Genomic DNA, 115,343 nt, shown 5'->3' on the forward strand with positions numbered 1-115,343 from the left:
GGCACGACGAGCGCTCCGATCGCGGTGACCGCTGCGGCGACGTACGCCGCGGGCTGCAGGCCGACCGCGTAGCCGTCGGGCGTCAGGGTGCCGTCGGACGCGGTGAACACGGCCACCAGCGTCGCGACGCCGAGCGCCCCGCCGATCTCCCGCAGGGTGGCGTTCACCGAGCTCGCCGTCCCGTGGTCGTCGGGCACCATGTCGGCGAGGACGGCCGTCGCGCTCGGCGCGAACGTCAGCCCCATCCCGATGCCCGCCATGGCCAGGCCGGGGACGAGGTCGGCGTACGTGAGGCTGTCGTTGGTGACCAGGAGGCCCTGCCATGCCAGCCCGGCGGCCTGGAGGAACAGACCCGTGGTGAGCAGCGGGCGGACGCCCAGCCGCGGAGCGAGCATTCCGGCGATCGGCGCGAAGATCGTGGGCGCGGCGGTCCACGGCAGGGTGCGGATGCCGGCCTGCAGCGGGGTGAAGCCCATGCCGACCTGGAGGTACTGGGCGAGCAGGAACACGAGCCCGAACACCCCGAACGAGAACGCGAACGCGCTGATGTTCGCCACCGAGAACGACCGCTCGCGGAACAGCCGCAGCGGCACCAGGGGGTGGTCGGTGCGCGACTCGCGGACGACGAAGCCGAGCAGGAGGACGACGCCGAGGACGAGTCCACCGAGGACGCGCGCCGAGGTCCAGCCGTCGTCGTTCCCGCGGATGATCGACCAGACCAGGGCCAGCACGGCCGTACCGGCGAGCGCGAGACCGGCCAGGTCGAGCGGCTGGCGACGACCGTGCGACTCCGGCAGCGCCCACAGGACCAGGGGGATCGCGACGAGCGCGACCGGGACGTTCAGCCAGAAGATGGCCTCCCAGGAGATCCCGTCGACGACCGCGCCGCCGATGACGGGCCCGAGCGCTACGCCGAGGCCCGAGACGCCACCCCAGATGCCGATCGCCATGGCCCGCTTGCTCGCGGGCACCGCGCCGGCCAGGAGCGCGAGGGAGAGCGGCATGATCGCGGCCGCCCCGGCTCCCTGCAGGGCGCGTGCGCCGATGAGCATCTCGGGGCTCGTCGACAGGGCGGACAGGATGGACGCGCCCCCGAAGATGGCGATGCCGGCGATGAACACCCGCCGGCGCCCGAGCCTGTCGCCGAGTGTCGCCGCCGCGATCATGAGGGTCGCGAAGCTGAGCGTGTAGGCGTTCACCATCCACTGGAGCTGCTCGAGCGAGGCGTTGAGCTCGGTCTGCAGGACGGGGAGGGCGGTCGTCATGACGAGGTTGTCGAGGGTCGCCATGAACATCGGGACGGACGCGGCGACCAGCGCGATCGCGGTGCCTCGGCGGCGGAGCAGGGGGCGCGGTTCGACCAGGGCGTCGGCCCGGCGCTCAGCGGATGTCGTGAGGGTCACGATGACTCCTAGGAGGCGCAGATGCTGTACGGGTGACTTGTTGGCATTGATTGATAACTAACAAGAGAGACGTTAGGCATCGGCTGATAACATGTCAACCATGAACATCGATCAGACGGTTCAGCGACCGACACGGATGTCCGGGACGCAGCGCCGCGCCGAGATCCTCGTCGCGGCACGCAAGGTCTTCGCGGATCGCGGGTACGCGGCCAGCACCGACGAGGTGGCGCGGGCCGCCGGCGTCTCGCAGCCATACGTCGTGCGCCTGTTCGGCACCAAGCGCGAGCTGTTCCTGGAGGCGTACCGCGAGGCTGCGGGAGAGATCGTGGCCGCGCTCGGCTCGGTGCCGGCCGGCCCCGAAGCCGGTCCGCAGATGGCCGACGCCTACGTCGGGCTGCTCGAGGACCGCAACCTCCTGCGGCTGACCATGCACGGGTTCCTCGCGGGTGCCGACGACGAGGTCGGGCAGATCGCGCGGCACACGCTGGGGGAGGCGTTCCGGCTGTTCCGTGAGCGGACGGGCTCGGACGAGGACACGGCGCGGCTGTTCGTCGCCCAGGGCATGCTCATCAACGTGCTGCTCGCCGTGGACGCTCCCGCGCACGTGGGCGAGGACGCCGGCCTCGACGCCCTCGTGATGTGCGTCCAGGAGAGCATCTCCGAGCGGCGCACCGCGTGACGCGAACGGACCGACAGGGGCCCGATCGCCAGCGAGCCGAGCGTCGCCCGACCGCGGCAGACGGTGTCGTCGTCGTCGACAAGCCGTCCGGCTGGACGAGCCACGACGTGGTCGCGCGCATGCGCTGGCTCGCGGGCACGCGCAAGGTCGGCCACGCGGGCACGCTCGACCCGATGGCCACCGGCGTCCTCGTGATCGGCATCGGTCGGGCGACGAGGCTGCTGACGTACATCGTCGGCGCCGACAAGGAGTACACGGCGACGATCCGGCTGGGGGAGTCGACGACCACGGACGACGCCGAGGGCGAGACGCTGGCCGTCCGCGACGCGTCGGGCGTGACGCGCGAGGCCCTGGACGAGGGGATCGCGGGCCTGACGGGCGAGATCCAGCAGCGACCGAGCGCGGTCTCGGCCATCAAGGTGGACGGACAGCGCGCCTACGCCAGGGTCCGTGCGGGCGAGGACGTCGAGCTCGCCGCGCGCCCCGTGACCGTCTCGCGCTTCCAGGTGGACGACGTGCGGCCGGCGGGTGGGGCGCTCGACGTGGACGTCACCGTGGTCGTCTCGTCGGGGACCTATGTCCGAGCGCTCGCCCGCGACCTCGGTGCCGGGCTCGGCGTCGGGGGGCACCTGACCGCGCTGCGGCGCACGCGGGTCGGCGGCTACGGGCTCGACGTGGCCCGCACGCTCGACGAGCTGGCCGAGGTTGCACCCGACGTGCCGATCGACGTGGTGTCGCTGGCCGACTCGGCCCGCGCGACGTTCCCGGTGCGCGACCTGACGCTCGAGGAGGCCGCCGCACTGTCCTACGGGCAGCGGCTCTCGGCGCCGGGAGACACGACCGAGGGGACCGTGGCGGCGATCGCGCCGGATGGCCACCTCGTCGCGCTCGTCGAGACTCGCGGTGGTGCGGTGCGACCCGTCCTCGTCTTCGCGCCGGCCTGACGGCGTCCTGCGACCGCGTTCCGACGACCCGCCCGGCCACGATTCCCGGCCGCGGTTCGGCCGTCGGCCGTCCAGGTGGCAGGCTGGGCCCGGACCGCGACGACGGCAGTCCGCACGGATCGGCCCGCTGGGCCTCGCGACAGGAGCTTGTGTGCAGCGCTGGACCGACCTCTCGGACGTCCCGGACGGGTTCGGACCCTCGGTCGTCACGATCGGCAACTTCGACGGTGTGCACCGCGGTCACGTCGGCGTCCTGACGCGCATGGGAGCGGACGCCCGCGCGGTCGGTGCCCAGGCGGTCGCCGTGACGTTCACCCCGCACCCGCAGCAGGTGCACCGTCCGGACACCGCGCCCCCGGTCATCACAGGCGACGACGACCGGATGGAGCTCATGGAGCTCGCGGGTCTCGACGCGGTCCTGCTCCTGCCCTACACGCTCGAGTTCGCCCGGCAGACGCCCGAGGAGTTCGTCCGCCGTTACCTCGTGGACGGACTGCACGCGTGCGTCGTCGTCGTCGGTCGTGACGTGCGGTTCGGCGTTAACAACTCGGGCGACCTCGCGACGATGGTCGAGCTCGGCCGGACCCACGGGTTCGAGGTCGAGGTGATCGAGGACGTCACGCCCGCCGAGTCGGCCGACCCCGGCAGCGCCGAGGACCGCGCGGCCGACCCGCTGCGTCGCCGGTGGTCCTCGACGTGGGTGCGCGAGCTGCTCGAGGTGGGCGACGTGGTCCAGGCCGCACGCGTCCTGGGGCGCCCCCACCGCATCCGCGGCACCGTCGTGCACGGTGACGCGCGCGGTCGCGAGCTGGGCTTCCCGACGGCGAACCTCGGACCCGACGCGACCGGCCTCGTGCCCGCGGACGGCGTCTACGCGGGTTGGCTGAGGCGCGTCTCCGCAGCAGCTGACGACCCGGACCGCGTCCTGCCCGCGGCGATCTCCATCGGCACGAACCCGACGTTCGACGGCGTCGAGCGCCGCGTCGAGGCGTACGTGCTCGACCGCACCGACCTGGACCTGTACGACCAGGTGGTCGTGCTCGAGCTCGTGGAACGGTTGCGGCCCACGCTGCGGTTCGACTCGATCGACGACCTCGTCGTCCACATGACGGCGGACGTCGACCGGGCGCGCACCATCCTGAGTGCCGACGTGACTGCAGACGTGACTGCCGATGTCAGCGGTGTCAGCCCGTCGCCGTCGGCCTGATAGGCTATGGGCGCCGTCTGAACGGCCGCGGATCGAGAGAGCCCGGGTGGATATGCCCCGGCGCACCGCGCAACGAGTCAACCAGGAGATCGAGTGCCGCTCGAAAGTGCCGTCAAGCAGTCCATCATGACCGAGTACGCCACCCACGAGGGTGACACCGGTTCCCCCGAGGTTCAGATCGCGATGCTCACGCAGCGCATCAAGGACCTCACGGAGCACCTCAAGACCCACAAGCACGACCACCACAGCCGCCGCGGCCTGCTGCTGCTCGTCGGTCAGCGTCGTCGCCTTCTCGGTTACCTCCAGAAGGTCGACATCAACCGCTACCGCAGCATCATCGAGCGGCTCGGCCTGCGCCGATAACGCCTTCCACCAGCCCGGACCCGGTACAGGGTCCGGGCTGGTGTGGCGTTAGGCAGGGCGCACGACTGCACGACACGTAGTACCCGCACCACGCAGTACCTGCACCACCACACCGCGTCGGTCCGCTCGGTTCGGTCCTCGGTAGTGGCTTCCGGAAGCTCGAAGGAGAGTCCGGTGGCCTCGATCGAAGATCGCTCGCGGACGGCCGGCGCCTTCACGAAAGAGGAGGGCACCCGTGGAGGGTCCCGAGATCCAGTTCGCCGAAGCCGTGATCGACAACGGTCGCTTCGGCACCCGCACCGTCCGCTTCGAGACCGGCCGCATCGCCAAGCAGGCCGCCGGTTCCGCCGTCGCCTACCTCGACGGTGAGACCACGCTGCTCGCCGCCACGACGGCCGGCAAGCACCCGAAGGAGCAGTTCGACTTCTTCCCGCTGACGATCGACGTCGAGGAGCGGTCGTACGCGGCCGGCAAGATCCCCGGCTCGTTCTTCCGTCGCGAGGGTCGTCCGTCCACCGAGGCCATCCTCGCGTGCCGGCTCATCGACCGCCCGCTGCGCCCCCTGTTCGTCAAGGGCCTGCGCAACGAGGTCCAGGTCGTCATCACCGTGCTGTCGATCCACCCGGACGACGCCTACGACACGCTGGCCATCAACGCCGCGTCCATCTCGACGCAGCTGTCGGGCCTGCCGTTCTCCGGTCCCGTCGGTGGCGTGCGCATCGCGCTCGTCGAGGGTCAGTGGATCGCGTTCCCGCGGTACTCCGAGCGCGAGCGCGCGACGTTCGACATGGTCGTCGCCGGCCGCGTCGTCGGTGACGATGTCGCCATCGCCATGATCGAGGCCGAGGCCCCCGAGAAGTCCTGGAACATCATCAAGTTCGAGGGTGGCGTCGCCCCCACGGAGGAGATCGTCGCCCAGGGCCTCGAGGCCGCCAAGCCGTTCATCAAGGTGCTCGTCCAGGCGCAGCAGGAGCTGGCCTCGAAGGCCGCCAAGGAGACCCAGGTCTTCCCGACGTTCCCGGACTACCAGGACGACACCTACGCCGCCGTCGAGGCCGCCTCGACCGCGTCGCTGGGCGAGGCCCTGAGCATCGCGGACAAGCAGACCCGCGAGAACCGTCTCGACGAGATCAAGGGCGAGGTCGTCGCCGGCCTGTCCGAGCAGTTCGAGGGTCGCGAGAAGGAGCTGTCGGCCGCGTACCGCTCGGTCCAGAAGAAGCTCATCCGCCAGCGCATCCTCACGGACGGCTTCCGCATCGACGGTCGCGGCCTGCGGGACATCCGCACGCTGTCGGCCGAGGTCGAGGTCCTGCCCCGTGTGCACGGCTCGGCGATCTTCGAGCGCGGCGAGACCCAGATCCTGGGTGTCACCACGCTGAACATGCTGCGCATGGAGCAGCAGCTCGACACGCTCTCCCCGGAGACGCGCAAGCGCTACATGCACAACTACAACTTCCCGCCGTACTCGACCGGCGAGACGGGTCGCGTCGGTTCGCCGAAGCGGCGCGAGATCGGCCACGGGGCGCTCGCCGAGCGCGCGCTCATGCCGGTCCTGCCGAGCCGCGAGGAGTTCCCCTACGCGATCCGCCAGGTCTCCGAGGCGCTGAGCTCCAACGGCTCGACGTCCATGGGCTCGGTCTGCGCGTCCACCCTGTCGCTGCTCAACGCCGGTGTGCCGCTGCGCGCGCCCGTCGCGGGCATCGCCATGGGCCTCGTGTCCGACACAGTGAACGGTGAGACCCGCTACGCGGCGCTCACCGACATCCTGGGCGCCGAGGACGCGTTCGGTGACATGGACTTCAAGGTCGCCGGCACCCGCGAGTTCGTCACGGCCATCCAGCTCGACACCAAGCTCGAGGGCATCCCCGCCTCGGTGCTCGGCGGCGCGCTCACGCAGGCCAAGGAGGCTCGCCTGGCGATCCTCGACGTCATCGCCGAGGCGATCGACGTGCCCGACGAGATGAGCCCGTTCGCACCGCGCGTCATCACGGTGAAGGTCCCGGTCGACAAGATCGGCGAGGTCATCGGGCCGAAGGGCAAGATGATCAACCAGATCCAGGAGGAGACCGGCGCCGACATCTCGATCGAGGACGACGGCACGGTCTACATCGGCGCCACCGACGGTCCGTCGGCGGAGGCCGCGCGTGCGGCGATCAACGCGATCGCCAACCCGCACATGCCCGAGATCGGGGAGCGCTTCGTCGGCACGGTCGTCAAGACCACGACGTTCGGTGCGTTCGTCTCGCTCTCCCCGGGCAAGGACGGCCTGCTGCACATCTCGCAGATCCGTCGCCTCGTGGGTGGCAAGCGCGTCGAGAACGTCGAGGACGTCCTGTCCATCGGGCAGAAGGTCCAGGTCGAGATCGGCGAGATCGACCCGCGCGGCAAGCTGTCGCTGCACGCTGTCGTCGAGGACGACGCACCGGCCGAGGGTGCTGCCGAGTCGGTCGACGCCTGACGTGCCGCTGGACCTTCCGCTCGTCCGCCCGGGTCAGCCGGGCAGTGAGCAGACCGTCGGGCAGGAGGGCGACGCCATCGTGCGTCGTTCCGTCCTGCCCGGCGGGGTCCGCGTGCTCACGGAGCACATGCCGGGCCTGCGCTCGGCGACCGTGGGCGCCTGGGTCGGCGTCGGCTCGCGCGACGAGTCCGACGGCCACCACGGCTCGACGCACTTCCTCGAGCACCTGCTGTTCAAGGGCACCGCACGGCGCACGGCGATGGACATCGCCGAGGCGTTCGACGCGGTCGGTGGGGAGGCCAACGCCGCCACCGGCAAGGAGCACACCTGCTACTACGCGCGCGTGCTCGACACCGACCTCCCGATGGCGGTCGACGTCATCGCCGACATGGTCACCTCCGCGCGGCTCGACGCCGACGAGCTGGAGACCGAGCGCGGCGTCATCCTCGAAGAGCTCGCGATGAACGACGACGACCCGAGCGACGTCGTCCACGAGCAGTTCGCTGCCCTGGTCCTGGGTGAGCACGCGCTCGGCCGGCCCATCGGCGGCACTCCCGACACCATCCGCGCGGTCCCGCGCGACGCGGTGTGGGAGCACTACCGCGAGCACTACCAGTCCTCGACGCTCGTGGTCACGGCCGCGGGCGGCGTCGACCACGACATCCTGTGCAAGCAGGTGACCGAAGCCCTGCACACGGGCGGCTGGTCGCTCGACGACGCCGCGCAGCCGCGTGGCCGCCGGTTGTCCAGCACCGGGCTCCGGGCCGGCCAGGAGGGCATCCCGTCGGGCGGCCTCGAACGCACGATCCGACGCCAGACCGAGCAGGCCAACGTCATCGTCGGCGGAACCTCGCTGACGGCGACCGACCCCCGCCGGTTCACGCTCTCCGTGCTGAACGCGGTGCTCGGTGGCGGCATGTCGTCGCGGCTGTTCCAGGAGATCCGCGAGCGCCGTGGTCTGGCCTACTCGACGTACTCGTTCGCGTCCGGGCACGCCGACACCGGCATCTTCGGGCTCTACGCGGGCTGCACGCCAGGCCGTGTCGACGAGGTCGTCGCGCTCATGGTCGAGGAGTGGGAGCGGATGGCGGAGACGCCCATCACGCAGGCCGAGCTCGAGCGCTCCATGGGTCAGCTCTCCGGTGGGCTGGTGCTCGGCATGGAGGACTCCGGCTCTCGCATGAGCAGGCTGGGCAAGTCCGAGCTCGTGCACGGCTCGCTGCTCAGCATCGACGAGTCGCTCGAGATGATCCGCGACGTCACGGTGCAGGACGTGCAGGACCTCGCAGCCGACCTCGCGTCACGGCCACGCTCGGTCGTGCGCGTCGGACCCTTCGGCGACTGAGCTCACCCACCGGTAGTCGGTCGCCCCGCCCGTCGTGCGGTTCTCGAGACGGGTGAGGGCGGCCGCCGCCGGGCCGATGCAGCCCGCCACGGCGATCGCCAGCGCGGCGGCGGCGGAGGTCGCGAGCAGGTAGTCGGCGCCGCCGCCGAACCAGTCCCACGCACGCGGGGCGGTGGCAGACAGACCGACCAGCACGGCCGCGAGCGTGCCGCCGGGCGTGCGGCCGACCAGCAGCGCCGCGGTCACCATCCCGACGAGCAGTGTGCGGCCGGGGTCGTGGAGCGCGTAGGTGATGCTCTCGCGAAGCGTGATGCCGTCGTCCGCCGAGATCGTCGCGTACAGGCTGACGGCAGCGATGCCGAGCGCCGGGATGCCGAGGGCGAGGCTCGCCACGAGCCACGCCTGCACGGACGAGCGAGGCCGGACGGGCCAGCGAGGCTGACGGGCGGCGAGGTGGCACGTCACGACGACGGCCGCGACCAGCACGACGGGCACGAGCACGCCCGGTCCGACGACCGCAGGGTCCTCGATCAGCTCCAGCCCGGTGAGGCGGTCCGCCGGGACCAGGTAGGTCGGTGCGATCGGCCCCGGCCACCAGGGGAGCCACCAGGCGCCGACGTCCCCGGTCGCGAACGCGGAGCGGGCCCCCAGGGCGGTCCAGCCGACCACGACGCCGACCGCGACTACGACGATCCATCGTCGTGCCGCCCGCCGGCTCGCCACGACCGCGACCCAGCACACAGCGCACCACACCGTCACCGAGGCTGCCCAGCGGGCGCCGACACCGAGAACCTCCGAAGTCGTCAGTCCGGGCCAGTTCCAGGCGGCGACGGTGAGCGCGTCCTGGCACCCGACCAGGACGCACGTCAGGACGAAGACGACCGCGCCGACGATGCCCAGAGCCAGCAGCATCGCCTGTCGCCCGCCAGTGGGTGCGTGGAGCGCGGTCATGATCGTGTATCGGGCGCCCCGCCGAGCCGCTTGAGCGGTTCGCCGAGCCGGCCGGTGATCGACCCAGGTCCTGCACGGGCGGTGACGTCGCCGCAGGTGCATCGGTTGCGTGACCGGGCCCCGAGCGCAGCTGCCGGGGTGATGATGGAGCATGCCTGTCGCTGTGCGGTACCAGCGGTTCGAGACCGGACCGGTCGCGGACCTCGTCGAGCACGCCTGGGTGGTGCATGACGACGAGACGCCCACCCGCGAGGTCCTGCTGCCCGACGGCCGCGGACTCCTGCAGGTCGTCGCGGGCATGCCGGGGGTGCGCATCGATCCGGTGGGCGGGACGCAGGAGCCCGACGTGTCCGGCGTGCGCGGACTGACGACGCGAACGGTCGTCCGCGAGGGGGCAGCGGGGTCGGTCAGGCTCGGTCTGCAGCTGCACCCGCTGGCCGGCGCGCGCCTCGGGTCGGTGCTCTCCGACGAGTGGCGGTCGATCGACGCCCTGCTGGGAGCAGGTATCGAGGCGGCTGTGGAGACCCTGCTGGCCGACGGGGCCGACGCGGCCGCGGTCGGGCTCCTGACCGAGTCGGTCGCCGCACTCCCGCGGCACCCGTCCCACGAGCTCGACCGGTTCGCCGACGTCCTCGAGGCGATCGATGCCTCGGGTGGCCTGGTGCGTGCGGCCGACCTCGCGCGCGGTGCCGGTTCGACGGTCACCGAGCTGTACCGCTGGTCCGTCGGCCATCTCGGGGTCCCCCCCGCCGACTACCTGGCTGCGGTGCGGTTCTCGACGTTCGTGCGCGAGGCCGTGGGCCCGGGCGTCGTCAGCCCGCACGACGTGGTCGCCGCCCTGTGGTGGTACGTCCGCGCCGGGTACGCGCCGCGTGAGGTCGAGCGGTTCACGGGTCTCGAGCCGGCCGACCTGCGACGTCTGGCCGAGTCCGTCGAGGTGCTCGTCGGCGGCTAGGGTTTCACCTCGTGAGCGAACGCATCAGGGTGGCCGTGCTGGGTGCGGCGGGCCGCATGGGTCAGACCGTCGTCCGCGCCGTCGAGGAGGCCCCGGACCTCGAGCTCGTGGCCGCGATCGACGCGGGGGACGACCTCGCGACGCTGGCCGAGGTGGGCGCACAGGTCGCCATCGACTTCACGATTCCCGCGGTGACCGAGGTCAACGTGCACGCGCTCGTCGACGCCGGCATCCACGTCGTCGTCGGCACGACGGGCTGGACCGACGAGTCGCTCGCGCGCGTCCGCGACCACCTGGCCGACCGGCCGGGCGTCGGCGTGCTGATCGCCCCGAACTTCGCGCTCGGAGCCGTGCTCGCCATGGCGTTCGCGGCCAAGGCGGCGCGCTGGTTCGAGTCGGTCGAGGTCATCGAGCTGCACCACCCCGACAAGATCGACGCACCGTCGGGCACCGCCAGGCACACGGCCGCCGCGATCGCCGCGGCCCGCGCGGCCGCCGGTGTCGGCCCGGTGCCCGACGCGACGTCGGAGTCGCTCGACGGCGCCCGTGGCGCCTCGGTGGACGGCATCCCGGTGCACTCGGTGCGGCTGCGCGGGCTGGTGGCGCACGAGGAGATCCTGCTCGGCAACGCAGGTGAGCAGCTCACCATCCGGACCGACTCGTTCGACCGCGTGAGCTTCATGCCCGGCGTGCTGCTCGCGACACGGCAGGTCGGCAGCAGGCCCGGGCTGACGGTCGGGCTCGACCAGCTGCTCGACCTGGCCTGAGCCGTGCCCTCGCGCCGTCGCTGGACGTCGATCGCCGGTGCCGTCGCACTGACCGCGCTGCTGGCGTTGTACTTCTGGCTGGTCGCCGCGCGTGCCACGGCCCTGATCCGTACAGGTGAGCCCGTCGGCATCGTGCTGGGCGTCGCGTTCTGGGCGCTCCCGATCGTCGGGGTCTGGCTCGTGTACCGCGAGTGGTCGCTGGCCGTCGACGTGCAGCGGATGGCCGACGAGCTCGCGGACGCCGACGAGCTGCCCGTCGACGACCTGCCTCGCTCACCGGGCGGACGGATCGACCGCGCAGCCGCCCGTGAGGCGTTCGGCCCGGCACGTGCGCTGGCCGAGGCGGAGCCCGACGACTGGCGCTCCTGGTACCACCTCGCGTTCGCCTACGACGCGGCGGGGGACCGGCGGCGCGCACGCGAGTCGCTGCGCACCGCCAGCCGCCTGCACAAGGGCTAGATCGACGCCGACCAGCGGTGCTCGGTGACCACCCGGGCCGATCCGTCGGGGAGCGTGCCGGACGCGAGCTCGCGGGAGACGTCGTCCGGACCCAGTCCCGACGATGCGAGGAACTGCGCGCGAGCGCTGTCGCCGTCGAGCACCCACGTGTGGACCTGGTCGGCACCGTCCTGACGCAGGGTGTCGACGGCGGCCGCGAGGAGCCGCGACCCGTGCCCGCCACGCTGTTGCGAGGGTTCGACCTCGAGCGTGAGGATCACGCCGCCCGGTGCGTCGAACGGTCGACCCTCGGGCGTCGGCACGGGTGCGAGGGAGACGACCCCCACGACCGTGGCTCCCTCGCACGCGACGAGCACGCGGAAGCCCGCGCCCGGGGGAGTCGTGACCGCGGCAGCCCACTGCGACTCGATCGCGGCCACGTCGAGCAGGTCGAGCGCGCCGGCCAGGACGTCGGCGTGCGACAGGCGCCACGCCTCGACCTGGATGCGCGCGATGGCGTGCTCGTCGCCCCGGACCGCCGGCCGGACCGAGACGTCCGCGTTCTCGCTGAACAGAGGCATCAGGCGACGCCGACGGGGGCGGGTTCGTACGCGACGACCTTCGGGGGGTGCTTGGTCGAGACCTTGTCGATCCATGCGAGTGCCATGGCGGAGACGATAAACGCCAGGTGGATGATCGTCTGCCACAGGAGCACGTCCGTGCCGTCGGTGGCGATGATCGTGCGGGCCTCGATGAAGCTGCGCAGCAGGTGGATCGAGGAGATGCCGATGATCGACATCGCGAGCTTCGTCTTGAGCACGTTGGCGTTGACGTGCGAGAGCCACTCGGGCTGGTCGGGGTGCCCGTCGAGCCGGATGCGGGACACGAACGTCTCGTAGCCGCCGACGATGACCATGATGAGCAGGTTCGCGATCATCACGACGTCGACGAGCCCGAGCACGCCGAGCATCATCTCCTCCTCGGTCAGCCCGTGGCCGCCGAAGACGCCCTCGGCGATGTGCCAGAGCTCGAGCATGAACTGCCAGACGTAGATCGCCTGCGCCACGATCAGGCCGAGGTAGAGCGGCACCTGGAGCCAGCGGGACAGGAAGATGACGGAGCCGATGCGGCTCGTGGGGGCGGGAGCGGGGGTGGGCGTTGCCACGGAGTCCTCCGGTGCGATGGGCGGGCTCTATTCATCACTGCAGCCGCGTCCGGCCGGGGATGATCGGTCGGTGCGGCGCTGTCGCAGCGCTCGTGAGGCCCAACGGCCGGCGCGCCCGGAACGTGCCCGTCAGCTCATGCCCAGGGCCCGCAGCCCGGCGGCGGTCAGGGCGGCGAGCAGCACGACGACGATGAACGGCGCCCGCAGGGCGAGCGCGACACCCGCCACGATCAGCGCGGGCAGCCGAGCGTCCACGACGAGGCTCTGACCGTGGGTGAAGGCCTGGACGGCGACGAGCGCCGAGAGGAGGGCGACCGTCACGAGGGCCGCGGTCCGGGCGACGCGCGGTTGCGCGAGCCAGTGCTCGGGCACCAGGTGGCCGGCCAGCTTGAGGCCGAAGCAGACGGCGCTCGCTGCGACGAGGGCGACCCAGGTGACGGCGTGCGTCACCCGACCACCTCCTCGGGGTCCGACGTCGGCCGGGCCGGCGGCGCTGGCGTCAGCAGCCCGGCGAGGATCGCGACGATCGCGGCGAGCAGCACCGGGATCCCAGCCGGCACGAACGGCGTGAGCGCGAGTGCGACCAGCACGGCGCCCGCCGCGACGAGCTGCGCGTGGCGCGCGTTCGGGCCGGTCACGCGCGGCCAGACGAGCCCGAGGAACGCGGCGGCCGCTGCGGCGTCGAGGCCGTACTTGCGTGGGTCACCGAGGGCGTCGCCCAGCAGGGCTCCGACCAGCGTGAACGTGTTCCACAGGGCGAACACACCCACCCCGGTCCACCAGAAGCCGACGCGCGACGCGCGACGCGTCTTCTGCGCGGTCGCGACGGCGGTCGACTCGTCGATCGTCAGCTGAGCGGCACCCGTCCGCCGCCAGCCGTGCACGCCCAGCAGCGGCGCGACCTGAGGTCCGTACAGCCCGTTGCGCACGCCCAGCAGACCGGCCGTCGCTATCGCGGCGCCGGCCAGGCCACCGGCTCCGACGACGCCGATGAACGCGAACTGCGAACCGCCGGAGAACATCAGGAGGCTGAGCGCCATGGTCTGCGGCAGGGACAGGCCCGCTGCGACGGCCAGGGCGCCGAACGAGACGCCGTAGAGGCCGGTCGCGAGCGAGACGGAGACCGCTTGGCGGACGGCCGCGCGGGCACCGTCGTCGGAGACGACCTCGACGGGAGAACCCTCCACGGGCGTCAGATCGCGACGTAGACGCTGTCGAGGTACTCCTCGATGCCTGCCTCGCCACCCTCACGTCCCAGCCCGGACGACTTCACTCCACCGAACGGTGCGCTCGCGTCCGAGACCAGCCCCCGGTTCACGCCCAGCATCCCCGTGTCGACCGACTCTGCGAGCCGCAGGACCCGGGCGATGTCACGCGTGTAGGCGTAGGCCACGAGCCCGTACGGCGTCGAGTTGGCGAGCGCGACGCCTTCGTCCTCCGAGCCGAACGTCACCACAGGTGCGACCGGGCCGAACGTCTCCTCGGTGATCACGCGCAGGTCCGGCGAGACGCGGTCGAGCACGGTCGGGGCGTAGAAGTACCCGCGGCGGTCGGGGCGCTCGGCGCCGATGCGCACGCGTGCACCGCCGTCGACGGCCTCGGCGACGACCTCCTGCACGCGGTCGACCGCGGCCTCCTCGATCAGTGGGCCGACCGTCACGCCGTCGTCGGCCCCGTGGCCGACGACGAGCTTGTCGAACGCGGCCGTGAGCCCGGCGGTGAACTCCTCGGCGACGGACGCGTGCACGAGGAACCGGTTGGCGGCGACGCACGTCTGGCCGGCGTTCCGCATCTTCGCCTGCACGGCGCCGGTGACGGCGGCGTCGATGTCGGCGTCCTCGAAGACGAGGAACGGTGCGTTGCCACCCAGCTCCATCGAGGTGCGCAGGATCGTGTCGGCCGACGCCTTCAGCAGCGCCGACCCGACCTCGGTCGAGCCCGTGAACGACAGCTTGCGCAGACGGGGGTCGGACAGCAGCGGTCCGGAGATGCTGCGCGCCGACGCGGACGGCACGACGTTGATCACGCCCGCGGGCAGACCGCGTGCCTCGAGCTCCTCGCGGATGATCTCGGCGACGTAGGCCGTCGTCAGCGGGGTGAGCTGCGCGGGCTTGATGACGACGCTGCAACCGGCCGCGAGCGCGGGCGCGACCTTGCGCGCGATCATCGCGATCGGGAAGTTCCACGGCGTGATGAGCAGCGCGGGACCGACCGGCCGGCGCAGGACGAGCTGGTGGTTGGTGCCCGAGGGCGCGCGCCGGGCGAGGCCCTCGAACCGGACCGCCTGCTCGGCGTACCAGCGGACGTAGTCGGCCCCGTACGCCACCTCCGCGCGTGACTCGGCCAGCGGCTTGCCGCCTTCGGCGGTCACGAGCGCGGCGATGTCCTCGGTCCGGGCGGTGATCTTCTCGAAGACGGCGCGCAGCAGCTCGGAGCGCACGCGCGGCGACGTGGCGCGCCAGACGGGGAACGCGTCCGACGCGGCGGTCAGGGCGGCGAGGGCGTCCTCGGACCCACCGTCCGCGACGTCGAACAAGGTCTCGGTGGTGCCCGGATCGTTCACCGCGAACGTGCGCCCGCTCGCAGCGGGGCGCCATGCCCCGTCGATCAGGATGCCGGTCGGGACGTGGGCTGCGACGGTGGGGGGAAGGGACGGCGGCGTCATGCCCGCAGTCTTGCTCTCCTGGCCGCGCCGCACCACCGACACGCACCTGTCGACCTACGATGACCCCCATGGTCGAGACGCCGTACGAGGATCTGCTCCGACTCGTCCTGGAGACGGGCACCCCGAAGGCGGACCGGACAGGCACGGGGACCCGCAGCGTGTTCGGCCACCAGATGCGCTTCGACCTCTCCCAGGGCTTCCCGCTCGTCACGACGAAGCGGGTGCACCTGCGCTCGATCGCGTTCGAGCTCCTGTGGTTCCTGCGCGGTGAGTCCAACATCGAGTGGCTGCGCGAGAACAAGGTCACCATCTGGGACGAGTGGGCCTCGCCGGAGGGTGAGCTGGGCCCGGTCTACGGGGTGCAGTGGCGCAGCTGGCCGACGCCCGACGGTGGGCACGTCGACCAGATCGCGCAGCTCATGGAGAACCTGCGGCGCGACCCCGACTCGCGCCGGCACATCGTCTCCGCGTGGAACGTCGCCGACATCCCCTCGATGGCCCTCGCCCCGTGCCACGCGTTCTTCCAGTTCTACGTCGCCGACAGCCGGCTGAGCTGCCAGCTGTACCAGCGCTCCGCGGACCTGTTCCTCGGCGTCCCGTTCAACATCGCCTCGTACGCGCTCCTGACGCACATGGTCGCCCAGCAGGCCGACCTCGAGGTCGGCGACTTCGTGTGGACCGGTGGTGACTGCCACATCTACGACAACCACGTCGAGCAGGTGCGCGAGCAGCTGACCCGCGATCCCTACCCGGCGCCGACGCTGAAGCTGCGCAAGGCCGCATCGATCTTCGACTACACGTTCGAGGACATCGAGGTCGTCGGCTACCAGCACCACCCGGCCATCAAGGCACCGGTGGCCGTGTGACGATCGCCCTCATCTGGGCCCAGACGCCGACCGGGATCATCGGTCGCGACGGGACGCTCCCGTGGCACGTGCCCGAGGACATGGCCCACTTCCGGGACCTGACCCGCGGGCACCCGGTGATCATGGGCCGCGGGACGTGGGACTCGCTGCCACCGCGCTTCCGGCCACTGCCCGACCGGGACAACATCGTGCTCACCCGCGACCCCGCGTTCGAGGCCGCCGGTGCGCTCGTCGCACACGGGGTCGAGGAGGCGCTGCGGCTCGTCGAGAACCGGGACGCCTGGGTGGTCGGCGGGGGAGAGGTGTACTCGCTGTTCCTCCCGATCGCGGACCGGGTGGAGCGCACGATCGTCTCGCTCGACGTCGGCGGCGACACCCGCGCGCCGACGCTCGACCGGCTCGACTGGAAGCGTGCCGAGCCGGAGGGCGCGTGGCTCGCGTCGTCCGCGGGTGGCACGCGGTACCGCTTCGAGTCGTTTCTGCGGCGCTGAGCTCCTGGCGTATCTGCGCAGGTAGGAGAAGGCTCCTTTCATCAGGGTCTCGTCCGGACGGGGACGCGGCACGATGCAGGGAGACGACGATGTCGGACTCAGGATTGACCCATGACCAACGGCACCTGACCTGCGCGGTCCCGCCGAGCCCCCATCTGCGTGCGCAGTGGGCGCGGGTCCTCGAGGGCGCCAACGCGGCGGCCGCGCGGGCCGACGGCGTGGCTCCGTTCCTGCGGATCGAGCGCGACCCGCGCCCGCTGGGCTTCAACGACGGCGTGATCGTGCCGCCCGAGGAGTTCCCGGTCGGCACCTCCCTGATGGCGATCAGAGGTGCGGCCTCCGACCGTGCGCCGCTGCGTGGCACCGTGCGCGTCGCCGTGGTCCTCGTCGACTTCCCCGACAAGCCGATGACCACCACCAAGGCGCAGATGCAGAAGCTGTTCTTCTCGACCGGCGCGATGCCGCACGGCAGCGTCAGGGAGTACTACCACGAGGTCACCAACGGCCTCGTCGCGCTCGACGGCGTCGTGGTGGGGCCGTACCGGATGCCCCAGACGCTCGCCTGGTACGCCGCGAACGGCTCGGGCGTCGGCAAGGGCGGCACGCCGTTCCGGTCGCCGCAGCTGGCCAAGGACGCCGCGATCGCGGCGAACGCAGCCGTCGACTTCGGTCCGTACGACAACGACCACAACGGCTTCGTCGACGCGTTCATCGTCGTGCACGCGGGCAAGGGCGCCGAGGAGACGGGTGCGCTCGGCGACATCTGGTCGCACAAGTCGACGCTCGCGGCCGCGTTCAAGGCCGACACGAGCAAGATCTACGGCTACCTGACCATCCCCGAGGACGCGAAGATCGGCGTCAGCGCGCACGAGCTGGGACATCTCCTCTTCGGCTTCCCCGACCTGTACGACACCGACTACTCGTCGGCGGGCATCGGTGACTGGTGCCTCATGGCCGGTGGGTCGTGGAACGGGGCGGTGCCGGGCGAGCAGCCCGCCCACCCGAGCGCGTGGTGCAAGGCGAACCAGGGCTGGGTGTCGACGACCGTCGTCGCCACGGACGGCCCACTGACGATCCCCCAGGTGGAGACGTCGCACGCCGTGTTCCGGCTGTGGAAGGACGGCGCCGGCGGTGCCGAGTACTTCCTGCTCGAGAACCGCCAGCAGACGGGCTACGACGCGTCGTTGCCCGGCTCGGGCCTGCTCCTGTGGCACATCGACGAGACGATGCCGGGCAACACCGACGAGAACCACTACAAGGTGGGCCTCGTGCAGGCCGACGGGCACCGTGACCTGGAGCTCAACCACAACGGGGGAGACGGCGCGGACCCGTTCCCCGGGACGGCCTCGGTCAGCACGGTCGACGGGTCGACGACGCCCAGCACGCGATCGTTCGCGAACGCCGACACCAGCGTCGCGCTGACGGCGATCTCGGCGTCCGGCGCCTCCATGACCGCGACCGTCAAGGTCAGCTCTGCGACGACGCCGCCGACGGACAGCAAGGAGGCCATCGCCGTGCTCATCGACAGCCTGGTGAAGGACGGCGAAGAGATTGCCGCGCAGGCTCAGGAGCTCAAGGCCCTCTACCTGGCCACCGCGGTCGCGGGACGGGTGGTGGGCTGACGGTGGTCGCTGCACGCAAGAACCGCACGGCGGTCGTCGCGTTCATCCAGGCGGTGCGGGAGCAGGGAGAGGACCTCGTCGAGCTGGAGCTGTCCGTGCAGAGCACCGCGCCGGTCGAGGGCCAGCTGGACCTGCTCACGAGCAACCTGCCCGTCGACCAGCCGTGGACCATGATCGCCCGACGATCCGAGCTGCCCGAGGGAGACCTGACCGGTTGGGAGGTCTCGGGTGAGGCGACGCTCGCCGGGCCCGGCGTCGTCCGGCTCATCACGGCGGAGCCCGCTCCTGTCCTGACCCCGCCGGAGCCCTGACGGAGCTGCGCTCCCGATCAGCCGCGCCGCTGATCAGCCGCGCCGCTGACCGAGCCAGGGCGGTACCGTGGCCCCATGCCGCGCAACGCCACGCCCACGCGCCCGTTCGGGTCCGTGCTGACCGCGATGGTCACGCCGTTCACCGCGGACGGTGCGGTCGATCTCGCGTCCGCCGTCCAGCTCGCCCGGCACCTCGTGGCGGTCGGGCACGACGGGCTCGTCCTCAACGGCACCACGGGTGAAGCGTCGACCACGCACGCCCCGGAGAAGGCGGAGCTCGTCGCCGCTGTCGTCGAGGCCGTCGGGGACGACGCCTGGGTCGTCGCAGGCGCCGGCTCGAACGACACCGCGCACGCGGTCCGGATGGCCGAGCAGGCCGCCGAGGCCGGTGCCCATGGGCTGCTCGTCGTCAGCCCGTACTACTCGCGGCCGTCCCAGGAGGGCGTCCGGCGCCACGTGACCGCGGTCGCCGATGCCACCGACCTGCCCGTCATGCTCTACGACGTGCCCGGGCGCACCGGCGTCCGGTTCGCCGCGCAGACCATCGACGCCCTCGCCGCGCACGACCGCATCGTTGCCATGAAGGACGCGACCGGCGACACGTACGCGGCCGCGAAGGCGATCGAGCGCACGGGCCTCGCCTGGTACTCCGGCGACGACAGCGCCCTGCTGACTCTCCTCGCGCACGGTGCCGTCGGCATCGTCAGCGTCACGGGGCACGTGGCCGGTCGCCAGCTCGTCGACGTCGTCCGCGCCTTCGACGCAGGCGACCACGCCGAGGCGCTCCGCATCTTCCGATCGATCATTCCCGCGATCGACGCACTCAACGGCGCAGGCTTCCAGGCCGTCGCCGCGAAGGCCGCGCTCCAGGCGCTGGGCATCATGCCCGAGCGCTCGGTGCGCCTACCGCTCGTCCCCGCGTCCGACGACGAGCTCGCGCAGATCCGAGACGGCCTACTGGCCGCCGGGCTGCTCGACGTCGCCGTGCGCTGACCATGCACATGACACACCTGGAGACACATTGAGTCACCCGCACCCCGAGCTCACGCTGCCGCCGGCCCTCCCGGCCGGAGCCCTGCGCGTCGTCGCGCTCGGCGGGCTCGGTGAGGTCGGCCGCAACATGGCCGTCCTCGAGTACGCCGGCCGCCTGCTCGTCATCGACTGTGGCGTCCTCTTCCCCGAGGACCACCAGCCCGGCGTCGACCTGATCCTTCCCGACTTCGAGTACATCAAGGACCGCCTGAACGACATCGAGGCGATCATCCTGACGCACGGGCACGAGGACCACATCGGTGCCGTCCCGTACCTGCTGCGCCTGCGCCGTGACATCCCTCTCGTGGGCTCGCAGCTGACGCTCGCGTTCATCGAGGCCAAGCTCAAGGAGCACCGGATCACGCCGGTCACGCGCGTCGTGCGCGAGGGCGACACGCAGTCGTTCGGCGCGTTCGAGTGCGAGTTCATCGCCGTGAACCACTCGATCCCCGATGCGCTCGCGGTCGCCGTGACCACCGGCGCCGGCACGGTGCTGCACACCGGCGACTTCAAGATGGACCAGCTGCCGATGGACGGCCGGATCACCGACCTGCGCGCGTTCGCGCGGCTCGGAGAGAAGGGCGTCGACCTGTTCATGGTCGACTCGACCAACGCCGAGGTTCCCGGCTTCGTCTCGCCCGAGCGCGGCATCGGTCCCGTCCTGGACCAGGTGTTCGCTGACTCGACCAAGCGGATCATCGTCGCGTCGTTCGCCTCGCACGTGCACCGCGTGCAGCAGGTCCTCGACGCCGCCTACACGCACAACCGCCGCGTGGCCCTCGTCGGCCGCTCGATGGTGCGCAACATGGGGATCGCCGCGGACCTCGGCTACCTCAACGTGCCCGACGGCGTCCTCATCGACATCAAGAAGGTCGACGATCTCCGCGACGACGAGATCGTGCTCATGTGCACCGGCTCGCAGGGCGAACCGATGGCCGCCCTGTCGCGCATCGCGAACAACGACCACAAGGTCTCGGTCGGCCCCGGCGACACCGTGATCATGGCGTCGTCCCTGATCCCGGGGAACGAGAACGCGGTCTTCCGGGTGATCAACGGCCTGACGCGGCTCGGTGCGCGCGTCGTGCACTCCGGCAACGCCAAGGTCCACGTCTCCGGGCACGCCAGCGCCGGCGAGCTCCTGTACTGCTACAACATCCTCCGGCCGCGCAACGTCATGCCCGTGCACGGCGAGATCCGGCACCTGGTGGCCAATGCGGCGCTCGCGGTGCAGACCGGCGTCCCGGCCGACCGTGTCGTGCTCGCCGAGGACGGCATCGTCGTCGACCTGGTGAACGGCCGGGCGTCGATCGTCGGGGCGGTGCCGTGCGGCTACGTCTACGTCGACGGGTCGAGCGTCGGGGAGATCACCGAGGTCGAGCTCAAGGACCGCCGGATCCTCGGCGACGAGGGGTTCATCTCGATCTTCGCGGTGGTCAGCTCGGCCGACGGGAAGGTCCTGGCCGGTCCGCAGATCCACGCTCGCGGCTTCGCGGAGCAGGAGGCCGTGTTCGACGACATCCTCCCGGAGCTCACCGCGGCGTTGGAGGAGGCCGCCCGCAACGGCAACTCCGACGCGCACTCGCTCCAGCAGGTCATGCGCCGGGTCGTGGGTCGCTGGGTGTCGAACCGCCTGCGCCGCCGCCCGATGATCATCCCGGTCGTCGTCGAGGCCTGACCGGTCGGCACGGCTTGGCACGGTCCCGATCCACACGGGCGGGACCGTGCTGCGGCCGGTGCGTCGGTCAGCTCGGGTTGACCCCGTCCGCCGGAACTGCGAGCTCCTCGAGGTCACGCGGCGCCGGCTCCGGCGGTAGGCCTGGCCTCGGCTCGCGCGACCGGCGCGACGCCGCAGCGGAGCCGAGGAGGATCAGCGCCGTCGCGACCAGCACCGCGACCGTGATCGCCTCGTCGAGCACGATCGCCCCGAGCGCGACGGCGACGACGGGGTTGAGGTAGGCGACCAGCGTCGACCTGGCCGCGCCGACCTCGACGATCAGGCGGAAGAACAGCACGAACGCGAGCGCGGTGCAGACCGCGCCGAGCGTGATGAGCGCGAGCACCCCGTCGCGGGACGGCATGGTGTGCGGGCCCGTGGCCAGGACGAACGGCAGGTAGAACAGCGCCGTGACGCCCAGGCAGGTGGCGGTGAGGGGGATCGCGGGGACGGTGCCGAGGTACCGGTCCGCGATCATCGGCGCGATCGCGTACCCGACCGCGGCGAGCAGCACCTGCGTGACGGCCCACGCGCTCCCGCTTGCGGCAGCACCGGGCCCGAGCAGGAGACCGACGCCGACGAGGCCGATGATCAGCCCGACCCACCGCACGGCCGCCACGGGCTGTCGGTCGCCGAACAGACGCCCCAGGATCACGGCGGCGATCGGCACGGTCGCGATCAGCAACCCGGTGGTCGAGCTGGCCAGCGTGGTCTCGGCGCTGGGCAGCAGGATCCACGGCCCGATGAGCTCGAGCACCGCGAACGCCAGCAGGGGCCGCCAGTGACCGCGCAGCACCCGGAGCCCGCCCGCGCGCAGCGCGAACGGCAGGAGCAGCAGGGCGCCCAGACCCGTGCGCACGAACACGACCATGACCGGCGTGACCTCGCCGACCGCGACCTTGATCAGCAGGTAGGGGATGCCCCAGATGATCCCGACGGCGAACAGCAGGACCCAGCCACGTCGGCTCATCGGGCAACCGCCGCTGTCCCGACGATCTGCGTCACGTCTGTCATCTCGTCATTCTCGATGCCCTGCACCCCGACCTCCACGCACATCCCGCCAACGTACGACCGACCACCGACACGTCCATGGCAAGGCCTGTCGAGTGCCGACCGGACGACGACTCACGCGCGGAACGCCGCGCGGTGGCGCCTCGGACTCGTGCGGAACTCCCTCGCGAAGTGCTGCCGGAGCGCGGCCGACGACCCGAACCCGGCGGCCCGCGCGACGTGCTCGACGGACTGGTCCGTGGACTCGAGCAGCACCCGGGCGCGCACCAGCCGCTGCCGCAGCAGCCACTGAGCCGGACTCGCGCCGGTGCGCGCACGGAACTGCCGCGTGAACGTCCTGCGTGACTGGTGCACGCTCGCCGCCCAGGTGTCCAGGTCGAGCGGCTCGTCGATCCGGGCGGTGGCCCAGGCCATCGCTGTCTCGACAGCGTCGGAACCCTCGCCGGGCGAGACGGGTGCGGGGATGTACTGCGCCTGGCTGCCGTCCCGGTGCGGAGCGAGCACCAACGACCGGGCCAGGTCCGACGCGTACGCCGCGCCGTGGTCGCTGCGGACCACGTGCAGGCAGCAGTCCAGGGCTGCGGCGACTCCCGCGGACGTCACGACGTCGCCCAGGTCGCACCACAGCACGTCCGAGCGGACGGTCGAGGCAGGAGTCCGGCGGGCCAGCTCGGGTGCCGCGGACCAGTGGGTGGCGACCTCCCGGCCGTCCACGAGACCTGACGCGGCGACGACGAACGAGCCCAGGCACAGCGCCACGATGCGCGCACCGCGGGCGTGGGCTGCCCGCAGGGCCCCGAGAAGCTCGTCGGAGGGCGTGACAGAGGTGTCCCAGCTGGGGACGACGACGGTCCCGGCGGTCGACATGGCCTCGAGCCCGGCGTCGACGACCAGGTCGTAGCCCGCGTTCGTCGGCAGCCGGCCCGGGACCTCCGCGCACACGGTCACGCGGTAGCGCGGTGCGGGCGAGCTGCCGGCGCGGGACGTGAACACCGTGGAGGGCACGGACAGGTGGAACGGGCTCATCCCGGGGAACGCCAGGACGGCGATCTGGTGCAGCTCCATGGCCCGATGCTAGCGAACGGTGTCCGTCGGGCCACTGGTGAGAACCTCCCGCCTCGAGAAGGCTGGAGCCATGACCACGGAGATCACCGCGACGCTCGTCGGCGGACCCACCCTGCGGCTGGCCTACGCCGGCCTGACCTTCCTCACGGACCCGACGTTCGACCCACCCGGCCAGTACACGGGCGGTGTCACGCTCACCAAGCTGGTCGGTCCGGCCGTGCCCCGTGAGGACCTCGGCCTCGTCGACGTCGTCCTGCTGTCGCACGACCAGCACGCCGACAACCTCGACGACTCGGGGCGCAAGCTCCTGGCGGACGTCCCGCTCGTCCTGTCGACACGGGAGGCGGCGTCGCGCATCCCGGGGGTCGTCGGTCTGACGCCGTGGGAGGCGACCCGGGCGGGCGACGTCACCGTGACCGCCGTCCCTGCGCGCCACGGACCGGAGGGTGCCGAGGCGCTCAGCGGCGTCGTGACGGGGTTCGTGCTCGAGGCGGCCGGCCAGCCGACCGTGTACGTGTCTGGCGACAACGCGTCGCTCGACGTGGCGGACTCCGTCGCCCGACGCTTCCCGGAGATCGGTCTCGCGCTCCTGTTCGTTGGGGGAGCCAACGTCGGCCGGTTCGGCGACGAACCCGTGACGCTCGACGCCCGACGGGCCAGCGCCGTGGTCGACCTGCTCGCGCCAGCCCGGGTCGTCCCGATCCACCACACGGACTGGGGACACTTCGTGGACCCGTTGTCGGCGTTCGTCGGCAGGCTCGCGGCAGGTGGCCGGTCGGAGCGCCTCGTGGTTCTCGAGCGGGGCGTCCCGACGACGCTCTAGGCCGGTTCCACCCCGCGGAACGCGGCCAGCCGCGCGTGCTCGCCCTCGACGGCGTCGCGTGTGGCCGCGCTCCAGGGGACCCACTCGTCGAGCTCGAGACCGAGCGTCTTCCCGCGGGCGCGCGGGCGCCACGTGCCGACGATCTCGCTGTCGACGAGGACGGCGCCGGGCCGGCCGATCACCTGCCAGAGAGCCTTGTGCCGGGTGCTGTCGGGGACGAGGACGTCGCGATCGCGGCCCTGCAGGAACAGGTCGTACGGCCCGAGGAGCCGCACGACGCCGCCCGGTGCCGGATCGCGCAGCGCGGCCGTGTCGGACTCGAGCGCCTGTGCCTCGACCCCGTCGACCTCGACGGGCACGGCGTCGGACGGCCAGCGAGCGACGACGTCCTTCACCGTGGAGTCGAGGTACACGGCAGCCTGCTTGGTGGTCATGGGCCCGAGCAGGTGCAGGAGGGTGCGCAGGAGGTCCACCCGACCGTCGTCGCCGTCGTCGGGGCGGTCGAGCACGCCGACCTGGCCGGCGGGCCAGCGGGGGATGCGTCGGACGACCGGGGGCGAGGTGTCCGGCTCGAGCTCCAGTCCCGCGTGCAGGGCCGCGAGCCGGAAGGGCATCTCGTACATGTGGGTTGCCTGGCAGCCCTCGCACCAGCGCAGGTACGGGTCCGGCATCTCTGCCGTCATCCGGGTCGACAGCTCGCCCTTGGCCAGCGGCTCGGTGACGACCTCGCGCATCGTCCGGGCGGTGGTGGCCAACGCGTCGATCAGCGGTATGCCGGCGGCCTTGAGCGGCCCGGACGCGGTCATGAGTCGCTTGGCGGCGTCCGACTCGGAGTACGGCCGCAGCGCGCGCTGGACGTCGCGCAGGTCCGCCCGGCGGTAGGCGTGGGGCGCTCCCCGCACGGTCCAGGCGAGCGCGAGCTGTCGTGGCCAGTGCCCCGCCTGCACCGGCACGCCGCGCACCGCCAACGCCCACAGTGCGCCGTCCGGTCCGGTGTCCTGCACGCCGAGATCGAGGACGTCGGCCTGGTCAGGTCGGCGGTCGGACCGGGTCGTGCGGTCGAGCTGCTGCGCGTGCACGCGGTAGCGCCGGACCTGGGAGGCGGTGACCTTCATCCCTCTACGGTGCCACCAGGGCCTGACAGGATCCCCGGGCCGGCTGCTCGGAGCAGCGCGGTGAAGCGCGCCGTCGGGTCGCCCTCGGGCAGGAGGCCGTCCAGCTCGAGCTCGACCAGGCCGTGCACCAGCGACCAGAGGCCGACGGCCGCGGGCTCGGGGTCCGACGCGGGGCCGAGGACATCGGCGACGGCGTCGCGAAGCACCAGGAAAGTCTGGCTCCGGGTCGCGGGTCCGCGCGTGCCGTCCTGCGCGCCCGCGCCCGCGACGCTGAACATCACGCGGTAGAAGTGCGGGTCCCGCAGCGCGTGCTCGCGGTAGGCGAGACCGAGGCCCAGGAGGTCGGCGCCCGGGTCAGAGGTGCGCGGCACCGCGGAGAGCCGGCCGGCGAACCGTGCGAACGCCTCGTCGCCGACCGCCCGGAGGAGGTCCTCGCGGCTGCCGAACAGCGAGTAGACCGCGGAGGCCGAGGTGCCTGCACGGTGGGCCAGGTCGCGCACTGTCAGGGCGGCCGCACCGGAGGCGGAGACGAGGGCCGACGCCTCGTCGAGCAGCCGGACGCGCAGGGCGTCGTCGTGGAGTCGAGGACGGGGCACGTGCCGAGTCTATGGCGGTGGGGCTGATTTGCGAACAAGGTTCTATAACATTGTTCGTAAACGAGGAGGCACTCATGATCGAACTGTCGGACGCCGCACGGTCGACCGCCGGGATCGTCGCGCTCACGATCGTCGCCATCGAGTCGGGCGGTCTGTTCCTGCTCCGGATCCACACCGGCCGGGAGGAGGCGACCGACTTCCAGAAGTCCTTCTACCGTGCCGGGCACGCGCACGCGGGCGTGCTCGTGACGCTCGGACTGGTCTGCCTGCTGCTGGGGGAGGCGACGACGCTCGAGGGCTTCTGGCGCTGGCTCGCTCAGACGGGGGTCCTCGTCGCGGCGATCCTCATGTCCGCCGGGTTCTTCTTCTCGGCGATGGGGCGCGGTCGGGACAGGCCGAACCGCTTCGTGCTGCTGCTCGGCGCGGGTGCGCTCATGCTCGCCGCCGGGGTCGTCACGCTGGGCGTCGGGCTCCTGGCCGGGTGATCTGGCACCCGACACGCGACCGCCAACAGCCGTGTCGTCGCCACCCGCGGCTATTTTGAGGACCATGGCGACTCGTACGTCCACCTCAGGCGCCCGGTCCGGTGCGTCGACGTCGTCGCGCGCCTCGGACACGGGCAGCTCCGGCTCCAGGTCCGGCAAGGCCACCACCAGCAGGGCCGGCGGCGGGTCGACCCGGCCGTCCGGCCGCAAGACCCCGCCGCCCCCGCCCAAGCAGGCGCTGCCGGTCCGCATGATCAAGGGCGTCTGGATGGGGTGCGCACACCTCGTCGGCGGGACCGCTCGCCGGGTCGGTCGCGGCGCCCGCGACCTCGATCCCGCCCACCGTCGTGACGGTCTCGCGTTCACGCTCCTCGGCCTCGCGATCGTCATCGCGGCCCGCGAGTGGTGGGCGCTGTCCGGGACCGCCGGCACGGTCGTGCACTCGATCGTCGCCGGGACGTTCGGCAAGGTCGGGATCGCGGTGCCCCTCGTGCTCCTGGGGCTGGCCATCCGGTTGATGCGGCACCCCGACCGGGTCGAGGCGAACGGCCGCATCGGCGTCGGGCTCGCGGCGATCACGCTCGCGGCGTGCGGCCTGCTGCAGATCGCCGCAGGGCTGCCGAGCACGGACGACTTCCCCGCGCTGCGCGAGGCCGGGGGAGTCCTCGGCCTGCTCGTCGGAACGCCACTAGCCAGCCTGCTCACACCGGGCGTGGCCGTCGCGCTGCTGATCCTGCTCGCGTTCTTCGGCGTGCTCGTGGTGACCAAGACGCCCGTGCACCAGATCATCCCGCGGCTGCGCGGCGTCTACGACCGGCTCACAGGCAACCACCGCGCCGACGAGGACGAGCACGAGGACGAGCAGGGCGACGACGAGCCGCTCGTCATCAACGCCGGCCACACCGCCCTCGACGAGGACGAGCCGGCCACCAAGAAGCTCAGGAAGCCCGGCCTGCTCGGTCGTCGCAGGCGCGCCGACGCGGTCGACGAACCCGACGAGACCCGGCTCGACGGGTACGACGGTGACGAGGCGTTCGCGCGGGCCGCGATCGTCGCCGCGGCTGCCGAGGCAGAGGCCGAGGCCGCCCGGGTGCGCGACGCGGCGCCGGACACCGAACCCATCGCCCGCGTCGCCAAGAAGCCGATCGTCGCGCCCGAGACCACCCCTGTCCCGCGCGGCGAGCAGCCGATGCTCGAGGGTGACGTGCTCTACACGCTGCCGTCCGACGAGACGCTGGCCAAGGGCGCGCCGCACAAGGTCCGCTCCGCGGCCAACGACCGGGTGGTCGAGTCGCTCACGTCGGTCCTCGAGGCGTTCGAGATCGACGCCCAGGTCACGGGCTTCACGCGCGGACCGACCGTGACGCGGTACGAGGTCGAGCTGGGTCGCTCGGTCAAGGTCGAGCGGGTCACCGCGCTCAGCAAGAACATCGCCTACGCCGTGGCCAGCGCCGACGTGCGGATCCTGTCGCCCATCCCCGGCAAGTCGGCGATCGGCATCGAGATCCCGAACACCGACCGCGAGACCGTCTCGCTCGGCGACGTGCTGCGCTCCAGCGCCGCCAAGCGCACCGAGCACCCGATGGTCATCGGCGTCGGCAAGGACGTCGAGGGCGGCTACGTCACGGCCAACCTGGCGAAGATGCCCCACCTTCTCGTTGCCGGTGCCACGGGCGCGGGCAAGTCGAGCTTCGTGAACTCGATGATCGTCTCGATCCTCATGCGCGCGACGCCCGACGAGGTCCGCATGGTGCTCGTCGACCCCAAGCGCGTCGAGCTCACTGTCTACGAGGGCATCCCGCACCTCATCACGCCGATCATCACGAACCCGAAGAAGGCCGCCGAGGCGCTCGAGTGGGTCGTCCGTGAGATGGAAGCCCGGTACGACGACCTCGCCAACTTCGGGTTCAAGCACATCGACGACTTCAACGCCGCGGTCCGACTCGGCAAGGTCAAGCCGCTGCCGGGCTCCGAGCGCAAGATCGCGACCTACCCGTACCTGCTCGTGGTCGTCGACGAGCTCGCGGACCTCATGATGGTCGCCCCCCGCGACGTCGAGGCGTCGATCCAGCGCATCACCCAGCTCGCCCGCGCCGCCGGCATCCACCTGGTGCTGGCCACGCAGCGTCCGTCCGTCGACGTCGTCACGGGTCTGATCAAGGCCAACGTGCCGTCCCGCCTGGCCTTCGCGACGAGCTCGCTGACCGACTCACGGGTCGTGCTGGACCAGCCGGGCGCCGAGAAGCTCATCGGCCAGGGTGACGCCCTGTTCCTGCCGATGGGCGCCGCCAAGCCGATGCGTACGCAGGGCGCCTGGGTCTCCGAGTCGGAGATCCACACGGTGGTCGAGCACGTGAAGAAGCAGCTCAAGCCGGTCTACCGGCAGGACGTCGCTGTCGCCGCACCCAAGAAGCAGGTGGACGAGGACATCGGCGACGACCTCGACCTCCTGCTGCAGGCCGCCGAGCTCGTCGTGACGACGCAGTTCGGCTCGACCTCGATGCTCCAGCGCAAGCTGCGCGTCGGGTTCGCCAAGGCCGGACGGCTCATGGACCTGCTCGAGTCGCGCGAGATCGTCGGGCCCTCCGAGGGCTCCAAGGCCCGCGAGGTGCTCGTGCAGCCCGACGACCTGGCCGGCACGCTCGCCATGCTCCGCGGCGCCCCCGAGCCGGACGTCGACCCCTACGCCATGGGCGCGGACGGCGCGCTGCCCGGCGACCCGCCGGTAGCGACGGACTACTTCGACGGTGCCGAGGAGGAGGACGCCGACGGTTGGTCCGGCAACCGCCGGTGATCACCGTGGGCAGCGGTCCCGTCCAGGTGCTGAGCATCACGATCGCGGGTGTCGCTGTCGTGTCCCTGGTCGCGGTGCTCGTCCTGCTCGGGAAGCAGCGTGCCGAGGTGCGCCGCGCCAGCGCGCTCCTGGCCCTGAGCCGCGAGCTGCGGCACCGCTACGACGCGCTCCAGGCGGTGACCAAGGAGGGCGTGCTGGTCCAGTCGCTCGCGGGCCGCGTGCTCGACATGTCCGAGCGTGCGGCGGCGATCCTGGGGATCGACGCGGCGAGCTCGGTCGGGCGCTCGGTCGCCGACCTGCCGATCGTCCTGCTCAACGAGCAGGGTCTGACCATGAACCCCGCGTCGGTGCTGAGCCATCGCACGATCGCGGCGTCGATCGGCGGCGACGACGAGCCCATCCTGGTCGGGATCGCCCGGCCGGGCGCCGGTGGGGCGCAGCCGCGCATGGTGCAGGTGTCCAGCCAGCTGGTGCCCGCCGGCGACGGCGAGGGGGCGGCGCTGCTCACGACGCTGGTCGACGTCACCGGGCGCCGGGAGGTCGAGGCCGCGCTGACCCGCAGCGAGATGCAGTTCCGGGTGGCGATGGAGAACGCGCCGATCGGCATGGCGCTCGTCGACCTGGACTGGCACATCGTGGAGGCCAACGCCGCGTTCGCCGAGCTGCTCGGCACGAGCGTCGGCGCGTTGCGCGGCTACCGCATGGAGGACCTGAGCACCCCGGACAGCCGGCCGGCCGAGCGTCTCGAGGTCGACCGGCTGCTCGGTGGCGGACAGCACCGGTTCTCGCTCGAGAAGAAGTACCAGCGCGCCGACGGCCACCTGGTGTGGGTCGCGCTCGACGCCGCGCTGGTCCGCACGCCGAGCGGGCAGCCCGACCACTTCGTCGTCCAGGTGCGCGACTCCACCGAGTCGCGGCTGCAGGCAGAGATGCTCACGCACCGGGCCATGCACGACCCGTTGACGGGCCTCGCGAACCGCACGCTGCTCCAGGAGGTCCTGCAGTCGGTGCTCGAGCAGCCGGGAGTGGTCGACCGGGTCGCGGTGCTCGCGTGCGACCTCGACGGCTTCAAAGAGATCAACGACCGCTACGGCCACGCGGCCGGCGACGAGGTGCTCGTGCACGTCGCGGGCGTGCTGCGTGCCGCGACCGCCCGGCGGGGAACGGTCGCGCGCCTCGGGGGCGACGAGTTCGTCGTCGTCGTGCAGGACCTCGACGGGCCCCGGGCGGTGTTCGACGTCGCACAGGCGATCCACGAAGGGCTGCACGAGACGGTCCGGGTGGGACGACGCCGGCTCGCGGTCGCGGCCAGCATCGGCATCGCGCTGGCCGACCCGGAGACCGTGGCCGGGGGAGCGCCCGCACTGCTCGCCGCAGCCGACGCCGCGCTCTACCGTGCGAAGGCCTCGGGCCGCAGCCGCACCGAGGTGTTCGAGTCGTCGATGACCGCGGGTTCCGCCTCCGACCTGCAGCGCGAGCTCGCCGTGGCACTGGCCGAGGACCAGCTCGTCGTGCACTACCAGCCGATCGTGGACCTCGCCGACTCACGCGTCGTGGGCTACGAGGCGCTGGTCCGCTGGGAGCACCCCTACCGCGGCCTGCTGCTGCCGGGCTCGTTCCTCCCGCACATCCAGGAGGCGGGCATGGCGGTGGCCCTCGGGCAGTTCGTCGCCACCCGGGTGGTCGAGTTCGTCGCCGCGACCGTGGACAAGACACGCTGGGTCTCCGTCAACGTCTCGGCCGACCAGCTGGGCGACGGCGAGTTCGCGACGACGCTGCTCGGGGAGATCTCGAGGCACCGGCTGACGGCGGGGCGCATCGTCGTGGAGCTCACCGAGTCCTCGCTCGTGGCGTCGGGCACCCGTATCCGGCACGAGCTCACCCAGATGTCCGCCGCCGGTGTGCCCGTGCTGCTCGACGACTTCGGCACGGGCGTCTCGCCGCTGTCCTACCTGCGCGACCTGCCCGTGGCGGGCGTCAAGCTCGACATGTCCTTCACCTCGGGGATCCCCGAGGACCCCACGGCCGGCAAGGTCGCCCGCGCCCTAGGCGCCCTTGCGCGCGAGCTGGCGATGGTCACGATCGCCGAGGGGATCGAGCACGAGGAGCAGGCCGAGTTCCTGCACCGCAACGGCTGGCGGTACGGCCAGGGCTGGCTCTACGGGTCCGCTCAGCCCAGTGACGTCTCGACCTGAGGTCAGCCCGCGGTGCGGGGTACGACGAGCGGTGCCGGGCCGGTCGGGACCGTCGGTGTGGTGCGTTGCGGCGCCTGGTCCCCGGCGGCGGCCGAGACCCGAGCGAGGCGCTCCGCGACCTGCGCGGGGCTGAGCGTGCTGGTGCCGTCGGGGATGTCGACGAGGGCGTGCACCTGGTGCCCGCCCTTCCGGTCTCCGGTGATCGCCGTCCACTCCACCCCGGTGACGCGCGCCGGGCCCGCCTCGGTGCCCTGCGCCGGGAAGGCGCCGGGACTGGACACGTGGGCGGTCAGGAGCAGGCCCGAGTCGGTGTCCTCCTTGCAGCACTCGCCGTCCTGGTTCGACAGGTAGTTGCCGAGCCCGTACGCCACCCACATGCCCTCGCCGCGCGGCCCACCGCTCAGGTGGACCATCGGTTGCGGCACGTGTGCGTGGTGCCCGATGAGGAGGTCGAACTGGCCGGTGTCGGCGATCTGCTGGTCGATCGCCGCCTGTTCGGGTGTCGGCTCGGTCTGGTACTCGACGCAGCAGTGCACGCTCGCGATCACGAGATCGGCTCCGGCAGCGCGTGCCGCCGCCGCCTGCGCCGCCATCGCGGGCACGTCGATCAGGTTGACCGACCACGGCTTGTCGCCGGCGACGGGCATGCCGTTGGTGCCGTACGTGGCTGCGATGTGCGCGACGGTGATCGTCTGCCCGGCGCGCTCGAGCTGGTACAGCTGCGGCTGGGACTGCTCGACGGCGGAGCGGGCGGTGCCGTCGTGGCCCAGACCGACCGCGTCGAAGGCGTCGAGCGTCGCTGTCACGCCGGCGAATCCGCGATCGACCGAGTGGTTCGACGCCGTCGAGCACCCGTCCCAGCCCTGCGCCTTGAGGCTCGCAGCCATCTCGGGCGGGGAGCCGAAGAGCGGATAGCCGCTGGGGGCGACGCCGGGCGGCGTGATCGGCACCTCCATGTGGCACAACGCCAGGTCGGCGCCCTGGATCCACGGGTTCATCGGCGCGAGCAGCGGACCGAAGTCGTAGGTGCCGGCGGCGACGCGCGCGTCGGCGAGCACCGGGAGGTGCGGCAGCACGTCGCCGGCCGCGACGATCGTGAACTCGGCGTCGGCGTCCGGCGTCGGGGTCGGCGTGGGAGTCGGTTCCTCGGTCGGCGGCGTCGTCGGGTCGTCCGTCTCCGCGACCGTGGCCGTGCTCGACGCGTCCCAGGGGCGAAGGGCCGCGGCGGCCGCACCGAGACTCGCGACGACGAGCAGCAGGATCGCGAGGCCGATCACCAACGGCGAACGTCGGCGCGAGCGGACATGGCGGGTCACACGCGGACTGTAGTGGGTCGCGAGCGCGCCGCCGGCATGCGCAGGTGCACCGAGCACGGCCCGGACGCACCTAGGCTGTCCGGGTGGTTGACGCCGTACCCTCCGCCTGGAACCTGGCGAACATGCTCACCGTGCTGCGCATCGCGCTGGTGCCGTTCTTCGCATGGGCGCTCCTTGCCGACGGCGGGCACAGCACCTCGGGGCGGCTGATCGCGACCGCGATCTTCGTCGTCGCCGCTGCCACGGACAGGATGGACGGCTGGCTCGCTCGCCGCTCCGGTCAGATCACCGACGTCGGCAAGCTGCTTGACCCGATCGCGGACAAGCTCCTCATCGGAACGGCGCTCGTCCTGCTCTCGTGGCTCGGGGACCTGCCGTGGTGGGTCACCATCGTGATCCTGGTGCGCGAGATCGGCATCACCGTCCTGCGGTTCTTCCTGCTGCGCTACGTGGTCCTGCCCGCCTCGCGCGGCGGCAAGCTCAAGACCGTCCTGCAGTCGGTCGCGATCGGCCTCTACCTGCTCCCGCTCGACGTGCTGCCCGAGTGGATCACGTGGGCTGCCATCGCGTTCATGGCGGCGGCGGTCGTGGTCACCGTGGTGACCGGCGTCGAGTACGTGCGCGCCGCGGTGCAGATCCGGCGCGCGGCGAGCCGACCGCCGCACGCCGGCGTCTGACCGGTCCCATGACGGCCGCCGCGGACCTGCTGGCCGACCTCCGGTCGCGGGGGTGGACGGTGGCCGTCGCCGAGTCGCTCACCGGCGGCCTGCTGTGCGCGGCGCTCGTCGACGTGGCCGGCGCGTCGAGCAGCCTGCGCGGGGGGATCGTCGCGTACGCCACCGACCTCAAGGGCACGCTGCTCGGCGTCGACGACGGGGTGCTGGCGGCCCGCGGCGCGGTCGACCCTGAGGTGGCGCGGCAGATGGCGGACGGGGTGCGCATCCGGCTCGGCGCGGACGTCGGGATCGCGACGACAGGTGTCGCCGGACCCGACCCGCAGGACGGTCACGGTCCCGGGACGGTCCACGTGGCGGTCGCGACGCCCTCGGGCGCGCACGTACTCTCGCTCGACCTGACGGGTGACCGCGCGGCCGTGCGGACAGGTGCCGTCGACGCCGCGCTCGCCCTGGCCCGCGAAATGATCGGCAACGAAGGGTGAACCTGAGGGCTCTATCAGCCGATGGAGTGGGTGGGCGGGAACACCAAGACCTCGCCCGTCGTTGCAAGCACCGTGATGAGCACACGACCTCCGGCACGCAGGACCCCAACGCGCGTCGGTGGTGCAAGGTACGGTGGAATCCTTCCGGCAAAGGGACAGCCGGGAGCCGTGGTGCCCAGTCCTACCCGGACGCAGGCACCCGGTGTGGGAGAGGCACGTGACGCGAGAGGGGGAGCCCGGATGGTTGTACTCCGTCGAGAGATCGGCGACGTGCTGCGGGATGCGCGACAGCGCCAGGGGCGCACCCTGCGTGAGGTGTCGTCGGCAGCCCGTGTCTCGCTCGGGTATCTGAGCGAGGTGGAACGGGGTCAGAAGGAAGCGTCGTCAGAGCTGCTCAACAGCATCTGCGAGGCGCTCGACGTCCCCATGTCGCTCGTTCTGCGTGAGGTCAGCGATCGTGTGGCCGTCGCCGAGGGTCTGATGATCCCCGACACGGTTCCCGCGGACCTGGCTGCGTCGGTGGCAGGTGCCACCGAAGGCGGCTGGGCACGGTCACGGTCGGAGCTTGCAGCGATCGGCTGATCTGCTCGCGCCGTGCTTCGCGCGCGGCGTCGGACAGTCAGCCTGTTGCGGTGCGCGCGTGCGCGGTCCCGTCGCGGGATCCGTCGGTACGGAGCATCGCCCGAACAACACATCAGCGCGCCGTCGTGGTTGCGCCACAGACACCATGCGAACGGCCCGTGGACCTCGGTCCGCGGGCCGTTCCGCGTAGTGCACCGCTCCGGGCTCGGTCCGCGGGGCGTTCTGCGTCTGCGCGTCAGGTCCGGACGACAGGTCAGCAGGCCGGGCGTCGGCCAGGCACGAGCGGCGACCGGTCAGCTCACCTGGGGCGGTTGGCAGCGCGGGCAGTAGAAGATGGGCCGCTCCATCGGAGGCCGTCGTGCCTGGCCGACGGCGATCGGCGTCCCGCACCGGACGCACGGCTGTCGCAGCCGTCCGTGGACACGCCCCGGTGGCCGACCGCTGCTGACGGACTGCTGGAGCTGGCGCCGGGCGACGCCCAGCAGGCGCGCGGGGTCGGCTATCTGGTCCGCCGGCGTCCAGGGCCAGATCCGCTCGGCGAACAGCGACTCGGCCGAGAAGATGGTGCCGATCCCGGCGACCACCTGCTGGTCGAGCAGAACCTCGGCGACCGGAGTCGCGCCGCGAGAGGCCCACCGCCGGAGGGCTTCGTCGGCGTCGACGCTCTCCCCGAGCAGGTCCGGCCCCAGATGACCGATCACGGTGTGCTCGTCGCGGGTGCGAACCACGTCCAGCATGCCGAGGTGGTGCCCGACCGCGGTCCACCGCTCTGTCGCCAGAACGGCGCGGATCTGCGGGGAGCGTGCAGCTGCCTGCACCGAGCCCGTCGCGTTGACCCGCCAGTAGCCGTCCATCCGCAGGTGGGTGTGCAGCGTGCGGCCGTCGTCGAACCGGGTCAACAGGTGCTTGCCGTAGGAGCGGGTGCCGAGCACCGTCGTGCCGATCAGGTCGACCGTCGCCGCTGACGGCCACCGCAGGTCGGACCGGACCACGACCTGTCCGGTCAGCGCCTGGTCGAGCCGTTGGGCGGTCCGCCTCAGGACGTCACCCTCAGGCATACGTCACGACTGACCCGGGAGGCGCAGACCGCGGGGGGTCGGCGCGAACCCCGCGGCGACGAGCGCCTGCCCGACGTCCCCGTGCAGCGCACCTCCGCCCAGCACCTCGATGCCGTCGAGCCTCGCGATCGTCAGCCGGCCAGCATGGCGAGTCCGGGCGGTGACGGCGAGGCCGTCGGCGGCTGCGAGCAGAACCGACGCCTCGGCCGAGAACGAGAGCAGGGTGCGACCGCCTCGCTCCAGGTAGAGCACCAGTGCGCCGTCGACCAGCACGACGAGCGCGCCGCCCTTGCGGCCCGGTCGATGCCCACCGTCCGTGGCGGCGGTCGGCCACGGCAGGGACGCGCCGTAGGGGTTGGCCGGGTCCGTGGCGGCCAGCACGACCACGAGCGGCTCGGTCCGTGCGTCCACGTCGGACGCGCGCTCCACGACCTGGGCGTCGACCCGCAGACGATCCACCGCGCCGGGAAGTGCGAACTGCGATCCGCCGAGCCGCTCGACGAAGTAGCCGCGCCGCACCTGGCCACCCTGCTCGAGCGCCGACAGCACCTTGTAGACGTCCGCGAACCGCGCGCCGACCCCCTCGGCCGGGGCGACCGCACGGGTCAGGATCCCGTGCCGGTCGAGCAGCTGGGCGGCGAGAGCGTGCGCGCGGAGGGTCGGATCTGCCTCTCGGGCGGGCAGGAGCGACCATCGCCCACCCCCGGCCGCCAGCGCGGTGCCGCGGGACGAGCCCGCGTCGGCGGGACGGACGGCCGCGCGCAGACCGAGCCGCGGCCGCAACGCACGACCGCGCGGTGTCGCCGCTCTCGTCTTGTGCGCGGTGGTGCCGGTGCCGAGCCAGGCCCGCAGCGGAGCCAGGCCGTCGTTCGTGACGCGTCCGTTCCAGACGAGGTCCCAGACGGCCGTGGCGACGTCGACCTGCGTGGGCGGCTCGTCGACCAGCTCGCGGACCCGGTCGGTGAGCGCACCGAGGAACCAGGCGCCGCCGCCCGAGAGCGCGGTCAGGACGGCCTCGTGCAGCGCGTCCTCGACGAGGTCCGCGGCCAACGGTGGCAGCGTCAGGTCCGCGACCGAGGCCGGGTGCAGAGAGACGAGCCCGTCGTGACCCGCCAGCGCCCCGTGCCCCGCCCAGACGACCTCGCCCGCTGCCGTCAGCTCGTCGAGCATCGCCGGGACGTAGTCGGGCACGCGAGCCGGCAGCACGTGGGTCTCGAGCGCCGAGGCGGGCATCACCGAGCCGGCGAGCTGCTCGACCACGCGGGCGACGCCGTCGACTCCCCGCAGCGACCCGGTCGCCGAGGCGCGCGCCGAACGGCCTACGGGGTGGACCCCTTGCCAGCGGGGCAGGAAGACGCCGAGCGCCTGCGGGGCGACCGGTTCGACCTCCGCGCGCAACGCAGCCAGCGACCGCCGCCGCAGCTGACGCAGCACGTCCGCGTCGCAGAACTCGTCGCCGGTACCTCCCAGCACGTCGGGCCGCAGCCTTCCCTGCACGAGGACTCCGGTTCGTTCGAGCCGCCGCAGCGCCTCCGTCACGATCGCGACACCCCAGCCGAACCGGGCGGCGGCCGAGGCGGCGGTGAACGGTCCGCGTGTGCGGGCGTGCCGGCGCAGGAGGTCGCCCACCGGGTCGGGCACCAGCTCGGTGAACACCTCGGGTACACCGACGGGCAGGGCGACGCCGAGCGCGTCTCGCAGGCGACCAGCGTCCTCGACCGCCGCCCACTGCTCGGCCCGCTCGACGGCGACGCCGCCCAGCCGGACGCGGATCAGCCTGCGGCTGCCTTCCAGGGTCGACAGCCAGCCCTCGACCTGGTCGGTGAGCGTCGGCTGCACACGCTCGGCCACCTCTGCCGCTGTCAGCGGTCCGTGTCGACGCACGACATCGGCGACCTGCTCCATGGAGCCGGCCTGGCGCTCGGGCGCCCGACCGCTCAGCTCGGCCTCCGTGCGCACGACCGCGTCGGGGTCGAGCAGGTCGGCGAGCTGGGACTCGCCACCCTGCCCGAGCAGCTCGGCCAGCAGCGTCGGGTCCAAGGTCAGGGCGGCTGCCCGCCGCTCGGCCAGCGGCGCGTCGCCGTCGTAGAGGAACTGGGCGGTGTAGCCGAACAGCAGGGACTGCGCGAACGGCGAGGGCTGCGTCGTCGTCACCTCGACCACCCGGACTCGACGTGCGGCGATGTCCCGCATGAGAGCGGTGAGCGCGTCGGTGTCGAAGTCGTCCTGGAGGCACTCGCGCACGGCCTCGAGCAGGATCGGGAAGTCGGGGTACTCGGAGGCCACCGAGAGCAGCTGCGCCGACCGCTGCCGCTGCTGCCACAGCGGCGTGCGACGGTCGGGCCGGCGGCGGGGGAGCAGCAGCGCGCGGCTGGCCGCCTCACGGAACCGTGCCCCGAAGATCGCGGACGAGCCGAGCTCCGCACGCACCGCGTCGAGCACCTCGTCGGGGTCGAGCAGCAGGTCGGCCAGGTCGATGGCCGGACCGGACTGGTCTGCCCAGGGATCGTCGACACCGAGGGAGATGCTCGCGTCGAGCATGTCCGGCAGGCGCAGCACGATGCCGTCGTCCGAGTGCATGGCTGCCGTGTCCACGCCGTACTTCTCCCGCAGACGTGCACCGATGACGATCGCCCAGGGTGCGTGCACGCGGGCGCCGTACGGCGAGTGCACGACGACCCGCCAGTCGCCCAGCTCGTCACGGAACCGCTCGACCACGATCGTGGTGTCGGAGGGGACCTCTCCCGTGGCCGCCTGCTGCTCGGTCAGGTAGCTCAGCAGGTTGTCGGCCGCCCACGCGTCCAGTCCCGCAGCCTCGACCCGTCCGCGCGCGTCGTCGGATCCGAGCACCTCGCGGACCCAGCCACCCATCGCGCGACCGAGCTCTGCGGGCCGGCCCGGGGCGTCGCCCTTCCAGAACGGGAGCCTGCCGGGCACCCCGGGGGCGGGTGTGACCAGCACACGGTCGGGTGTGATGTCGTCGATGCGCCACGTGCTCGAACCGAGCGTGAACATGTCGCCGACGCGCGACTCGTAGACCATCTCCTCGTCCAGCTCGCCCACGCGCTTGCCGCCGCGGATCGCGCCGCCGCTGCGTTCCGCGTCGACCGGCACGTCGCTCGTCGTCGCGCCACCGGCGAGGAAGACCCCGTACATCCCACGGTCCGGGATCGTCCCTCCGCTGGTCACCGCGAGCCGGAGGGATCCGGGCCGGCCGCTGAGCACGTCGCGGACGCGGTCCCAGACGACGCGCGGCCGCAGCTCGGCGAACTCCTCGCTCGGGTACCGCCCGGCGAGCATGTCGAGGACAGCCCGCAAGGTTGCCTCGCCCAGCCCGGAGAACGGTGCCGCGCGCCGGACGACAGCCGACAGCTCGTCGAGCGACCAGTCCTCGACCGCGACCATCGCCACGATCTGCTGCGCGAGCACGTCGAGCGGGTTGCGCGGGACATGCATCGGCTCAAGGGTGCCGGTCCGCATGCGCTCGGCCGTGACGGCTGCCGCGACGAGCTCCCCGCGGAACGTCGGGAACACGATGCCGCGCGACACCGCACCGACCTGGTGCCCGGCGCGGCCCACCCGCTGCAGGCCGCTGGCGACCGACGGCGGTGCACCCACCTGGACGACGAGGTCGATGGCTCCCATGTCGATGCCCAGCTCGAGCGAGCTCGTGGCGACGACGGCCGGGAGGTTGCCCGCCTTGAGCTCGGACTCGGTCCGGGTCCGCTCGGCCCTGCTCATCGACCCGTGGTGCGCACGAGCGAGGATCGTCGCGGCGTCGCGCGTGTCGATGCCGACGGCGGTGCCGGACTGCCCGGGAACGGCCGCAGCACGGGAGAGCGCGCCCGGATCGGCGACGTCCTCGCCCTGGCGCTCCGCCCAGACCTCGTTCATGCGCGCGGTGAGCCGCTCCGCGCCGCGCCGCGAGTTGGTGAACACGAGCGTGGACCGGTGCTCCGCGACGAGGTCGACGACGCGCTCCTCGACGTGCGGCCAGATCGACGCCCGCACCAGCGGAGCGTCGGCGGCTCCCGAGAGGTCCTGCTCCGGCATCGACCCGGCCGCGCGCAGGTCCGCGAGGTCCGGCACCGGGACCACCACGTCCACCACGATCTTCTTGGTCGACGGCGGCTGGACGACCACGACCGCACGGCCGCCGTCCTGCGGCGTCCGCGCGCCGCCGAGGAACTCCGCGACCGCCTCGACCGGCTGCACCGTCGCGGACAACCCGATCCGCTGCGCGGGTCCCGGCCCGTCCGGCCGGTCCAGCAGTGCGTCGAGGCGTTCGAGGGAGAGGGCGAGGTGTGCGCCCCGCTTCGTCGCGGCCACCGCGTGGATCTCGTCGATGATCACCGTGCGCACCCCCGCGAGCCCGGCGCGGGCGCCCGAGGTGAGCACGAGGTAGAGCGACTCGGGCGTCGTGATCAGGATGTCCGGCGGCTTCGTCGCGAAGGCCCGGCGCTCGCTGGGCGGCGTGTCTCCGGTCCGGATGCCGACCGTGACGTCGGGCAGCGTGGCGCCCAGGCGCTGCGCGGCCTGCCGGATGCCGACCAGCGGCGAGCGCAGGTTCCGCTCGACGTCCGTGGCGAGCGCCTTGAGCGGTGAGACGTACAGGACGCGACAACGCTCGACGGGATCGGCGGGAACCTCACCGGTCAGGAGTCCGTCCACCGCCCACAGGAACGCCGCGAGCGTCTTCCCGGACCCGGTCGGTGCGACGACGAGTGCGTGGTCACCACCGGCGACCGCGGTCCACGCGCCGAGCTGGGCGGCCGTGGGCTCAGCGAAGGCACCCGAGAACCACGCCTGGGTCGGGTCGGAGAATCGCCTCAGCACCACGTGGTCATTGTGTCCGCATGCACCGACACCCGACAGCGCTCATCAGACGGGGGCCCGCCGACTCCTGTGCAGGTGGCAGGCTGTGCCCCGTGAGGTATCGCGAGTTCTGGCAGCTGGTGGACGAGGTCCTGGGCGCCGCGCACGGGCGAGAGCTCACGCGCGAGCTGGTGCTCGGTGGTCTCGGCCAGCGCACGGCGATCCAGGCGCTCGAAGAGAACGAGGAGCCCCGCAACGTCTGGCACGCCCTGTGCGACGAGCTCCAGATACCCGAGAACGAGCGTTGGGGCGCGGACGCCCGCCGCCCGGCGCCACCCCGGTCCTGAGGAGAGACACACACGATGACGTCCCCGACCGGCAGGCGCGTTCGCGCGTGGGTGCCCACATTGCAGGACATCGGCGAAGCCGTGCTCACGCTCGTCACCACGACCCTGGGCCTCGCGGTCGCGGTCTGGCTCATCGACGGCGTGCGGTCAGACTCGCCTGCCTCGATCCTGGCGGCGGCGGTCGTCGTCGCCCTCGGGGACCTCCTCCTGGGCGCTCCGCTGCGCTTCCTTGCGCGTCGGGGCAGCGCCGTCCTCGCCCTGGGTCTGGGCCTGCTGGCGCAGATCGCGGTGCTGTGGATCGCGCTCGCGCTCGTGCCCGGGATCGACGCGGACAACCTCGGCGACGTCCTGGCCGTCCTCGTCCTCACCGCGATCGTCATGGCGATCGGCCGCTGGATCATGGGGGCGAACGACAGCGACTACGTCATCTCGGTGGTCGTGCGCCGTGCCCGCCGCCAGGCCCGCCGCAAGGGCATCGTCGAGCCGGCCGACGGCACGCCGCGTGCGGCCGGGATGCTCGTCGTCCAGCTCGACGGCGTCGCCCTGCCGGTCCTGAAGGAGGCCATCGAGGCGGGGTTGGCGCCGAACATCCAGCGCTGGATCACGGCCGGCGACCACGTGCTGGAGGAGTGGTGGGCGCGCATCCCGTCGACCACGCCCGCCAGCCAGGCAGGGCTCCTGCACGGCGACTCCGGCCAGATCCCTGCGTTCCGCTGGTGGGACCGGGACCTCGGGCGCCTCGTCGTGACGAACCACCCGGAGGACGCAGCGCTCGTCGAGGCGCGGTTGAGCACGGGCAAGGGACTGCTCGCCGGTGGTGGGTCCGCGATCTCGACCATGTTCTCGGGTGACGCGGCGACCGCCTACGTGGTGATGAGCCGCTCGCGCACCAAGGGTCCGGACGGTGGCCTGGGCCCGGGTCCGGCCTACGTGCGGTTCTTCGCCAGCCCGTTCGTGCTCGCACGTGCGGTCACGGTGTCGGCGGGCGAGATGCTCAAGGAGCTCTACCAGGCGCGTCGTCAGCGCGTGCGCGACGTGCAGCCCCGCATCTCCCGAGCCGGGTGGTACGTGGTGCTGCGCGGCATCAGCAACGTCCTGCTGCGGGACCTCAACACGTCGCTCATCGCCGAGGCACTGCTGCGCGGGGACCCGACCGTCTACGTCGACCTCGTGGACTACGACGAGATCGCGCACCACGCAGGACCCACCCGACCGGAGTCGCTGCGTGCGCTCGAGGGCCTCGACCGCGTGCTCGGCACGCTCGAACGCGTCGTCGCCGTCGCACCGCGCGACTACGAGATCGTCGTCCTGTCCGACCACGGGCAGGCGCTCGGCGCGACCTACGAACAGCTCGGTGGCGAGACGCTCCTGGACACGGTCCGTTCCCTCATGGCCGAGCCGGCTGCGGACGGCGTCGACAGCGGTACCGGCGAGGACTGGGGACCGCTGAACGCGCTGGTCAACAGCGCTCTGAACCTGTCCCGCGGTGCCGCCGTGCTCGGCCCGGACCAGGGTCGTCCCAAGCAGCAGGACGCCGACGACCTGCCCGACGTGGTCACGGTCGGCTCCGGAAACCTCGGCCTCGTGTGGTTCCCGCGGGTCGACCACCGGCTGACCCTCGAGGAGTTCCAGGAGCGCTGGCCCGGCCTGGTCACCGGTCTGGCCGAGCGGGAGGGCGTCGGGGTGGTCGTCGTCGACACCTTCGACCGCGGGCTCGTCGCGATCGGACCGCGCGGGCTGGTCCTGCTCGAGCAGGACGACGCGAAGCCCGAGGGGGAGGACCCGTTGCTGCCGTACGGTCCGCGCGGACGGCCGGACCTCATGCGGGCGGCCCGGCTGCCGCACACGGGTGACCTGCTGCTCATCTCCACGGTCGGCCCGACCGGCCACGTGCACGCGTTCGAGGGCCAGGTCGGCTCGCACGGCGGCATCGGTGGGGCACAGAACCATGCCTTCCTGCTGCACCCGTCGCGCTGGGCGATGGACGACGGGCTGCGTGAGCCGGTGGGCGACGACGAGATCCTGGTCGGTGCCGAGTCCGTGCACGAGCAGCTGATCCGGTGGGCGGCCGCGGAGGGACTTCGGCCGTGACCGTGTCCCTGCGCTGGCTGGGGCACGCGAGCACGGTGCTGGACCTCGACGGAGTGCGGCTCCTCACCGATCCGCTCCTGCTGCGCCACGCCGGGCTGCTGCGCCGACGAGGTGCCGCGCCGCGGCGGTCCGACTGGGAGGGGGCCGCGGCGGTCCTGCTCTCCCACCTGCACCACGACCACGCCGAGCTCGGCTCTTTGCGGCAGCTGCCGGGCACGCCGGTGCTGACCGCTCCGGCCAACGCGCGCTGGCTCCGCCGCCGGGGCGTCGAGGGTGCGGCAGGGCTGCCCGATCATGACTGGTGGGACGTCCCGGGTTCCTCCGTGCGGGTGCGCCTGGTGACGGCCGTGCACGTCCACCGTCCCATGCCGCACCGGCCCAACGCCGCGAACGGGTTCCTGATCAGCACGCCGAGCTACCGGATCTGGTTCGCCGGCGACACGTCACCGTTCGGCGCGATGGCGGACCTCCCGGCGCTCGCGGGCGGGCCGATCGACCTCGCGCTCATCCCCGTCGGCGGCTGGGGGCCCCGGCTGTCCGGCGGGCACATGGATCCCGTGCAGGCCGTGCACGCGTGTGTCACCGCCGGCGTGCGCAGCGCGGTCCCCGTGCACTGGGGCACGCTGCACGCACCGGTGTCCCGACGCCTGCCCCCGGGGTGGATGGACCGCGCGGGACCCGCGTTCGCGGCAGCCGCAGCGCGGGAGGCACCGGGGCTCGAGGTGCACGCGGTCGAGCCGGGAGAGCAGCTGGTGCTGGCGTAGCGACACTCGCGGCGTGTCGCGTGCGATCGAACATCTGTTCGGTATGGTGGGCCTGCGAGTGAGCGACCGAGCCGTCCACAGCCCCCGCCAGCACCTGCTGGATCACGGGGACGGGGCGGCCAGGTCGGGATGTCGGTGGTCGGACATAGCGTCACTCGTGACAAGACCAGCCCCCGTACCGCAGCAGCTGCTGCTCGAGACAGACGAGGTCGCACACATGGCCGCACCACAGGATCGCGAAAAGGCCCTCGAGGCAGCACTGAGCCAGATCGACCGCCAGTTCGGCAAGGGATCGATCATGCGCCTCGGCGACGACGGGCGTGCCCCCGTCGAGGTGATCCCCACCGGTTCCATCGCGCTGGACGTCGCGCTCGGAATTGGCGGGCTGCCCCGCGGCCGCGTCGTCGAGATCTACGGTCCGGAGTCCTCCGGCAAGACGACGGTGGCCCTGCATGCGGTCGCCAACGCGCAGCGCGCCGGCGGCATCGCGGCCTTCATCGACGCCGAGCACGCGCTCGACCCCGAGTACGCCAAGAGACTCGGCGTGGACACGGACGCGCTGCTCGTCTCGCAGCCGGACACCGGTGAGCAGGCGCTCGAGATCATGGACATGCTGATCCGCTCCGGTGCCATCGACATCGTGGTCATCGACTCGGTCGCGGCGCTCGTGCCCAAGGCCGAGATCGAGGGCGAGATGGGTGACAGCCACGTCGGTCTGCAGGCGCGGCTCATGTCGCAGGCGCTGCGCAAGATCACCGGCGCGCTCAGCCAGTCCGGGACCACGGCCATCTTCATCAACCAGCTGCGCGAGAAGATCGGTGTGTTCTTCGGTTCGCCCGAGACGACGACCGGTGGCAAGGCGCTCAAGTTCTACGCCTCGGTGCGCCTCGACATCCGTCGCATCGAGACCCTCAAGGAGGGCACGGAGGCGGTCGGCAACCGGACCCGCGTCAAGGTGGTCAAGAACAAGATGGCGCCGCCCTTCAAGCAGGCGGAGTTCGACATCCTCTACGGCGTCGGCATCTCCCGCGAGGGAAGCCTCATCGACATGGGCGTGGAGCACGGCTTCGTGCGCAAGTCCGGTGCCTGGTACACGTACGAGGGCGACCAGCTGGGCCAGGGCAAGGAGAACGCCCGCACGTTCCTCAAGGACAACCCGGATCTGGCCAACGAGCTCGACAAGAAGATCAAGGAGAAGCTCGGCATCGGGGCACGGCTCGACGCTCCAGCCGACGCTCCGGCGCCTGTCGACTTCTGAGGCTCCTGACGCATGACGTTCGGTACGAGCCGGCAGGGGCGGCGCGGCAACGAGCCGCCCCTTGCCGGCGCGGCCGCACAGGACGCCGAACCGGACCAGGAGTCCGTGGCGCGCGCGATCGCGCTGCGGCTCCTGACCGGCGCCGCTCGCAGCCGTGCTCAGCTCGCCGACGCCATGGCGCGCAAGGACGTCCCCGAGGCGGTCGCCGAGAAGGTGCTCGACCGGTTCACCGAGGTCGGGCTGATCGATGACGAAGAGTTCGCGCGGATGCTCGTGCGGACGCGGCACGCCGAGCGGGGCCTGTCCCGGCGTGCGATCGCGGTGGAGCTGCGTCGCAAGGGGATCGACGACGAGCTGGCCGGCGCGGCGCTCGAAGAGGTCGACAGCGACGACGAGGAGACGGCCGCGCGGGCACTGGTCCGCCGCAAGCTGGCGTCGACCTCGACCCTGGACGCGCAGACACGGGCGCGGCGCACCTACGCTGCGCTCGGGCGCAAGGGGTACCCGCCCGGGTTGGTGTCTCGGCTGGTGCGCGAAGAGCTGGCCGCCATCGGTGCCGCGGGCGAGGATCTCGACGACCTCGGGACCATGTCCTAGCGTCCTGATCGCACAGGGGCCTAAGTCATCCGGTTCGCCCGGGTGGCGGACCAACAAAGCATGGCCCCACCTGGGCGACAATGGGCGTCAGCGAAGGCACCGGCGAAGCGCCCGGAAGCGCGGACGACTACCGAAGGATGACTCAGTGGACTCAGGCGCACTGGCCACGGTCGTCGGCCTGCTCGGCGCCTGCCTGGTGGCCCTCGTGCTCGTGCTCGTCGCCCGTCGCGAGGCTGCCATCCAGCGCGCTCGGGCGAGCGAGGACGTCGCGACGATCAAGGACGAGGCTCGTGCCTTGCTGGCCGACGCCGAGCGTCGTGACCGACGTGCCGCCGAGCGCGAGCAGGTGCTGGCCGACGAGCGCACGGAGGTCGAGGAGCTGCAGCGCAAGACGCGAGCCCGCGCCGAAGCGGTCTCCGAGGACCAGCGCGAGACGGCCAGGCTGCGCGAGGACGCAGATCGCGAGATCGCGCGTCGCCTGGCGGACGCAGAGTCTGCGGCGCGCGCCGAGCTCGAGTCGGTCTCGGGTCTCACCGCGGACGACGCACGTCACGAGCTCACCCGGCGCATCACGACACAGGCGGAGAACGACGCGGCCGCGCAGGTACGCCGCGCGGAGGCCCAGGCCCGCCGCACGGCCGACGCGCGAGCTCGTCGGATCGTCACGACCGCCGTGCAGCGACTCGCCCTGGCGACCAGCTCGCAGTCGGCGATCGCGGTCCTGCCGCTGCCGTCCGACGACATGAAGGGCCGCATCATCGGCAAGGAGGGGCGGAACATCCGGTCCTTCGAGGCGCTGACCGGCGTGAACGTGCTCGTGGACGACCAGCCGGGTTCCGTCGTGCTGTCCTGCTACGACCCCGAGCGCCGTGAGGTCGCAGAGGTGACGCTCGAGGCACTCATGGCCGACGGCCGCATCCATCCCCAGCGCATCGAGCAGGCGTACGCCGAGGCGCTCGCGGCCGCCGGGGAGCGAACCGAGGCTGCCGGTCACGACGCCGCGGAGCGCGTGGGCGTCGCCGGCCTGCACCCGACCCTGGTCCAGACGCTCGGTCGGCTCCGGCTGCGCACGAGCTACGGGCAGAACGTGCTCGAGCACCTCGTCGAGACCGCTCTGCTCGCTGCTGCGCTGGCCGCGGAGGTCGGTGCTGACGTCGAGGTCGCCCGGCGCGGCGCACTCCTGCACGATCTGGGCAAGGCGCTGACGTCCGAGGTGCCGGGCACGCACGCGGCTGTCGGAGCGGAGCTCGCGCGACGGAACGGTGAGTCAGCCGCCGTCGTCAACGCGATCGCCGCGCACCACGACGAGGTCCCGCCGGAGACGGTCGAGGCGGTGCTGGTCCAGGTCGCCGACGCGATCTCGGCGGCTCGCCCGGGCGCTCGTCGTGAGGAGCTCGACCAGTACGTCGAGCGCATCGACAAGCTCGAGCAGCTCGTCGCCGCCCACGCCGGGGTGCGACGGGCACTTGCCATGTCTGCCGGCCGAGAGGTGCGCGTCGTCGTCGAGCCGTCCGAGGTGGACGACTACGCACTGCCGCAGCTCGCGGTGGCGATCGCGCGGCACATCGAGTCCGACCTGGCCTATCCGGGCGAGATCAAGGTGACCGTCGTGCGCGAGATCCGCGCGAGCGCGACTGCGGGCTGACGCTCCTCACCGTGCGCGGCTGCGGCCTCCTCACGGAGCCCAACCACGGCCGCCTCGCCGAGCGCGACTGCGGGCCGACGCCCGTCACCGAGCGCCCGGGCCGACTGCCAGTCCTGGGGCCTCGGCCCGTGGCCGACCCGCGGTCCGGCCCCCGACGCGCTGGGCCAGGAGGCCGGCCAGTCGGGTCAGCGCGTAGTTGATGACGATGAACATGGCAGCGGCGACGATCAGCGCCTGCAGGATGTTGCCGCCGCCGGAACCCAGTCGCCGGGCGGCGTCGAGCAGGTCGGGGTACGTGATGATCGAGCCGAGGGCGGTGTCCTTGAGGATGACCACCAGCTGGCTCGCGAGCGCCGGGAGCATCGCGATGAGCGCCTGCGGGACCTCGATCAGTCGCAGCGACTGGCCCGGTCGTAGCCCGACCGCGAGGGCCGCCTCCCGCTGCCCGCGCGGCAGGCTGTGGACGCCGGACCGGATGAGCTCGGCGAAGACCGAGCCGTTGTAGAACGTCAGCCCGAGAACGACGGCGACCAGTGGCAGGTCGGCAGGCTCGACGACGTGCAGGCGCGCGATGCCGAGGTAGAAGAAGATCATCATCAGCAGGACCGGGACGGCCCGGAAGAACTCGACGACCGCCCCGCTGACTCCGCGGACGAATGCCGAGCGGGAGAGCCGCCCGATGCCGAACACGGCGCCGAAGATGCTCGAGGTCACGATCGAGATCCCTGCCGCCTTGAGCGTGTCGACAAGCCCGGGCAGCAGGAAGTTCTCCCAGGCCCGTGAGCCGGCGAACGGGTTCCACAGGCTCGCCTCGAGCTGGCCCTTCGCCGCCAGCGCCCGCAGCAGGAGGAACGCGATCCCGGCCACGACGATGGCGCCGACGACGTTGATCCACACCATCCGTCGACGTGCCCGTGGCCCGGGGGCGTCGAAGAGCGGGGAGTCGGTCATCGGACCACCGCCAGGCGTCGGGACAACGAGGTGGTCAACAGCCCGACGGGTACGACGAGGACGACGAACCCGAACGCGAAGGTCAGGAAGATCGCGATGATCACGTCCGGCCTGAACTCGATCATCGTCTTCATGAGCCCGGCGGCCTCCGCGACGCCCGCAGCGGCCGCGACGGTCGAGTTCTTGATCAGGGCGATGAGCACGTTGCCGAGCGGCGCGATGGACCCGCGGAACGCCTGGGGCAGGATCACGAGCCGTGCGGCGGGAAGGAAGCTGAGCCCGATCGCCCGGGCGGCCTCGGCCTGGCCGATCGGCACCGTGTTGACGCCGGAACGCAGGGCCTCGCAGAAGAAGGCGGCGTGGTAGACGGTCAGCGCGACGACGGCGAAGCGGAAGAAGTTCGTCGTGAAGTCGGGCGACAAGGTCCAGCGGAGCTGCCCCCAGAGTCCGAGCACCGTGAACACCATGATGATCGTGAGCGGCGTGTTCCGGAACACGGTGACGTACGCGGACCCCGCCCACCGCAGGCTCGGCACGGGGGAGATGCGCATGGTGGCCAGCACCGTGCCGAGCACGAGGCCGAGGATCCCTGCGTAGAGGGTGAGCTGGATGTTCACCCAGAAGGCAGCGGCGACGTCGAACTCGTCGAACAAGGACAGGAACTGCTCGAGAAACCCGTCGTCCACCGACCCTCCTTCTCGGTCAAGGCCCCCACCCCGGAAGCCGTGTCGTCGAGGCGTCCCGGAGGTCCGTGGTGGACCTCCGGGACGCGGCGGTCAGCTGCAGGCGGCGGGCTCGGGCGGGTTGAGCTCCGTGTTCGCCTCGTAGCCCGACGCACCGACGTTGTCGGCGAGGAGCTGATCCCAGGTGCCGTCGTCGACCATCTTGGTGATCGCGGCGTTGATCGCCTCGCACTTGTCGCTGCCCTTGGGGAGACCGACACCGTAGTTCTCCTCGGAGAACGGGTTGCCGACGACCTTGACCTTGCCCTTGTTCGCGGGCACGGCGGCCAGACCGGCCAGGATGATGTCGTCCGTCGTGACGGCGTCGACCGATCCGGCCGTGAGGGCGGTCACGCACTCGGCGTACCCCGGCTGCTCGAGCAGGTTCGTGCCTGCCGCGTACTCGTCCTTGATGCGCTGCGCCGACGTGGACCCGGTCACCGAGCAGAGGTTCTTGCCCTCGAGGTCCTCGGGTCCCTGGATCGAGTCGTCGTCCGCCGCGACCAGGAGGTCCTGGCCGGCGACGAAGTAGGGGCCGGCGAACGAGACGACCTCCTTGCGCTTGTCGGTGATCGAGTACGTCGCGAAGATCATGTCGACCTGCCCGGTCTCCAGCAGGTTCTCCCGCTGGGCAGACGGTGACTGCACGAACTCGATCTGGTCCTCGCCGTACCCGAGCTCGTTGGCGACGTACTTGGCCACGTCGACGTCGAAGCCGGTGTACTCGTCGCCGTCCTTGAAGCCGAGCCCCGGCTGGTCGAACTTGATGCCGATGCGGACGGTGCCCTCGGCTCCACCGCTGCTCTCCGACGCGTCGCCCGTGGAGCCGGCGTCGCCCGAGTCGTCGTCACTGCTCGAACAGCCCGCGAGCGCGAGCATCGCTGCGGCAGCGATCGCTGTGATCCGTCGTCCTGTGCGCATCGTCGATTCCCCTTTGTGTGTGTGTGTTGCGCGGTGTCGTTTCGGGTCTTCTCAGTGGGTCAGGATCTTGGACAGGAAGTCGCGGGCCCGGTTGCTCGTGGGGGCGGTGAAGAACGTCTCGGGGTCGGCTTCCTCGACGATCTGCCCGCCGTCCATGAAGACGACACGGTTCGCGGCACGGCGCGCGAAGCCCATCTCGTGCGTGACGACGAGCATCGTCATCCCGTCCTTGGCGAGCCCGACCATGACGTCGAGCACCTCGTTGATCATCTCGGGGTCCAGGGCCGAGGTCGGCTCGTCGAAGAGCATGACCTTCGGCTGCATCGCGAGGGCGCGCGCGATCGCGACGCGCTGCTGCTGGCCTCCGGACAGCTGTGCGGGAAGCTTGCTGGCCTGGTCCGCGACCCCGACCCGCTCCAGCAGCTCCATGGCCGTCGCGCGCGCCCTCGACGTCTTGACGCCCTTGGCCTTGACCTGTCCGAGCACCACGTTCTGCAGCACGGTCATGTGCGCGAACAGGTTGAACGACTGGAACACCATGCCGACGTCGGCCCGCAGCCTGGCGAGGTCTCGGCCCTCCTGAGGGAGGCTCCGGCCGTCGACCTCGATCGTGCCCGAGTCGATGGTCTCGAGGCGGTTGATCGTGCGGCAGAGCGTCGACTTGCCGCTGCCGGAAGGGCCGATGATGACGACGACCTCACCGCGAGCCACGGTGAGGTCGATGTTCTGGAGGACGTGCAGGGATCCGAAGTGCTTGTCCACGCCTCTCAGCGAGACCAGCGCATCGTGTGCGTGCACAGGCGGGGGCGCCGCCGGAAGGTCCGCCATCCAGACACGTTAGGACGGATCGCCCGACCTCGCACGGTGGGGAAAGGGGCTCGTCGAGGGCGAAGGCCGAGAACGCCCCGGTGCCCGGGGCGTTCTCGGAGCTCGTCAGCCGTTGAAGATCGGGACGGGACTGCCGTCGGCGTAGAGGTTTCCGGTGACTGTCCTGTTGGTCAGGACCGTGTCGATCGCGATGGCAGCAGACGGCCCGCCGCTGCGCGGCGCCTCCCAGATGTTGTCCTCCAGGACGAGCACCGAGAGCCCGAGCGAGGGAGCCGTCGCGTTCAGGGTGAAGACGCCACCCGTGAACCAGGAGCGGCGCGCGGTCAGGCAGACCCGGTCCTGGCACGAGCCGCTCGGCGTCATCATGATCGCGCTGATCTGCGTGTGCTGCGGGGGCGTCGGGTCGGACTGCTCGAGGGAGTGGTAGCCGTCGAACCGGCACCCGTCGATCAGGATGTCGTCGTCGGGACCGACGTTGCCCTGGCACTGGATGACGTCGTTGTGCGTCACGTCGCGGTTCCCAGCGACGTCCGGCTTGAACTGCGAGAGCTTCTCCGCCCAGGTGCCGATGATCTTCACGTCGACCGACGGGTCCGGGTCGTCCTGGAGGGCGAACGCCGCGAACGCGTCTGTGCAGCCCCAGACGTGACACTGCTCGAGCCGGTAGCGCTTGTACCCGATGCCGTTCCAGTAGGACGACTCCGTCTGCGGGTTGATGTCGCAGTACCGCAGCACCGTCCCGCTCGAGTCGGAGAACACGTTGATGAGGTTGGAGCCGGTCGTCCGTTCGGCGGGGCCGCGAAAGACGCAGTTCTCGAACTCGAAGCCCTGCCCGTCGATGGTCACGAGGTTCTCGAAGATGGTGTCGACGATCGGCTCCGTCGCCGTCCCGGTGAAGGTCGTCGGGGTCGTGACGACGTTCGTCGGGTAGGGGCGGATGATGCCCGCACCTACTGTCGTCTCGTCCGGGTAGGTCTCGCCGACCACGAACGGCGGTGGCGGGTTCGTCCCGGGCTCCGGCGGCTCGACCTTGACGCGCAGGACGCCCTTGATGGACAGCCGGATCGAGCCGGTGACCTGTCCTATGAACGTGGCGCTCACGGGCAACGAGGTCTCGGAGACCGGGATCAGGTCGCTCATGATGCATCACCGACGGCGCCCGTGGCGTCGTCCCCGCTACGGCGGGCGAGCACAGCCGCCTCCGCATGTTCCGTGCACAGTCGTGTCATTCTCATCGTGCGTTCCCCCTGTTTGTGTCGACATCACAGGCCTTCTGCCCGAGATGGCATGGCGGGTCGGGAATGTCGCGCCGACGGCGCCACCGTTGATCGGGGCGACAATGTCCCGACGTGGTCCCGGGCTTTTTGGCGATCTGCACAAGCGTCCAGAAAGAAATCCCCGGTGGACGGCTATTCCGCAGACGGGCTCGGCGCCCGGACGCGGTCCTGGGCAGCGTCGAGACGCCGCTGACCTGCCCTGGCATGGCGCGTCGGTGCGCGCGGCCGGTCGGCCCTCCACGGCTCGACCCACCCCATGATCATGACGACCGCACGGTACGCAACGGTGAGGTCGGAGCTTTGGGGACGCGCGGTCCCCGGATTCTTGTGAACTCCCAGAATCGGACCGGCACGTCAATCGATTGCTTGAGGCGGCGGCGCCCCAGAACATTCCCCCATATGTGCATGCTAGTCAGAAATGTTCGACTCCGTATAGCCATGATCCTCAGGTCCGGAGACCGGCCGTACCCTTGACGGTGATGTCCACCAGCCCGCTCCCCACCACCGAGGATGCCCTCGGTGGATCTGCCGTGCGCACCTACGTGGTCAAGACGCTCGGTTGTCAGATGAACGTGCACGACTCCGAGCACATGGCGGGGATGCTCGAGCAGGCGGGCTACGTGGCGGCCAGCCCGGCCGACGCGGCGGCCGAGGACGCCGACGTCATCGTCATCAACACCTGCGCGGTCCGGGAGAACGCAGCCGACAAGCTCTACGGCAACCTGGGCAGGCTCGCCGGTACGAAGCGTGCACGCCCCGGCATGCAGATCGCCGTCGGCGGCTGCCTCGCGCAGAAGGACCGCGCGGGCATCGTCGAGCGAGCGCCGTGGGTCGACGTCGTCTTCGGCACGCACAACCTGGACGTCCTGCCGGTGCTGCTCGAGCGTGCCCGCCACAACGCCGAGGCGCAGGTCGAGATCGAGGAGTCCCTCAAGGTCTTCCCGTCCACGCTGCCGACGCGCCGCGAGTCGGTCTACGCGGGCTGGGTGTCGATCAGCGTGGGCTGCAACAACACCTGCACGTTCTGCATCGTGCCGCACCTGCGCGGCAAGGAGCGCGATCGCCGGCCGGGGGAGATCCTGGCCGAGGTCGAGGCGCTCGTCGGGCAGGGTGCCGTGGAGGTGACGCTGCTCGGGCAGAACGTGAACTCGTACGGCGTCGGCTTCGGCGACCGAGGCGCGTTCGCCAAGCTCCTGCGGTCCGCGGGCACGGTCGACGGCCTCGAGCGGCTGCGGTTCACATCGCCGCACCCGGCCGCGTTCACCGACGACGTGATCGAGGCGATGGCGCAGACCCCGACCGTCATGCCGCAGCTGCACATGCCGCTGCAGTCGGGCTCGGACCGCATCCTGCGCGCGATGCGTCGCTCGTACCGGTCGGACAAGTTCCTCGGCATCCTCGACCGTGTGCGCGAGGCCATGCCCGACGCGGCGATCACGACCGACATCATCGTCGGCTTCCCCGGTGAGACCGAGGAGGACTTCGAGGAGACGCTGCGCGTCGTGGAGGCGTCCCGGTTCGCGTCGGCGTTCACGTTCCAGTACTCACCCCGTCCGGGCACCGCGGCGTTCGATCTGCCCGACGAGCTGCCCAAGGCCGTCGTGCAGGAGCGCTACGTCCGGCTCGCCGCACTGCAGGACCGCATCTCGCTCGAGGAGAACAGGGCGCAGGTCGGGCGGACCGTCGAGGTGCTGATCGCCGAGGCCGAGGGACGCAAGGACGGCGCGTCGCACCGTCTCACGGGCCGTGCTGCCGACAACCGGCTGGTCCACCTGGCTGTGCCCGAAGGCGGTGAGGTGCCGCGTCCCGGGGACCTGGCCAGCGTCGACGTCACCTATGCCGCGCCGTACCACCTGGTCGCGGACTCCGCGCTGATGCCCGCTGGCCGGTTCGCCGTCCGACGCACGCGAGCGGGCGACGCCTGGGAGCGCAGGCAGGGTTCCGACGAGGAGCACAGCCACGGCGGTGCGGCAGACGCGTGCGGGACCGGCGGTCCGGCGGGCCCCGTCGTGCTCGGTCTGCCGACGATCGGCCGTCGCTAGCCGAGGCTCCCGATCCAGAGCTCGTCGCTGCGCCAAGCAGCAAGGCGAGTTGGCGTCACCGTCCGTGCGGGTCAGTTGTCCGGGACGTCCGGAGGTGTGACGTCGTCGCGGGGGAGCAGCGACTCGAGCGTCGAGAACATCTGCACTCCGGTGCCCAGCCCGCACGCCAGCAGCTGGGCCAGCTGCAGGTCGGTCACGCCCGGCTCGAAGTCCGCGGACACCTCGCTGTACAGCGCGAGGACGCCCTCCTCCTCGCGCAGGTACGCCTTGGGCCAGATCCGCTCGCGGTTCCAGTCGTTGACGGCGAGAGCGGCCCCGGCGCGCTGGTCGAGAGGGAGGCTGCGGTGCCACCGGCCACGGACCTGCAGGATCTCCTGCTGCTCACCGAGCATCAGGAACCAGAACCGGCTGCCGTCCCAGGTGCCCGTGAGGTCCCCGTCGTCGTCGACGACGAACCGGTACCCACGCCCGACCAGGTAGTCCGCGATGCGTTCGCGCGTGAGCACGTGCGGCGGCTCGTCGCCAGGGATCGGCTTCTTGGTCGGCTTGGGCAGCCCGCCGAGCACGCGCAGCAGCCAGCCGGGGCCGCTCATCGCTGCACCCCGCTCGCGAACGTGCGGGCGAAGACGCCCTTCGGAGGGCTCACGGGCTCACCCCCGCAGGGTCCGGGTACCGCTCGTCGAGCGCGTCGAAGAACATGCTCCCTGTCGAGAGGCCGCAGAAGAGCATCTGGCTGAGCTGGGCGTCGGTGGCGCCGTGCTCGAGGTCCGTCGCGACCTCGGACACCACGTGGATGCGGCCGTTGTCGCGGACGCGGACGTAGGCCTTGGGCCAGATGCGGTCGGCATTCCACTCGTTGCAGATGTCGAGCACCTCCTCGAGACGCTCGATGGCGACCTCGCGGTGCCACTGACCGCGGATCTGGAGGATCTCGGAGTCTTCGCCGAACAGGAAGAAGTAGAAGAGTCGCCCGCGCCACAGGCCACCGAGGTCGCCGTCGTTGTCGACGAAGTACGAGAACGAGTTGTCGGTCATCCACGCCGCGATGCGCGCGGGCGACACGTCCGACGGCAGGTCCGAGGCGGGTTCCGCAACGCCGAGCTCCTTGGCCAGCAGCTCGGCGACGCGGTCGTGCAGCTCCTCGTCGTCCGTCGGGATCGGTGTGACCGGACGGGTGCTCGAGGGGCGTGCGGGTCCGCGGAACCAACGCCGCGCACGATCCCCGAACGAGCTCATGCGCACGACCATACCGGCGCCTCGGCCGGATGTCGGGCGCAGTGAGCAGAGTCCCATCGTCTGGCCGCTACCGTCGGGGGATGCTCGTCGCTGCCGCCCTCGTGCCCGAAACGGCACTCCTGGTCGAGGGTGCGGCTGGGTCCGCGGACCCGGTCCAGGGGCTGCGCGCGGCCGCGCTCTCGGCGATCGCTCAGGTCGTCGGCGCAGAGCCCGACGTGGTCGTGATCGTCGCGCCCGGCGCCACGGACAGGATCCTGGGCGGTCCGGTCACCAGCTCGCTCGCGGCGGCCGGGGTTCCCGACGCCCTCGTGCGCTGGCCGACCCGCGAGTTCACTCTGGCGGATGACGCGACCGGCGCAGGGCAGCCGTCCGTCGCTGCCGCGGTCGCGCTCCACCTGCTCGGGCAGGTCGGCACCTCCGCCGCGGTACGGGTCGTCGAGGTGACGCCTGCGCCGGGTGCTTCCGCACTCTCCGACCTCGGGCGTTCCCTGGCGGACGCGGACCGGCGCACGGTGCTCGTCGTCGTCGGATCGGGCAGCGGCCGGCACGGACCGGACGCTCCGCTCGCCGACGACGAGCGCGCACCGGACTACGACCGCGCGCTCCTGGCCGACCTCGCCGACGCCGGCCCGCAGGCCCGCGCCCGCCTCTCAGCCGCGGAGCCCGCACTGGCCGCGGCGCTCGCAGTCCGTGGCTGGGCACCCTGGCAGGTGCTGCTCGGGGCTGCAGGCGACGCGCGCGTGGAGGCTCGGCTGCTCGCGGACGAGGTCGTCTCGGGCGCTCAGCACGCGGTCGTCGTCTGGACCCTGCGCACTGCCTGAGGCGCCTGCGCCGGTAAGGTCTGCGTACCCACCACCTGCCTGCGGCGAGCCGTCGCGGACCGATCCGACGAGGTACCGATGTCTGTCGAGAGCACCGAGCCCACCCTCCCGCCCCTGGCGATCGCGCGCGTCGCGGCCCTGCTCGACGCCCAGGCCGCGAAGTACGGGACGGACGACGACGGTGACCTGTTCGCCGCCTGGGACGGGAACCCGTTCTGGTTCATGGTCGTGGGCAAGGACAGCACGTACCTGCAGATCCGCGGTCGCTGGGGTCACACGGTCCCGCGCACCGAGCTGGGCACCATGCTGATCGCGTGCAACGAGTGGTCGCAGCAGATGCTGTGGCCGAAGGTCTACGTGAAGGCGGACGACGAGGGCGTCGCCGTCTACTCCGAGCTCACGATCGCCTGGGACCACGGCGTCACCGACGAGCAGCTCGACCTGCAGCTGTCGACGAGCATCGGGTCGTCCCTGGGCTTCTTCCGGGAGATGACCAAGCGGTTCGTGCCCGAGACGCCGAGCGCACCCGTCGCGTACCACGACCCCGCGCGGCCCACCGCAGAGTGACGCTCGTCGTCGCGGTCGTCGGGCCCACCGCGACCGGCAAGTCGGACCTCGGCCTGGCGCTCGCGGAGAGCCTGCGCGGCGAGGTGGTCAACGCCGACGCCATGCAGCTGTACCGCGGCATGGACATCGGCACGGCCAAGCTGCCCGTCGACGCCCGCCGCGGCATCCCGCACCACCTCCTGGACGTCCTGGACCCCTACGAGGACGCGTCCGTCGCCGACTACCAGGAGCGTGCACGGAGGGCGTTCGACGAGATCGAGGCTCGGGGGCACCGGTCGGTCGCCGTCGGAGGCTCGGGGCTCTACCTGCGGGCCCTGCTCGACCACATGGAGTTCCCCGGGACGGACCCGGACGTGCGGGCGGCGCTCGAGGCGCGCGTCGAGGCGGAGGGTGCGCGGGCCCTGCACGCCGAGCTCGCAGCGGTCGACCCCGTCGCCGCAGCCGGCATCGGTCCCCGGAACGCCCGCCGGATCGTCCGGGCGCTCGAGGTCATCGCACTGACCGGCCGTCGCTACTCCGCCTCGCTGCCGCAGCACGTCTACGAGGTCCCCGCGGTGCAGATCGGCCTCGACTGCGACCGTGCCGTGCTGGACGCGCGCATCGAGCTGCGGGTCGGCCGGATGCGGGAGGAGGGTCTGGTCGACGAGGTGGAGGCGCTGGTCGCCTCCGGCCTGGGGCGCACCGCGTCGCGAGCCGTCGGGTACGCGGAGATCCTCGCGATGCTGCGCGGTGAGCTGTCGGTGGACGAAGCCTTCGACGCGATCGCGGCGGGAACGCGACGGCTCGCCCGCAAGCAGATGGGCTGGTTCGGTCGGGACCCCCGTGTGCACTGGCTGGACGCGCAGGACCCGGAGCTGGTCCCGAAGGCGCTCGCGCTCGTCGCGGCCGCCGACGCGGGCGACCTGGGGCTCGCCACCGAGGACCCGGCACCACGACGTAGCCTGGGCTCATGACCGCGGTGGCGACCTCGACGCTGCACGTGACCAAGGGTCACGGGACGCAGAACGACTTCGTGCTGCTCGACGACCGCACCGGCGCCGTCGACCTGTCGGCTGCCCTGGTCCGCGAGCTCGCCGACCGGCGTGCGGGAGTCGGCGGCGACGGCGTGATCCGCGTCATCGGTTCCGAGCACCTGCCCGAGGGCGTGGCGATCCTCTCCGAGGAGCCGCGCGCGCGCTGGTTCATGGACTACCGCAACGGCGACGGGTCGGTCGCGGAGATGTGCGGCAACGGCGTCCGGGTGTTCGCAGCGTTCCTCGAGCGCCTCGGCCTGTGGGACGCGGCGGACGGTGAGCTGGCGCTCGGTACACGGGCAGGCGTGAAGCGCGTCCGTCGGGTCCCGGTGCCTGCCGGCATCGGCGACGACGTCTGGTACGCGGTCGACATGGGCCCGTGGTTCCTGCCGGGTGGCGACGAGGCCTCGTCGAAGGGGTTCGACGCCGAGGTCCTGGTCGCGGCGATCGACGTCGCCCGTCCGGGTCTGAGCGTCGACCTGGGCAACCCGCACGTCGTGCTCGCGCTGCACGACGAGGACGAGCTGAGCACCGCCGACCTCACCCGCGCACCTGCCGTCACCCCTGTACCCCCGAACGGCATCAACGTGGAGCTCGTCGTCCCCCTGGGCGAGGACCGCGCCGAGGACGGCACGTTGCGGGGTCGCGTCCGCATGCGCGTGCACGAGCGCGGCGTCGGGGAGACGCGGTCGTGCGGCACCGGTGCCTGCGCCGCGGCGCTGGCGGTCCGGACGTGGGCCGGCCCCGGGGCACCCGACGTGTGGCTCGTGGAGGTTCCGGGAGGGACGGTGCGCGTGACGGTCCTGCCGAGCGGCAACGTCGAGCTCGCCGGCCCCGCGCTCCTCGTCGCGACGGCCGACGTCGACCTCTCTGCCCTGCGATGAGGCTGACCGCCGACGAGCTGGGCATCGTCCTGGGGGAGCGCGCGACGATCGTGCAGTTCTCCAGCACGTTCTGCGCGCCCTGCCGGACGACCAGGCACGTGGTCCAGCGTGCCGTCGCGACCTCTGACGCCGTCGCGTACCTCGACCTCGACGTCGCCGACCACACGGCGCTCGGCGAGCGGCTGGGCATCGACGTCACGCCGACCGTCCTGGTCCTCGACGCCACCGGGGCGGTCGTGCGTCGCGCCGCGGGCGTCCCGACGTTGGCTCAGGTCCGCAGTGCGCTCGCCGCGGCCTCGTCGGCGGTCACCTCGGCCTGACGCGCCCCCACGCGCGGAGCGACGATCGCCGCCCCGCACGCGAACACGAGGGCGACCACGAGGCTGGCCGTGAACGGCACGTCGGGCCCCGCGACGGCCGCGAGCGCGGTCGTGAACGCGAGGCCGGTGAGCGCCAGTGCGAGCGCGGCGCCGATCGAGTCCGCGATGGACAGTGCCGAGCTGTGCGTGCCCTGGCTGCCGGGCGACGAGTAGGCCAGCACGAGAACGGTGAGCCGCGCGTAGATCAGCCCCATGCCGGCGCCTGCGACCGTCCAGCTCCCGATCGCGAGGGCGGGCGGCAGATGCGCGGCCACGACGAGCGTCACGCCCGAGACGGCGACGACGAGCAGTGCCGCGCCGAGAACGATGGCGCGTCGGCTGGGCAGCCGCTCACCGAGCCGACCCTGCACCCAGGACGTCCCCGCCCAGGCGACGGCGCCGAACGTCAGCGCGATGCCTGCGGTCGTGGGCGAGTACCCGTAGCGGTCCGTGAGCACGTACGGCAGGTAGACCTCGGCGCCGGAGAAGCCCCCGGCGACCAGTGCGCGGGTCGCGATGACGGCGGGCAACCCCCGGGCACCCCGGAGCGTGCCGGTGGGCACGAGCGGACGCAGAGCCACGACCGCCGCCAGTGCCATGAGTGCAGCCACGACCACCGACCAGGGCAGGCGGACGTAGACGGCGAGGTTGAGACCGAGGACGGCGGCCGCGGCGAGCGTCGCCCACGCGAGCCGGCCGCGGCGAGCAGCCTCGGCTGGTGTCTCGGGCGCGCCGATCGAGCGGACCGCAGGCATGAGGACGAGCGATACCGGGACCACCAGGACGGCGACACCGACGAACACCCAGCGCCACCCGAGATGCTGCGCGACCGCTCCCGCCGCGAACGGGCCGACCATCGACGGCAGCACCCAGGCGGCCGAGAACCCGGCGAACACGCGCGGGTGCAGCAGGGCCGGGTAGAGCCGCGCGACGATCACGTACAGCGCGACGGTCATCGCACCACCGCCCAGGCCCTGCAGGAGCCGCCCGAGCACCAGGACCCACATGGTCGGCGCGAGCCCGGCGACCACGAGACCGGCCGCGAACAGGACGACGGCCAGCGACAGGGGTGCACGCGGGCCGTGCCTGTCGCACCAGGTCCCCGCCACCACCATCCCGATCACGCCCGTGGCCAGCGGACCCGCGAACGCGAACGCGTACAGGGAGGTGCCGTCGAGGGCGTCGGACACCGTCGGCATCACCGTGGTCACCGCGAACGCCTCGAACGCGACCAGGAAGATCAGGACGCACATGCTCCACGTCGTGCTGCGGAGCCGACGCCACTCGGCCGCGGTGTCGACGCTCACGACACCCTCAGGACGCGGAACCCCTTCGCGCTCGCGGTGCGCTCCACCGTGACCGGGAGTGCGTCGGCGAGCCAGCGCTGCAACGAGTCCGCGCCGAGGTTCTTCCCGACGACCAGCTGCGCCTCCCCGCCGTCCGCGAGCCGCGGCAGCCAGCGCAGCAGGAGCTCGTGCAGGGCCGCCTTGCCGACGCGGATCGGCGGGTTGGACCAGATCGCGGCGAACGTCACGTCGTCGGGGACCTCGTCGGGACGCACCGCGTGGACGTTGGCGACGCCCACCCGCTCGGCGTTGCGCCGTACGAGGTCGAGCGCGCGCTCGTTGACGTCCACGGCCCACACCCGGGCACCGGGCGACTCCAGCGCGAGCGTCAGGGCTATGGGTCCCCAGCCGCAGCCCAGGTCGAGCAGGTCGCCCGCAGCGGGCGCCGCGGGCGCGTGGTCGAGCAGCACCCGGGTGCCGAGGTCCACGTGGTCGGGGGAGAAGATGCCGCCCGCGGTCTCCACCTCGAGGTCCCGGCCCGCGAGGTGGACGCGCAGCACCCGGCGCTCGTCGGCGGACGCGGGCTGGGCGGTGAAGTAGTGGTCGTGCTGGCTCACGGCGCCGACCCTACCGACCTTCGACCCGCGCCCGGATCGGCCCGCAGCGAAATGCCTCGGCCGTGCGGCGGTCGCGTGGGACCCTGGGTGCAGGCGACGAGAAGAGGAACCGCGTGAACGACCCGCAGCACACCACCCGCGAGACGCAGGACACCCCGGTGCCCAGGTCCGCGCAGGACGTGGCCGACGACGTCGTGGCCCGTGTGCTCGCCAGGGCAGGGACCGCGCTCCAGGCAGGTGTGACGGTCCACTCGTCGTACGACGGCGACCAGCTCGAGCTCGAGGAGCGCACGTCGTTGCGCCGGGTGGCGAACCTCTCGACCGAGCTCGAGGACGTCACCGAGGTCGAGTACCGGCAGCTCCGCCTGGAGAAGGTCGTGCTCGTGGGCGTCTGGGGCTCGGGAACCGTGACCGACGCCGAGATCTCCCTGCGCGAGCTGGCGGCGCTCGCCGAGACCGCCGGCTCCGAGGTGCTCGACGGACTGCTCCAGCGCCGCGCGAAGCCGGATCCCGGCACGTACCTCGGCTCGGGAAAGGCCGCCGAGCTGGCGGCCCTCGTGGGGGCCGTCGGCGCGGACACCGTCGTGATCGACGGCGAGCTCGCACCGTCCCAGCGCCGAGCGCTCGAGGACATCGTGCGTGTCAAGGTGGTCGACCGGACCGCCCTGATCCTCGACATCTTCGCCCAGCACGCCAAGTCGCGGGAGGGCAAGGCTCAGGTCGAGCTCGCGCAGCTCGAGTACCTCCTGCCGCGCCTGCGCGGGTGGGGCGACTCGATGTCCCGGCAGGCCGGTGGCCAGGTCGGCGGCGCCGCGGCGGGCATGGGCTCACGCGGCCCCGGCGAGACGAAGATCGAGCTCGACCGCCGACGCATCCGCAACCGCATGGCCAAGCTGCGCCGTGAGATCGCCGCGATGGAGCCCGCGCGGCTCACCAAGCGCGCCTCGCGCAAGAAGAACGCGATCCCGTCGGTCGCGATCGCCGGCTACACCAACGCGGGCAAGTCGTCGCTGCTCAACCGCCTGACCAACGCCGGCGTGCTCGTCGAGAACGCGCTGTTCGCGACGCTGGACCCGACCGTGCGACGCGCCGAGACGATCGACGGGCGCATCTACACGCTCGCAGACACCGTCGGCTTCGTCCGTTCGCTCCCGCACCAGCTCGTCGAGGCGTTCCGCTCGACGCTGGAGGAGGTCGCCGACGCCGACCTGATCCTGCACGTCGTCGACGCGTCGCACCCTGACCCCGAGGGCCAGATCGCGGCCGTCCGGCACGTGTTCGCAGACATCCCGGGTGCCATGGACGTGCCCGAGATCATCGTCCTCAACAAGGCCGACCTGGCCACGCCCGAGACGATCGCGCGCCTGCGCTCGCGCGAGGTGCACTCGATCGTCGTGTCCGCGCACAGCGGCGAGGGCATCGAGGAGCTGCAGGCCCTGGTGGCCGACCAGCTGCCACGGCCCGGTGTGAGCGTCGACCTCGTGGTGCCGTACGACCGCGGCGACCTGATCAGCCGGGTGCACGAGCACGGCGACATCCAGGCCGAGGAGCACACCGCCCACGGCACGGCCATCCGCGCACGCGTCGACGCCGGTCTCGCGGCGGAGCTCGAGGCGGCTGCGCGCCACTAGGCTGACGCGGTGCCGGACACCGACCCCTCTGTCGAGGACCTCCTCGACGCAGCGGTAGCCGCGCTCGGCGGTGGCGCTCGTCGCGACGGTCAGCACCAGATGGCGGTCGCGGTCGCCGAGGCGATCGACAAGGGCGAGCACCTGCTCGTCCAGGCGGGCACGGGCACCGGCAAGTCGCTCGGCTACCTCGTGCCGGCCGTCCGGCACGCGGTCCTCGAGGACGAGCACGTGATCGTCTCGACCGCCACGCTCGCGCTCCAGCGCCAGATCATGGCCCGCGACCTGCCGCTCGTCGCGAAGGCCCTGGAACCGCACCTGCCGCGCAAGCCGACGATCGCGCTGCTCAAGGGCTGGCACAACTACGTCTGCGTGCACAAGGTCGCCGGTGGCTACCCGGAGGACGACGCACCCACGTTGTTCGACCTGGGTGAGCACGCGGGCGCCGCCGAGCACCCGTCTGCGGGCGGCTCCAAGGACCTGGGTGCGCAGGTGATCCGGCTGCGCGAGTGGGCCGAGGAGACCGAGACGGGCGACCGTGACGACCTCGTGCCTGGCGTCACCGACCGGGCGTGGCGCCAGGTGTCCGTGGCGTCCCTGGAGTGCCTCGGCACGCGCTGCCCGATGCTCACGGAGTGCTTCCCGGAGAAGGCCAAGGCGGCGTCCCGGGAGGCCGACGTCGTCGTGACCAACCACGCGATGCTCGGGATCGCTGCGTCCGGGTCGCCGAACGTGCTGCCGGAGCACCAGGTGCTCGTCGTCGACGAGGCGCACGAGCTGACCGACCGCGTGACCGCGCAGGCGACGTCTGAGCTGTCGGTCGCCGTCATCGAGCACGCGTCCCGGCTCGCGCGCCGGCACGGCGGCATCCCGAGCACCGACCTCGACTCGGCCAGCCAGGCGCTGGCGGGCGTCCTCGTCACGCTCCCGGAGGCGCGGTTCCGTGACGGGCTGCCACCTGCCGCCCGCGACGCGGTCGCTGCCGTCCGTGACGCGACGCGCGCGCTGCTCAGCGCCCTCAAGCCCGACTCCGGCCCGAAGGCCCCGCCCGAGGCCGGGCTCAAGATGGCGCAGGCGACGATGCTCGCTCTGTTCGAGGTCGCGGACCGCATGGCGGCCGACCCCGAGGACACCAAGCACACGGTCCTGTGGTGCGCGCGCTCGGAGGATCGTCGCGGGAACGTCTCGACGCGGCTCTACGCGGCGCCCCTCGCGGTGAACGGACTGATCCGGACGCACCTGCTGGCGGGCCGATCCGGCGTGCTGACCTCGGCGACGCTCGAGCTGGGTGGCTCCTTCGACCCCATCGCCCGTGCGGTCGGGCTCGAGGTGCGGCCCGACGCCGCGGCCGTAGGGCCGTCCTCGCTCGACGACGACACGCCCGCCCCGCCGTCCGCGGTGCCGTGGCACGGCCTGGACGTGGGCAGCCCGTTCGACTACCCGAAGCAGGGGATCCTCTACCTCGCCCGGCACCTGCCGCCCCCGGGACGTGAGCCGGCGACCGACGCGCAGCTCGACGAGATCGCCGAGCTGATCACCGCTGCCGGCGGTCGGACGCTGGGGCTGTTCTCGTCGCGCCGAGCGGCCACCGCCGCGGCCACCGCGATGCGCGAACGCCTCGACGTGCCGATCCTCGTGCAGGGTGACGACCAGCTCCCCACGCTGGTCTCCCAGTTCATCGCCGACGAGGCCACCTGCCTGTTCGGGACCCTCTCGCTGTGGCAGGGCGTCGACGTGCCGGGAAGCACGTGCACGCTCGTCCTCATCGACCGGATCCCGTTCCCGCGCCCCGACGACCCTGTGCAGTCGGCGCGCTCGGACGCCGTCGAGAAGGCCGGCGGGAACGGCTTCCTCGCCGTCTCGGCGACGCACGCCGCCCTCCTGCTGGCGCAGGGCGCGGGCCGGCTGATCCGCACCAGCAGCGACCGTGGCGTCGTGGCGGTCCTCGATCCGCGGCTGGCCACCGCCCGGTACGCGCCGTTCCTGACCAAGTCCCTCCCGGAGTTCTGGAGGACGACGGACCGCTCCGTCGCAGTCGCCGCACTGCGCCGACTCACGGGGACGGGTTAGCCTCGAACTCCCCGACGACCCGTCGGCATCTGACTCCCGCGAGAGGGCGGCCGCTACGTGACCGAGAGCCTGGACGTGGAAGACCTCGGACTGCACCATTCGCGGTCCGCGCGAGGCACGAAGCTCGCGATCGTCGGCGCTGGAGCGGTCGGGTCGACCATGGCGTACGCGGCCCTGCTGCGGGGCGCCGCGCGCACGGTCGCGCTGTACGACATCGACGCAGCCAAGGTGCAGGCAGAGGTCCTCGACCTGGGGCACGGTGTCCAGTTCATGCCGATGGCCCAGGTGATCGGGTCGGACGACATCTCCGTGTGCGCCGATGCCGACGTCGTCATGTTCACCGCCGGGGCGAAGCAGAAGCCCGGTCAGTCCCGGATCGAGCTCGCCGGAGCGACGATCGCGGTCGTAAAGGCGGTGCTGCCGAAACTTGTACAGGTCGCGCCCGATGCGGTGTACGTGATGGTGACCAACCCCGTCGACGTGGTGACCTACGCCGCGCTCCAGGTCTCGGGGCTCTCGTCGACCCAGCTCTTCGGCTCCGGAACCGTCCTCGACTCGTCGCGACTGCGCTATCTCATCTCGCAGCACACAGGCGTCGCGGTGCAGAACGTCCACGCCTACATCGCCGGTGAGCACGGGGACAGCGAGCTCCCGCTCTGGGGCTCGGCCAGCATCGGCTCGGTCCCGCTGCTCGAGTGGGCAGGGCAGGGTGGCCACGGCCCCTTGACGAGGCAGGACCGGGAAGACATCACGCGGGAGGTCGTCGAGTCGGCCTACCGGATCATCGAGGGCAAGGGCGCCACGAACTACGCGATCGCGCTGGCGGGCTCGCGGATCATCGAGGCGATCCTCAAGGACGAGGGCCGCGTGCTGCCTGTGTCGTCGCTGCTCACCGACTACTACGGGATCAACGACGTGTGCTTGTCGGTACCGGCGATCGTCGGGGCTGACGGAGTGGGGGAACGACTGCCGATCCCGTTGTCGGACGACGAGCTGTGGGGCCTGCGCCGGTCGGCGGACGCCGTGCGGGAGGTTGCCCGGCAGTTCGGCTTCTAGCCGTCAGCGCTTGCGCAGAGCGGCGACCAGCTCGTCCTTGCGCATCGTCGAACGGCCCTGGATCCCGAGCTCCGCCGCGCGGTGCTGCAGCTCCTCGACCGTCCACTGCTCGTAGGCGCCGGAAGGGCGACGCTCACCGGCGTCGCTCGTCGTGCTGGGCGCGACGTCGTTCGTCGGCAACTCGTCGCCTCGAGCCGCGGCGGCCATCGCGGCCTTCGCACGCGGGCCGGGGTCGGGTAGACGCCCTGGCATCAGCTGCTCCTCTGGATCGGCGGTCGGGTTCGGCGTCGCGCGTTGCGTCCGCCAGCGTGTCCAGAGTGGACCGTCTCGGGACGTGTCGCAGCCCGACGGCCGGGTGCACCGGAGTGCACCCGGCTCGCGTCAGAGGCTGCGCAGCACGCTGACGACGCGGCCGAGGATGGTCGACTCGTCGCCGGGGATCGGCTGGTACGCGGGGTTGTGCGGCATGAGCCACACGTGGCCGTCGATCCGCTTGAGCGTCTTGACCGTGGCCTCGCCGTCGATCATGGCTGCGACGATCTCGCCCTGCTCCGCCACCGGCTGGCGACGGACGACGACCCAGTCGCCGTCGCAGATCGCGGCATCGACCATCGAGTCGCCGACGACCTTGAGCAGGAACAGGTCGCCGTCGCCGACGAGCTGACGGGGGAGCGGGAACACGTCCTCGACCACCTGGTCCGCCAGGATCGGCCCGCCGGCGGCGATCCGACCGACGACCGGGACGTAGGACGGTGCCGGCATCCGCTCGCCGTCCGCGTGGTCCGGGAACGCCTCGCGGCTCCCGTCCGGAGCGGTCCACGTGCCGACGCCGCGGGAGTCGTCCTGGTGCACGACCTCGATCGCGCGCGGACGGTTGGGGTCGCGTCGCAGGTAGCCCTTGCGCTCGAGCGCGGTGAGCTGGTGCTTGACGCTCGACGGGCTCGTCAGGCCGACGGCCTCACCGATCTCGCGCATGCTCGGCGGGTAGCCGCGGGACTCGACCGACGAGCGGATCGTGTCGAGCACGAGCCGCTGGCGCGCAGTCAGACCGTCTGGCCCGGGAGCGCTGTCGGGGAGGGCGTGGACGGTCGCCAGGTCGGTCTCTGCGTCCGCGTTGGCGCTGTCGGGCTTGTCGGGCTGGGACGTGTCCGGTGAGTCCGTCACTGCGCTCCTCCTCTGTCGGGCGGCCGTGGGCTCCGCCGTTGTGTCGCTCCCGCCGTCCGTGCCCCTGACCTGCGGCGACACGGTGCTCCGGAGCGATCCGGGTGGCCCCGCCGACGGCCGTGTCAGTGGCTCGTGGTGCGCTTGCTCTGCACCGCCACCCTAGGGAACCCGAGCACGAAGATCAAACATCTGTTCGATCGTGTCTCGACAAGTGTCGGCGGATGCTGATAGACATCGTACAGACGTACGACGAACACCTGTTCGACAGCAGCATCGCCGGGATCCGCCCGGCACGAGCGAGGACGAGGGACACCATGACGACGATGGCAATGGCACCGGCGCTGCCGGGAACGACTGCCCGCGCGACACTTCGCGCCACCATCTCGTCCTCGCGCCCCGTCGTGACGCCGCGCCCGGCCGTGACGGGCAGCGGGTCGGTCGACGGGCCGTCCCGGGTGGCACGGTCGAGCGTGACGGCCCCGCCGCGCGCCGGGTCTCGCGGGCTCGCTGGTCTGCACCTGACCGCGCGTGGCCGTGTCGCGCTGTGGTTCATGGCGATCGTGATGGTCGCGGCCGCAGTCCTCGTGACGAGCCGCGCCGCGGCCGATGGTCCGGTGTCCGCGCAGCAGGTCGAGCGCCACGTCGTCCAGTCCGGGGAAACGATGTGGCAGATCGCCGCCGACATCGCCGGACCGGGCGAAGACGTGCGGGATGTCGTGTTCGATCTGGTGCGCCTGAACGAGCTGCCCGATGCCGGCCTCATGGCCGGTCAGGTGATCGTCGTCCCCGTCGACTGATCGGCCGCCGATGTGGAGCGCGGAGGCACGACGGCCAGGGAGTTTATCCATGCGCGTGTGGGTTGTCAGTAGCGGCGCTCCTGGACTAGGTTAGCCTTACCTCACTAAGCAGGCTGGGGGGCTTGCCGAAGAGGTGCGGGGTGTGGACGGCTGGGCCGTCGTGCCGACCGCAGCACGCGCGGTGCCGAGGCGAGTCGGCCCGTGAACTGGGGACGGGGGCGTCCCCGCGAGGGCGGTCGCCACGACGGCGGCCGCCCTCGCCACGCCGGGGGCCACCGCTCGGCACTGGATCGGTGCACGTGCGGGCGCCTTGCGACGGGCCGGTCGCTGGCCTACCGTCACGGGGGCGTTGACGACGCCGCGCCGACTGTCCGGCGTCACGCACTCGAAGGGGATCCGGTGCACTGTCCGTTCTGCCGCAACCCGGACTCGCGGGTCGTCGACTCGCGGACCTCGGACGACGGCTCGACCATCCGCCGCCGACGCCAGTGCCCGAGCTGCAACCGTCGCTTCACGACGGTGGAGACGGCGAGCCTGTCGGTCGTGAAGCGGTCAGGCGCCACGGAGCCCTTCTCCCGCGAGAAGATCGCGGGCGGCGTCCGCAAGGCGTGCCAGGGAAGGCCCGTGAGCGAGGACGACCTGGCACTGCTCGCGCAGAAGGTCGAGGAGACGCTGCGCAGCGCCGGCTCGGCGGAGATCGACGCGTACGAGATCGGCCTGGCGATCCTCGGCCCGCTCCGCGAGCTCGACGAGGTCGCCTACCTCCGGTTCGCGTCGGTCTACCAGGCGTTCGACTCGCTCGAGGACTTCGAGGCGGCGATCACCGTGCTGCGCGCCGAGCACGAGACGGAGACGGACACGGACGACGTCGCTGCAGAGGCAGGCGATGCCCCGGCAGAACCGGCGAGGCACGACTGACCCACCGCGTCGGTCGCGTCGCCTGTCGGCGTCGCAGCATAGGTTCGTCTCGTGCTTCCCACCGACATCGAGCTGTTGCAGGTCCCCGGCGCCCCGGCGGTCCTCCCGGACGGGACGCGGGCCATCGTCTCGGTTGTCCGTCCACGCCTGTCCGACGACGAGTACACGGGCGGACTCTGGACGGTCGAGCTCGCTGAGTCGCGCACGCCCCGGCCGCTGACCCGTGGCCATCGCGACACGGCCCCGGACGTCTCGCCCGACGGCCGCTGGGTCGCGTTCCTGCGAGCGGAGCCGCAGGGCAAGCCGCAGGTGTACCTCGTCGAGTCGGCCGGCGGTGAACCGGTCAAGCTCACCGACGCTCCTCTCGGTGCGGGCGCGCCACGCTTCTCGCCCGACGGGACCCGCCTCGCGTACGTGGCCCGAGTCCCCGAGCAGGGCCGGTACGAGCCGGACGGTCAGCCGGGGTCGGAGCCGCCGCGGCACATCACGGAGCTGCAGTACCGCGCCGACGGGGTCGGGTTCGTGCGCGACCGACCGCAGCACGTGTTCGTCGTCGACGTGCCGGTCGGACCGCAGAGCGGCGACGACCTGCCGGTGTCGCGACCGCTCACGGCAGGGAGCATCGGTGTGTCGGGCGCACGATGGCTCGCGTCGGGCAAGGCGCTCGTCGCTGTCAGTGCGCGCCACGCTGACCGCGAGCGTGACCTGCGTCAGGACGCCGTCCTGGTCGACGCGCACCCTGTCGGCGATCCGCGTCCGCCCATCCCGCTCAATGACGCCGACGCCGGCTCCACCCTGGGCGTCGAGGCGGTTCTGCCGTCCGCCGACGGCGCGCACGTCTGGCTGCTCGCGAGCGACTTGAGTGCCTCCGGACGCGACTTCATCGCGGCCCAGGTCGGCCTGTACCGAGCTGCGCTCGACCAGTCGCCCGCGCGTCCGGAGCGGCTGACCGACGCCGAGTCGGTCGACCTGCTCACCAGCGTGCTCGTCGAGCACGAGGGTGATGCGCTCGTGGCGTCCGAGGTCCGCGGCACTGTCCATCTGCTCCGGGTCGGCGCCGACGGGACGCAACGCACCCTGCTCGAGGGAGAGGTCGTCGTCTCGGGAGCCGCCTGCGGTGGTGGACTCATCGTCGCGACTGCCGCGATGCCGACGTCGGCGGGCGACGTCCTCGTCGTCGATCCCTCAGGTGGTCGCGCGACGCCTCGCTCGGACTTCTCGGCCGATCTCCGTGCGACCGGGCACCTGCGTGTCCCGGTGGAGGTCGAGGCCCGGTCCTCGGACGGCTACCCGGTGCACGGGTGGGTCGTGCGCCCGGACGGCGAGGGACCCCACCCGACCATCCTGATGATCCACGGAGGACCTTTCTCGCAGTACACGCACGCCGTCTTCGACGAGGTGCAGGTGCTCGCGCAGGCCGGGTACGCGGTGGTCTACGGCAACCCCCGCGGGTCGTCGGGCTACGGCGCGGCGCACGGCCGGGTGCTGCAGGGTGCGTTCGGGGAGGTCGACACCGAGGACGTGCTGGCGCTGCTCGGAGCGGCGCTCGACGCCCCGGACCTCGACGGTGAGCGCGTGGGCGTGATGGGCGGCTCGTACGGCGGCTATCTGTCGGCGTGGCTCACCACGCGGACGGACCGTTTCGCGGCGGCGATCGTCGAGCGGGGTTTCCTCGACCCGGTGAGCTTCGTCGGTTCGAGCGACATCGGCTGGTTCTTCGGTCTCGACTACCTGGGCGACGCCGCCGACGACGAGGGTGCGGCAGCAGTTGCCGCGCAGTCGCCCATGGCGCACGTCGGGGCGGTGCGCACCCCGACGCTGGTCATCCACTCCGAGCAGGACTGGCGGTGCCCCGTCGAGCAGGGTCAGCGCTGGTTCGTCGAGCTGAAGCGGCGAGGTGTCGAAGCCGAGCTGCTGCTGTTCCCTGGTGAGGGGCACGAGCTGACGCGTTCCGGCACGCCGAAGCACCGTCAGGTGCGCTTCGAGCACGTGCTGCGCTGGTGGCAGCGTCACCTGCCGGTCACAGGTCGCTCGAACGCGAGCCCCACAGGTTGATCCCGGCGTCGACCGCGTGCTCCTCGATCGCGGTGAGCTCGTCGGCGTCGAGTGCGGGAGCGGTGGCCGCCGCGAGGTTCTCGTCGAGCTGTTCCGTCGTGCGCGCCCCCACGAGCACAGAGGTCACCCGCGGGTCGCGCAGCACCCAGGCGAGCGCGAGCTGAGGGAGGGTCCGACCGCCCGCCGCGGCGATGTCGGCGAGCGCGCGGACGTGCTCGAGCGTCTCGTCGGTGAGCCACTCGGGCCGCAGTGGACCGCCGCGTGCCGCGCGTGAGTCGGCTGGGATGCCATGCAGGTACCGGCTGCTGAGCATCCCTTGTCCGAGCGGTGAGAACGCGACGACGGCCATCCCGGCGGCGTCTGCGACCTCGAGGAGCGAGCGACCGTCGGCGCCGGGCCGTTCGACCCAGCGGTTGAGCATCGAGTAGGCGGGTTGGTGGACCGCGAGCGGCAGCCCGAGCTCTCGGGCGACCTCCAGGGCGTCGACGGTCCGGTCGGCCGAGTACGACGAGATCCCCGCGTAGACCGCCTTGCCGGACCGGACAGCCTGAGCCAGGGCCCCCAGGGTCTCCTCGAGCGGCGTGAACGGGTCGAACCGATGGCTGTAGAAGACGTCCACGCGGTCGGTCCCGAGTCGTCGCAGCGACTCGTCGAGCGACGCGAGCAGGTACTTGCGTGAACCGTGCTCGCCATACGGCCCGGGCCAGGCGCGATAGCCCGCCTTGGTCGTGACGAACAGCTCGTCGCGACGCAGGTCCCGAGCGAGGAGGCGGCCGACGGACTCCTCGGCCGCGAACGGCGGCGGCCCGTAGTTGTTGGCGAGGTCGAGGTGCACGACCCCACGGTCGACAGCGTGCAGGACGAGCCGGCGCTGGTCGGCGAAAGGCGTCGCGTCGCCGAAGTTCTGCCAGAGACCGAGCGAGACGACCGGCAGCGTCAGGCCGCCGGTGCGGCGAAGGGGCAGGTCCATCCAGGCGACGCTACCCGTCCGCCATGAGAAGAGGTGGCGCCGACGGCCCGGTTCGGGGACGCTGGCGGGGGGAGGGCGCACACGCCCCGCCACAGATGTACACCGCACACAAGGAGACGCCCATGGCGAAGAACGAAGAGACGACGACCACGGGAGCGGTGAGCGAGGACGCGAAGGCCAAGTACCGCGAGGCACTCGAGCGCAAGAAGGCGAACCAGCACCGCACCGCGGACGGGACGTCGAACACGGGGCAGGTGCACGGCTCGGAGACGGCCGGCCCGACCCAGCGCCGGTTCCAGCGCAAGTCCGGCTCTGCCTGACGAGCAGGCGACGACGAACGAACGGGGGCCCGACCACTGGTGGTCGGGCCCCCGTTCGCGCTCGGTCGAGCGCGGAGATCAAGAGAGCTGGCGCAGCCGCACGGACTCGGGGCGTGAGGTCAGTGCCGTCACGACGGCCGGCTCGATCGGCGCACCGGCGTCGGTCACCACGTACCCGAGCTCACCGCTGGTGGTCAGGAGCTGACCCTCGATGTTCACGCCGTGCTCGGCCAGCGTCGCGTTGACGGCGGCGAGCACACCGGGGACGTTGCGGTGCAGGTACGCGAGGCGGTGGACGCCGGGCTTCTGCTCGAGCGCGAGGTTGGGCACGTTGACGCTCAGCGTCGTCGAGCCGGTGGTCATGTAGTCGCGCAGCTTGGCGGACACGAACAGGCCGATGGCCTCCTGTGCCTCCTCGGTGGATCCGCCGGTGTGCGGCGTGAGGATGACGTTGGAGAGGCCGCGCAGCTCGGACTCGAAGGCGTCGCCCTTGCGCTTGGGCTCGACAGGGAACACGTCGATGGCCGCGCCGCTGACGTGCCCCGACACGATGGCGTCGCGCAGCGAGGCGTAGTCGACGACGAACCCGCGCGACAGGTTCAGGAAGACCGCACCGGGGCGCATCTGGGCGAACTGCTTGGCCCCGAACAGCCCGGCGTTCCCGCTGCGACCGTCGACGTGCAGGGTGACGATGTCGGCCGTCTCGAGCAGCTCGTCGAGCGTGTCCATGCGGCGGGCGTTGCCCAGCGCGAGCTTCTCGGCGGTGTCGTAGAAGACGACCGAGAGGCCCAGGTTCTCGGCGAGCACGGAGAGCTGGGTGCCGATGTTGCCGTAGCCGATGATGCCGAGCGTGCGACCACGGATCTCGTGCGCGCCCGTCGCGGACTTGTTCCACACGCCGTCGTGCATGGCCTTGTCGAACTCGGTCAGGCGGCGCGTGAGCGCGATCATGTCGGCGAGCGCGATCTCCACGACGGACCGCGTGTTGGAGAACGGCGCGTTGAACGTCGCGACGCCACGTGCGGCGGCCTCGGCCAGGTCGATCTGGTTGGTGCCGATGCAGTACGCACCGATCGCGACCAGGTCGGGCGCGTGCGCGAGCACCTTGGCCGTGACGTGGGTCTTGGACCGGATACCGAGCACCTGCACGCCGGCGAGGGCTTCGATGAGCTCGTTCTCGTCGAGCGCACCGGTCCGGGTGATCACGTCGTAGCCGGCCGCCTCGAGGATCGAGACGGCCTGAGGGTGCAGATTTTCGAGCAGGAGGGCTGTGGGCACGTGCCTATGGTGCGCCTGGTCGGGGGATCGGCCTACCGCCGGTCCGCCCTGCGGACAGTCACCAGGTGCTCACCAGCCACGCGGCAGCGGTCGGTCGTGGATGACCTGCAGCGTGCGCGTGGGCCGCGTCATCGCGACGTACAGGTCGCCCGCGCTCGCGGCGAGCACCTCGGCCGGCTCGACGAGGACGACGACGTCGAACTCCAGTCCCTTCGCCTCACGCGGCGTCAGGACGACGAGCGGGGCGTCCAGGTCCGCCGCGCTCGCCCCGGTTCCGACGGCCGGGCGCAGCCCCGCGGCCAGCAGCGCGTCCGCGATTGCGGGGATCCGGCTCTCGACCGCGATGACCGCGAGGCGTCCCGCACCGGTCTCGTCGGTGATCTCCGCGGTGAGCTTGTCCGCCTGTCGGGCGACCGCCTCGGCGAAGCCGTCCGTCGCGACGCGCTCGACCAGCAGCGAGTCGGGCACCTCGCGGGCCGACGTCAGCGGGCTGACGGGCAGGCGGGCGGCGACGGCGACCCGACGAGCCGTGCCGGCGACCTCGGCCGGTGTCCGGTAGTTCACCGTGAGCTCGTTGAGCCGCCACGACGTCCGCAGGACGGGGTCGAGCTGGCCCGCCCAGGATCGTGCTCCGGCGGCGGCCGTGGTCTGGGCGACGTCGCCGACGATGGTCAGCGACCGTGTCGGCACCCGGCGCAGCAAGCACCGCCACGCCATCGCGGACAGCTCCTGCGCCTCGTCGACCACGACGTGGCCGTAGGTCCACGACCGGTCCGCGGCGGCCCGTTCGGCCGTGGTGAGCGTCGGGCCGGTCGTGGCGAAACGGTCGGCGAGCATCTCGGCGGAGACCATGCCGCCCGCACCGGTCGACTCGAGGACCTGCCGGGCGTACGCGACCTCGGAGGCGCGGCGCTCGGCGGCGGCACGGGCCTCGGCACGCGCGGTCTGGTCGTCCTCGCCGAGCAGCTCCGCCGCCTCGTCCAGCAGCGGCACGTCCGCGGGCGTCCAGGGGGCGTCGGGGTCGCGGACCAGCATCGCGCGCTGGTGCGGCGCCATGCCCGGCGCAGCGGACGCGAGCCGGGCCGGCTTGCTGAACAGGTCGGCGAGCAGCTTCTGCGGCGTGATCGGCATCCACGCCAGGTTCAACGCGATCCGGACCTCGCGGGTCGTGCGGATCTCCTCGATGATCTCGCCACGCTCGTCGGGTGGGACGTCCTGGCCCAGCGACGTCACGTACTGGTCCGCGAGGCGGCTCAGCATGTCGCGGACGAACGTGATGCGCGCCTGGTTGTGCGGGCGGTGGTTGCGCCGCGCGCGCGCGATCGCCGAGGCGATGTCGTTCGGCCGGATCACCAGGTCGTGACCTTCGACGCGCACGTGCACCGGCTGGGCAGGCACGCGCTCGCGGTCCCGGACGGCGCGGGCGATGACGTCGGCCCACAGCGTCCGGCCCTTGAGCTCGGCCAGCTTCTCGTCCTCCGTGCCCGTGGCGACGATGCCCGGGTACAGCTCGGCGACGGTCGTCGTGACGACGCCGGTCTCGCCGAGGGAGGGCAGGACCTGGTCGATGTACCGCAGGAACGTGCGGCTGGGGCCCACGAGGAGGACGCCGGAGCGTTCGAGCAGCCGCCGGTGGGCGTACAGCAGGTAGGCCGCACGGTGCAGCGCCACGGCCGTCTTCCCGGTGCCGGGGCCACCCTGCACCACGAGGGCACCGCCGAGCTCCGAACGGATGATGGCGTCCTGCTCACCCTGGATCGTCGCGACGATGTCGCCCATCCGGCCGGTGCGGCCCGCCGCGAGACCGGCGAGAAGCGCGCCCTCGCCGGACAGTCCGGAGAGGCGGGCCTCCGAGTCGCCGAGTGCGTCGAGGTCGAGCACCTCGTCCTCGACGCTCGTGACGGTCCGCCCACGGGTCACGACGTGGCGACGCTGCACGACGCCGTCGGGGTTCTTCGCGGTCGCTCGGTAGAAGGGCTGCGCGGCGGGCGCGCGCCAGTCGGTCAGGAGCTGGCTCTGCTCGGAGTCGGTCAGGCCGATTCGACCGATGTAGCGACGCGTCTCGTCCGTGAGGTCGAGGCGCCCGAAGACGAGCCGTTCCTCGACGGCCTCGAGCTGCGCGATCCGGTCCTCGTAGAGCGTCGCGAACGCGTCACGCTCGCTCCGGTTCTGCGGCGAGCCGGACGGACCTTCCCGGCGTACGTCTGCCAGGCGGGCGCGCGTCTGGGCGCGTAGGTCGTCGAGCCGCCCGTAGAGCTGGTCGACGACCACCTGCTCGCCCGTCAGCTCGTTGTCCATGCCTGCCACGTGGGCGTTCTCCGATCCGCCGGGTCTGCCCGGCCGTGCGTCCTGCGCTCCGGGCGCGGGCGTCGGGGGACGCGCGGCGCACGGAGCGGCCAACCATTATCCGCTGTCCGGGGCGCGCTCGCACGCACCCGTCCGGGTGCGGCTGGTCACGTGTGTCGGGCGGAACAAACTCGCCGCGGCGTGGCGTTAAGCCCGTACCGGCAGGGGCCCGCAGGCTCGGAGCGATGAGCCGCGACCCTCGCCCATGGACGGAAGTGAGACGAGCATGCTGAACCCGAGCGAGATCTACGACGTCGACCCCGAGGTCGCTGCCCAGGTGGAGGCGCGCAGTGCGCACGGGGCCGGACCGGTCCTGGTGCACGCCGTGCGAGGGTTCGTCGACGCCGGCAACGCCGGGCAGCTGGCGGCCGAGCACCTGACCGACGAGCTCTCGACCACGCGGCTGGCCACGTTCGACGTCGACCAGCTCCTGGACTACCGGTCGCGCCGGCCGATCATGACGTTCGACCAGACGACGTGGTCCGCATATGCGGAGCCCGAGCTCGTGGTCGACGTCGTCGAGGACACCAACGGGGTGCCGTTCCTGCTGCTGCACGGCGTCGAGCCTGATGTGCAGTGGGAGCGCTACGTCGCCGCGGTCCGGCAGATCGTCGAGCGGTTCGACGTGTCGTTGACCGTCGGGCTGCACGGGATCCCCATGGGCATCCCGCACACACGGCCGCTGTCGGTGACGGCGCACGCCACGCGCCCCGAGCTCGTGGCGGACCACCCCTCGTGGTTCGGCACCGTGCAGGTCCCCGCCAGCGCGAGCGCCCTCCTGGAGCTGCGCCTCGGGCAGAACGGTCACGACGCGCTCGGCTTCGCCGTCCACGTGCCGCACTACCTCGCACAGTCGGCGTTCCCGCAGGCGAGCCAGGCGGCGTTGCAGAAGATCGAGCGTGCGACGGGCCTGGAGCTGAACGTCGATGCGCTGACGCCGGCTGCCGACGAGGCGATGCGGGAGATCGAGCGGCAGGTCACGGGGTCGGAGGACGTCGCCGCGGTGGTGCACGCGCTCGAGGAGCAGTACGACGCGTTCACGCGCAGCATCGGCCGGACGAGCCTCCTGGCGGGCTCCACGGACATCCCGACAGCCGACGAGCTGGGCGCGGAGTTCGAGCGCTTCCTCGCTCAGCAGTCGGACGGCGGGCCCGCCTGACGAGGCACCTTTACCCAATCGTTGCCTTCCGCATGGCGGCTGGACGGGCGAAAACGTGGCGCACCCCACACCGCCGGTGCAAGGATGCACCCGTTGCAGTGACGTACTCGCTTGACCGGCGTCGTGACCAGGGCCTTTGTGCACTGGGAGCGGTTCCGACCAGTCGTTCTCGGCTGGGTCACCCGGTGCAGGACGTGAGGCATTGCGGCACGGCGCGGACAGAAGGGTCGGCGCCGACACCGGTGGGAACAGAAGGAAACGAACATGGCTGAGGGTGCTGTCAAGTGGTTCAACGCTGAGAAGGGCTTTGGGTTCATCGCCCAGGACGGCGGCGGCGCTGACGTCTTCGTCCACTACTCCGCGATCAATTCTTCGGGCTACCGCAGCCTCGACGAGGGTCAGCGTGTGTCGTTCGAGATCACCCAGGGCGCCAAGGGCCCCCAGGCTGAGAACGTCGTGCCGCTCTGATCTGAGCTCTCGAACGACCTGGCGCACGGGCCGCACCCCACACGAGGTGCGGCCCGTCCGTCATGTCACGCGCGGGCCGTCGCGCAGCGCCTGCGCGCCGGCGACGAACGCGACCAGCTCCTCGTCACGCAGCAGCCGTGCCGGCGCGGGCAGGCTGCGGATGCCCCGGGCGAGGGCCGGTGAGGAGAGCAGGTCGAGGTCGTCCGACGCGGCGATCACGAGGTTCCCGTAGCCCCGGCCACGCAGCAGGCCGGGCTCGGCGATGGCGACGACGTCCGCGAAGCAGCCGTCGATCGTCGCCACCTCGGCCCGTGCGCCCGCCAGTGGCGGGCGGTCCGCCGTGTTGACCAGGTAGACCCCGCCTGGTCGCAGCACGCGCGCCACCTGAGCGACCATCTCGCGCGTGCGCACGTGCCTGGGTGTGATGTCGCCCGCGAAGACGTCACGGATCACGACGTCCGCGGACGCGTCAGGCAGCTTCTCCAGCTCGGAGCGCGCGTCGCCGGCACGGATCCGCAGGGCCGGTGCACGCGGGAGGTCGAACCAGCCACGCACGAGCTCGGGCAGCGCGGTGTCCAGCTCGATGGCCAGCTGGCGAGACCCCGGCCGTTCGGCGTGGATGGCGCGGGCGAGCGCGCAGCCGGCGGCGCCGAGGTGGACCACGTCGAGCGGTCCGCCGGCCGGACCGATGCGGTCGACGACCTCCGCCATCTGCTGCATGTACTCGAACACGAGGTGCGACGGGTCGGCCAGGTCGAGGTAAGAGCTCGGCACGCCGTTGACCAGGACCGTGACACCGTCCGGGTCGTCGGGGTCCCGCTCCAGCTCGACCGTCCCTGTGGAGATCGGCAGGGGACCCGTGGGCCACAGTGCCCGTACCGCCGCGCGTGTGGGTGGTCGCTGCGACCCTGTGCTCCTGCGGGTGGATCGATCGCGAGCGGGCATGCCCTCACGGTACGGGGAGCTTGGTCCTTGACAGCATCGAACAGGTGTTCGATGCTTGGAGGGTCGAGGTTGGCTCGGCGGACCGGTTCAGCAGCGGGCTCAGCACAGGTTCCCGCAGGTGCACGAGAAGCGATCGAGCAGACGACGGAGGCGGCGATGGCACAGCAGCTCGACAGCAGGACCGCCGCCGGCACCGGCAGCAGTTCCGGAGCGGGACCTCAGTCGACCCGCGCCGCCGAGCTGCTCCGTCGGGCCGATGCGGAGCTCGTCGCCGCGCGGCTGTCGTCCGAGGCATGGGAGCTGTTCAGCCACGCCCACCTGGCGGCGCTGCGCGCCGGTGCTGCGGTCGTCGCCGCCCGCTCGGCGGGACCTGGTCGGAAGGCGTTGCGGACCGTGTGGGATCTGCTGGACACGGTCGCTCCGGAGCTCGCGGCCTGGTCCACCTACTTCGCGGACGCCGCGCCGTTGCGGTCGGCGGTCGACGCTGGGCGTTTCGACGAGCTGTCCCCGGGTCGCGCCGAGCAGGCGCTGTTCTGGGCCGAGGACTTCGTGGACGCGGCTCGCGCCGCCGTGCACGGTGATGCTCTTCACGGCGATGCCCCCCACGAGGACGTGCACGCGCTGCGGGCCTCATGAGCCGGGCGCCCCGGTCGTCGGTGGCCAGGCGCGATCGGGGGAGCGAGGAGGACGGGTGCTCGATCCTGCACGTCGACCTGGATGCGTTCGTCGCCTCGGTCGAGCTGGCCCGTCGCCCACAGCTGCGCGGACTGCCGGTCATCGTCGGTGGAGCTGCCCACAGCGCGGTCGTCGCGGCGTCGTACGAGGCCCGCGCGTTCGGGGTGCGCGTGGGGATGCGCATGCAGGCGGCTCTGAGGTTGTGCCCGCAGGCGATCGTCGTCCCGCCGGACCATCACGCCTATCTCGAGGTGTCCACCCGGGTCATGGAGCTGCTCGGGGAGGTCACGCCCCTCATGGAGCAGGTGAACCTGGACGAGGCGTTCCTCGACGTCTCCGGCGCCCGTCGCCGGCTCGGGCCCCCCACGCTGATCGCCGCAACAGTGCGGCGGCGGGTTCGCGAGCAGTTCGGGATCACCTGCTCGGTCGGCATCGGGTCCACCAAGCTCGTCGCGAAGCTCGCCTCCGGTCGTGCCAAGCCCGACGGCGTCCTCCTCGTCCCTCGCCACGTGACGGTGGACTTCCTGCGCTCGCTGCCGGTCGGCGCGCTGTGGGCTGTCCGTGCGGAGACCGAGTCGGCGCTCGCGCGTCGCGGAATCCGCACGGTCGCGGAGCTGGCCGACAGCGACGTCGCCACGGTGCAGCAGGCCGTGGGCAGAGTCGCCGGAGCGCGCCTGGTCGACCTGTCGTGGGGACGGGACCCGCGGCCGGTCGAGCCACGCCGCATGGAGAGGTCGATCGGCGCCGACGAGACGTTGCTCGCTGACGAGTCGGACCTGCGCGTCGTCCAGGACAGGGCGCGCGACCTCGCAGCCCGGTGCGCGACCCGGCTGCGCGCCGAGGGGCTGCTGGCGCGGACGGTGAGCGTGCGGGTGGGTACGTCCGACCTCCGCACGTTGACGCGCTCGCGGACGCTCCCGACGCCGACCGACGTGGGCCGCGAGCTCTACCTCGCCGCCCGAGAGCTCATCGCCGGTGTGGACCTCGGCGGGCTGCCCGTGCGGCTGGTCGGTGTCCGCGTCGACGGGCTCACGGCCGCCGCGGAGACGATCCGCCAGCCGACGCTCGACGAGGCAGTGGGTGAACCTGCGCCCGGTCGGCCGGACGTCCTTTCGGCAAGGGCCCGATTCGCGGGCGTTTCGGCGGATCTGTGATCCGTGCAGGGACTTCGCAGGTTGGTGGAGTAGCCTCGCGCTCGACTACCACCTTCGTTCCCGCGGATCTATCCTGAGGGCAACACAGGTGCTTACAGCTGACAACGGGGGTCAGGATGCCTCTCTCGGAGTACGAGCAGCGCGTGCTCGAGCAGATGGAACGTCAGCTGACATCTGACGATCCTCGGCTCGCGAACACGCTGACTCAACGCGGGCGCCGCCCGTTCGGCCGCTACATGATCGCGGGCGTCGGTGCGGCGGTCGGCCTCTTGCTGCTCGTTCTGGGCGCCGCCAAGAGCCAGCCGCTCTTGGGCGTCGTCGGTTTCGTGGTCATGTTCGCCGCCGTCGCGTTCGCGTTCGCCGATCCGCACCGTTCGAGCGGTCGCCGCTCCGGTCCGCGTGGCGTCGTGCAGAGTGACGGCGCCGTGACGCCTGCGAAGAAGCAGGGTCGTCAGCGCGCCGGCTTCATGACCCGTCTCGAGGAGCGCTGGGAACGGCGTCGCGGCGAGGGCGATCGCTGAGCAAGGCTTCTGCTCCGCTGACCAGCTCGTCCACCCAGGTCGCCAGGACCGCGGGGTCGAAGTTCGGTTGCGTCCGCGCGTAGCGCTCGGTCTCGATCGCACGAGCCAGCGCCACGAGCGCGTCGGCGGCGCTACCGGTCAGCGCTGATCCGGACCGCGCCACCAGCTGCGCCTGGACCGATGTGACGACCGTCCGGGGCGTGTCGGCGTCCGACCAGACGACGCCCTTCTTGGCCAGGCGTCGACGTGCCCGGGTCCAGGCGCGTTCCGGGGTCAGCTCGGGGAGCAGGCTCGAGCGCCGGCGGACGATGACGATCGCGGCGGAGGCGATCAGCATCACGACCGCGACGGTGATCCCGACGGGCAGCCACGCGGTGCCCGAGTCCTGTGCCGCCGAGCCCGTGTTGGGAGTGGAAGGCGCCGGTGCCGAGGTCGCTCCGCCTGTCTGGCCCGGAACGCTCTCGTCGAGCCTGGGGTCGGTTCCGCTGACGCCGACGAACGGGTCGCTCCACACGGGTAGCGGGCCGGTCTGGACGGCCGGGGTCGGCTCGAACCGCACCCACCCGTAGCCGTCGAAGTAGAGCTCGGGCCAGGCGTGGGCCTGGCGGCCGGTCACCACGTAGGTGCCCTCGTCGTCGGCCTCGCCGGGCAGGTAGCCGGCCGCGACGCGGGCGGGGATCCCGAGAGTGCGCGCCATGATCGTCATCGAGGTGGCGAACTGGACGCAGAACCCGTGGGTCGACTGGAGGAAGTCCCAGACGGCGTCGTCGGTGCGCGCGGGGGCGACGTGGGTGTCGTACGTGAAGTTCGTCGTCGCGTGGAAGTAGGTCTGCAGCGCCATCGCCTGCTCGTACGGCGTCGTGGCGTCGGCAGTGATCTCGGCGGCTGCGTCGATGAGGTCGTCGGTGCGGGAGGTCTCCGGCACCTGCAGGGTCGCGCCGTCGTCGCCCGGGTCGCCCACCTCGGCGGTGGCGAGGTCGTCCTTGGTCAGGGTGGGGATCTGGACCTGCATGGCGTACTCGAACCCGTTGTAGGTGGCTCGTCGGCCCACGACCTCGTCGCGTGCCTCGTCGTACTGCCAGGGGCCGTTGATGACGACCGTGCGCGGGAAGGTCGTGATCGGGAGCCGCCGTTCGCGCATGTTCCCGACGTCGATGTTGACGTCGGCGAGCGTGCCGAGCTCAGGGTCCGGAGTGGTGCCGAGCAGGTCAGGAACGGACGTGAGCAGCGTCGTGGGGTCCCACTCGGTCAGCTCCAGCGCGTCGGTCCGATGCCACTTGGACCCGTCGAAGTCGGTGAGGGTGAACAAGCGCAGCGGGCCGACGGTCCTCGCGGTCACGGCACCGGCGGGCGCGTCGCTCGAGGCGCTCGGTGAGGGGGTCGGCGTGGCGGGATCGAGGGTGACGCCTGGCCCGGCGGCGGGCAGGGTCGGCGGCGCGACCGTGTAACGCATCACGACCTGCCCGGAACGCCGCGGCAGGCTGTTGCGCAGGTTGAGGTCGTCGCTCAGCCACACAGGGCCGACCGGTCCGGTCCCGAACGTCGGGAGGCTCAAGGATGCCCACCCGGGGAACGACGCGACGGCCGGCCCGATGACGACGGTCGCGACGATGAGGGAGACCGACGCGAAGATCGCCACGGACGCGCGCCTGCCCTGGTCCGCGTGCGCGGTCGCGGGAGCCGCGCTGAGCGCGAGCAGGAGCAGGTAGAAGAGCGCGGTCCAGGCGAGCGCCCACCCGCTGGCCGGGAAGCCGAGCAGGACGGCAGGGAGCCAGAGCGTCGCGAGGATCAGGCCGGACAGGGCGGGTGCGCCGAGGCCGATCGCGACCAGGTCCGCGAGGAGGAACACGGCCAGGGCGCCGGTCACGATGAGCAGCTCGGCCGAGCGCTGGCCCGGCATGGGGACGAGTGAGTCGTTGATGAGCGTGATGCCCTCGCGGGCGACCGCGAGCGTCCGGTCGAACGAGCCGGTGTCGGGCAGGACGCGAACACGGCCCGGTGTGGCGCCGTACCGGACGAGCAGGATGACCGCGGACACGACGGTGCCGACCAGAGTGGGCGCCCACCAGGACCGGGTCACCGCACGGACGCCCATGACCACGAGGGCGACGACGAGAACGATGAGCCAGCCCGTGGAGAGCCACGTGCCCTTGACGATCAGGTCCTTGAGCGCGAGCAGGCTCGAGCACGTGGCCAGCGCGACGAGCGCGGTCCCGAGGGCGGAGCGCGGGCCGCGGGGGATCGGCTGCAGGCGGGTGATCATGACGCCGACCCCAGGAGCCGGAGCCAGCAGTCGACGATCGGTTCGTCGGCCACGACGCGGCATGCCCGCCAACCGGCCCGGCGCAGCGCGCGGATGGTCTCGTCGGCCTCGGCGGCGTGCGCGGGGGTGTCGGCGCGGACGACTGCCCAGGCCTGCGCGTCGTCGGCGACGTGCGCGAGTGCGGCGCGAGCGGAGGCGCCGAGCGGACCCATCACGGCGAGGACGATCTCACCGGCCGGATCCGTCGAGTGCAGGAGGTGCGCGGCGGCGACGAGGTCGACCTCGCCCTGGACGTTGGTTCGTGGTGCCTCGAGGTCGATCGTGCGGTCGAGGATCGCGGAACGGGCCCCCGGACCCGAGCGGCTGTGCACGAAGGCGAGCGGGTTCTCGCCGGCCTCCGATGCCGCGGTGCTGCCGCCGATGAGTCGGACCGGGTGGCCACCGTCGAGCATCGCGAGCGCCATGGACGCCGCCAGGGAGATCGACCACTCGAGGGTCGACGAGCGAGCAGGCAGACCCAGCAGGACGGTCACGGGGCGCATCCCGGCGCGCTCGTCGGACCGCACCATGAGGGCACCGCGGCGTGCGCTGCTGCTCCAGTGCACGCGACGCAGGTCGTCACCCTCGCGGTAGTCGCGCAGCGAGGCGTCGTCGGTCGAGGGGGTGCGGGCGCCCAGCGCGACCCGGTCGGGTTCGCCCACGAGCACGTCACCGGGCGTCGGCAGGGAGACGACCGTCGGCCACACCGCGACCTCGGCCTGCTCGCCGAGCGTGGCGGAGGCACGGATGACACCGAACGGGTCGCTGCGCGTGACGACCAGCGGTCCGAGCGGCCAGCGACCTCGGCGCGCAGCCTGGACCCCGTAGGTGACGGTCACGCGACGCGGGGCCCGGGAGACGCGCGCGCGCAGTGGTCGACCGCCGGAGAGCTCGGTCGCGGCCTGCTCGGCGAACTTGAGGCCGGCGAGGCGCACGCGCGCCGCGGGGTCGGTCGCGGCGATGACGACCTCGATCTGGGCCTCCGAGCCGGCGTGCACCGGGTTCGGCCTGGTGCTACGGGTCACGCCGAGCCGGTGCCGCCCACGAGCGGGGTCGACGATGAGCACGCCGATCGCGGCGGCGACCACCAGCAGGAGCGCCAGGGTCCCGATCCGGACCAGGTCGACCGAGCCGAGCACGACGCCCAGCTGCAGCGCGGCGACCCCGGCGACCGCCAGGGCCCACCCGCGTGCGGAGGGACGCAGACGCATCAGCCGACGGCGCGACGGCCTCGCCCGGCCACGGCCGGGGAGGGGAGGGGGATGCGGTCGACGATCTCCGAGACGATGTCGGACGTCGTCCGCCCGGACAGTCGCGACTCGGTGCTGGGCAGCAGGCGGTGCGCGAGGACGGGCACGGTCAGCTGCTGGACGTCGTCGGGGAGCACGTGGTCCCTGCCGTCCATCGCGGCGAGCGACTTGGCGGCACGGAGCAGCTGGATGGCGGCACGCGGCGACGCACCGAGGCGCAGCCCGTTGTCGACGCGCGTCGCCGTGACCAGGTCGACGATGTAGCGCTTGACCGCGGGGGAGGCGTACAGCCGGCGGGTCGACTCGATCGCCGCCTTGACCTGGACGGCGTCCGTGACGGCCGTGAGGGTGTCCAGCGGGTCCGACGTCTCCTGCAGGTCGAGCATGTCGAGCTCGGACTCGATGCTCGGGTAGCCGACGGTGAGCCGCGCCATGAACCTGTCGCGCTGAGCCTCGGGCAGCGGGTACGTGCCTTCCATCTCGACGGGGTTCTGTGTCGCGACGACGAGAAACGGGCGCGGCAGCGGGTAGGTGCGGCCGTCGACCGTGGCCTGCGCCTCCTGCATGCACTCGAGCAGCGCGGACTGGGTCTTCGGCGAGGCGCGGTTGATCTCGTCGCCGATCACGATGTGCGCGAAGACGGGTCCCGGCCGGAACTCGAACTCGTGCGTCTGCGACCGGAAGATGTTGACCCCGGTGAGGTCGGAGGGCAGCAGGTCGGGCGTGAACTGGATCCGCCCGACCGAGCAGTCGATGGACTTCGCCAGCGCCTTGGCGAGCGTGGTCTTGCCGACCCCCGGCACGTCCTCGAGGAGCAGGTGCCCTTCGGCGAGCAGCACTGCGACCGTGACCCGGACGAGCTCGGCCCGTCCCGTGACGACACTCTCGATCGCAGCACGCATCCGTTGCGTGGTGGCGACGACGTCCTCGAGCTCGCTCGACGACGGGGTGGCCTGCAGCATGGCGCCTCCTTTGGCGGAACTGGGTCGAGCCTAAAGGTCGCTGCGCCGACATTCATCGCCCACGGGCCCCCCACTTCGCTCCACGTCGTGGGCGTTCAGATGGTTCATCCGTTCGCCGAACCCGCCAGCGAGGGGTGGTTCGACCTCAAATGTCCGATCTTGAGCCCGATGGCGCCACTCGACACGCAGCTCGAGCCCCGGCCGGTGCGATTTCCCTCCACTTCACTCCGCGCCGCTGACCTGCATAGACACCGCTTCGATCGGGTGAATCCGGCGTATCTCCAAGCCTTGGTGGAGTGAAGTGGAGTACCGTGGAGGCACGTGGTGACGCGGGGAGCGTCATACCGGGGGAGCAGAAGGAGGCGTGGTGACGTATGAGCCGTCCACCGGCGCTTTTGGCTCCTTCGCGCCCTTCCTCGGGACGTACACCCCGCGTCTCGACGAGAAGGGCCGGCTCATCCTTCCGGCCAAGTTCCGCGGTCAGCTCGCCCCGGGGCTCGTCATGACCCGCGGTCAGGAGCGCTGCCTCTTCCTGCTTCCCATGGACGAGTTCCGGCGCATGCACGACCAGCTGCGGCAGGCCCCCGTGACCAGCCGCCAGGCGCGTGACTACCTGCGTGTGTTCCTGTCCGGCGCCAGCGACGAGCTGCCCGACAAGCAGGGCCGCATCTCGATCCCGCCGATGCTGCGCAAGTACGCCGGGCTCGACCGCGACGTCGCTGTCATCGGCACCGGGACCCGGGTCGAGATCTGGGACCTGACGGCATGGGAGACGTACCTCTCCGAGCAGGAGGCCGGCTACGCCGACACCGCGGAGGAGGTCTTCCCGAACGGCCCGTTCTGACTCAGCACGTCACGCAGGGGCCCGATGGCCGCCCGGTGAGACCTCCCCCCGACTTTCCTGACGCACTTCCCCGGCGTCAGAGGGTCGGAGGGGGATCTGGTCGGACGGCGGAGGGCCGTCCGACCAGATCTCTCTGCAGGACCAGCGACAGCACAGCCCGACAGCAGCACGACGGACACAGGAGCGGAGGCCAGCGATGAGCGACGACGCCGCCTCCCGGCACATGCCGGTGCTCCTTCAGCGCTGCCTGGACCTGCTCGCGCCCGCGCTCGGCGTCGATCAGGCCGTCATGGTCGACTCCACGCTCGGGATGGGCGGCCACACCGAGGGCGTCCTGAAGGCGTTCCCCCACGTCCGCGTGATCGGCCTGGACCGCGACACGCAGGCCCTCGAGCTCGCGGGCCGACGCCTGGCGCCGTTCGGTGACCGCTTCACGGGCGTGCACGCGATCTACGACGAGATCAACGAGGTGCTCGACCGGCTCGGCATCGCCAAGGTGCAGGGCGTCCTCATGGACCTCGGGGTCTCGTCCCTGCAGCTCGACGAGCGCGAGCGCGGCTTCTCCTACTCGGCGGACGCGCCGCTGGACATGCGGATGGACGCGACCACGGGTCAGACCGCCGCGGACGTGCTCAACACCTACGACGAGCGGGAGCTCGCGCGGATCCTGCGCGAGTACGGCGAGGAGCGGTTCGCGCCGCGCATCGCCCGAGCGATCGTCGCGCAGCGGGCCAAGCGCCCGCTGGAGCGCACGGGAGAGCTCGTGAGCATCGTGCGGGCCAACATCCCGGCCGCGACGCGCAAGACGGGTGGCAACCCCGCGAAGCGCACGTTCCAGGCGCTGCGCATCGAGGTCAACGGCGAGATCGAGACCCTAGAGCGCGCGCTTCCCGAGTCGATCGAGTCCTTGGCGGTCGGTGGCCGGCTCGTCGTCGAGTCGTACCACTCGCTCGAGGACAGGGCCGTCAAGCGGGCCATGGCCGCCGGGGCGACGTCCAGCGCGCCGCCCGACCTCCCGGTCGAGCCGGCCACGCACGCGCCGTACCTGCGTCTGGTCACGCGCGGCGCCGAGGAGGCCGACGAGGCCGAGGTGGCCCGCAACCCGCGCTCGCAGTCGGTCCGCCTCCGGGCCGCTGAGCGCACCCGACCGACCCCTGACCACCTGCGCCACCGAACGGGAAGGAGGGCGGCATGAGCGCCCAGTCCGCAGTCCGCGCTCGTACCACCCCGGCACGTCCGCGCACCGCCCCGCAGAATCCACCCGCACCGCGTTTGAAGGTTGTCCGCGCGCCGGAGCACGCCCGGACGCGGATGCCGTTCATCCTGGCGTGCATGGCCGTCCTCGCGGGAGCGCTGCTCTCCGCCCTGCTCCTCAACACCTCGATGGCGTCGAGCGCCTACGCGAAGTACGACCTGTCCAACGAGCTCGGGCAGCTCAACCAGGACGCGCAGGACAAGCAGGCCGACCTGGACGCGAAGGCCTCGCCCGCGCACCTCGCCGCCATCGCCGCCCAGCTCGGCATGGTGCCCACCAACGGCACCGGGTGGCTGCGCCTGTCCGACGGCAGCGTGCAGGGCGCGCCCGAGCCGGCCGGGGCCGCCGGATGACGACGCCGGTCACCGGTCGCCCGCGGACCGGTGCTCGTCCGCCGAGCACCGGGTCGCGTCCGCCGAGCACCGCGCGGTCGGCCGGCAGCGGCACAGTTCCCCGTCCTCGGAACGGGCAGGGCGGACCGCCGCGCACGGTCGAGGTGCCGACGCGCCCGGGTGGGCAGCAACCTCAGGCCGGTTCGCGCAACCGGATGGCGTTCCTCGCGGCCGTGGTCGTGCTGACGCTCGTCGTCTTCGGTGCCCGGCTCGTCTACGTGCAGGGCCTGCGAGGTCAGAGCATCGCCGAGCAGGCGCGCGACGCCCGGCTCACCTCGATCGCGACGATCGGTGGCCGCGGTGAGATCACGGACGCCGACGGGATCGCGCTGGCGGCCTCCGTCGAGCGGTACGACATCTCCGTCAACCAGAAGAAGGTTCCGGAGTACGAGCCCGGCGGCTCGGTCGAAGGCCCGGACGGTGCTGCCGGCGTCGCTGCGCGCCTCGCTCCGCTGCTCGACATGAATGCGGCAGAGCTCGGTGGCCAGCTCGTCGGCGACCGCGGGTTCGTCTACATCAAGAAGGGCGTGCTGCCCGAGGTCGCGCGGGAGGTGCGCAAGCTCGGCCTTCCGGGCGTCAACGTCGACCGGGTGGCCGAGCGCGTGTACCCGAACGGCAACCTGGCCGGGAACGTGCTGGGCTTCGTCAACTCCAACGGAGTCGGCCTCGAGGGCCTCGAGCTGGCGCTCGACAAGCAGCTCACGGGCACGGCCGGCAGCGAGACGTACGAGCGCGGGCGCAAGGGGCAGGCCATCCCCGGGGGCTACTCCGAGGAGACGCCCGCGCAGCAGGGCAGCTCCGTCGCACTCACCCTCAAGTCGGACGTGCAGTTCCGGGCCCAGTCGGCGCTCGACGCGCAGGTGGCGGCGATGGGTGCGGACTCCGGGTCGATCATCGTGATGGACGTCAAGACGGGCGAGATCTACGCGCTCGCGGACTCCGGCAGCGTCGACCCCAACCACCCGGGTGACTGGAAGGGCGGCTCCCTGTCGAGCGCGATCTCCGACGTGTTCGAGCCCGGCTCGACCGGCAAGGTGATCACGATGGCGGGGATCCTCGAGAACGGCGTGGCCACACCGACGTCCCAGTTCCAGGTGCCGTACGCCTACTCGCCCGACGGCAAGGAGACGTTCCACGACTCGCACCAGCACGGGCTCGAGAACCTGACGCTGACGGGGATCCTCTCGGAGTCGTCCAACACGGGCACCGTCATGGTCGGCCAGAACCTCTCGCCCCAGATGAGGTTCGACTACCTGAAGAAGTTCGGGTTCGGTGCGAAGACGGGCATCGAGATGCCGGGGGAGTCGGTCGGCATCCTGCACCCCGTGGACTCGTGGGCGCGGCGCGACAAGTTCGCCGTGCTCTTCGGGCAGTCGCTCTCGGTCACCGCGCTCCAGGCGACGCAGGTGTTCGCCACCATCGCCAACGGCGGCGTCCGCGTGCAGCCGCACATCATCAAGGGCTGGACGTCACCGGACGGCACCTACACGCCGGCCGAGCCCGCCACGACGACGCAGGTCGTCTCGCCCGAGACCGCGAACACCGTCCTCTCGATGATGGAGAGCGTGGTCGACGACGGCACGGGCTCGAACGCCGCCGTGCCCGGCTACCGCGTGGCCGGCAAGACCGGTACCGCGCAGGCGTGGCTGGCCAACGGCGCGCAGGGCATCACGGCGTCGTTCATCGGTGTCGCGCCGGCCGACGACCCGCGTATCGCCGTCGCCGTGATCATGCACAACCCGCGGGCGTCGATCTACGGCGGCACGGCCGCCGCGCCGGTGTTCAGCGACGTCACCGGCTACACGCTCGGTGAGCTCGGCGTGGCGCCCTCCGGTACCACACCGTCGCTCTTCCCGACGACGTGGTGATGGCGTGCGAGCAGAGGGCTCCGCGACGTTCCGGCGGCGCTGCCCGGGGTAGATTCTCCCCATGACGTCCCCGGCTCGGATGCGCCCGATGCATCCCGCGGTCCACCGGGTCGGCGACCTCGTCGGGACGTTCGACCTGGTCACGGCCGGTCGGCCCGTCGCGGACGACGCGCAGCTCACAGGCGTCACCCTGGCCAGCGGCGACGTGCTCCCCGGTGACGTCTTCGTCGCCGTCCCGGGCCTGAAGGTCCACGGTGCGACGTACGCGGCCCAGGCGATCGACGCCGGCGCGGCCGCTGTCCTCACGGACCCGGCCGGGCTGACCGCGATGGCCGACCTCGCCGGAGCGGTACCCGTCCTGCTCGCCGACGACCCGCGATCGCTCGCGGGCAGGGTCGCGGCCTGGGCGCACGACGAGCCGGGTGAGCGGTTGACCTCGATCGGCATCACCGGCACCAACGGCAAGACGACCACCACGTACTTCGTCGACGCGGCGCTGCGTGCCGTCCACCCCCTCACCGCACTGCTCGGCACGGTCGAGCTCCGGATCGGCGAGGAAGCGATCGAGAGCCCCCGCACCACGGTCGAGGCACCCGCCCTCCAGGCGCTGCTCGCTGCGGCGCTGGAGCGGGACGCGACGGCGGTCGCGATGGAGGTCTCGTCGCACGCGCTCGCGCTCGGTCGTGTGAACGGGCTCGTGTTCGACGTCGTCGGGTTCACCAACCTGCAGCGCGACCACCTCGACTTCCATGGCGACATGGAGGGCTACTTCCGCGACAAGGCTCGATTGTTCGCGCCCGGGCAGGCGCGTCGCGGCGTCGTGGTCGTGGACGACGAGTGGGGTCGTCGGCTCGTCGCCGAGTCGCAGATCCCGGTCGAGTCGGTCGCGACGCACGTGGGCGCCGGGATCGACGCCGACTGGACCGTGACGGCCGCGGACATCGGGCTCGACGGAGTCGGCTCGACCTTCACGCTGCGCGGGCCGGACGGGACCGAGCACGAGGCCGCGAGCCCGTTGCCCGGCCTGGTCAACGTCTCGAACGCCGCGTTGGCCGTCGTGCTCGCGCACGCTGCCGGGGTGGATCTCGACGTCGCGATCGAGGCGGTCGGGCACGCGCACGAGATCCCCGGCCGCATGGAGCGCGTGATCGAGCGTGGCGACGGCTTCCCGCTGTCGCTCGTCGACTACGCGCACACGCCCGACGCGCTGGTCCTGGCCCTGCAGGCCGTCCGGCCCATCACGCCAGGTCGGCTCATCCTCGTCTTCGGGTCCGACGGCGACCGCGACCAGGGCAAGCGCCCGATCATGGGCTCGATCGCCGCGGAGCTGGCCGACGTGATCGTCGTCACCGACGAGAACCCGCGATCCGAGGAGCCGGCGGCCATCCGGTCCGCCATCCTCGAGGGAGTGCGGGCACAGCGCCCGGACATGGTCGACGTGCACGAGGCCACGAGCCGCGCGCAGGCCATCCGCGACGCCCTGGTCCTCGCCGACGAGCAGGACACCGTGATCGTCACGGGCAAGGGCCACGAGCCGACCCAGGAGATCGCCGGCGTGTTCCACCGGTACAACGACCGGGAAGTCTTCCTTGCCGCGCGCCAGAGCCGTCAGGAGCAGCACGCGTGATCGCGCTGACGGCGGCCGAGATCGCGGCCGCGACCGGAGGCGTGCTGCGCGGCGGCATCGAGCCCTCGCACCTGGTCAGCGGACCCGTCGTCGTCGACTCGCGCGAGGAGGTGCTCGGCGGCCTGTTCGTCGCGCTGCCCGGTGAGCACGTCGACGGTCACGAGTACGCGGCGGTCGCCGTGCAGGCCGGTGCGGCGCTCGTGCTCGCCTCGCGCGACGTGGTCGGCGAGGGTGGCTCCGTCGTGCCGAGCGTCGTGGTGCCGGACGTCGAGAAGGCACTCGGCGACCTGGCGCGCGTGGTGCTCGAACGACTGCGCGAGGCGTCGTGGGAGGAGCCGGGCGGCAGCGGGCTCAAGGTCGTGGGCATCACCGGCTCGGTCGGCAAGACGACGACCAAGGACCTGCTCGCGCAGCTCTGCGGCAGTGTGGGTCCGACCATCGCGCCCGTCCGCTCGTTCAACAACGAGATCGGCCTCCCGCTGACCGTCCTGCGGGCCGACGAGTCCACGCAGTTCCTGGTGCTCGAGATGGGCGCGAGCGGCCCCGGCCACCTCACCTACCTCACGCAGATCGCGCCTCCCGACGTGGCCGTCGTGCTCGTCGTCGGGCAGGCACACCTCGGCGGGTTCGGCGGGATCGACGCCGTGGCTCGTGCGAAGTCAGAGATCGTGCAGGGACTCGTGCCCGACGGCATCGCTGTGCTCAACGCCGACGACCCGCGCGTCTCCGAGATGGCCGCCCTGGCGCCCGGTGACGTCGTGACGTTCGGCGCCGCGCCGAAGGCGACCGTGGGGGCCAGCGACGTCGTCCTCGACCGCGCGGGGCGCGCCCGGTTCACGCTCGTCTCGCGGTCCGGCGACGAGGAGCGCACGGCCGAGGTCGAGCTGCGGCTCGTCGGCGAGCACCACGTGCACAACGCGCTCGGCGCGGCCGCTGCGGCGCTTGCGCTGGGGCTCGACGTCGACGAGGTGGCGGCCGGACTCACGGCGGCCGACGCCCTGAGCCCGCACCGGATGCACGTCGTGGACCGTGCGGACGGCGTGACGGTGGTCGACGACTCCTACAACGCCAACCCGGACTCGATGCGCGCCGCCCTCAAGGCTCTCGCGGTGCTGGCCGGGCGTGACCGGCGCTCGATCGCCGTGCTCGGCGAGATGCTCGAGCTCGGACCGGAGGCGCGCGTCGCGCACGACGCGATCGGCCGTCTCTGCGTGCGGCTCAACATCGGTCTGACCATCGTCGTCGGCGAGGGCGCCCGGGCGATCCGCGACGGCGCCAACCACGAGGGCTCGTGGGGTGACGAGGTCGTGCTGGCCGACGACCTCGACGTCGCGACCCGGTTCCTCGAGTCCGAGCTGCGACCGGGCGACGTGGTGCTGGTGAAGTCGTCGTACGGCGCCGGGCTCTGGCGCCTCGGGGACCGCCTCGTCGCGGAGGTGGTGCCCTCGTGAGAGCGCTCATGATCTCCGGTGGCCTCTCGATGGTCATCGCCCTCCTGGGTACGCCGCTGTTCATCCGGTTCCTGGTGCGCAAGCAGTACGGCCAGTTCATCCGGCAGGACGGTCCGACCGCGCACTTCACCAAGCGCGGGACCCCGACGATGGGCGGCGTCGTCATCATCGGCGCGACGCTGCTCGGCTGGATCGGCGGCCTCGTCGCCACCCAGACGATGCCGAGCGCGTCGGCCGTCCTGGTCCTGTTCCTCATGACCGGCCTCGGGCTGGTCGGGTTCCTCGACGACTTCATCAAGATCTCCCGGCAGCGCAGCCTCGGGCTGAAGGCGCGGTGGAAGATCCTCGGGCAGGGCCTCGTCGGCGTGACCTTCGCCGTGGCGGCGCTGCAGTTCCCGAACGAGACGTTCCGTACGCCCGCGTCGACGAACATCTCGTTCATCCGGGACACCCAGATCGACCTCGCGACCTGGGGCGTGACGATCGGCATCCTGCTGTTCATCGTCTGGGCGAACTTCCTGATCACGGCCTGGTCGAACGCGGTCAACCTCACCGACGGCCTCGACGGGCTGGCCACCGGCGTCTCGCTCATCGTGTTCGGCGCCTACGTCATCGTCGGGGTCTGGCAGTTCAACCAGAGGTGCCAGTTCCTCGCGACCGCCGGCCCGAGCTGCTACGAGACGCGCGACCCGCTCGACCTCGCCGTCGTCGCTGCCGCCATCGTCGGCGCGTGCTTCGGGTTCCTGTGGTGGAACGCGAGCCCCGCGAAGATCTTCATGGGAGACACCGGTTCGCTGGCCCTCGGCGGGGCGCTCGCAGGCCTGTCGATCCTCACACGCACCGAGGTTCTCGCGGCGATCATCGGTGGTCTCTTCGTCCTCGAGGTCATGTCCGACGTGATCCAGATCGGCTTCTTCAAGATGACCGGTAGACGGGTCTTCAAGATGGCGCCGCTGCACCACCACTTCGAGCTGCAAGGGTGGGGCGAGGTCACCATCGTGATCCGGTTCTGGATCATCGCGGGCCTGTTCGTGGCGCTCGGGGTCGGGATCTTCTACGCCGAGTGGGTCCGGGTAGGTGGCTGAGCTCTCTGCAGCCCAGCTGGACGGAGCCCTCGTCGTCGTCGCCGGGATGGGGGTCTCCGGTCGGGCCGCCGCCGAGGTGCTCGCGTCGCACGGTGCCCGCGTCGTGCCCGTCGACGACCACGCCGAGGACGTCATCGGCACCGACGAGCTGCTCGCGGGTACGGCGCTGGACCGGGCGTCCCTCGTGGTCGCGTCACCGGGCCTGCCGCCGCACCACCCGCTCCTGGCGGCCGCCCTCGAGCGCGGGCTGCCCGTGTGGAGCGAGGTCGAGCTCGCGTGGCGGGTGCGCGTCGACCGCGCGTCCGGCGGCGGACCTGCGCCCTGGCTCGCGGTGACCGGGACCAACGGCAAGACCACGACCGTCGGCATGCTCGAGTCGATCCTGCGGGCGGCAGGGGAGAGCGCGGCCGCGGTCGGCAACGTCGGGCAGCCCGTCGTGCTCGCGGCCGCCGACCCGTCGCTCGACGTCCTCGTCGTGGAGCTGTCCAGCTTCCAGCTGCACTTCACGCACTCGATGTCCGCGCAGGCGGCGGCCGTGCTCAACGTCGCGGTGGACCACCTCGACTGGCACGGTTCGTTCGACGCCTACGCCGCGGACAAGGGCCGGATCTTCGAGCGCGCGCAGGTCGCGTGCGTCTACAACCTCTCGGACCCGCGTACCGAGGACCTCGTGCGGGAGGCTGACGTGGTCGACGGTGCCGTCGCGGTCGGCTTCACGCTGGGTACGCCTCTCGTCGGCCAGGTCGGGATCGTCGAGGACGTCCTGGTGGACCGCGGGTTCGCACGCCTGCGCCACACGCACGCTGCCGAGCTGGGGACGCTCGGCGACCTGTCGCACCTGGCCGGCCCCGACGGGACGGTGCCGCCGCACGTCGTGGCCGACGCCCTCGCCGCCGGGGCGCTCGCCCTCGCGCACGGCGTGGAGCCCGCGGCGATCCGCGCCGGTCTGCGTGCCTACGCCGCCGGCGCGCACCGACTCGAGACCGTCGCCGTGCTGGACGGGACGGCCTACGTCGACGACTCGAAGGCCACGAACGCGCACGCCGCCGCGGCGGCGCTCGGGGCGTTCGCATCGGGATCGGTCGTGTGGGTCGCGGGCGGGCTGGCCAAGGGCGCCCGGTTCGACGAGCTCGTCGAGAGCCGTAGGGACCGGCTCGCCGCCGTCGTGCTCATCGGCGTCGATCGGGAGCCGCTGCGCGAGGCGCTCGCCCGACACGCACCCGAGGTCCCCGTGGTCGAGGTGGACGCCGGTGAGACTGGGTCCGTGATGACCCGCGCCGTGCACGAGGCTCGACGGCTTGCCGTCGCCGGTGCACGACCCGCGACAGTGCTGCTCGCCCCCGCGTGCGCGTCGATGGACCAGTTCACGTCGTACGCCGCCAGAGGTGAGGAGTTCGCCGCCGCCGTCCGTGCGCTCGGTGAGGACGTGTGAGCAGGCGGAAGGGAGCCCGGGCATGACCGCCACGACGCCGCGACCCGCCTGGGAGCGCAACGCGGCCGACGAGCCCACCCGGCCCGGCTCGGTGCTGGGGCAGTGGAACAGCGCGGTGACCAGCTACTACGTGCTCATCGGTGCTGCCGCTCTGCTGCTCGTCATCGGACTCGTCATGGTCCTGTCGAGCTCGAGCGTCGAGTCCCTCGACGAGAACGGCTCGGCGTACGGCGTGTTCCTGGACCAGGCGAAGTTCGCGCTGCTCGGGGTGCCGATCCTGCTCGTGCTGTCCCGGATGCCGGTGCGCTACTTCCAGCGCTTCGCGTGGCCTGTGCTCGGGGCGGCGATCGTCTTCCAGCTCCTCGTGTTCGTGCCCGGGCTCGGCGCGACCACCGGCGGCAACCAGAACTGGGTGCGGATCGGCGGGATCACCGCCCAGCCGTCCGAGGCGATCAAGCTCGCGCTCGCCGTGTGGCTCGGCGCGGTCCTGGCCCGTAAGCTCCCGCTGCTCCAGCAGTGGCGGCACGCCCTGATCCCCGCTGTGCCCGTCGCCGGGCTCGCCCTCGGGGTCATTCTGGCGGGCCACGACCTGGGCACCGCGATGGTGATCATCCTGCTCGTCGCCGGCGCCCTGTTCGTGGCGGGCGTTCCCCTGCGGATGTTCGGCTTCGCCGGGCTGCTCGCGGCGGGCCTGACCGCCGCACTGACCGTGACCAGCGACAACCGCAAGGACCGCATCTTCAGCTGGCTCTCGAGCGAGTGCGACGTCCAGACCGCCTGCTACCAGACCCTGCACGGCGGTTACGGGCTCGCGAGCGGTGGCCTGGGCGGACTCGGCCTGGGGGAGAGCCGGGAGAAGTGGTCGTACCTGCCGGCCGCCCACAACGACTTCATCTTCGCGATCCTCGGTGAGGAGCTCGGCCTGATCGGCACGCTGCTCGTGCTGGCGCTGTTCGGGCTGCTCGCGTTCGCCATGATCCGGATCATCCGTCGCCACAAGGACCCGTTCGTGCAGATCACGACCGGCGCGATCCTGTGCTGGATCATCGGCCAGGCGATCGTCAACATCGCCGTCGTGATCGGCCTCGCGCCGGTCATCGGCGTCCCCTTGCCGCTCGTGTCGGCCGGCGGGTCCGCACTCATCATGACCATGGCCGCGCTCGGCGTGCTCATCGCGTTCGCGCGCTCGGAGCCCGGTGCGGCCGAGGCGCTCGCAGCCCGGCCCAGCGTGGTCCGCCGGTCGCTCGCCGTGATCGGGCGGTCCCGTGGCTGACGACCGCCGACCTCCGTCGGTGCTCCTTGCCGGCGGCGGGACGGCCGGTCACGTCAACCCGCTGCTCGCGGTCGCCGACGAGCTGCGCCGGCGGCACCCCAACGCCCGGCTGACCGTCCTCGGTACCGCGCAGGGCCTCGAGGCGCGGCTCGTGCCGGAGCACGGGCTGGACCTCGCGCTCGTCCCACGGGTGCCGCTGCCACGCCGCCCGACCCTCGACTGGTTCCGCCTGCCCGGGCGGCTGCGCGCCGCGGTCCGAGCGGCGGGTACCGCGATCGACGAGTCCGGTGCGCAGGTGGTCGTCGGCTTCGGCGGCTATGTCTCGACGCCCGCGTACCTGGCCGCCCGTCGTCGGCAGATCCCCGTCGTCATCCACGAGGCGAACGCGCGCCCGGGCCTGGCGAACCGGTGGGGTGCCCGGTGGGCGAAGTCGGTCGCGGTGACGTTCCCCGGCACCGCCCTGCCCGGCGCCCAGCTCACGGGCCTGCCGCTGCGCGCGCCCATCGCCCGCCTGCTCGCCGAGCGCTCGGCCGACGCCGACGGCGCACGCGCCGTGGCAGCCGCGGAGCTCGGGCTCGACCCCGCCCTGCCGACGCTCCTCGTCTCGGGCGGCTCGCTCGGCGCGGTGAGCGTCAACACGGCGGTCGCGGGCGCGGCGCGCGAGCTCCTCGCCGCGGGCGTCCAGGTCCTGCACCTGACGGGCGCCGGCAAGGCGGATGCGGTCCGCGCCGCGCTCGACGGTGTCCCCGGGGCCGAGCGCTACCAGGTGCGCGAGTACCTCAACGAGATGCACCTCGCGCTGGCCGTCGCTGACGTCGTCGTCGGTCGGTCGGGCGCGGGCACGGTCTGCGAGCTGGCAGCGCTCGGCATCCCTGCGGTCTACGTGCCGCTCCCCGTCGGCAACGGGGAGCAGCGGCTCAACGCGGCGGCGGTCGTCGCGGCCGGCGGCGGGCTTCTGGTCGACGACGAGGACCTCGACCCTGCTTGGTTGCTCGCGCACCTGCCGGTTCTGCTGGTCGGGGACTCCGCCTCCGAGACGCGGGGTCGCATGGGTCGCGCGGCCGCGAGCGTCGGCGTGCGGGACGCGGCCGCCCGCGTCGCCCGTCTCGTCGAGGCAGAGCTCCCGCCGAATCCCCGGGCACCCAAGCAGCTGGCGGCCGAGAAGCTCGGGCGTGTGCATCTCGTGGGTGTCGGGGGTGCGGGGATGTCTGCCGTCGCTGCGCTGCTCGCGGCCCGGGGCCTGTCGGTCAGCGGCTCCGACGCCGCCGACGGACCCGCCCTGCCCGGGCTGCGCGACGCGGGCGTCACGGTCCACGTCGGTCACGACGCCGCGCTGGTCGACGGTGTCGACACGCTCGTCGTCTCGTCCGCCGTCCGCGAGACCAACCCCGAGCTCGCCCGAGCACGCGAGCGGGGCATCCGCGTGCTGCACCGCTCGGAGGCCCTGGCCGCGCTCATGGTGGGCCGGGACGCGGTGGCGGTCGCCGGCGCGCACGGCAAGACCACGACCTCCGCGATGGTCGCGACCGCCCTGCTCGACGCGGGTGCCGATCCGTCCTTCGCGATCGGCGGCACGGTGCTCGGGACCGGTGGGCCGCTGGGCGGCAGCCACGACGGCGCCGGACGGGCGTTCGTCGCGGAGGCCGACGAGTCCGACGGCTCGTTCCTCGCGTATTCGCCCCTGGTGGCGGTGGTCACCAACGTCGAGCCGGACCATCTGGACCACTACGGCTCGGCGGAGGCGTTCGAGGACGCGTTCGTCGCGTTCGCCGAGCGCATCCGGCCCGGTGGCGCGCTGGTCGCGTGTGCCGACGACGCGGGAGCCGTGCGACTCGTGGACCGGGCGCGCGCCCAGCTCGCTGCGCGCAAGGTCGACGTCGTCACCTACGGCACGTCGCCGACGGCCGACGTCGTCGTGGGCGACCTGCGGCCCGACGGCTCGGCCTGGAGCGTCGACCTGACGACGCCCGACGGTGTGCTGACCGTGCGCCTCGCGGTCCCGGGCGCGCACAACGCGCTCAACGCGGGGGGAGCCTGGGCTGCGGTCCGCCGGCTCGGTACCGATCCGGTGGCGGCCGCGACCGGGCTCGGGTCCTTCCGGGGGACGGGCCGCCGGTTCGAGGACCGGGGGACCGCGCGCGGCGTGCGCGTCGTCGACGACTACGCGCACCACCCGACCGAGGTCGCCGCGCTCCTGCGCCAGGCACGCTCCGTCGCCGGTGCGGGCCGGGTGCTCGTGCTCTTCCAGCCGCACCTGTACTCGCGCACCCGGACGTTCGCGTCCGAGTTCGGTGCCGCGTTCGACCTGGCCGACGTCGTGGTGGTGACCGACGTCTACGCCGCACGCGAGGACCTGGACCCGTCGGTGACCGGCGCCCTGATCGTCGACCGCGTGCCGACCGCGGGCAAGGCCACGTTCGTCCCGGACCGGCAGGACGCGGCGCGGGCGATCGTCGCGGCGGCACGGCCCGGCGACCTCCTGCTGACGGTCGGCGCCGGGGACGTGACGCTCCTCGGGCCGGTGGCGCTCGACCTGCTCGCCGGGGGCTCTGCATGAGCCCGTCGCGGCCCACGGCCCCGCGGGACCCTGCCCCGACCCGGCCGGCCCGGCCAGTGGCCCGCCCGACACCGCCGCCGCCGGCTCCCGAGGCGCCTGCCGCCAAGGCCCCCGCGGCCAAGGTGCCCCCGAAGGCTGCACCGTCCCCCAAGCCCACGACCCCTGTCCCGACGCCCCGCGCGGAGCCCGACGCGTTCGGCCGGTCCGTGACCACCTACGCCGCCGGCCGCTCGCGAAGCCTCGGTGGACCGGTCGCGCCGCCGGTCGTGTCCCCGAGCTCGACCGCGAGGTTCGCCGAGCGGGCCCGAGCCCGTCGCAACCTGGCCCGTCGCCAGCTCGTCATCGCCGTGGCGGTCGCCGTCGCGGTCGTCGGGCTCGGCTGGTTGTTGTTCGCGTCCCCGGTCCTGGCGCTCGACCCCGTCGAGGTCGCGGTCGAGGGAGCCGGGACGGTCGTCGCGGTCGACCAGGTGCAGGCCGTGGTCGCAGCGCACGCCGGGACCCCGCTGCCCCGGCTCGACACGGTGGCGCTCCGCGACGACCTGCTCGACGTGCCGGGCGTCCGTGAGGCACGAGTGACCCGGGCCTGGCCCACGGGTCTGACCGTCACGCTGGTGGCGCGCGAGCCGGTCGCGGCCGTGCCCGACGACGCCGACAGCAGCTCGGCCACGACGCCGGGCTTCGCCCTGCTGGACCAGGACGGTGTGCAGGTGGGCCGTGTCGACGCGGCACCCGCCGGGCTGCCCGTGGTCGACGTCCCTGTTGGCGACAAGAGGACGCTCGCAGCGGTGCTCGGTGTCCTGGAGCAGCTGCCGCCGGACCTGCTCGCGCAGGTGCAAGGTGTCTCGGCGCGCACGCAGGACACGGTGACCATGCAGCTGCGCGACGGCGTGCGGGTCGACTGGGGGAGCGCGCACGAGACGCCCCTGAAGATCGCGGTCCTCGGCGCGCTGCGGGCCTCACCGGCTGCGGCGGGCTCCACGGTCATCGACGTGTCTGCCCCGCGCCTTCCCATCACCAAGTGAGGGCGAGATTCGTCGGCAAGTCCCGACACGCGCAGCGCGGTCGTTGATAGTGCCCGACGTGCGACCTAGCGTCACGCCTGACAACAGAACCTGACATAACTATAACCCTCAAGTAGAGGGTGAAGGTTTCATCCCGGTCGCGGCGTGTCGCCACGGACGGATCCTGCGGCCCGTGCCGCAACCGGCACCGAACGCAACAGAACGAGAGGCACCCACCGTGGCAGCTCCGCAGAACTACCTGGCGGTCATCAAGGTCGTCGGCATCGGCGGCGGCGGCGTCAACGCCGTGAACCGCATGATCGAGGTCGGCCTCAAGGGTGTCGAGTTCATCGCCGTCAACACGGACGCGCAGGCGCTGCTGATGTCCGACGCGGACGTCAAGCTCGACATCGGTCGTGAGCTGACGCGCGGCCTGGGCGCCGGCGCGGACCCCGAGGTCGGCAAGAAGGCCGCCGAGGACCACAAGGACGAGATCGAGGACGTCCTGCGCGGCGCCGACATGGTCTTCGTGACCGCGGGCGAGGGAGGTGGCACCGGCACGGGCGGCGCACCCGTCGTCGCGCGCATCGCTCGCTCGCTCGGTGCGCTGACCATCGGTGTGGTCACGCGCCCGTTCACCTTCGAGGGGCGCCGTCGTTCGGTGCAGGCCGACTCCGGCATCGAGGCGCTCCGCGCCGAGGTCGACACGCTCATCGTCATCCCGAACGACCGCCTCCTGCAGATCTCGGACCGGTCCGTGTCGGTGCTCGACGCGTTCCACTCCGCCGACCAGGTGCTGCTCTCGGGTGTGCAGGGGATCACGGACCTCATCACCACTCCTGGCCTGATCAACCTCGACTTCGCCGACGTGAAGTCGGTCATGCAGGGTGCCGGGTCCGCTCTGATGGGCATCGGCTTCGCCCGGGGCGACGACCGCGCGGTGCAGGCAGCCGAGATGGCGATCTCCTCGCCGCTGCTCGAGGCCAGCATCGACGGCGCGCACGGCGTCCTGCTCTCCATCCAGGGCGGCTCCGACCTCGGCCTGTTCGAGATCAACGAGGCCGCCCGCCTGGTCCAGGAGGCGGCGCACCCCGAGGCCAACATCATCTTCGGCGCCGTGATCGACGACGCCCTCGGCGACGAGGTGCGCGTCACCGTCATCGCTGCCGGCTTCGACAGCGGCTCTCCGACGATCCGCCGCGACGCGCGGGCGCTCGGCCAGGTCTCCGGCAACTCGGCCCCTGTCGCCCGTCCGGCTGCTGCGCCCGCGCAGGTCCCGACGCCTCGTCCCGTCGTCGAGCGCGAAGAGGTGCCGGTCCCGGTCGGCGCCTACGCCGGCCTCGCTGGTCAGCCCGACGTGCCCGCGTTCCTCTCGACGGAGGCCGAGCCGACGCCGATCACCGGTGCGCTCGAGGTCCCGCGCATCTTCACGGACGACGCCCCGCGGCGCGACCGTGAGCGCGACGAGCTGGACGTCCCGGACTTCCTCAAGTAGCCGGGATGCTCGTCGAGAGCGTGGACCTCGGCGACGGGGTCCGCGCCGGCTTCACCTCGCGGCGCGGCGGGTTCAGCGCACCGCCCTACGAGTCGCTCAACCTCGGGTTGGCGGTCGGCGACGAGCCCGACGTCGTCGCGCGAAACCGAGCGGTGCTGGAGGACTGGGTCGGAGCTCCGGTCGCGTACGCCACGCAGGTCCACGGAACCGGCGTCGTGATCCTGTCCGAGCGCAGTGAGGTCGGCGACGCCGACGCCCTGGTGTCGACCTCGCCCGACGTCGCGGTCGCGGTGCTCGTGGCCGACTGCGTCCCCGTCCTGCTCGCGGACCCGGAAGCCGGAGTCGTGGCAGCGGTGCACGCCGGACGCCGCGGCCTGGCTTCGGGAGTCCTGCAGGCGGCGGTGTCCGCGATGGTCGGAGCCGGCGCCGACGTCGACCGCCTTCGCGCGGCGAGCGGGCCCGCGATCTCCGGGCGGTCCTACGAGGTGCCGGCCGAGCTGCGCGACGAGGTGGCCGACATCGTGCCGGAGACGGCGGCGACCACGTCCTGGGGAACGCCGGCGCTCGACCTGCCTGCCGGCGTCGTCGCGGTGCTGCGCGGTCTCGGGGTCCGGGACGTGCGCGTCTCGGAGCGTGACACCTACACGGATGGCGACCTGTTCTCGTTCCGCCGGTCGGCCCGGACCGGCCGGTTCGCAGGTGTCGTGCGCCCGCCGCCCTGAGCCCGGGCTGGGGAACGCTCGACTCCTCGGGCGTGTCGCGACGTGCTCGGCGAGCGCCCGTTGCTAGCGTGACCGGCAGAGGGAGCCCATCAGCGAATTCGTGACCCGACAGGGTCTGGCGCCGGGCTCCGGGGTTGGTCCGCAGGAATGCGGGGAGGGAGCCAAGGCGATGGCCGGAGCGCTGCGCAAGACGATGCTGTACCTCGGCCTGGCCGACGACAGGGCCGAGCACGACGAGTACCTCGAGGACTACGACGACGGGGAGGTCACCGTGCCGACCGAGTACGAGGCCCAGGTCACGCCGCTGCACCGCCCGACGCGTTCGGCCGAGCCCGCCCAGACGAGCCGGGTCGTCGCGACGCCTGCCGCTGCCGGCGAGCTGCGCCGCATCACGACGATCCACCCGCGGTCCTACAACGACGCGCGCAAGATCGGCGAGGCGTTCCGTGAGGGCACGCCCGTGATCATGAACCTGACGGACATGGACGACGCCGACGCCAAGCGTCTCGTCGACTTCTCCGCGGGTCTGATCTTCGGCCTGCACGGTGCGATCGAGCGCGTGACCAGCAAGGTCTTCCTGCTCTCGCCGGCGCACGTCGAGGTCGCCGGGGAGGCCGCCGCGCCGGCCGAGCAGCCGACGCGCGCAGGCTTCTACAACCAGAGCTGACGCGTGCATCTCGTCGGATCGCTGCTCTACTTCATCGTTCTCGTCTTCTTCCTGATCATGCTGGTCCGACTGGTCCTCGACTGGCTCCAGTTCTTCGCGCGCGACTGGCGCCCGTCAGGCATCGCCCTGGTGATCGCCGAGGTGACCTACTCGGTGACGGACCCGCCCTTGAAGGCGCTCAGGCGCATCTTGCCGCCGATCACGATCGGTTCGGTGCGCCTCGATCTAGCGTTCATGGTGCTGTTCATCCTGTGCTTGATCCTCATGCGCGTCTTCGCGGCGCTCTGATCCACCCGTCCGTGGGCGTGTCGCAGGGGCGTGCACCAGTGGCAATCTCCGCTACCGTGGCCCGAGGCGGTCGGTGGACTGCCGCCGGACCCACTAGCTCGACCAACAGGCTCGACCGACAGAGGTGACGACGATGGCCCTGCTGACTGCAGACGAGGTCTTGAACAAGAAGTTCCAGGCCACGAAGTTCCGCGAAGGGTACGACCAGGACGAGGTCGACGACTTCCTCGACGAGGTCGTGAACACCCTCCGCGACATCCAGGGGGAGAACGACGACCTCAAGACGAAGCTCGCTGCGGCGGAGCGCCGGATCGCCGAGCTGAGCCGCGCTGGCGCTCAGCAGGCAGCCCCGGCCCCGAAGCCCGAGCCCACGCCCGAGCCCGTCCCGGCCCCCGCGCCGGTCGTCGCGGCCCCCGTGGCAGCGCCGGCCCCGATCGTCGCCCCCGTCGCCGAGGCGCCCCGCGCCAGCGAGCCGGAGTCGGCCACCGGGATGCTCGCCCTGGCGCAGAAGCTGCACGACGACTACGTGCGCAGCGGCCAGGAGGAGTCCGACCGGCTCGTCGGGGAGGCCAAGAGCCAGGCGAACCGCATCGTGCGCGAGGCCGAGGAGACGTCGCAGCGCACGCTCGGCCAGCTCGAGCAGGAGCGTTCCCTCCTGGAGCGCAAGATCGACGAGCTCCGGGTGTTCGAGCGGGACTACCGCACGCGCCTCAAGAGCTACCTCGAGAACCTGCTCGGCGACCTGGACAACCGGGGCAACGCGCTCCCGCCCCGTTCCGGTCAGCCGCAGCCGGTCGGAGACGCACAGAACCTCTGACGGCCACCCGTCGAGCTCTGCACCACTGCGTCCGCCGCAGCATCTCTACAGGTCAGGTCGGGTTCACCGCACCATGCCACGCCGGGTATGTCCTGGCGCGTCCGCTCTGAGCGGAGCGCCGGGTTTCACCCGGCGTGGTGTGTTGTGTCCGCTGCGACACCCGCATACAGTCACGTGACTTCGAGGACAGGGGGGCCCGTTCGTGGCCATCAACGACGCACTCAGCGCGATCGACGTCAGCAGCGACGCCAAGGAGCTGGCCAAGATCGTGCGCGGCCTGCCGGTCCGTGAAGGCGAGAAGCCCTGGACGGTTCGCGAGGTCAAGGACATCTCCGAGGAGCTCACGGGCGACATCGACCGCCTCACGAGCGAGCTCGCCGCCGCTGACGCCGAGCTGTCCGACCTGCTGCGCAACTCTGGTGACGGAGCGGGCGACGACCAGGCCGACTCAGGCTCGTCGGCGCTCGAGCGTGAGCAGGAGCTCACGCTCGTCAACAACACGCGGGACCTGCTGTCCCAGACGCAGCGCGCACTCGCACGTATCGCCGCAGGCACGTTCGCGACCTGCGAGTCGTGTGGACGCGCGGTCGGCAAGGCACGCCTCCAGGCGTTCCCGCGCGCGAGCCTGTGCGTCGAGTGCAAGCAGCGCGAGGAACGGCGCTGACGCGCACGTAGACTCCTGCGGTGCCCACCACCTCGGACGACCATCTTGTCGCGCCTTCGGCGAGCCCACGCCGGCGCCGGCTGCTGATCCTGCTCTTCTCGATCACCGCCGTCGTCCTGGTCCTGGACCAGCTGTCGAAGGTGTGGGCGCTCGACAACCTCGACGAGGGCGTTCGTCGAGTCCTGATCGGTGACCTGCTCGGTCTGGAGCTGGTCTTCAACTCGGGCGCGGCGCTCTCGATCGGCACCGGGATGACCTGGCTGCTCACACTCGTGGCCATCGGCGTGATCGTGTTCATCGTCCGCGCGAGCCGCAGGATCGGGTCGCGCGGGTGGGCGATCGCGCTCGGGCTCCTCCTCGGCGGGGCGCTCGGCAACCTCATGGACCGGCTCTTCCGTGAGCCCTCGTTCGCGCGCGGGTGGGTCGTCGACTTCATCGCCTACTGGAACGTGTTCGTCGGCAACGTCGCCGACATCGCGATCGTCGTCGCGGCGATCATGATCGTGGTCCTCGCGGCGACCGGCGTGCACATCGACGGCACCCGCGATGCGAAGGACGGCGACGAGACCGAGACCGAGACCGAGCCCGGCGAGGTCGAGTCCGGCGGGGCTGAAGCCAGGGGAGCCGAGCCCACCGAGGGTTCCAACAGCACGTCCGAGCAGAATGCCTGAGACGCGCGCGATGCCCGTGCCCGACGGGCTCGTGGGCGAACGCGTCGACGCGGCCCTGTCGCGGCTGCTGGGGCTGTCCCGCACGCGTGCGGCGGAGATCGCCGCGGCCGGTGGGGTGCACCTGGACGGCAAGGAGCTCGGCAAGTCCGACCGGCTGCTGGCCGGCGGGTGGCTCGAGGTGGAGATCCCCGACGTCGCCCCGGCCGCGAGCATCGAGATCGTGGCTGAGCCCGTGCCGGGCATGGTCATCGTGTACGACGACGACGACGTCGTGGTGATCGACAAGCCGGTCGGCGTCGCGGCGCACCCGTCGCCCGGCTGGACCGGTCCGACCGTCGTGGGCGCCCTCGTCGCCGCGGGCTACCGCATCTCGACGTCCGGAGCGGCCGAGCGACAGGGGATCGTGCACCGGCTCGACGTCGGCACGTCGGGGCTGATGGTCGTCGCGAAGAGCGAGCACGCGTACACGGTGCTCAAGCGCGCGTTCAAGGAGCGCACGGTCGAGAAGGTCTACCACGCCCTCGTGCAGGGGCACCCGGAGCCGACGACGGGCACGATCGACGCCCCGATCGGCCGGCACCCGAGCTCCGACTGGAAGTTCGCCGTGGTCGCCGAGGGGAAGCCCTCGGTCACGCACTACGAGGTCCTCGAGATGCTCCCGGCGGCCTCGCTGGTCGAGGTGCACCTGGAGACGGGCCGGACGCACCAGATCCGCGTGCACTTCGCGGCGCTGAGGCACCCGTGCGTCGGCGACATCACGTACGGCGCCGACCCCACGCTGGCTGCGCGGGTGCACCTGGAACGGCAGTGGCTGCACGCCATGCGTCTCGGCTTCCACCACCCGAGCACGGGCGAGTGGCTCGAGCTGAGCAGCGAGTACCCGCAGGACCTGGCTCAGGCCCTGGCGACGCTGCAGGACGGCTACGCGTAGCCCTGCGGTGGCGGTGAGCGTCTAGGGCGTGCAGACGACCCCGACGCACTGCGGCTCGTTGCCGTTGCCCCGCGCGGTGTTGCCGCCGAGGTCGACGGCGCCTGGGACGTGGATGCCCCACCCCATGTTGTCTCGGGCGTCGTTGCCGCCGACCGACAGGACGGCGTCCGACGTCACGTCGACAACGAGACCGTCGTCGTTCCGCAGGAACGTGTTGCCCTGCACGAGCGCGGCGCTCCACTCCGGTTCGACGAACTTCACGGTGGTCTGGTTGCGGGTGAACACGTTCGAGACGATCGTCGGTCCGGACATGCCGACCGAGACGGCGGTCGTGTTGTCGACGAACTTCGACCCCGAGATGCGGGCGGCCGCGTGCGCGGCGTCCACGGCCGTGGCGGAACCCGTGAACCGGCTGTTCGTGATCGTGACGTTGCCGAAGACGGCCAAGGGCGAGCTGGCCACGGCCACCGGGTTGTCGGTGAACGTCGACCGCCCGATCGTCACGTTGTTCTCGGCCACGACGATGGCCTCGCCGTTGCGTGCGAACTGAGAGTTCGTCACGGTGGCGACGCCGGCGGTGGACACGCCTTGCCGGTTGTCGGCGAACGTCGTGTACGAGACATCGAAGGCTGCGGGATAGATGGAGAACAGCCCGACCTGGCGGTTGCCCTTGAACGTCGACCCGACGATCGTCGTGTCCTTGGTGTAGGGCAGGCCGGTGCTGTCCAGGGCGGACGCGTCCACGCCGGTGCCGTTCTGCGTGAAGTACACACCGGCGATGTGGAGCGGGCCGGGGAAGACGTCGGGGATCGCGTAGGTGGCCAGCGCCGTGTCCCAGCCTCGCAGCGTTCCGTCCGTCACGGTCGAGTCGCCCGCGGAAGCGACCGACACCCCGACGCCGCCGGCGGTTCCTCGCAAGGTGTGACCCTTCAGGATGAGGTCGACGCCGGGGGCCAGCGTCAGTCCCGGACCAGCGCACACGACGTCCGCCAGCAGCACCGTGTCGACGGTGAGCGTCGAGCCGCAGGTGGGTGGGGGATCGGCGCTCGCCGGGGTCGCGACGACTACCGCGGCGCTGGCGAGCGCAAGGCTGGAGAGGACGGCGGTCACGCGCATGAGAACCTCCGGGGCGTGGATCGTGCTGTCGACGGGCATGTGAAGTCGTGCGGCGACGTGTGGCGTGGGCCGAGCTTCAGCAGATCTGTGAGCGCGACCACCGTCTCGGCGACGGTGGGATCAGGAAGGCAGTGCGCACTCTGAAGCTGCACCGCGACAGCCCCCTGACGACGCGGGCGACGACGCCCGTTCGGTCGAGCGTGCTCGCCTCTCGTGCCCGAAAACAACCGGTATGGGCTGATATGCCCGGGTGAAATCGGCGATGCAGCGCCGCGGTCAGAGGTCGACAGGGCGACGTAAGATCGCGCGCATGGCACTGGCTGGGGGATCCGACCTCGTACGTCTCGATCCCGTCGGCGACCGCTCCGACGGCCGGGCGACGCGGCAGGACGCGTTCGCGTGATCCGGATCCTCACCGTCGACAGCGACGAGCTGCGGGCGTCCATGACCGCGATCCGCATGACGGTGTTCGTCGACGAGCAGGGTGTCGACGCGGACGTCGAGATGGACGACCTCGACGACGACCCGGCGACGCTGCACGTCGTGGCTCTCTCGTCGGACGGGAGTGCGTTGGGCACCGCGCGTCTGCTGGCGCCGCACCACGCGGACGAGCCGGCGCACATCGGTCGTGTCGCGGTGCTGTCGGAGGCTCGCGGTCTTGGCGTCGGCGCGCTCCTGATGACGGCGCTCGAGACCGAGGCCCTCGCGCGGTACGGGGTCGTCGTCGACGGGGCGCGCAGCGTGTCGGTGGAGCTCAGCGCGCAGGAGCAGGCCATCGGCTTCTACGAGCGAGCCGGATACGTCGCGCGGCCCGAGCGGTACCTCTCGGAGAACATCTGGCACCGCGACGCGGTCAAGATCGTGCGGTCGAGCGACACGCCGCAGCGATAGCCGTCGGACTCGCCGTCGGCACCCGCGGGGCGGCGGAGTGGTGACCGTCGGGTGTCGGTGGAGCGACGTAAGATCGCCCCCATGGCATCTGCTGGAGGCTCCGACTTCGTCCACCTCCACGTGCATACCGAGTACTCGATGCTGGACGGCGCGGCTCGCCTGGGCGACCTGTTCACGGAGGTCGAGCGACTCGGTCAGACGGCCATCGCGACCACCGACCACGGGTACCTGTTCGGCGCGTTCGACTTCTGGTCCAAGGCCACGTCGGCCGGGATCAAGCCGATCATCGGCGTCGAGGCGTACGTCACGCCGGGCACCAGCCGCTTCGACCAGACGCGCGTCCGCTTCGGCCAGCAGGGCCAGGAGTCCGACGACGTCTCGGCACGCGGCGCGTACACGCACATGACGCTGCTGGCCCGGAACAACGAGGGTCTGCACAACCTGATGCGCGCTTCGTCGCTCGCCTCGCTCGAGGGTCAGATGGGCAAGTGGCCCCGCATGGACCGCGACCTGCTGCAGCGCTACAGCGCGGGCATGATCGCGACCAGCGGGTGCCCGTCGGGCGAGATCCAGACGCGCCTGCGGCTGGGCCAGTGGGACGAGGCCGTCCGTGTCGCCGGCGAGCTGCAGGACATCTTCGGCAAGGAGTACTTCTACATCGAGCTGATGGACCACGGGATCGACATCGAGACCCGGGTCATCAAGGACCTGCTGCGGCTGTCCGAGACCATCGGCGCGCCTCTGCTGGCCACCAACGACCTGCACTACGTCAAGCGGGAGGACCGCGGCTCGCAGGACGCGCTGCTGGCCATCAACTCCGGCTCGACCCTGACGGACCCGGACCGGTTCAAGTTCGACGGCGACGGCTTCTACGTGAAGTCCGCGCAGGAGATGCGCCAGATCTGGTCCGAGCACCCCGAGGCCTGCGACAACACGCTCGTCGTCGCGGAGCAGTGCGAGGTCACGTTCAACACGTCGGCCAACTACATGCCGAACTACCCGGTCCCGGCCGGGGAGGACGAGACGAGCTGGTTCATCAAGGAGGTCGAGACCGGCCTGCACGTGCGCTACCCGGACGGGATCCCCGACGACGTGCGCAAGCAGGCCGAGTTCGAGACCGAGGTCATCACGAACATGGGCTTCCCGGGGTACTTCCTCGTGGTCGCCGACTTCATCAACTGGGCCAAGAACAACGGCATCCGCGTCGGCCCGGGTCGTGGGTCCGGTGCCGGCTCCATGGCTGCGTACGCCATGCGGATCACCGACCTCGACCCGTTGCAGCACGGCCTGATCTTCGAGCGGTTCCTCAACCCCGATCGCGTGTCGATGCCCGACTTCGACGTCGACTTCGACGAGCGCCGGCGCGGCGAGGTGATCCGGTACGTGACCGAGAAGTATGGCGAGGACCGCGTCGCGCAGATCGTCACCTACGGCACCATCAAGGCCAAGCAGGCCCTCAAGGACTCCGCGCGCCTGCTCGGCATGCCGTTCGCGATGGGGGAGAAGCTCACCAAGGCGATGCCGCCGGCGATCATGGGCAAGGACATCTCGCTCACGGGCATCTTCGACCCGGCCGACAAGCGGTACAACGAGGCCGAGGAGTTCCGCCAGGTCCACGCGGCCGACCCGGAGGCGCAGCGTGTCGTCGAGCTCGCCAAGGGCATCGAGGGCCTGAAGCGTCAGTGGGGCGTGCACGCGGCCGGCGTCATCATGTCGAGCGACCCGCTGATCGACATCATCCCGATCATGCGCCGCCCGCAGGACGGCGCGGTCATCACGCAGTTCGACTACCCGACGTCCGAGGGCCTCGGCCTGATCAAGATGGACTTCCTCGGGCTGCGCAACCTGACGATCCTCGACGACGCGCTCGAGAACATCGTCATGAACGGCAAGGACCCGGTGGTCCTCGAGGACCTCGCGCTGGACGACCGGCCGACCTACGAGCTGCTCGGCCGCGGTGACACCCTGGGCGTGTTCCAGCTCGACGGTGGCGGCATGCGCTCTCTGCTGCGGCTCATGCGCCCCGACAACTTCGAGGACATCTCGGCCGTCGGCGCGCTCTACCGCCCCGGCCCGATGGGTGCCAATTCGCACACGAACTACGCGCTGCGCAAGACGGGCGCGCAGCCCGTCACCCCGATCCACCCGGAGCTCGAGGAGCCGCTCGCGGAGATCCTGGGCACCACGTACGGCCTGATCGTGTACCAGGAGCAGGTCATGGCGATCGCCCAGCGCGTCGCCGGCTACTCGCTCGGTCAGGCCGACATCCTGCGGCGCGCGATGGGCAAGAAGAAGAAGTCCGAGCTGGACAAGCAGTTCGAGGGCTTCTCGGGCGGCATGGTCGAGCGCGGGTTCTCGATGGCCGCGGTGCAGACCCTCTGGGACATCCTGCTGCCGTTCTCCGACTACGCCTTCAACAAGGCGCACTCGGCGGCGTACGGCGTCATCTCGTACTGGACCGCCTACCTGAAGGCCAACTACTCCACCGAGTACATGGCGGCCCTGCTCACCAGCGTGCGCGACGACAAGGACAAGTCGGCGCTGTACCTCGGCGAGGCGCGGCACATGGGGATCACGGTGCTGCCGCCCGACGTGAACTCGTCGTCGGCCAACTTCACGGCCGTCGGCAAGGACATCCGGTTCGGCCTGACCGCGGTGCGCAACGTCGGCGCCAACGTGGTCGACGCGATCGTGCGGACCCGCGAGGAGAAGGGCGAGTTCACCTCGTTCACGGACTTCCTCGACAAGGTGCCGGCCGTCGTCTGCAACAAGCGGACCATCGAGTCGCTCATCAAGGCGGGCGCGTTCGACTCGCTCGGCCACCCGCGCCGGGCCCTCCTGCTCGTCCACGAGCAAGCCGTCGACTCGGTGATCGGCGTCAAGCGCAAGGAGGCCGAGGGTCAGTTCGACCTGTTCGCGGACCTCATGGGCGGCGACGACCCGACCCAGGGCTTCGCCGTCGTCGTGCCGGACCTGCCGGACTGGGACAAGAAGCAGCGGCTCGCGTTCGAGCGGGAGATGCTCGGCCTGTACGTGTCGGACCACCCGCTGTCCGGGCTGGAGCACGTGCTCGCGGCCGCCGCCGACGTCTCGATCGCCACGCTGCTCGCCGACGAGGCGCGCCCAGACGGCTCCACCGTCGTGGTCGCCGGCCTGATCACCTCGCTGCAGCGCAAGATGTCGAAGCAGGGCAACCCGTGGGCCGCCGTGACGATCGAGGACATGGAGGGCTCGGTCGAGATCATGTTCTTCGGCGAGACCTACCTGGCGTACTCCACCGCGCTGGCCGAGGACGCCGTCGTCGTGATCCGGGGCCGTGTGCGGCGTCGCGACGAGACGATGCAGCTGCAGGCCATGGAGGTCTCGCTGCCCGACGTGAGCCAGGCCGCCGACGCGCCCGTCGTCGTCTCGATGTCGGTAGCCCGCTGCACGCCGCCAGTCGTCGAGCGCCTCCGTGAGGTGCTGGCCACCCACCCCGGCGTCACGGAGGTCCACCTGCGGCTCACGCAGCCGGGCCGGGCGACCATCATGCGGCTCGACCACGGCCTGCGCGTCCAGCGCTCACCGTCGCTGTTCGGGGACCTCAAGGCGCTGCTCGGGCCTAGCTGCCTGGCGTCCTGACCAACGGGGCGAGCCACCCGTGGCCCGGGCGGCGGACGTCGCTCCTGGCGTCCGAGACGACGTCCCAACCCACTGGTGGCCCGCCACGACCGAGTCGCGACGGGCCACCGAGTCCAGCTCACGCCCGAGGACGCGACCAGCGGTGGGTCACACGGCGGTGGTCAGTGTCGAGGTGCCGTAGCTCGAGCTGCCGACGTTGCTCGTGGCCACCACGCCGAAGTAGTACTTCTTGCCCTTCGTCGGGGTCGTCCACGTGTAGGTCAGTGTGGTCGCCGACACGGTGGCGACCTTGGTCCACGTGATCCTGTCGTAGGACCGGTAGACCGCGTAGCCCGTCAGCGTCGAGCCGTTGAGTGCTGGCTTGACCCACGTGACCTTGATCTTGCCCGTGTACGCGGAGGCCTTGACCGAGGTCGGCGCCGACGGCTTGACCGCTCCCGTGAAGGAGACAGCGGCCGAAGCCGCACCCCCCGCCGGTGCTACGACATTCTTCGCGAGCACCCGGACCTGGTACTTGCGCGCTCCGACCATGCCGGTGAGCGAAGCGGTCTTCACGGTGGCGGTCGTGTTCACCTTCGTCGCCCAGGCAGACCACGCGGTGGTGTAGTACCGGGTCTGCACGGTGTATCCCGTAATCGCCGTACCACCCGTGTTGATCGGGGCGACCCACGTCACCTGCGCCGTACCGCTGCCCAGGACCACCTTGGTGCCCGTCGGCGCGCCGGGCGCCGCGACGCCAGCGGCAGTGATCATTGCGGCTTCCCCGATCCCTACCGCGTTCTCGGCCCGGATCTTGATCTCGTACATCGCACTGCTCGTCAACCCGGTGAGCGTGACCCTGGTCGTGGCCAGGTTGAGCGTTGCCCAGGTTCCCCCGGACTTGCGGTATGTCACCACATAGCCCGTGACCTTGCTCCCGCCGTTGTTCGTGGGTGCAATCCACGCCACGTTCAGTCCGCCGGAGGATGCCGACGGAGTGATGCCCGCGACGACGCCAGGCGTTCCGGCGGTCTTGAACGTCTTGACGGCCGACCACGGGCCGGCGCCGTAGCTCGTACGCGCTCGCAGCTGGAGCTCGAATGACGTGTTGATCGGCAGTTTGGTGAGCGTGAAGCTGCCTGAGCCGGCGGGCACGACGTTCTCGAGCCACGGGCTCGAGTCGACGAGGAGCTCGCCCCGAGCGGTCTCGTGGTAGCGCACGTCGTACGTGAGCGCGTTTCCCGAGCCCTTCTGTGCATCGGTCAGAGGCGTCCAAGTGATTGTCGCCGTGATAACAGGGACGGTGGGTGTCACCACCGTGAGGGCGCCCGCAGGTGCGGTGACGATCTTGAAGGCGCGCGCTGGCGACGCGGTGCCGAGCGGGCGGGCCGCTGACGTGGGTACCTTCTCCGGGAGAGCGGAGACGTTCCAGTAGTACTGCGTCCCGGCCGTCAGCGCGCCGAAGGGCGAGCTGGTTTGGGCGTTGGGCACGTAGGACGTGGCCGTGGTCTCGACGGCGGCTACCAAGCTCGTAGCCGACATCGACTCGCTAGTGGCGATTTGCACCAAGTAGCGAGATGCTCCGGGCACGGCGTCCCAGTCCAGCCGGTCGCTGGCCGCGTCCAGAGTTGCTTCGGCCGGCGTCGTCGCCACCGGGATGCGCGACGCGATTGTGAACGTCTGCTCCGCGGTGTCGTTTGATAGGTTGCCGGACTGGTCCTTGGACTTCACGGTCCACGAGTAATCTCCGGGAGCCAGGTCGGCAATGGTGATGCCGGTCTGGGTCAGACTGACGGTGGTCGTGCTACTGACCTGTCCGTAGGTGACCGAGTAGGAGGACGCCGCGGTGGCGGGCGTCCACCGCAGGCTCACGCTGGAGGTGGCCACCTCGGACGCAGGGGCGGTCGGCGCCGGGGCTCCGACGATGAAGTCCTGGGCGGCGGACCGAACCCCGGCCAGTCCGTTGGCGTCGAGCGCTGCTACACGGAACTTGTAGGAACCCTTGGCCAATGGGGTGGTGGTTCCGGGCTTGGACGCCGCATAGAACGGGTACTCCACCTTCGCCGAACCCAGCAGCGCGTTCGAGGAGTTGTAGATAAAGATCTGGTAGCCGCGGCTTCCGCCGTCGTTCGGAGCGCTGAGTGCCTGGGGGCGCCACGCCAACAGGGTCGTGCCGTCCTCCAGGATGGTGACCGGCGTGACCCCGGCGAAGTCGACGGGAGTGGACTGCTTGATCCAGCTGAGCGACTCGGCGGACCACAGCCCTAGGTACGTCACCACGCTCGCGTCGGGATCCACCAGGGCGCGGACACGCCAGTAGTACGGCTGTTCCGTAGTGTCGTCGTCGAACACGCCGGTCGCGCGAAGACGGGTGGACTTGGTGCGGAACGTCACGACGTCGTTGTTGGCGAAGTCTTCGCTCACCGCGACCTGCACGTCGTACCCTCCCGCGCCGGCCATAGGCGCCCAGTCGAACAGCGGGGCCGGCTGCCCCTTGAGGTCCACGGACGTCTGTGTGGCCCACGCGCCGTCGTTGAGGTCCAAGGAACCAGTCTGCTCGGCAGCACCGCTCACGACCTTGATGTAGCGCGCCCGTAGCAGGTCCGCCTGGGAGCCGCCCTCCGGGTCGGACGGGAGCGAGAGCAGCGACCCGGTCGGCGTCGTACTCGTGAGGGACGTGGTGCTCGCCCCGGCGTAGTCGATCGCGGTGACCGACCACTGATAGGTGCGTCCCACCTGGATCGTCTCCGTCTTGCTCTTCCAGAGGCATGTCGAGGCGCCGTCGATCGCACCCGCCTGGCCCTGCCCGGAGATCATCTTCTGGATGACGGTCGCGGACGTGCTCGCGGTCCGGCACGTGAGGACGACCTCGGGGGTCGCACTGTCGCCGTCGTCCAGGCTCTTCACCGTCACGGCATAGAGCGTGGAGCGGGAGAGCGGCTCCCAGGACAGCTCGAAGTCCTCGAAGGGAATCTCCTGCGGCTGCAGCAAGTCCGGTGATCCCTGGTGCACGATCGGGTAGGCGGAGGAGTCGGTGCTGGGCGCGGACTCGGAGGACTGCGCGCCCCAGAACTTCGTGAACTGGGCGATCGTCGAGGGCGTGCCGTCGAGTCCGGACGCGTCGACCGGCGTCACACGCCAGTAGTAGTTCGTCGGCGTCAGAGTCTTGATCGGCACCCAGGTCGTCCCCTGGACGACGGCCGAGTCGAGAATCGTGGTGAGTGCGTCGTCAGCCACGGACTTGCCGCTGGCCAGCTGGACGCGATAGCTCTCGGCACCCACCACCGGGGTCCAGGTGAAGTGCAGGTCGGAAAACTTCTGGCCCAGACCCACGGGGTTCAGCAGCTCGGGCGCGGAGTCCCAGGTCACCCTGAAGGCCCGGGCCGAGGAATAGCCCCCCGTGACACTGACCGGAGTGCTTCCGGTCAGCGGGGCGCGGTTGAACTCAGCCCGAACCCGCCAGTACCAGACGACATCCGTTGCAGCGTCGGATCGCGCCAGGGAGCTGGCAGGCGTGAAGCTGGTCGCTGTCGTCTCGGGAGCTGTGGTGACGTTGCTGGAGAAGTCCGCGATCGGCGAGTACTGGACGGTGTACCGCGTCGCACCCGGGACCGGCGACCAGCGGAAGGTGACGCTCGCCGGGTAGGTGAGCGTCGACGGGTCTCCCAGGTCGGACGATCCAGGCCCGAGCGTCACCGGTACGGCGAGCGCGTCACGGCTCAGCGTCTGCCAGCCGGTGAAGGCGCCCAGGGTCTCCGCGGTGGTGGTGGTACCGAACGCAGCCACCCGCCAGTAGAGGTCGCGACCCTCGTTCGCATCGATCGCGTCGGGAACGACGTACGTCGGGGCATAGGACGTCACGTCCTTCAGCAGCGTCGGTGTGGTGTTGTCTGTCGCGATCTGGAGCCGATACGCGCTCGCGCCGTCCAGCCGCTTCCACGACAGTGCGAGGTCGCCCCCGGCCGTCGAGCTCGACAGCCCGGCGGGTGCTTCGAGTTGCGGGACCGCCGCCGACGCCGGAGCTCCGGTGAACGCGAGCATG

101 protein-coding genes (1 of these 101 running past the window's edge) are annotated in these 115,343 nt (G+C 71.7%); 67 read left to right on the forward strand and 34 right to left on the reverse strand.

The window, feature by feature from the left end:
- Positions 1–1,403, reverse strand: a 1,403-nt coding sequence (locus AC1DPN_RS18175) for an MFS transporter (RefSeq protein WP_477086181.1), incomplete at its 3' end; no start/stop codon positions are given.
- Positions 1,404–1,503: 100 nt separating this feature from the next.
- Between AC1DPN_RS18175 and AC1DPN_RS18180 the strand changes: the two genes are divergently transcribed.
- The 6 genes from AC1DPN_RS18180 (at position 1,504) to AC1DPN_RS18205 (ending at position 8,399) form a co-directional block, all read left to right on the forward strand.
- A complete protein-coding gene (locus AC1DPN_RS18180) occupies positions 1,504–2,082 on the forward strand; it encodes a TetR/AcrR family transcriptional regulator (RefSeq protein ID WP_477086182.1) in 579 nt (192 codons plus the stop codon).
- Positions 2,079–3,026 (forward strand): tRNA pseudouridine(55) synthase TruB, encoded by a 948-nt coding sequence (truB, locus tag AC1DPN_RS18185; RefSeq protein ID WP_477086183.1) that lies wholly within the window; start codon positions 2,079–2,081, stop codon positions 3,024–3,026. Before AC1DPN_RS18180 ends, truB begins: the two co-directional genes overlap by 4 nt.
- 151 nt (positions 3,027–3,177) lie before the next feature.
- Positions 3,178–4,233 carry a bifunctional riboflavin kinase/FAD synthetase gene (locus AC1DPN_RS18190; protein WP_477086184.1) on the forward strand — a complete coding sequence of 352 codons (1,056 nt, stop codon included), beginning with the start codon at positions 3,178–3,180 and terminating at the stop codon, positions 4,231–4,233.
- A 93-nt stretch (positions 4,234–4,326) separates the two neighbouring features.
- Positions 4,327–4,596 carry a 30S ribosomal protein S15 gene (rpsO, locus tag AC1DPN_RS18195; RefSeq protein WP_028049909.1) on the forward strand — a complete coding sequence of 90 codons (270 nt, stop codon included), beginning with the start codon at positions 4,327–4,329 and terminating at the stop codon, positions 4,594–4,596.
- 235 nt (positions 4,597–4,831) lie between these two features.
- Positions 4,832–7,054 carry a polyribonucleotide nucleotidyltransferase gene (locus AC1DPN_RS18200; RefSeq protein ID WP_477086185.1) on the forward strand — a complete coding sequence of 741 codons (2,223 nt, stop codon included), beginning with the start codon at positions 4,832–4,834 and terminating at the stop codon, positions 7,052–7,054.
- A 1-nt stretch (position 7,055) separates the two neighbouring features.
- A complete protein-coding gene (locus AC1DPN_RS18205; protein WP_477086186.1) occupies positions 7,056–8,399 on the forward strand; it encodes a M16 family metallopeptidase in 1,344 nt (447 codons plus the stop codon).
- Here the strand turns inward: AC1DPN_RS18205 and AC1DPN_RS18210 are convergent.
- Complete coding sequence (locus tag AC1DPN_RS18210; protein WP_477086187.1) at positions 8,355–9,350, reverse strand: hypothetical protein; 996 nt, start codon at positions 9,348–9,350, stop codon at positions 8,355–8,357. The genes AC1DPN_RS18205 and AC1DPN_RS18210 overlap by 45 nt on opposite strands.
- Positions 9,351–9,501: 151 nt before the next feature.
- Here AC1DPN_RS18210 and AC1DPN_RS18215 point away from each other — a divergent pair, with 151 nt between their 5' ends.
- The 3 genes from AC1DPN_RS18215 to AC1DPN_RS18225 are packed head-to-tail and all read left to right on the forward strand — an operon-like array spanning position 9,502 to position 11,531.
- Entirely contained in the window at positions 9,502–10,305 is an 804-nt protein-coding gene (locus tag AC1DPN_RS18215) for a hypothetical protein (protein ID WP_477086188.1), read from the forward strand.
- An 11-nt stretch (positions 10,306–10,316) separates the two neighbouring features.
- Positions 10,317–11,072 carry a 4-hydroxy-tetrahydrodipicolinate reductase gene (gene dapB, locus AC1DPN_RS18220; RefSeq protein ID WP_477086189.1) on the forward strand — a complete coding sequence of 252 codons (756 nt, stop codon included), beginning with the start codon at positions 10,317–10,319 and terminating at the stop codon, positions 11,070–11,072.
- Between the two features lie 3 nt (positions 11,073–11,075).
- Entirely contained in the window at positions 11,076–11,531 is a 456-nt protein-coding gene (locus AC1DPN_RS18225; RefSeq protein ID WP_477086190.1) for a hypothetical protein, read from the forward strand.
- On the opposite strand, the gene AC1DPN_RS18230 is transcribed toward AC1DPN_RS18225, so the two are convergent.
- From AC1DPN_RS18230 to AC1DPN_RS18250, 5 genes are all read right to left on the reverse strand, one after another.
- Positions 11,528–12,091, reverse strand: coding sequence for an N-acetyltransferase family protein (locus AC1DPN_RS18230; protein WP_477086191.1), 564 nt, complete (start codon positions 12,089–12,091; stop codon positions 11,528–11,530). The two genes, AC1DPN_RS18225 and AC1DPN_RS18230, sit on opposite strands and share 4 nt — an antisense overlap.
- Positions 12,091–12,675 carry a TIGR00645 family protein gene (locus AC1DPN_RS18235; protein WP_477086192.1) on the reverse strand — a complete coding sequence of 195 codons (585 nt, stop codon included), beginning with the start codon at positions 12,673–12,675 and terminating at the stop codon, positions 12,091–12,093. The genes AC1DPN_RS18230 and AC1DPN_RS18235 overlap by 1 nt, the downstream gene beginning before the upstream one ends.
- 129 nt (positions 12,676–12,804) lie before the next feature.
- Positions 12,805–13,125, reverse strand: coding sequence for an AzlD domain-containing protein (locus AC1DPN_RS18240; RefSeq protein ID WP_477086193.1), 321 nt, complete (start codon positions 13,123–13,125; stop codon positions 12,805–12,807).
- Complete coding sequence (locus tag AC1DPN_RS18245) at positions 13,122–13,862, reverse strand: AzlC family ABC transporter permease (RefSeq protein ID WP_477086194.1); 741 nt, start codon at positions 13,860–13,862, stop codon at positions 13,122–13,124. Before AC1DPN_RS18245 ends, AC1DPN_RS18240 begins: the two co-directional genes overlap by 4 nt.
- Positions 13,863–13,867: 5 nt before the next feature.
- On the reverse strand, positions 13,868–15,340 hold the full coding sequence (locus tag AC1DPN_RS18250; RefSeq protein WP_477086195.1) for an NAD-dependent succinate-semialdehyde dehydrogenase: 1,473 nt from the start codon (positions 15,338–15,340) through the stop codon (positions 13,868–13,870).
- A 59-nt stretch (positions 15,341–15,399) separates the two neighbouring features.
- Here AC1DPN_RS18250 and AC1DPN_RS18255 point away from each other — a divergent pair, with 59 nt between their 5' ends.
- The 6 genes from AC1DPN_RS18255 (at position 15,400) to AC1DPN_RS18280 (ending at position 21,337) form a co-directional block, all read left to right on the forward strand.
- A complete protein-coding gene (locus tag AC1DPN_RS18255) occupies positions 15,400–16,206 on the forward strand; it encodes a thymidylate synthase (protein WP_477086196.1) in 807 nt (268 codons plus the stop codon).
- Positions 16,203–16,697: a dihydrofolate reductase gene (locus AC1DPN_RS18260; RefSeq protein WP_477086197.1), complete on the forward strand. Its 495-nt coding sequence runs from the start codon at positions 16,203–16,205 to the stop codon at positions 16,695–16,697. Before AC1DPN_RS18255 ends, AC1DPN_RS18260 begins: the two co-directional genes overlap by 4 nt.
- A gap of 89 nt (positions 16,698–16,786) precedes the next feature.
- The gene (locus AC1DPN_RS18265; RefSeq protein ID WP_477086198.1) at positions 16,787–18,319 is read left to right on the forward strand and encodes a M6 family metalloprotease domain-containing protein; all 1,533 of its coding nucleotides are present in this window, start codon (positions 16,787–16,789) and stop codon (positions 18,317–18,319) included.
- 2 nt (positions 18,320–18,321) lie between these two features.
- Complete coding sequence (locus AC1DPN_RS18270) at positions 18,322–18,630, forward strand: hypothetical protein (protein WP_477086199.1); 309 nt, start codon at positions 18,322–18,324, stop codon at positions 18,628–18,630.
- 75 nt (positions 18,631–18,705) lie between these two features.
- Positions 18,706–19,623 carry a 4-hydroxy-tetrahydrodipicolinate synthase gene (gene dapA / locus AC1DPN_RS18275; RefSeq protein WP_477086200.1) on the forward strand — a complete coding sequence of 306 codons (918 nt, stop codon included), beginning with the start codon at positions 18,706–18,708 and terminating at the stop codon, positions 19,621–19,623.
- Positions 19,624–19,651: 28 nt separating this feature from the next.
- A complete protein-coding gene (locus AC1DPN_RS18280) occupies positions 19,652–21,337 on the forward strand; it encodes a ribonuclease J (RefSeq protein ID WP_477086201.1) in 1,686 nt (561 codons plus the stop codon).
- A gap of 67 nt (positions 21,338–21,404) precedes the next feature.
- Here AC1DPN_RS18280 and AC1DPN_RS18285 read toward each other — a convergent pair whose 3' ends face one another.
- Positions 21,405–22,346, reverse strand: a complete 942-nt coding sequence (locus AC1DPN_RS18285) for a DMT family transporter (RefSeq protein WP_477086202.1) — start codon at positions 22,344–22,346, stop codon at positions 21,405–21,407.
- Between the two features lie 155 nt (positions 22,347–22,501).
- Positions 22,502–23,452 (reverse strand): GlxA family transcriptional regulator, encoded by a 951-nt coding sequence (locus AC1DPN_RS18290; protein ID WP_477086203.1) that lies wholly within the window; start codon positions 23,450–23,452, stop codon positions 22,502–22,504.
- 70 nt (positions 23,453–23,522) lie between these two features.
- Here AC1DPN_RS18290 and AC1DPN_RS18295 point away from each other — a divergent pair, with 70 nt between their 5' ends.
- Positions 23,523–24,275, forward strand: a complete 753-nt coding sequence (locus AC1DPN_RS18295; RefSeq protein ID WP_477086204.1) for an MBL fold metallo-hydrolase — start codon at positions 23,523–23,525, stop codon at positions 24,273–24,275.
- On the opposite strand, the gene AC1DPN_RS18300 is transcribed toward AC1DPN_RS18295, so the two are convergent.
- Positions 24,272–25,390, reverse strand: a complete 1,119-nt coding sequence (locus AC1DPN_RS18300) for a DNA glycosylase AlkZ-like family protein (protein WP_477086205.1) — start codon at positions 25,388–25,390, stop codon at positions 24,272–24,274. The two genes, AC1DPN_RS18295 and AC1DPN_RS18300, sit on opposite strands and share 4 nt — an antisense overlap.
- A complete protein-coding gene (locus AC1DPN_RS18305) occupies positions 25,387–25,986 on the reverse strand; it encodes a TetR/AcrR family transcriptional regulator (protein WP_477086206.1) in 600 nt (199 codons plus the stop codon). Before AC1DPN_RS18305 ends, AC1DPN_RS18300 begins: the two co-directional genes overlap by 4 nt.
- A 74-nt stretch (positions 25,987–26,060) precedes the next feature.
- Between AC1DPN_RS18305 and AC1DPN_RS18310 the strand changes: the two genes are divergently transcribed.
- The 3 genes from AC1DPN_RS18310 (at position 26,061) to AC1DPN_RS18320 (ending at position 31,460) form a co-directional block, all read left to right on the forward strand.
- Entirely contained in the window at positions 26,061–26,471 is a 411-nt protein-coding gene (locus AC1DPN_RS18310; RefSeq protein ID WP_477086207.1) for a hypothetical protein, read from the forward strand.
- Positions 26,472–26,535: 64 nt separating this feature from the next.
- Positions 26,536–29,265, forward strand: a complete 2,730-nt coding sequence (locus tag AC1DPN_RS18315; protein ID WP_477086208.1) for an FtsK/SpoIIIE family DNA translocase — start codon at positions 26,536–26,538, stop codon at positions 29,263–29,265.
- 5 nt (positions 29,266–29,270) lie between these two features.
- Positions 29,271–31,460: a putative bifunctional diguanylate cyclase/phosphodiesterase gene (locus tag AC1DPN_RS18320; protein WP_477086209.1), complete on the forward strand. Its 2,190-nt coding sequence runs from the start codon at positions 29,271–29,273 to the stop codon at positions 31,458–31,460.
- Between the two features lie 2 nt (positions 31,461–31,462).
- Here the strand turns inward: AC1DPN_RS18320 and AC1DPN_RS18325 are convergent, their stop codons facing one another.
- Positions 31,463–32,776: a CapA family protein gene (locus AC1DPN_RS18325; RefSeq protein WP_477086210.1), complete on the reverse strand. Its 1,314-nt coding sequence runs from the start codon at positions 32,774–32,776 to the stop codon at positions 31,463–31,465.
- An 83-nt stretch (positions 32,777–32,859) separates the two neighbouring features.
- On the opposite strand from AC1DPN_RS18325, the gene pgsA reads away from it, so the two are divergent.
- The 3 genes from pgsA to AC1DPN_RS18340 all read left to right on the forward strand — a co-directional run bounded on the left by pgsA (position 32,860) and on the right by AC1DPN_RS18340 (position 34,517).
- Positions 32,860–33,453, forward strand: coding sequence for a CDP-diacylglycerol--glycerol-3-phosphate 3-phosphatidyltransferase (gene pgsA, locus AC1DPN_RS18330; protein WP_477086211.1), 594 nt, complete (start codon positions 32,860–32,862; stop codon positions 33,451–33,453).
- Positions 33,454–33,461: 8 nt separating this feature from the next.
- Positions 33,462–33,935, forward strand: a complete 474-nt coding sequence (locus AC1DPN_RS18335; protein ID WP_477086212.1) for a CinA family protein — start codon at positions 33,462–33,464, stop codon at positions 33,933–33,935.
- Positions 33,936–34,175: 240 nt separating this feature from the next.
- Entirely contained in the window at positions 34,176–34,517 is a 342-nt protein-coding gene (locus AC1DPN_RS18340; RefSeq protein WP_477086213.1) for a helix-turn-helix domain-containing protein, read from the forward strand.
- Positions 34,518–34,810: 293 nt separating this feature from the next.
- Here AC1DPN_RS18340 and AC1DPN_RS18345 read toward each other — a convergent pair whose 3' ends face one another.
- Together AC1DPN_RS18345 and AC1DPN_RS18350 are read right to left on the reverse strand one after the other, a co-directional pair.
- A complete protein-coding gene (locus AC1DPN_RS18345; RefSeq protein WP_477086214.1) occupies positions 34,811–35,575 on the reverse strand; it encodes a DNA-formamidopyrimidine glycosylase family protein in 765 nt (254 codons plus the stop codon).
- Between the two features lie 3 nt (positions 35,576–35,578).
- Positions 35,579–40,414: an ATP-dependent helicase gene (locus tag AC1DPN_RS18350; protein WP_477086215.1), complete on the reverse strand. Its 4,836-nt coding sequence runs from the start codon at positions 40,412–40,414 to the stop codon at positions 35,579–35,581.
- An 89-nt stretch (positions 40,415–40,503) separates the two neighbouring features.
- Here AC1DPN_RS18350 and AC1DPN_RS18355 point away from each other — a divergent pair, with 89 nt between their 5' ends.
- The 6 genes from AC1DPN_RS18355 to rny all read left to right on the forward strand — a co-directional run bounded on the left by AC1DPN_RS18355 (position 40,504) and on the right by rny (position 47,092).
- Complete coding sequence (locus AC1DPN_RS18355) at positions 40,504–40,737, forward strand: DUF3046 domain-containing protein (RefSeq protein WP_477086216.1); 234 nt, start codon at positions 40,504–40,506, stop codon at positions 40,735–40,737.
- A gap of 15 nt (positions 40,738–40,752) precedes the next feature.
- Complete coding sequence (locus AC1DPN_RS18360) at positions 40,753–42,828, forward strand: alkaline phosphatase family protein (RefSeq protein WP_477086217.1); 2,076 nt, start codon at positions 40,753–40,755, stop codon at positions 42,826–42,828.
- Complete coding sequence (locus AC1DPN_RS18365) at positions 42,825–43,592, forward strand: MBL fold metallo-hydrolase (protein WP_477086218.1); 768 nt, start codon at positions 42,825–42,827, stop codon at positions 43,590–43,592. The genes AC1DPN_RS18360 and AC1DPN_RS18365 overlap by 4 nt, the downstream gene beginning before the upstream one ends.
- Positions 43,593–43,809: 217 nt before the next feature.
- The gene (gene recA / locus AC1DPN_RS18370) at positions 43,810–44,850 is read left to right on the forward strand and encodes a recombinase RecA (RefSeq protein WP_477086219.1); all 1,041 of its coding nucleotides are present in this window, start codon (positions 43,810–43,812) and stop codon (positions 44,848–44,850) included.
- A gap of 12 nt (positions 44,851–44,862) precedes the next feature.
- Positions 44,863–45,447 carry a regulatory protein RecX gene (locus AC1DPN_RS18375; protein WP_477086220.1) on the forward strand — a complete coding sequence of 195 codons (585 nt, stop codon included), beginning with the start codon at positions 44,863–44,865 and terminating at the stop codon, positions 45,445–45,447.
- A 145-nt stretch (positions 45,448–45,592) separates the two neighbouring features.
- On the forward strand, positions 45,593–47,092 hold the full coding sequence (rny, locus tag AC1DPN_RS18380) for a ribonuclease Y (RefSeq protein ID WP_477086221.1): 1,500 nt from the start codon (positions 45,593–45,595) through the stop codon (positions 47,090–47,092).
- Between the two features lie 84 nt (positions 47,093–47,176).
- Here rny and AC1DPN_RS18385 read toward each other — a convergent pair whose 3' ends face one another.
- The 5 genes from AC1DPN_RS18385 to AC1DPN_RS18405 all read right to left on the reverse strand — a co-directional run bounded on the left by AC1DPN_RS18385 (position 47,177) and on the right by AC1DPN_RS18405 (position 51,654).
- On the reverse strand, positions 47,177–48,043 hold the full coding sequence (locus tag AC1DPN_RS18385; RefSeq protein ID WP_477086222.1) for an amino acid ABC transporter permease: 867 nt from the start codon (positions 48,041–48,043) through the stop codon (positions 47,177–47,179).
- Positions 48,040–48,729, reverse strand: coding sequence for an amino acid ABC transporter permease (locus AC1DPN_RS18390; protein ID WP_477086223.1), 690 nt, complete (start codon positions 48,727–48,729; stop codon positions 48,040–48,042). Before AC1DPN_RS18390 ends, AC1DPN_RS18385 begins: the two co-directional genes overlap by 4 nt.
- 90 nt (positions 48,730–48,819) lie before the next feature.
- The gene (locus AC1DPN_RS18395) at positions 48,820–49,686 is read right to left on the reverse strand and encodes a glutamate ABC transporter substrate-binding protein (protein WP_477086224.1); all 867 of its coding nucleotides are present in this window, start codon (positions 49,684–49,686) and stop codon (positions 48,820–48,822) included.
- A gap of 51 nt (positions 49,687–49,737) precedes the next feature.
- A complete protein-coding gene (locus AC1DPN_RS18400; protein ID WP_477086225.1) occupies positions 49,738–50,514 on the reverse strand; it encodes an amino acid ABC transporter ATP-binding protein in 777 nt (258 codons plus the stop codon).
- A gap of 105 nt (positions 50,515–50,619) precedes the next feature.
- Entirely contained in the window at positions 50,620–51,654 is a 1,035-nt protein-coding gene (locus AC1DPN_RS18405; RefSeq protein ID WP_477086226.1) for a hypothetical protein, read from the reverse strand.
- Positions 51,655–52,270: 616 nt separating this feature from the next.
- On the opposite strand from AC1DPN_RS18405, the gene miaB reads away from it, so the two are divergent.
- The gene (gene miaB / locus AC1DPN_RS18410) at positions 52,271–53,833 is read left to right on the forward strand and encodes a tRNA (N6-isopentenyl adenosine(37)-C2)-methylthiotransferase MiaB (protein WP_477086227.1); all 1,563 of its coding nucleotides are present in this window, start codon (positions 52,271–52,273) and stop codon (positions 53,831–53,833) included.
- A 71-nt stretch (positions 53,834–53,904) separates the two neighbouring features.
- On the opposite strand, the gene AC1DPN_RS18415 is transcribed toward miaB, so the two are convergent.
- Positions 53,905–54,426: a type III secretion system chaperone family protein gene (locus AC1DPN_RS18415; protein ID WP_477086228.1), complete on the reverse strand. Its 522-nt coding sequence runs from the start codon at positions 54,424–54,426 to the stop codon at positions 53,905–53,907.
- Positions 54,427–54,475: 49 nt separating this feature from the next.
- Positions 54,476–55,069: a type III secretion system chaperone family protein gene (locus tag AC1DPN_RS18420; RefSeq protein ID WP_477086229.1), complete on the reverse strand. Its 594-nt coding sequence runs from the start codon at positions 55,067–55,069 to the stop codon at positions 54,476–54,478.
- An 80-nt stretch (positions 55,070–55,149) separates the two neighbouring features.
- Between AC1DPN_RS18420 and AC1DPN_RS18425 the strand changes: the two genes are divergently transcribed.
- The 5 genes from AC1DPN_RS18425 to AC1DPN_RS18445 all read left to right on the forward strand — a co-directional run bounded on the left by AC1DPN_RS18425 (position 55,150) and on the right by AC1DPN_RS18445 (position 58,674).
- The gene (locus AC1DPN_RS18425; RefSeq protein WP_477086230.1) at positions 55,150–55,890 is read left to right on the forward strand and encodes a class III extradiol ring-cleavage dioxygenase family protein; all 741 of its coding nucleotides are present in this window, start codon (positions 55,150–55,152) and stop codon (positions 55,888–55,890) included.
- A gap of 78 nt (positions 55,891–55,968) precedes the next feature.
- Positions 55,969–56,457, forward strand: coding sequence for a type III secretion system chaperone family protein (locus AC1DPN_RS18430; RefSeq protein WP_477086231.1), 489 nt, complete (start codon positions 55,969–55,971; stop codon positions 56,455–56,457).
- A complete protein-coding gene (gene miaA / locus AC1DPN_RS18435; RefSeq protein WP_477086232.1) occupies positions 56,454–57,410 on the forward strand; it encodes a tRNA (adenosine(37)-N6)-dimethylallyltransferase MiaA in 957 nt (318 codons plus the stop codon). Before AC1DPN_RS18430 ends, miaA begins: the two co-directional genes overlap by 4 nt.
- Entirely contained in the window at positions 57,407–58,354 is a 948-nt protein-coding gene (gene dapF / locus AC1DPN_RS18440) for a diaminopimelate epimerase (RefSeq protein ID WP_477086233.1), read from the forward strand. The genes miaA and dapF overlap by 4 nt, the downstream gene beginning before the upstream one ends.
- Positions 58,351–58,674 (forward strand): thioredoxin family protein, encoded by a 324-nt coding sequence (locus AC1DPN_RS18445; protein ID WP_477086234.1) that lies wholly within the window; start codon positions 58,351–58,353, stop codon positions 58,672–58,674. Before dapF ends, AC1DPN_RS18445 begins: the two co-directional genes overlap by 4 nt.
- Here the strand turns inward: AC1DPN_RS18445 and AC1DPN_RS18450 are convergent.
- Together AC1DPN_RS18450 and AC1DPN_RS18455 are read right to left on the reverse strand one after the other, a co-directional pair.
- Positions 58,623–60,020: an MFS transporter gene (locus AC1DPN_RS18450; protein WP_477086235.1), complete on the reverse strand. Its 1,398-nt coding sequence runs from the start codon at positions 60,018–60,020 to the stop codon at positions 58,623–58,625. The genes AC1DPN_RS18445 and AC1DPN_RS18450 overlap by 52 nt on opposite strands.
- Entirely contained in the window at positions 60,017–60,616 is a 600-nt protein-coding gene (locus AC1DPN_RS18455) for a class I SAM-dependent methyltransferase (protein WP_477086236.1), read from the reverse strand. The genes AC1DPN_RS18450 and AC1DPN_RS18455 overlap by 4 nt, the downstream gene beginning before the upstream one ends.
- 113 nt (positions 60,617–60,729) lie before the next feature.
- Between AC1DPN_RS18455 and hflX the strand changes: the two genes are divergently transcribed.
- The 3 genes from hflX to AC1DPN_RS18470 are packed head-to-tail and all read left to right on the forward strand — an operon-like array spanning position 60,730 to position 65,370.
- On the forward strand, positions 60,730–62,247 hold the full coding sequence (gene hflX, locus AC1DPN_RS18460) for a GTPase HflX (RefSeq protein ID WP_477086237.1): 1,518 nt from the start codon (positions 60,730–60,732) through the stop codon (positions 62,245–62,247).
- A gap of 9 nt (positions 62,248–62,256) precedes the next feature.
- On the forward strand, positions 62,257–64,314 hold the full coding sequence (locus tag AC1DPN_RS18465) for an ATP-dependent DNA helicase (RefSeq protein ID WP_477086238.1): 2,058 nt from the start codon (positions 62,257–62,259) through the stop codon (positions 64,312–64,314).
- A gap of 57 nt (positions 64,315–64,371) precedes the next feature.
- Entirely contained in the window at positions 64,372–65,370 is a 999-nt protein-coding gene (locus AC1DPN_RS18470) for an L-lactate dehydrogenase (protein ID WP_477086239.1), read from the forward strand.
- A gap of 3 nt (positions 65,371–65,373) precedes the next feature.
- Here AC1DPN_RS18470 and AC1DPN_RS18475 read toward each other — a convergent pair whose 3' ends face one another.
- The gene (locus tag AC1DPN_RS18475; RefSeq protein ID WP_477086240.1) at positions 65,374–65,622 is read right to left on the reverse strand and encodes a Rho termination factor N-terminal domain-containing protein; all 249 of its coding nucleotides are present in this window, start codon (positions 65,620–65,622) and stop codon (positions 65,374–65,376) included.
- A 129-nt stretch (positions 65,623–65,751) separates the two neighbouring features.
- Complete coding sequence (lexA, locus tag AC1DPN_RS18480) at positions 65,752–66,465, reverse strand: transcriptional repressor LexA (RefSeq protein ID WP_477086318.1); 714 nt, start codon at positions 66,463–66,465, stop codon at positions 65,752–65,754.
- A 392-nt stretch (positions 66,466–66,857) separates the two neighbouring features.
- Between lexA and AC1DPN_RS18485 the strand changes: the two genes are divergently transcribed.
- The 3 genes from AC1DPN_RS18485 (at position 66,858) to AC1DPN_RS18495 (ending at position 70,304) form a co-directional block, all read left to right on the forward strand.
- A complete protein-coding gene (locus AC1DPN_RS18485; protein WP_477086241.1) occupies positions 66,858–67,331 on the forward strand; it encodes a LysM peptidoglycan-binding domain-containing protein in 474 nt (157 codons plus the stop codon).
- A 399-nt stretch (positions 67,332–67,730) separates the two neighbouring features.
- A complete protein-coding gene (nrdR, locus tag AC1DPN_RS18490) occupies positions 67,731–68,249 on the forward strand; it encodes a transcriptional regulator NrdR (protein ID WP_477086242.1) in 519 nt (172 codons plus the stop codon).
- Positions 68,250–68,300: 51 nt separating this feature from the next.
- Entirely contained in the window at positions 68,301–70,304 is a 2,004-nt protein-coding gene (locus AC1DPN_RS18495) for a S9 family peptidase (protein WP_477086243.1), read from the forward strand.
- Here AC1DPN_RS18495 and AC1DPN_RS18500 read toward each other — a convergent pair.
- Complete coding sequence (locus AC1DPN_RS18500; protein WP_477086244.1) at positions 70,270–71,274, reverse strand: aldo/keto reductase; 1,005 nt, start codon at positions 71,272–71,274, stop codon at positions 70,270–70,272. The genes AC1DPN_RS18495 and AC1DPN_RS18500 overlap by 35 nt on opposite strands.
- Before the next feature lie 122 nt (positions 71,275–71,396).
- Between AC1DPN_RS18500 and AC1DPN_RS18505 the strand changes: the two genes are divergently transcribed.
- Positions 71,397–71,594 carry a DUF5302 domain-containing protein gene (locus tag AC1DPN_RS18505; protein WP_477086245.1) on the forward strand — a complete coding sequence of 66 codons (198 nt, stop codon included), beginning with the start codon at positions 71,397–71,399 and terminating at the stop codon, positions 71,592–71,594.
- A 78-nt stretch (positions 71,595–71,672) separates the two neighbouring features.
- On the opposite strand, the gene serA is transcribed toward AC1DPN_RS18505, so the two are convergent.
- Complete coding sequence (gene serA / locus AC1DPN_RS18510) at positions 71,673–72,872, reverse strand: phosphoglycerate dehydrogenase (RefSeq protein WP_477086246.1); 1,200 nt, start codon at positions 72,870–72,872, stop codon at positions 71,673–71,675.
- Between the two features lie 69 nt (positions 72,873–72,941).
- The gene (locus AC1DPN_RS18515) at positions 72,942–75,170 is read right to left on the reverse strand and encodes a HelD family protein (protein ID WP_477086247.1); all 2,229 of its coding nucleotides are present in this window, start codon (positions 75,168–75,170) and stop codon (positions 72,942–72,944) included.
- Positions 75,171–75,444: 274 nt separating this feature from the next.
- On the opposite strand from AC1DPN_RS18515, the gene AC1DPN_RS18520 reads away from it, so the two are divergent.
- Both AC1DPN_RS18520 and AC1DPN_RS18525 read left to right on the forward strand, forming a co-directional pair.
- Positions 75,445–76,377 (forward strand): proteasome assembly chaperone family protein, encoded by a 933-nt coding sequence (locus AC1DPN_RS18520; RefSeq protein WP_477086248.1) that lies wholly within the window; start codon positions 75,445–75,447, stop codon positions 76,375–76,377.
- A 264-nt stretch (positions 76,378–76,641) separates the two neighbouring features.
- Positions 76,642–76,845, forward strand: coding sequence for a cold-shock protein (locus AC1DPN_RS18525; protein ID WP_426595341.1), 204 nt, complete (start codon positions 76,642–76,644; stop codon positions 76,843–76,845).
- Positions 76,846–76,905: 60 nt separating this feature from the next.
- Here AC1DPN_RS18525 and AC1DPN_RS18530 read toward each other — a convergent pair whose 3' ends face one another.
- On the reverse strand, positions 76,906–77,790 hold the full coding sequence (locus AC1DPN_RS18530; RefSeq protein ID WP_477086249.1) for a spermidine synthase: 885 nt from the start codon (positions 77,788–77,790) through the stop codon (positions 76,906–76,908).
- Between the two features lie 156 nt (positions 77,791–77,946).
- On the opposite strand from AC1DPN_RS18530, the gene AC1DPN_RS18535 reads away from it, so the two are divergent.
- The 3 genes from AC1DPN_RS18535 to AC1DPN_RS18545 all read left to right on the forward strand — a co-directional run bounded on the left by AC1DPN_RS18535 (position 77,947) and on the right by AC1DPN_RS18545 (position 80,140).
- Complete coding sequence (locus AC1DPN_RS18535) at positions 77,947–78,426, forward strand: SAV_6107 family HEPN domain-containing protein (protein ID WP_477086250.1); 480 nt, start codon at positions 77,947–77,949, stop codon at positions 78,424–78,426.
- Entirely contained in the window at positions 78,423–79,619 is a 1,197-nt protein-coding gene (gene dinB / locus AC1DPN_RS18540; protein WP_477086251.1) for a DNA polymerase IV, read from the forward strand. The genes AC1DPN_RS18535 and dinB overlap by 4 nt, the downstream gene beginning before the upstream one ends.
- Positions 79,620–79,735: 116 nt before the next feature.
- Positions 79,736–80,140: a DUF3040 domain-containing protein gene (locus tag AC1DPN_RS18545; RefSeq protein ID WP_477086252.1), complete on the forward strand. Its 405-nt coding sequence runs from the start codon at positions 79,736–79,738 to the stop codon at positions 80,138–80,140.
- On the opposite strand, the gene AC1DPN_RS18550 is transcribed toward AC1DPN_RS18545, so the two are convergent.
- The 3 genes from AC1DPN_RS18550 to AC1DPN_RS18560 are packed head-to-tail and all read right to left on the reverse strand — an operon-like array spanning position 80,085 to position 84,654.
- On the reverse strand, positions 80,085–82,403 hold the full coding sequence (locus tag AC1DPN_RS18550) for a transglutaminase TgpA family protein (RefSeq protein WP_477086253.1): 2,319 nt from the start codon (positions 82,401–82,403) through the stop codon (positions 80,085–80,087). The genes AC1DPN_RS18545 and AC1DPN_RS18550 overlap by 56 nt on opposite strands.
- On the reverse strand, positions 82,400–83,653 hold the full coding sequence (locus AC1DPN_RS18555; RefSeq protein WP_477086254.1) for a DUF58 domain-containing protein: 1,254 nt from the start codon (positions 83,651–83,653) through the stop codon (positions 82,400–82,402). The genes AC1DPN_RS18550 and AC1DPN_RS18555 overlap by 4 nt, the downstream gene beginning before the upstream one ends.
- Positions 83,653–84,654: an AAA family ATPase gene (locus tag AC1DPN_RS18560; protein ID WP_477086255.1), complete on the reverse strand. Its 1,002-nt coding sequence runs from the start codon at positions 84,652–84,654 to the stop codon at positions 83,653–83,655. The genes AC1DPN_RS18555 and AC1DPN_RS18560 overlap by 1 nt, the downstream gene beginning before the upstream one ends.
- A 367-nt stretch (positions 84,655–85,021) precedes the next feature.
- On the opposite strand from AC1DPN_RS18560, the gene mraZ reads away from it, so the two are divergent.
- The 19 genes from mraZ to AC1DPN_RS18655 all read left to right on the forward strand — a co-directional run bounded on the left by mraZ (position 85,022) and on the right by AC1DPN_RS18655 (position 105,694).
- A complete protein-coding gene (mraZ, locus tag AC1DPN_RS18565) occupies positions 85,022–85,498 on the forward strand; it encodes a division/cell wall cluster transcriptional repressor MraZ (RefSeq protein WP_477086256.1) in 477 nt (158 codons plus the stop codon).
- Between the two features lie 196 nt (positions 85,499–85,694).
- Positions 85,695–86,693 (forward strand): 16S rRNA (cytosine(1402)-N(4))-methyltransferase RsmH, encoded by a 999-nt coding sequence (gene rsmH, locus AC1DPN_RS18570; RefSeq protein WP_477086257.1) that lies wholly within the window; start codon positions 85,695–85,697, stop codon positions 86,691–86,693.
- A complete protein-coding gene (gene ftsL, locus AC1DPN_RS18575) occupies positions 86,690–87,106 on the forward strand; it encodes a cell division protein FtsL (protein WP_477086258.1) in 417 nt (138 codons plus the stop codon). Before rsmH ends, ftsL begins: the two co-directional genes overlap by 4 nt.
- Before the next feature lie 143 nt (positions 87,107–87,249).
- Positions 87,250–89,013, forward strand: a complete 1,764-nt coding sequence (locus AC1DPN_RS18580; protein ID WP_477086259.1) for a peptidoglycan D,D-transpeptidase FtsI family protein — start codon at positions 87,250–87,252, stop codon at positions 89,011–89,013.
- Between the two features lie 61 nt (positions 89,014–89,074).
- Positions 89,075–90,640: a UDP-N-acetylmuramoyl-L-alanyl-D-glutamate--2,6-diaminopimelate ligase gene (locus AC1DPN_RS18585; protein ID WP_477086260.1), complete on the forward strand. Its 1,566-nt coding sequence runs from the start codon at positions 89,075–89,077 to the stop codon at positions 90,638–90,640.
- Positions 90,637–92,091, forward strand: a complete 1,455-nt coding sequence (locus AC1DPN_RS18590; protein ID WP_477086261.1) for a UDP-N-acetylmuramoyl-tripeptide--D-alanyl-D-alanine ligase — start codon at positions 90,637–90,639, stop codon at positions 92,089–92,091. Before AC1DPN_RS18585 ends, AC1DPN_RS18590 begins: the two co-directional genes overlap by 4 nt.
- A complete protein-coding gene (gene mraY / locus AC1DPN_RS18595; RefSeq protein ID WP_477086262.1) occupies positions 92,088–93,176 on the forward strand; it encodes a phospho-N-acetylmuramoyl-pentapeptide-transferase in 1,089 nt (362 codons plus the stop codon). The genes AC1DPN_RS18590 and mraY overlap by 4 nt, the downstream gene beginning before the upstream one ends.
- A gap of 46 nt (positions 93,177–93,222) precedes the next feature.
- A complete protein-coding gene (gene murD, locus AC1DPN_RS18600) occupies positions 93,223–94,608 on the forward strand; it encodes a UDP-N-acetylmuramoyl-L-alanine--D-glutamate ligase (RefSeq protein WP_477086319.1) in 1,386 nt (461 codons plus the stop codon).
- Between the two features lie 22 nt (positions 94,609–94,630).
- A complete protein-coding gene (ftsW, locus tag AC1DPN_RS18605; RefSeq protein ID WP_477086263.1) occupies positions 94,631–95,881 on the forward strand; it encodes a putative lipid II flippase FtsW in 1,251 nt (416 codons plus the stop codon).
- Positions 95,874–98,438, forward strand: coding sequence for a UDP-N-acetylmuramate--L-alanine ligase (murC, locus tag AC1DPN_RS18610; RefSeq protein ID WP_477086264.1), 2,565 nt, complete (start codon positions 95,874–95,876; stop codon positions 98,436–98,438). Before ftsW ends, murC begins: the two co-directional genes overlap by 8 nt.
- Complete coding sequence (locus AC1DPN_RS18615) at positions 98,435–99,460, forward strand: cell division protein FtsQ/DivIB (RefSeq protein WP_477086265.1); 1,026 nt, start codon at positions 98,435–98,437, stop codon at positions 99,458–99,460. Before murC ends, AC1DPN_RS18615 begins: the two co-directional genes overlap by 4 nt.
- A gap of 217 nt (positions 99,461–99,677) precedes the next feature.
- On the forward strand, positions 99,678–100,934 hold the full coding sequence (gene ftsZ, locus AC1DPN_RS18620; RefSeq protein WP_477086266.1) for a cell division protein FtsZ: 1,257 nt from the start codon (positions 99,678–99,680) through the stop codon (positions 100,932–100,934).
- A gap of 5 nt (positions 100,935–100,939) precedes the next feature.
- On the forward strand, positions 100,940–101,656 hold the full coding sequence (pgeF, locus tag AC1DPN_RS18625; protein WP_477086267.1) for a peptidoglycan editing factor PgeF: 717 nt from the start codon (positions 100,940–100,942) through the stop codon (positions 101,654–101,656).
- 169 nt (positions 101,657–101,825) lie between these two features.
- A complete protein-coding gene (locus AC1DPN_RS18630) occupies positions 101,826–102,323 on the forward strand; it encodes a cell division protein SepF (RefSeq protein WP_477086268.1) in 498 nt (165 codons plus the stop codon).
- Positions 102,324–102,326: 3 nt separating this feature from the next.
- On the forward strand, positions 102,327–102,611 hold the full coding sequence (locus AC1DPN_RS18635; RefSeq protein WP_477086269.1) for a YggT family protein: 285 nt from the start codon (positions 102,327–102,329) through the stop codon (positions 102,609–102,611).
- Between the two features lie 133 nt (positions 102,612–102,744).
- Positions 102,745–103,428, forward strand: coding sequence for a DivIVA domain-containing protein (locus tag AC1DPN_RS18640; RefSeq protein ID WP_477086270.1), 684 nt, complete (start codon positions 102,745–102,747; stop codon positions 103,426–103,428).
- Between the two features lie 202 nt (positions 103,429–103,630).
- Positions 103,631–104,092, forward strand: a complete 462-nt coding sequence (locus tag AC1DPN_RS18645; RefSeq protein ID WP_477086271.1) for a TraR/DksA family transcriptional regulator — start codon at positions 103,631–103,633, stop codon at positions 104,090–104,092.
- 20 nt (positions 104,093–104,112) lie between these two features.
- Positions 104,113–104,763, forward strand: coding sequence for a signal peptidase II (gene lspA / locus AC1DPN_RS18650; protein WP_477086272.1), 651 nt, complete (start codon positions 104,113–104,115; stop codon positions 104,761–104,763).
- Positions 104,756–105,694 (forward strand): RluA family pseudouridine synthase, encoded by a 939-nt coding sequence (locus AC1DPN_RS18655; RefSeq protein WP_477086273.1) that lies wholly within the window; start codon positions 104,756–104,758, stop codon positions 105,692–105,694. The genes lspA and AC1DPN_RS18655 overlap by 8 nt, the downstream gene beginning before the upstream one ends.
- 21 nt (positions 105,695–105,715) lie before the next feature.
- Here the strand turns inward: AC1DPN_RS18655 and AC1DPN_RS18660 are convergent, their stop codons facing one another.
- Entirely contained in the window at positions 105,716–106,849 is a 1,134-nt protein-coding gene (locus AC1DPN_RS18660; RefSeq protein WP_477086274.1) for a right-handed parallel beta-helix repeat-containing protein, read from the reverse strand.
- A gap of 360 nt (positions 106,850–107,209) precedes the next feature.
- Here AC1DPN_RS18660 and AC1DPN_RS18665 point away from each other — a divergent pair, with 360 nt between their 5' ends.
- Together AC1DPN_RS18665 and dnaE are read left to right on the forward strand one after the other, a co-directional pair.
- Positions 107,210–107,701 carry a GNAT family N-acetyltransferase gene (locus AC1DPN_RS18665; protein ID WP_477086275.1) on the forward strand — a complete coding sequence of 164 codons (492 nt, stop codon included), beginning with the start codon at positions 107,210–107,212 and terminating at the stop codon, positions 107,699–107,701.
- A gap of 81 nt (positions 107,702–107,782) precedes the next feature.
- Positions 107,783–111,322, forward strand: a complete 3,540-nt coding sequence (gene dnaE, locus AC1DPN_RS18670) for a DNA polymerase III subunit alpha (protein ID WP_477086276.1) — start codon at positions 107,783–107,785, stop codon at positions 111,320–111,322.
- 147 nt (positions 111,323–111,469) lie between these two features.
- Here the strand turns inward: dnaE and AC1DPN_RS18675 are convergent, their stop codons facing one another.
- A protein-coding gene (locus tag AC1DPN_RS18675) for a fibronectin type III domain-containing protein (protein WP_477086277.1) crosses the window boundary here: on the reverse strand, positions 111,470–115,343 show its 3' portion. It continues 50 nt past the right edge of the window; only the last 3,874 of its 3,924 coding nucleotides appear in the window; its start codon lies off the right edge, out of view; the stop codon is at positions 111,470–111,472.

This window comes from Cellulomonas sp. P4_H4, from assembly GCF_056400865.1.

Coding starts and splice junctions, on each gene's coding strand:
- AC1DPN_RS18180 (WP_477086182.1), top strand. CDS start 1,504: ATGAACATCGATCAGACGGTTCAGCGACCGACACGGATGTCCGGGACG.
- AC1DPN_RS18210 (WP_477086187.1), bottom strand. CDS start 9,350: ATGACCGCGCTCCACGCACCCACTGGCGGGCGACAGGCGATGCTGCTG.
- AC1DPN_RS18215 (WP_477086188.1), top strand. CDS start 9,502: ATGCCTGTCGCTGTGCGGTACCAGCGGTTCGAGACCGGACCGGTCGCG.
- AC1DPN_RS18230 (WP_477086191.1), bottom strand. CDS start 12,091: ATGCCTCTGTTCAGCGAGAACGCGGACGTCTCGGTCCGGCCGGCGGTC.
- AC1DPN_RS18250 (WP_477086195.1), bottom strand. CDS start 15,340: ATGACGCCGCCGTCCCTTCCCCCCACCGTCGCAGCCCACGTCCCGACC.
- AC1DPN_RS18255 (WP_477086196.1), top strand. CDS start 15,400: ATGACCCCCATGGTCGAGACGCCGTACGAGGATCTGCTCCGACTCGTC.
- AC1DPN_RS18265 (WP_477086198.1), top strand. CDS start 16,787: ATGTCGGACTCAGGATTGACCCATGACCAACGGCACCTGACCTGCGCG.
- dapA (WP_477086200.1), top strand. CDS start 18,706: ATGCCGCGCAACGCCACGCCCACGCGCCCGTTCGGGTCCGTGCTGACC.
- AC1DPN_RS18285 (WP_477086202.1), bottom strand. CDS start 22,346: ATGAGCCGACGTGGCTGGGTCCTGCTGTTCGCCGTCGGGATCATCTGG.
- AC1DPN_RS18290 (WP_477086203.1), bottom strand. CDS start 23,452: ATGGAGCTGCACCAGATCGCCGTCCTGGCGTTCCCCGGGATGAGCCCG.
- AC1DPN_RS18295 (WP_477086204.1), top strand. CDS start 23,523: ATGACCACGGAGATCACCGCGACGCTCGTCGGCGGACCCACCCTGCGG.
- AC1DPN_RS18300 (WP_477086205.1), bottom strand. CDS start 25,390: ATGAAGGTCACCGCCTCCCAGGTCCGGCGCTACCGCGTGCACGCGCAG.
- AC1DPN_RS18310 (WP_477086207.1), top strand. CDS start 26,061: ATGATCGAACTGTCGGACGCCGCACGGTCGACCGCCGGGATCGTCGCG.
- AC1DPN_RS18315 (WP_477086208.1), top strand. CDS start 26,536: ATGGCGACTCGTACGTCCACCTCAGGCGCCCGGTCCGGTGCGTCGACG.
- AC1DPN_RS18335 (WP_477086212.1), top strand. CDS start 33,462: ATGACGGCCGCCGCGGACCTGCTGGCCGACCTCCGGTCGCGGGGGTGG.
- AC1DPN_RS18340 (WP_477086213.1), top strand. CDS start 34,176: ATGGTTGTACTCCGTCGAGAGATCGGCGACGTGCTGCGGGATGCGCGA.
- AC1DPN_RS18345 (WP_477086214.1), bottom strand. CDS start 35,575: ATGCCTGAGGGTGACGTCCTGAGGCGGACCGCCCAACGGCTCGACCAG.
- AC1DPN_RS18360 (WP_477086217.1), top strand. CDS start 40,753: ATGACGTCCCCGACCGGCAGGCGCGTTCGCGCGTGGGTGCCCACATTG.
- recA (WP_477086219.1), top strand. CDS start 43,810: ATGGCCGCACCACAGGATCGCGAAAAGGCCCTCGAGGCAGCACTGAGC.
- AC1DPN_RS18375 (WP_477086220.1), top strand. CDS start 44,863: ATGACGTTCGGTACGAGCCGGCAGGGGCGGCGCGGCAACGAGCCGCCC.
- AC1DPN_RS18385 (WP_477086222.1), bottom strand. CDS start 48,043: ATGACCGACTCCCCGCTCTTCGACGCCCCCGGGCCACGGGCACGTCGA.
- AC1DPN_RS18395 (WP_477086224.1), bottom strand. CDS start 49,686: ATGCGCACAGGACGACGGATCACAGCGATCGCTGCCGCAGCGATGCTC.
- AC1DPN_RS18400 (WP_477086225.1), bottom strand. CDS start 50,514: ATGGCGGACCTTCCGGCGGCGCCCCCGCCTGTGCACGCACACGATGCG.
- AC1DPN_RS18405 (WP_477086226.1), bottom strand. CDS start 51,654: ATGAGCGACCTGATCCCGGTCTCCGAGACCTCGTTGCCCGTGAGCGCC.
- miaB (WP_477086227.1), top strand. CDS start 52,271: ATGTCCACCAGCCCGCTCCCCACCACCGAGGATGCCCTCGGTGGATCT.
- AC1DPN_RS18415 (WP_477086228.1), bottom strand. CDS start 54,426: ATGAGCGGCCCCGGCTGGCTGCTGCGCGTGCTCGGCGGGCTGCCCAAG.
- AC1DPN_RS18420 (WP_477086229.1), bottom strand. CDS start 55,069: ATGAGCTCGTTCGGGGATCGTGCGCGGCGTTGGTTCCGCGGACCCGCA.
- AC1DPN_RS18425 (WP_477086230.1), top strand. CDS start 55,150: ATGCTCGTCGCTGCCGCCCTCGTGCCCGAAACGGCACTCCTGGTCGAG.
- AC1DPN_RS18430 (WP_477086231.1), top strand. CDS start 55,969: ATGTCTGTCGAGAGCACCGAGCCCACCCTCCCGCCCCTGGCGATCGCG.
- dapF (WP_477086233.1), top strand. CDS start 57,407: ATGACCGCGGTGGCGACCTCGACGCTGCACGTGACCAAGGGTCACGGG.
- AC1DPN_RS18445 (WP_477086234.1), top strand. CDS start 58,351: ATGAGGCTGACCGCCGACGAGCTGGGCATCGTCCTGGGGGAGCGCGCG.
- AC1DPN_RS18475 (WP_477086240.1), bottom strand. CDS start 65,622: ATGCCAGGGCGTCTACCCGACCCCGGCCCGCGTGCGAAGGCCGCGATG.
- AC1DPN_RS18485 (WP_477086241.1), top strand. CDS start 66,858: ATGGCAATGGCACCGGCGCTGCCGGGAACGACTGCCCGCGCGACACTT.
- AC1DPN_RS18500 (WP_477086244.1), bottom strand. CDS start 71,274: ATGGACCTGCCCCTTCGCCGCACCGGCGGCCTGACGCTGCCGGTCGTC.
- AC1DPN_RS18505 (WP_477086245.1), top strand. CDS start 71,397: ATGGCGAAGAACGAAGAGACGACGACCACGGGAGCGGTGAGCGAGGAC.
- AC1DPN_RS18515 (WP_477086247.1), bottom strand. CDS start 75,170: ATGGACAACGAGCTGACGGGCGAGCAGGTGGTCGTCGACCAGCTCTAC.
- AC1DPN_RS18520 (WP_477086248.1), top strand. CDS start 75,445: ATGCTGAACCCGAGCGAGATCTACGACGTCGACCCCGAGGTCGCTGCC.
- AC1DPN_RS18525 (WP_426595341.1), top strand. CDS start 76,642: ATGGCTGAGGGTGCTGTCAAGTGGTTCAACGCTGAGAAGGGCTTTGGG.
- AC1DPN_RS18530 (WP_477086249.1), bottom strand. CDS start 77,790: ATGCCCGCTCGCGATCGATCCACCCGCAGGAGCACAGGGTCGCAGCGA.
- AC1DPN_RS18535 (WP_477086250.1), top strand. CDS start 77,947: ATGGCACAGCAGCTCGACAGCAGGACCGCCGCCGGCACCGGCAGCAGT.
- dinB (WP_477086251.1), top strand. CDS start 78,423: ATGAGCCGGGCGCCCCGGTCGTCGGTGGCCAGGCGCGATCGGGGGAGC.
- AC1DPN_RS18545 (WP_477086252.1), top strand. CDS start 79,736: ATGCCTCTCTCGGAGTACGAGCAGCGCGTGCTCGAGCAGATGGAACGT.
- AC1DPN_RS18550 (WP_477086253.1), bottom strand. CDS start 82,403: ATGATCACCCGCCTGCAGCCGATCCCCCGCGGCCCGCGCTCCGCCCTC.
- AC1DPN_RS18555 (WP_477086254.1), bottom strand. CDS start 83,653: ATGCGTCTGCGTCCCTCCGCACGCGGGTGGGCCCTGGCGGTCGCCGGG.
- AC1DPN_RS18560 (WP_477086255.1), bottom strand. CDS start 84,654: ATGCTGCAGGCCACCCCGTCGTCGAGCGAGCTCGAGGACGTCGTCGCC.
- rsmH (WP_477086257.1), top strand. CDS start 85,695: ATGAGCGACGACGCCGCCTCCCGGCACATGCCGGTGCTCCTTCAGCGC.
- ftsL (WP_477086258.1), top strand. CDS start 86,690: ATGAGCGCCCAGTCCGCAGTCCGCGCTCGTACCACCCCGGCACGTCCG.
- AC1DPN_RS18585 (WP_477086260.1), top strand. CDS start 89,075: ATGACGTCCCCGGCTCGGATGCGCCCGATGCATCCCGCGGTCCACCGG.
- murD (WP_477086319.1), top strand. CDS start 93,223: ATGGGGGTCTCCGGTCGGGCCGCCGCCGAGGTGCTCGCGTCGCACGGT.
- ftsW (WP_477086263.1), top strand. CDS start 94,631: ATGACCGCCACGACGCCGCGACCCGCCTGGGAGCGCAACGCGGCCGAC.
- AC1DPN_RS18615 (WP_477086265.1), top strand. CDS start 98,435: ATGAGCCCGTCGCGGCCCACGGCCCCGCGGGACCCTGCCCCGACCCGG.
- pgeF (WP_477086267.1), top strand. CDS start 100,940: ATGCTCGTCGAGAGCGTGGACCTCGGCGACGGGGTCCGCGCCGGCTTC.
- AC1DPN_RS18630 (WP_477086268.1), top strand. CDS start 101,826: ATGGCCGGAGCGCTGCGCAAGACGATGCTGTACCTCGGCCTGGCCGAC.
- AC1DPN_RS18640 (WP_477086270.1), top strand. CDS start 102,745: ATGGCCCTGCTGACTGCAGACGAGGTCTTGAACAAGAAGTTCCAGGCC.
- AC1DPN_RS18655 (WP_477086273.1), top strand. CDS start 104,756: ATGCCTGAGACGCGCGCGATGCCCGTGCCCGACGGGCTCGTGGGCGAA.
- AC1DPN_RS18660 (WP_477086274.1), bottom strand. CDS start 106,849: ATGCCCGTCGACAGCACGATCCACGCCCCGGAGGTTCTCATGCGCGTG.
- dnaE (WP_477086276.1), top strand. CDS start 107,783: ATGGCATCTGCTGGAGGCTCCGACTTCGTCCACCTCCACGTGCATACC.